This is a genomic window from Psychrobacillus syltrankelensis (assembly GCF_055454035.1).
Map to the genome: position 1 here is coordinate 1,037,580 of NZ_CM144227.1, position 115,343 is coordinate 1,152,922.

Sequence of the window (115,343 nt, forward strand, 5' to 3'; positions counted from 1 at the left end):
CTTTTCAACTCCATTCTAAAGTCGCTTGCATAAGAAGTTTATCTAGTTGGTTTTGGTATTTTACCGTTTCTTGTTCCGAGTAATTCAACAGGTCTTTCATTACTTGTAAAACTTCATTTTTATATGTTTTGTATTGCTCTATGTTAAAGTAAAGCATACCCGTTCTTCGTACTAGAAAGTCTACTGGTGAGTATGCCATTTCATCATGTACTGCATAATATATTTGCGCTAATAGACTTAGCGGTAAACTTGAATCGGAAGTTGTCTTTAACAAGTGTACATATTTAAATATTTTATCCACATTTGATCCATACAGTTTAGCTAATCTTCTTCCTTCTTCAAAAGACAAACCATAAGATTGTGATAATCTTTCTTTATTGGCAATAAAAGCTAGAAAGTTCTCCGATCCACCAATGTCTCCTCCAGAAAGTACTAAGTGCTTCGTCACACATGGCCCATAATTGTAATCTCCCAATTGTTTTGAAATTAAATCAACAATAGATTCCGCCATTTTACGATATCCTGTCAGTTTACCACCTGCTATTGTAATCAAACCAGAATTCGATTGCCATATTTCATCTTTTCGGGAAATTTCGGAAGGGTCTTTTCCTTCTTCATAGATAAGTGGCCTTACACCTGCCCAAGTAGACTCTACGTTTTTTTCGGAGATATGAACTTTAGGGAACATATCATGTATCGCTTTTAATAAGTATTGAACATCTTCTTTTGTTGCTGCAGGATTTTGTATATCCCCTTCAAAAAAAGTGTCTGTAGTACCTACATATGTTTTTCCTTCGCGTGGAATCGCAAATATCATTCGTTTATCCGGTGTATTAAAATAGATTGCTTGTCGAAGAGGGAAAAATAGTTGATCGATTACTATATGAACACCTTTTGTCAGTCTTAATTTTTTATTATTATCCATTGCATCGAGTGCTCGGACAGAATCTACCCATGGGCCAGCTGCATTTACTACTTTTTTAGCATGAATTGTAATTTTCTTATTATTTATCTGATCGATTACCTCTGCTCCAACGACATCATTATTATCGTTATATACAAAAGACCTTACTTTTGCATAGTTTAAACATACTGCACCTTTTTCAATCGCTTTTTTTATAACTTCCAAAGTCAAACGAGCATCATCTGTTCGATATTCTACGTAATATCCTCCGCCAAGAAGTCCCGTATTTTTTAGTAATGGTTCTTTTTGTAGGGTCTCTTCAGGCGATAACATATGTCTCTTTTCTTCTTTTTTTACTCCTGCTAAAAAATCATAAACTTTTAATCCGACAGATGTGGTAATTGGACCAAAAGTACCTTTCTTGTGAAATGGAAGAAGCATCCATTCAGGTTCGGTTACATGGACAGCATTTTCATAAACTATTTCTCTTTCTTTCCCTACTTCTGACACCATTTTCACTTCAAATTGCTTTAAATAACGTAAACCACCATGTACTAATTTCGTCGATCTACTAGAAGTCCCAGCAGCAAAGTCTTGCATTTCTACAAGAGCTACAGACATTCCTCTTGTAACAGCATCTAATGCTATACCGGCTCCTGTAATGCCTCCACCAATAACTAATACATCGAATTCATAAAAATTTAACGTGTTAAATATTTGTTCACGCTCTACGGAAGATTTCATTTACTATACTCCTTCATCCATTGGTTTGAATATTCTAGTTGCCTCAACAGCCTTTTTCCAGCCATTGTATAAATTATTTCGTTTCACTTCATTCATTTTTGGTTCATATTGTTTTTGACTTTCACGCATCTTTAATAGCTCTCGTTCATCTTGCCAAAATTTTGTTGCTAAGCCCGCTAGAAATGCTGCTCCAAGCGCCGTTGTTTCATTCAGCTTGGCGAGTTCTATCGGCAAGTTAAGCAAATCACTTTGGAATTGCATAAGAAATTCGTTAGTCACTGCCCCACCATCTACACGGAGTACTTCTACACTTACTCCAGAGTCTTGTGCCATTGTTTGAAGTACATCCTTTGTTTGATAGGCAAGAGATTCAAGTGTAGCACGGATAAAATGCTCTTTTGTAGTTCCGCGAGATAAACCGAAAATAGCTCCCCGTGCATCGGAGTCCCAATATGGAGTACCAAGCCCAACAAATGCTGGAACAATATATACCCCTTCTGTAGAGTCTACTCTTTTTGCATAATTTTCAGACTCTGCTGCATTTTGCAACATTCGCAGGCCATCCCGCAACCATTGGATAGCAGATCCAGCTACAAATACGCTACCTTCTAAAGCATAAGTTACTTTTCCATTCAGTCCCCAAGCAATCGTAGTTAGTAATCCTGATGGTGACGAAACAGCTGCTTCTCCCGTGTTAAGCAGCATAAAACAACCTGTTCCATATGTGTTTTTTGCCATCCCTTTTTCAAAACAACATTGACCAAAAAGTGCAGCTTGTTGATCACCAGCTGCTCCAGCAATATTAATTTCTTTCCCAAAGAACACGCTTGAATCTGTTTGCGCGTATACTTCAGATGAAGAAGCTACAGTAGGTAGGATTTTCATCGGTATATCTAATTTTTTGCATATCTCTTCATCCCAGCACTGTTCATATATGTTATAAAGCATCGTTCTAGATGCGTTAGAGTAGTCGGTAACATGTGCCTTACCATTTGATAATTTCCAGATAAGCCAAGTATCAATAGTGCCAAAAAGAAGTTCTCCGTTTTCAGCTTGTTCTCTAGCATTTTCTATATGATCTAAAATCCATTTTACTTTCGTAGCAGAGAAATATGGGTCCAGCATTAATCCAGTCTTATCTTTAAAAAAAGAATCCAGTTCCTCTTTTTTTAATTGATCAATAATTTCTTGCGTTTGTCTAGATTGCCAAACAATCGCATGATAAACAGGCTTACCCGTCTTTTTGTTCCAAACAACAGTTGTCTCTCTTTGATTGGTAATGCCTATCGCATGAACATCTTCTGGTTGGCTACCACTTTCCGTTAAAACTCCAGCTATAACAGACAAGACAGATCCCCAAATTTCCTGTGCATCATGTTCTACCCATCCCGGTTTCGGAAAATATTGGGTAAATTCTTTTTGAGCAGAATGTACAATATTTCCTAGTTTATCAAATAGTATTGCTCGTGAACTTGTAGTTCCTTGATCAATTGATAAAATATATTTCCCCATTCATATCCCTCCTACATTACTCGTTTGAACATCTTTTCAATTTCATACGTAGTAAAATGAACGATTACTGGTCGACCATGTGGACATGTTAATGGATGCTGCGCATTTTTTAAACTTTCTAGAAGCTGCTCCATATCTCTAGTAGTTAAATGGTGATTAGCTTTGATAGATAATTTACAGCTCATCATAATCGCAGCATCTTCTCTAAGCTTTTTAATATCGGTTTTTCGATTCGTTAATACTTGCTCAATTAATCCTTCAATAATTTTGGTTTCATTTCCTTTTGGAAACCAAGATGGATGTTCTCTAACGACAAAACTAGATGAACCAAATTCTTCTAAATATATGCCGACATTTTTTAGTTCGTCTAAGGAATCTTTAATACGGTATGATTCATCTAACGAGTAGTGAAAAGTAAGTGGAAGTAATAATGCTTGTCGTTCACTTGCACTTACATCCCCAACCTTTTCTTTGTAGAACTCATATTTGATACGCTCTTGTGCTGCATGCTGATCTATTAAGTAAAAGCCATCATCACTTTGCGCAACAATATATGTTCCATGAATTTGTCCTACTACATGTAAATCTGGAAAAGGCTTTTTCACTTCTTTAAACTCTTCTATAAATTCTTCTACCACAATTTCTTCTAGAAGAGGTTCTATATCCTCTTTTATAATTGATGGTGGCTTAGTTTCTTGTGCTTTTATAGTTGTTTCAACTGGTGGTTGATACGGCTGTTTAAAAAAGTCAAACTGAATACTTGGTTGTTTTTTCACTTCAGTCTTTTCCGAAATTTTGGGTGGTTGTTGTACTCTATGAATAACGGAACGAATTGTTGTTCTTACTAGCTCCATTAATTCCTTTTCTTTACTTAATCTTATTTGATGCTTTGCGGGATGTACATTTACATCCGTGAGCATTGGATCTGTTTCAATATTTAATACTACAATCGGATATCTTCCTATTGGTAACAAAGTATGATAAGCATCTACAATCGCATTATTTAAACCATAATGCTTTACCCAACGACCGTTCACAAGAATTGTAATATAGTTTTTCGATGCCCGAGTAATTTCAGGTAACGTTGCATAACCATTAATATGAAAATCAGCAGACTCATTTTCAAAACTAATCATTTTTTTAACGTTAGATACACCATAAATAGAGGCAAGAACTTGCTTTAAATCCCCTCTACCAGTTGTTTGAACAATAGTTTGACTATTATTTGATAATTTAAATGCAATTGAGGGAAAACTAAGTGCCAATCGGTTAATTAAGTCAATGGAATGACCTAACTCTGTCTGAATTGTTTTTAAATATTTTAATCGAGCAGGGGTATTAAAAAATAATTGATTTACAACAATATCCGTACCTCGTCTAATTGGTGCCGGTGCGCAGGAAAGTACACGTCCTCCTTCAAGTTCCACTTTTGTCCCAATATTTTCTCCATCGGACGTCCATAAACTAATTTTTGAAACTGAGGCAATACTTGCTAGTGCTTCTCCTCGGAATCCCAAAGAACGAATTCTAAATAAATCATGTTCCGTTGTAATTTTTGAAGTCGCATGTCGTGAAAAAGATTGGACAGCATCCTCTTCATCCATTCCTTTCCCATTATCAGTGACTTGTATTTTTGATAAGCCAGCTTCTTCAAGCACTATTTCAATAGATGTACTTTCAGCATCAATGGCGTTTTCCACTAACTCTTTTACTACGGATGCGGGACGTTCCACTACTTCTCCCGCTGCTATTTTATTGGAAAGTAGTTCTTCCATCACGATGATTTGTCCCATATTCTCCCCTACTTTTTTAGTTATTCTAATTCGTTTTGCAATTCATATAATAATTGTAATGCCTCTAAAGGTGTTGTTCCAGAAATGTTAATCTTTTTGAGTTTTTTCACTATCTTTTCCAATGATTTATCATCATCTATTTTAGAATCAGTATGTGTTACTTGTAATTCATCAAAAAGGGATAGCTGTGTATCGTTTATTACTGAAGCTGATTTTTCATTTTTATCTTTCTGTTCAAATGTAGCTAAAATAGCTCTTGCTCTTATAATAATTTCCTTAGGAAGCTGTGCTAGTTCCGCAACATGAATACCATAACTTTTATCTGCAGGACCTTTTTTTAATTTATGAAGAAATACCACTTTTCCATCTTTTTCAGTGGCAGAAACATGAACATTTCGCAATTTAGATAGCGTTTGTTCCAGGTCAGTTAATTCATGATAATGGGTTGAAAATAAAGTATTAGCACCAATATGGTCATGAATATATTCCATCATCGATTGTGCTAGACTCATCCCATCATAAGTAGATGTTCCACGGCCAATTTCATCAAAAAGTAGCAAACTCTTACTTGTAGCGTTCATAATAGCATGTTGAGATTCCATCATCTCAATCATAAATGTACTTTGTCCTCCCGCTAAATCGTCTGCAGCACCAATGCGAGTAAATATTTTATCGACAATTGGTAGATTTGCAGATTCCGCAGGTACATAACAACCAATTTGAGCCATAATTATTGTAATAGCAACTTGTCGCATAAAAGTGCTTTTACCAGACATGTTTGGACCAGTTATTAACAACATATTTTCATCCTCTGTCAAAACACAATCATTTGGTACATATAATTGGTTATTCATCATCTTTTCAACTACAGGATGTCTTCCTTCTTTAATAACCATTGCATTTGTTTCGTGGAAATTTGGTTTTGTTAATCGATGTTTTTCCGATACTTGAGCAAAAGAAATATATACGTCTAACTCACTTATTTGTTTTGCTAGTTTCTGTACGCGAGGAATATACGCTTTTATTTCATCTCTTAATTGTGTAAATAACTCATATTCTAGCAATAAACTTTCGTCTTCCGCGGAAAGGATGATTGACTCTTTCTCTTTCAATTCATCTGTAATATAGCGCTCAGCATTTGCTAGTGTTTGTTTTCGAACATACCTTTCATCATCTGCCAAGTGAATATTCGATTTCGTCAACTCAATATAATAGCCGAATACTCGGTTATACCCTATTTTTAAATTTTTAGCACCTGTTAGTTCTCGTTCTTTTTGCTCTAACTCAGCTATCCACTTTTTACCGTTAACAGACGCATCACGAAGTTGATCTAAACGATTATTGTATCCGTTGTTTATCACTCCGCCGTCTTTCACAGAAATAGGTGGATTTTCACTTATAGCTATTTCTAACTTTTTCCAAATATCTTGACAATCCTCTATTACATGTCCTAGAGCGATTAATGCATTATCGTTTGATTGTAATAAAACCTGCTTTATCATTGGAATTTTAGAAAGTGATTGTCGTAATTGTGCAAGATCTCTTCCACCTGCACTTCCAAACCCTATTTTTCCAACTAATCGCTCTAAATCATATACTTCTTTAAATGCTTCTTTTATTTCTTCTCTTAACATAAAGTCTTCCAAGAAGCTCGTTACAATTTCTAAACGTGCTTCTATATTTCTTTTATCTGCAAGTGGCTGATGGATCCATTGCTTCAGCTTTCGTCCTCCCATAGCAGTTATTGTTTCATCTAATAACCATAATAATGTTCCTTTTTGATCTCCATTTCGAATAGAAGAAATAAGCTCTAAATTTCTTTTCGAATGATAATCCATGGTTAAAAAGGAATCTCTTCTTTGAAATGTGAAAGGCTGAATATGTAAAAGAGATCGCTTTTGCGTTTTTTGAATGTATTGCAATAATCGTTTGACTGTTCGATGTGCTTCTTTTGGATGATTTTCTACATATTTTTCTGATTCCTCATTATTTAGCTCTTCTTGTTCAATGGACAATGTAAATTCATGCAATTCTGATAAGTCGTTAATTAGTACATACAACTGTTCACTTACAATTAATTCTTTTGCTTGTAATGACATTATTTCTTGCACAACTGCTTTTTCATCACCCTGTAATATAGTAGTAAAACCATCACCTGTAGAAACATCTAGATAAGAAAAAGCAACTTCATTAGACGGTAGCAAATCTGCAGAGGCTATAAAATAATTCGTCTTGTTATGCATTGTTTTACCTTCTATAATAGTTCCCGGGGTTATTAAGCGTACTACTTCTCTTTTTACAACACCCTTTGCAACTTTGGGATCCTCCACTTGTTCACAAATCGCCACTTTATGTCCTTTACTAATAAGTAATTCAATATAATTTTGGGCCGCATGATGTGGTACTCCACACATTGGAATATTATCCTTCCGACTCGTTAACGTTATTTCTAATATGGCGGATGCCTTTATTGCATCCTCATTAAATAATTCGTAAAAATCGCCTAATCGAAAAAATAAAAATTCATCTATATAGTCTTCTTTTATTTTCAGATATTGTTGCATCATTGGAGTATGTGTTATCATTTTCTTTCCTTCTCTCTTCTAAACTTCTTTATTTATTATAGCAAAATATAAAGAAAAAAAGCCGGAAATACTAGCCGGCTTTTAAAGTGAGGAGGAAGAGTGATCATTTGAAGAACTAGATGAGCTAGAAGAACTAGAGGAACTTTCTTCATCGAACGCCCATTCTTCTTCGAAATCCTGATCGTGAACCTGGATGCATACTGTTGTTTCCCCTACAACTTCAGCAAGAAGTTCACGTTCTACTGTTACTTGAAATTTAGTTCCTCCTGCAGTAATAATTGCTTCAGTGCAATTAGGTTGTTGAATAACACGTACATGTACTTCTTCGCCTGTAGAATCTTTATCACGATAGCTTAGTTTTATTCTGTCTTTGTAATTAATTGTTTCTGTAAAAACAGATGTTTTGGAATGGTCATGATGAGCATACCAAACATTTATATCGAATTTCCCTGTTACCTCTACGAATTTTCCATGCTTTTTAGACTGAAACGTATGGTTAATAACCCAACATCCTAAAATACTAGATGGCGTATTTGGTGGGCACAAAATTTCAGCTGATTCCGTTCTCTTTTTCCCCTTAGCAATAACAGCTTTCGTCACTATCTGTCGTAAATGTTTCATTTTTTTCCTCCTTGTATTCAAGTCATAACATCATATGCGCTATACGCCCAATGGGTTCATATTTTTTATAAGATACATGATTGACCTTTCGAAAGTTTACAAATACACTTAATAAATAAATAGAATAGCGAGGTATACGAATGCCATTTTTTGAAATGATTCATGTAGATAGTCAACAACAAGCAGCTTCTATTGTTATAGAAAAGCTAACAGAGGATTTAGATGCAAATAAATTGCATACATTAGGACTAGCAACCGGAAGTACAATGATTCCAATTTATAAAAGTATTATTGAATCCCCTTTAGATTTTTCCAAAGTTACCGCTTTTAACTTGGATGAATACATCGGTTTAGCTCACACGAATGAAAATAGCTATGCTTTTTTCATGAAGGAACATTTATTTTCCAAAAAACAATTTAAAGAAACACATATCCAAAACGGACTTGCGGAGGATCTAGAATTAGAATGTATTAGATATGAAAATACATTAAATGAACATCCATTAGATATTCAATTTTTAGGCGTAGGGGAAAATGGCCATATTGCATTTAACGAGCCTGGAACTTCTTTTGACTCTGTAACCCATGTGGCCAATCTAACTGATTCTACACTTGGTGTGAATAGTCAATATTTTGATGGTAACGAAAATATTCCTACTAGAGCTTTTACTATGGGTATTGCTTCTATTATGAATGCGAAGAAAATCATTTTACTGGCTTTTGGAGAAAAAAAACGTGTGGCAATAGAGGCTTTACTTGGAGATGAAATTACGGAACAGTTTCCCATTACAGTATTAAAGAGACATCCGCATGTAACGGTTATTACAGATATAAAATAAGAAAAAGCGGTATTGTCTTTTAAGTACAACTTGGCTTTACCATTTCCCATTGTTACACTATTATCGTGGGAATTTTTGTGGACCGAGAAGAGACGAAGTCACTTCTCGGTCCACTTTTTTTCATTAATCTTGGTACTGGTGTTTGTCCGTCGCCCTCTTGGAATATGTAGAGACATGTTATCTAAATTTTGGGTAATAAGAGATAAGATTCTGTCCTACTCTTTTAAAGCAGACGAAAATGTAATTTCGTCTGCTTTACGCTTTTTTCTCTAGTACCACCAACTCTAAATATTCACCCACTGATTTATATATACTGTGGACATTAAAAGGAAAAAAACAGTAAAGAACAAGCCCTTGCAAGATTAGAGACACAGCTTATAAACACTAACCAAAGTCTCTCTACATATAGAACTTAAGTTGTAGCTAATTTCATATACTCTTGTATCTCTTAAGAAAACTATCGATAATTATGTTCTACACAAAGTGAGTCGCGATTAGAAATATCTACAAAACCCCATGCTTTTAAAAAATTTAATATTTTTTACTTATCGAGAAATTCTGCTCTTAATACATATACAACATTGTAGTCTTTTATCTGATTTAAGTGATTGTCTATTTCGGAATAAAAAGCTTTTGTAAGTGAACTCATACCTTGACCATTAGAGTAACAAATACTAGCAAGAACTATCTTATCGGATATTTGAACACTTTCAGATGGATTGCTCCCCCACGTACTTTGCATCCCTGTTGGTATCATTTGTTTTGTACTGCTACCACTATAGCCACTTTCACTTCCAACGCTTATATTAAAAGTTGACTCTTTTTGATCTACAAGCGTTGGGGAAATGGAAAAAATAATTGTACCTTTATTAGTAATATCAGTTACTGTATTATTTAGTTTCTCTTCTACCAGTTTTCCAAACTCATATTTGTCTACCCACAAAGAGACTTGTTTATATTTTTTATCTACCTTGTAATCAAAAACAAATGATTTATCACTTGTAGAAGACAATAGAAATTTTTCTCTATCGGTTAATTTTACTTCTACAAGCGTGTTCGCTAATAAAGCTTCTTTATTACAAGCACCTAGACTTGCTATGAATAATAATAAAGTAATAAAAAGTGAAACTTTTTTCATTCAATCACTCCTCATATTATTAAAGATAAGCATTGGCCAAGTTGAACCCCAATTCTTTTTTAGTAATCGTTCCTCATATACTTCAAATAATTCTTTAGTTGCCACAAATTGCGGGGTAGGATTCACTTTTAACTGAATGACGTCATTTATTCCATGTGGAGCAGTTAATCGTACATTATATTTTTCGTCTAACTTTACACCTAATGCGGTTGCTGTCTCCGGAAAATGTGCAATCCCATCAACGGATGAATAATAGGAAGGTAAATTATTTATGATATGCATCCTAGCTTGATTCTTCACAGACCATGGAATACTAGGCATCCATACCTTTAACTGTTCTTCTAATTTTTTTTCGATTTTTTCATCCAAATTAGTAGGATCAAAATAAATAACATCAATATCTGATAATTGAGTTCTTTTATCAAAATCATGAATAATATCCCATATTTTCGAACGAACAAATCCCGCACAAATCCACCAATCAGGAAGTTTTAATTTTTTTGCTGCATTTAATATTTCCATCATCCATTCATCTTCCTGGATTAAATTAATAATCTCAATTTCACTGTTGATTTTCACCTAATTACCTCTTTTTTAGATTGTTTTGGAAATACTGCTTTCCAACCGAATATTATTCCAATTATTAAGATAGTCATATATCCATATAATCCAAAAGGTATTTTAGAAACAATCACATGGACTAATACAAACATACCTATCACAACCATACTAGCAAAAATTTTAAATGTACTCGCATCTTGCATGTGCTCATGGGAGTTTGAAAATGGATAAACCTCTCTATTCAACATCTGATAGGAAATCAGCGTTATTGCAATTGCCACAAGCAATACTATCAATAATTCTGACAATATTCGTATAGAGAATAACCATATAAATAGGGCACTTAAAATGACAAATACTGGAAGAAAGAATTTAACTATGCATGCCTTTAACGTAGCTTTATAGATAGATGCTTTATTTTGAACTGGGGCGGCTAAGAATATCCAGTTACCTTTGTAAGTACCAGAAAATTGAAGCATATGAACAACTGTGGGTATCATCAATAAGCTAAAATAAATTACCAAATACATATTTCCTTTTCCTATTTCATCAAATGGTTGTATTCTCATCTCATTAAACAAAAATATTAAAGGAAAAATAAAGGCAAAACCTAATTGAGGATAAATTTTCAATTTTAGTTCACGTTCTTGCTTCATCATAAGTGAAGAAAAAAGAAAGAAAGTTCTTTCCTCATCTGTTTTACATAATATTCGTGCCCAGAACTTATCAACTTTTCGTGATTTCTGTTTTCTTGTAGTAGAATCACTTAGCAATTTTGATAGATTTCGCTCAAATGCCGGCATTAAACGAATATAGAATAGTATAGCTAATATTGGTGCTATGAATGCAAGAATAGATAATATAATAATATGTGCTGTGTAGTCCTTGTTTAAGAAAAGCTCAAAAGGTGCTCCATACCAAATTGGAGGTAATAATAAATGCCACCACTCAAATGTATAAGTTATTTTAAGATTTATAAATTCAAACGATCGTGCTACTAGCTGATAGCTAACCATTATGCCAATCGTTAAAAGAATTTGAACATAATTTATTATATCTTTCAGTTTTTCTCCACTAAAAAAACGTAATATAAATAAATAAACAAACGCAGTTAATACAACAGCAAAGCAACTAGTAAGTAAAATTTCTATTAAAAATAGGAAGAAAAATTTAACTCCACTTGTAAATATACTGATTATTAATGGAATCCCAACAAACGATCCTGTTAATAAAAAAATATAAATTAAAATATGAACTATTTTAGCTGTATTTAATGTTTTTGTATTAATTGGCTTTGTATGAATAATGTTTTTATCACGAATATCTAGTAAAACAGCTGAGAAATCGGATATCATCGATGTCATTAATATAAACATTAATAAACTAAACATTATACTTATGAAAAATATATATTGGTTTCCTAAAAATAGAAAAGGGGTCAATAGTATAAGTCCATATAACGCATACATCCACAAAGATTTCAAAAATTGATTTCCCTCTTTTTTCACTTTTGATCCATTAAAAATAGTTGGCATTCTTCTACTATCCATTGTTAATTTTAACTGTACTATCTTCCTCATTACTTCATAATCTATGCCCATTTTCATAAAAATCCCTTTAAAATGATCTAGGATTCGCAAAGAATTAAAATCATTCATTGGGGGAGTCCTCGATTACAATATTCACAAATCTTTCTGCTATTTCAGCATGTTGTGTAAACCCTGTGAGCTGATTGAATATATTTTCGAGTGTTCCTTCTTTGTTGTTTGTTTTTAATTCATCAAAAGTTCCATCCGCAATTACCGTGCCATCTACAAGCAATACAATTCGGTTACTAATCTTCTCAACAACATCCATAATATGAGAGGAATAAAAAATTGTCTTTCCACGTAACGCAAGTTTTGCTAGTATCTCTTTAACTACCATCACACTATTTGCATCAAGGCCACTTAAAGGCTCATCAAAAAATAGTAAATCAGGGTCGTGTAACAAGCTCGAAATTATTAGTACTTTTTGTTTCATCCCTTTTGAAAAAGAAGATAGACGCTGATGAAATGCTGCTTCTAGATTAAACTCTTTCATCAAATCTAACGCTCTTTTCTCGGCAACATCACTTTGCAAACTATAAAGTTCTCCAGTGAAAGTTAAATATTCACATGCAGTTAAATTTTCATACATTTCAGCGGTTTCGGGTACATATCCTATTCTTTTCTTGTAACTGATATCACCATTTGATATATCACTCCCGAAAATTTCAATTTTTCCGCTGTAATCATTCAATAATCCTAGCATTAGTTTTACAGTAGTACTTTTACCTGCACCATTCGGACCAATATATCCTATAATTTGACCTTTAAAAACTTCTAAGTTAACCCCCTTCAACACTCTTTTATTTCCATAACTTTTAGATACATCTATTAATGACAACACCTGTTCTGCACTCAAAACTAACACCTCCAATTATTTTATGAATTCTACAATACCGTCTACAAGCCCTTTTGCTAATGGAAGATTGGGATCTGTATAAGTGTCCATATTCCCTTCTCTATTGGCTGGAGCGTTCTTTAGGATATGGTTCATATTTTTTATTAATAATAAAGAGGAGCCAACTTTCGAGTCATAAAGTGCTTCGGCATCTGTTTCCGGTACTTGTAAATCATTTGTTCCATTAATAATTAACACGCGACAGTTTAATTTTTTTATTTCTTCCGAAGGATTATATGCTAGCCATGAAATCAAATATGGTTGTACAGATGGACGAAAAATGCTATTCAATTCCGAGCTAACATTTCCTACTTGTTCTTTTCTTGCTAATTTCCCTAAAATACTTTTAGATTCTTCTAAGAGATTTCCGGACAGCTGACCTTCTAATTGTTCAATTAATACCTCGTTAATCGGTCTTCCTGCTCCTGCTATCGAAATAAATACATCTATATTCTTTTTATTTGCAGCTACCATTCCTACTAATGAACCTTCACTATGTCCAATGACCCCTATTTTAGAAAATAACTTATCATTTTTCGCATACTCAATAAAACTCGCTACATCATCAATATATTGATCAAAAGTTAGCATATCTTCCTTCGTTACTAAAAGTGCATTCACTCCAACACCTCTTTTATCGTACCGAATGCTTGCTATCCCTTGTTTTGCTAAGTCTTCTGCTAACATTTTCAAGCTATTGTTTTTCCCTGGAAGCAGAATCGAATTCCCATTATGGTCAGTTGGTCCAGAACCCGCTATAATAATCATAACTGGAAAAGGTCCGTTTCCTTCTGGCTTTTCCAAAACACCAACCATTTCTCCATCAGAAACTTTTACTTTCACAATCTCTCCTTTATCCATCACAGTTTCAGTTGATACTTTCGTCAATTTAAAAGGGAACTGTTGTCCATTTTGCTTAAATGTTCCGGAGATATTATCACCATCTACTACTTTTCCATCAAAGGTTATTCGTTGACCTTGAATATGCATTTCAAAAGAGAGTGCCTTCTCCGATAATTTCACATTTTCTATTGGATATTCATTTAACCCTTGAACAGGGATACTTATAGTACTATTTTTTTCTCCGAAATGAATAGTAATTGGTAGAGGTGTTTCGGGGATTTGAATTGCTCCCTCCCAATTACCTAATATTTTCTCCATTGAAAACACATCCTCTTCTTTTTTTTCCTTCTTTTCGCATGCCGAAAATAAAAAAACCGTCCCAATTAATAACATGATTAATACCAATGACTTATTCAATTAGTTACCTCCATTATCTTTCTATTGAACTTTACTATCAAAAAATGTTAGTCTTTCATAGTACAAATTAATATTTTCAACTTAAGGAGAGAATTTTTTGTCATCAAATACAGCTTTAAATAAAAAAAATACGATCTTATTAATACTCGGAATTATTTTCATATCTTCCTCCTTAAGGTCACCTCTGACTTCGGTAGGACCAATAATTTCATATATTCGAGAAGGTCTAACTATTTCAAATGTGTTAGCAGGCTTTATTACTACTATCCCTCTTCTAGCATTTGCAGTTATTTCTCCTTTTGCACCTAAAGTTGCGCGCCGTTTTGGAATGGAACTGACTTTGTTTTTTTCCATCATTTTGTTAACTGGTGGCATAATTATTCGATCTTTAGGAACTACATCTTTATTGCTTATTGGAACTGCATTAATTGGAATTGCTATTTCATTTGGAAATGTATTAATGCCAAGTTTAATAAAACTAAAATTTCCTTTACAAATTGGCTTATTAACAGCAATTTTTACCGTTTCCATGAATTTAACTGCTGGAATTGGAGCAGGTATCAGCTATCCTATTGCTGAAGGTACTGCATATGGATGGCAGGGAGCCCTTGGTTGTTGGGTAATTTTGGCTATTATTGCCATATTTGTTTGGATACCTCAAATTAGAAAAAGAGAAGAAAAAGTTGAAGTACGGAAAATTTCCGCCACAAAGAAAGCTAAGTCTATATTGTATAATCCTTTAACGTGGACGATAACATTAAGCATGGGACTTCAATCATTAATTTTTTATACTACAGCTGCATGGCTACCAGAAATTTTGCAATCAGAGGGAATGAAAGCAGAACAATCTGGATGGATGTTATCTATTATGCAGTTTTCTCAGTTACCAATGACATTTATTATTCCCATTATTGCTGGCCGGTTAAAAGATCAAAGAATACTTGTAGTAGTTTATACGGCTTTGTATTTAATTGGTTTCATCGGATTGTTATCTGGTCCTGCTTCACTAACAGTTGTTTGGATGATTTTTCTCGGTTTAGCTGGAGGAGCTTCGTTTGGACTAGTCATGATGTTTTTTTCTCTTCGATCTCGAACACCAATCGAAGCTGCCGAGCTTTCTGGGACAGCACAATCTATTGGATATCTGTTGGCAGCACTCGGCCCAGTTTTTTTCGGATTTATACACGATGAAACGTCAAGCTGGTTTGTTCCGAAAATATTATTTATCGTAATCATCGTCTTACTATTCTTTGCTGGTATCCATGCTGGAAGAGATCGATTTGTTTCAAGTGAGAACTAAGCAAAGGCACATCATTTCTTCTCTCTTTTAGAGTGCTTTGGACAAACCATTTGCATTACTATTACCTTTTAAGTCTTGGATCGTATAAGTGACTGCGTCACTTCACGATCCATTTTTTGGGTAATCTTGTAGCGGATGTTTATCCGTCGCCATCTTGAAATATGTGGAGACAATGCAAAAAAGAGGAACCAGCAAATTTATATGCTGATTCCTCTTTTTAATATGGTGAAGGTTGATAAAAATAATTTGGTGATCTCTTTTCATTATTATATGGCTTGTGAAAAATATGTGTTGTTGCAGGTGATAAAGGTGGAATTAACCAGGTCCAATTTCCTGTCACATCTCGTCCTGCATCCATTTCATTTGATTCAAACCTCTTAAATTGTTGGGCTGCAGTATGATGATCTACGATACTTACTCCGTTTTCTTTATAGGAATATAATACAGCCGCATTTAACTCTACTAAAGCACGATCCTTCCAAAGAGAAGCATTGGATTTCGTGTTTAAGCCCATGCTCTCTGCAATTAGAGGAAGCATATTGTAACGGTCATCATCTGCCAAGTTCCGGGCACCAACTTCCGTTCCCATATACCATCCGTTGAATGGTGCTGCTGGATATGTAATACCTCCAATTTCTAATTTCATGCTTGAAATTATCGGTACTGCATACCACTTTACTTTCAGTTCCTCAAACCACTTGTATTCCTGATGACGAATCGGCACTTCTAAAATATATTCTTTTGGTAACTCAAATAATTTAGGCTGATTGTTATTTATTTGTATTACAATTGGCAATATGTCAAACTTTTCGTTGTTACCTTTCCATCCAAGTTCCTGACATATCTTCGTAAACTCTATCGAATCTGAATCCCCAACTATTCTTCCTCTTTCCGTGACATAGCCTGCGTAGCGAATCAATTGATGGTTCCATATACGAATATCCTGAGAATTGAATATGGTAATTGTTGGTCGAATTCTTCCATCATTTGTTGCAAACTGAATATGCCCTAATAAAGCTTGGAAGATTTCTTCCTCTGTATGTAAGTCGCGCTTATCAAAAACGTTCAAGCTTTGCCAAAATAACCGACCAATACATTTATTGCTATTTCGCCATGCCATTTTAGCGCCATACGTAATCTCATCTATTGTTTGTTCATAACTTCCATTTTTCTTTATTTGTCGTTCAATCTCAAGCAAACGAGAATGCATTTCCAGTTCCGATCGACCAATTTCATAATAATAACTACGTATAAAATCTTCTGCTTCTTTTAACATGCCTGTCATCCTTCCTGCTACTACTTCCATCATAGAAGAAATGGTTTAGAACAAACAAGTCCCAAGTTCTATGAAGTTGTGAGGAATTTATGACACAAAAGAAAGAATGCCTACTAGTAGACACCCTTTCTAAAAGACTATACGAATAATTTTTTATATCTGTACGCAATTATACTTACTACTACTAATAATAGTCCTGAAAATATAAATACAGTACGTACCCCTAAGAGATCAGCAAATAGCCCAATTACCAAAGAAGAAATTCCAAAAACTCCAGTTGCAACCATACCCATGGAAGTATATACAGTTACTAGTTTCTCAGGAGGAACGCTTCTTTGAATAATAGTTCTTTGTGGAATATTTTTAAGCTGTCCAAACAAACCAATACCAAATGTCAAAATTAACGCTATTACAGGGTGGCTTGTTGTACCAAATAATATAGTTAGGATACTAGAGATTAAGACTCCTACGAAAATAAAAAGGAACTTATATTGATCAACAATATGAGGGAATTTAATACAATATAAACTACCTACTAATAAGCCAATAATGAATGAACCATTTACAAGGCCCCACCATTGTTCTCCGACATGTAGTGCGTGCTCGACAAATATATAAAGAATTGCAGCAATCCATACCGTTCCAGCAATGGTTTCTAAAATGTCCATTTGAATAATTTTTTTAAGAACTGGAGTAGCTCCAATACTTTTCCATCCTGCGGTAAGCTGTTCCCAAAGTTTTTGTTTTTCTTTTTGGACATAATCCACGTGTTGAATGAAGGTCAGAAATACACAGGACAGCATAAATAGTAAAGCTACAATACCTATTAATTGAATTGGGCTTATTACGATCAATAAGAGACCTCCGAAAAGCCAAGCTCCTATTTGAATCATTTGAGTAATGGATTCAGCTATACTATTAGCTTTTACCAACTGATTATCTTCTACATAGTAAGGAAGAAAAGTATGCAAAATTGGATTCGCACAACCATCGAGAAGTGCTATGCCCGCAATTATGAAAAAGACAAAATAATAATTCTTATCATGCAAAAATAGTAAAAGAAAAAAACCTAAGCCCACAAGTAAAACGGTTTTTCCGATTTGCGAACCTAATAACACTGTTTTTAAACGCCACTTTCCAATTATTATAGGAGTAATAATACTAGAAATGAACATAGCAGAAGTAATCGTAAACGGAACAAATGCAGCCACAGTTGCAGAGCCCGTTAACTTGTATAAAACACTAATGATACCAACTACATAAAATACATCACCCAAATTAGCAAATGACTGTCCGAGCATTAAAAAAAGAAAGTTTTTATTTATTTTCATTGTAATCCCCCATTTAATTAAATAAGTATTAAATTTAATTTAGTGGGTCAAATTGGACAATTCATTAAAAATCTCCTTTTCCTTAAAGCAAGATGAAAAAGCTTTGGGGGATAAGCGTTTCTTCATTGTCATGCACTATTCTTTAATTCTATTATAACTATCCGTTATTTAATCCACCATACGTTACTATTATACTTTTTGGGTTTTATATATGTTCTTGTGCCTAATAAGAAAAGCTCAAGCACCCTATTGGTACAAATCCTATATTCAATTGTTTCTGGAGGGCTTTGGACAGACATGGGATCTATCATTATCGACAGCTCCGGAAGAGGCATGTCTTGACTGCCGTTGTTGGTGTGAAATAAAGTTTGATCAAAAATCCTTAACCCTACTTTCTACTTAAAACAAAAAGAATCCACCTTGAAAAAAGATTGATTAAAATGGATTCCACTTTTGAGATTAATAAATAGTAGCTTTTATAAAAAAGTTTGATCATTTTCTGTCTGTGTTGTTCAACAATAAGCGCCCGATTGTGGAAGATGCAATCTATTAACCACCTATGTTGGAAAAAAGCTGTTTTAATTTGATCACTCTTATAAGTCTTTTTTCTAATCCTTTTTCGACTTAGCCGTTAACGGTGCATTTCGCATGACGGGATATGTGATGAACAATGCAATCAGACTACTAGTAATCACAAAAGAAAATATCACCATGTCATGAAAGTCCTGAGTCACTAACCATTCCAATAATGAAAAATCGACTAAATCACTGTATTTTACTAACGTACCGATGATCACTAACACCATCAACCAGATCACACTTTTCCTGAATCCAAGTCTATAATATATAGTATAAAACAGAAAAGCGAAAGAGAAGGTAAAAACACAAAACATAAAATCTATTAAATAATAGGATAGGAAGGTATACTCTTGATTAAAAAAGGTTGCTGGATGCAATATATTAGCCGCTACGTTCCATCGTTCATAAAGTGTTAAGAGAATCCATTGAAAGACATTTAAAATAAAGGTGATAACCAGTACACTTGCTAAACCTACCACATAAAAGGTTTTCAACAAATTGACTCTTGTACTTCCCATTCCTATTGCGACAGGGAAAATAGTTTTGAATCCATTAATTGCAAACAGAAGAATAAAAAAATATGTTGGTCCTGAGATGGCGGCGATAACATCTTCACCCAAGTTAAAGAAATATCCAATGAATAACCATAACAAAAGTAAAGGGATCGTTATATATAGTAAAAGCAACTTCCCGAAGGCAAATAGTGTCTCTTCATAAACCATCCTAATTGTCCCACTCTTCAAGTTCATATGCTCACCTCATTTCGTTCTTCCGTTCTATTTAATAAATAATCATGTAGGGTGGCTGGTTCAATTGATAAGCCATGGGACTGAGCAAAATGCTTCCATTCGTTCGTATAAGGTTCATCAAGCATGACTTTCATTTTCGTACCCATTTCTTGTTGCTCCAACACAGTGTGCGACTGGATGATATTTAATAAAAAAGTCTTCTCCCCACTTAACCAAATGCCTTTTTCCCGCATCGTTTCCATTGTTTCACGGAGAAATACTCTACCATCATGAATCACTACCAACGCTTCACATAGAGTTTGAATTTCTTCGATATGATGGGAGGATAAAAGAATGAGCCTCGGATTTTCTTCATAACTTTCCAATAATACTTTGTTAAATTTCTTTCGCATACCTATATCTAAACCATTGGTCGGTTCGTCAAGTATTGTTATATCAGCATTACTAGCAATACCGATAATAAATTGCAGTGCTGATTTCATACCTTTAGAGAGCCTGGATACATTTTTGTTTTCATCCAAATTAAAAACTTTTAAAAGCTCTTTAGCAAAACTCATATCAAAATTTGGATTGTAATAATCGCCAAAGCGTAACGCATCTTTTACCTTCCAAATCTTACTGAATGGATGCTCTTCTTGCATATAACATAAATGATTATTTGTTCGATCATGGTTATAAGGATTAAATCCCTGTATGTTTATCTCCCCTTGATCAGGTTTTAAATGACCGGCTAACAACTTCATAAAGGTTGTTTTCCCAGTTCCATTTCGCCCCCAAAGTCCAACGATGATTTTCTCGCTCTCTGACAAATTAAAGTCATGCAATATTCTGTTTGAATCATAACTAAAGTGAACCTGATTGATTTCTATCATGATTGATCCTCCTTTTTAATTAATTGGATAATCTTTTGGACATCCATCCCTAAACGGGCACCTTCTTCTAATAAAGGGGTTATATAATTCTGACTATATTGTTTCTGCCGTTCATCTATTATTTTTTGATAAGCTCCTTCACTCACAAACATTCCGATACCTCTTTGTTTATAAATAAAAGCATCATCAACTAAAGTTTGAAGCCCTTTTCTTACGGTTGCACGATTAATATTGTAAAAGCGAGACAATTCATTCTCAGAGGGCAATTGTTCTTCTTCTTTTAAATGACCTTCCACGATTTCATCTAATATGATTTGTGCAATTTGTAGAAAAAGTGGTTGATTTTCATCTAATGATGGCTTCAACGCTTCACCTCCGAATCCATTAACATGTTTACTTGAACACTCGACTATCCAACCGTACAATATTTTAGCTTTGTTGTAAAGTTTTTTTACAAAATTTCTATCAGTTCCAGTTTTCATCATTTGTCTTCCAAATTTATAGCCGGATCAATTCGCTCCTGCAATAGGGACATAGAAGGAGAAAATCCTAATAAAGTAATTAATTTTAAAGGTGATTATTGATAAGTCCCCTTGTTTCGTGTTCATTGTTGCTTGGAGTGCATGTGCTCGACTCCTGCGGGAATAGCAGATGTTTTCTGCACCGAAAGCGAAGCGGCAGGTGCATGAGCTTGAGACCCCGCAGGTAGCGAAGCGAACTAGGAGGCTCAAGCCATGCCCGCGGAAAGCAACAACTCGTTGGATCACTATCTTTCATTTGCTTTTATAGATATTACTCTGGACTAGAGGTAAGAAAGCGTCCGCCTGCAGCGGGAAACAACCTGTTCAAGGAATAAAAATTTATATTCTTCTCGATTTTTCAAAAAAAAGAACATACACAAATCTTTTCAGATTTCCTGTACATTCTTTTTCGAATTCTTCTTATTTAAGAACAACTACCTGGTGTAGAGTTTTTTACTTGTGAACCAGTTTCGCCTCTAAGTAAATCTCCACCTGTTGCCTCTATAATTTGATTTGTAACATTGTTAGAGATAGAATTTGCCACCATTTGTAAAAGACTATTTACATCTCCTTGTGATTGCTTAAACTGTTGAACAATTGGTAGTTCATCAATTTCTGCTTCAATTGCTTCAATTTTTCCTTCAATTAATTTTAAAGCTTTTTCTTTCCCTAAATGTTGAAAGTTAACTGCTTGTTTTTGTAAGCTTTTTAAACTAGCAATTTTTTCGCGAACTTTTTGATTTTCATTGATTTGAGCTTCTGCTCTTTTAAAGAAATCAACTTCTTCTGTGCTTGCAATCATCGTAGCAATTTCTCTTGCTTTTTCAATGATATCGTCTTTTGTGTACTTAGTAGTCATTATATTCCCACCTTTTGTCCATTTGGTACGTCTACTAGTTCTCCAGTAAGTGACCATGTTTTTGCATCTGTAATTTTCACTTGCACTAGTTGGCCAATAATTTCTTTTGGTCCTTTAAAGTTCACTAGCTTACTTTTTCTTGTGTAACCTGCTAGAACATCCGGATTATTTTTACTCTCTCCTTCTACTAACACTTCCACAATTTGTCCATCAAGCTTTTTCATTGCTTCTGCAGACATGTCATTAACCAGTTTATTTAAACGCTGTAGTCTTTCTTTTTTCACTTCCATTGGTACATTGTCTACCATTTTAGCAGCTGGAGTACCTTCCCGTGGAGAATAAATATACGTATAAGCAAGTTCGAAGCCTACTTCTTTATATAAAGACATTGTCTCTTCGAATTGCTCATCTGTCTCATTAGGGAATCCAACAATTATGTCAGTTGTTAAAGATGCATTTGGGATAGCAGCTTTAATTTTACGAACAAGTTCTAAGTAATGTTCTCTAGAATATTTACGAGCCATTATTTTTAGTATTTCAGAAGAACCTGACTGAACAGGTAAATGAATATGGTCAACTAAGTTTCCGCCTTTTGCAAGCACTTCGATTAAATGATCATCGAAATCTCTTGGGTGACTTGTCATAAATCGAATGCGTGCTACATCAATTTTACGAAGATCGTCCATTAAATCACCAAAACGATAATCTAAATCTTCAAAGTCTTTTCCGTATGCGTTTACGTTCTGACCCAGCAATGTTACTTCTTTGTATCCTTGAGCAGCTAGATGTCTAATTTCTTGAATAATATCTTCTGGTCGACGACTACGTTCTTTACCTCGTGTGTAAGGCACAATGCAATACGTACAGAATTTATCACAGCCATACATAATATTAACCCAAGCTTTGATCGAACCTTTTCTCACACGTGGCAAGTTTTCAATAACATCGCCTTCTTTTGACCAAACTTCAACTACCATTTCTTTAGAAAGGTATGCTTCGTTTAAGATATTAGGTAGTCGATGAATATTATGAGTTCCGAAAATCATATCTACTTGATTGTAAGTTTTCAAAATTTTATTTACTACAGATTCTTCTTGTGACATGCATCCACAAACACCGATTAGTACATCTGGATTATTTTGTCTCAAATGTTTTAAATGACCTAGCTCACCGAACACTTTGTTTTCCGCATTTTCACGGATTGCACAAGTATTTAAAAGAATGACATTTGCATCGTCCACGGTATCTGTTGGTTCATATCCAAGTTGTATGAATATACCAGCCATCACCTCTGTGTCATGCTCATTCATTTGACAGCCATAAGTGCGTATATAAAATTTTCGATTTTGTCCCATACCTCTAAATTCTTCGGCGATGGCAAAGTCGTTATGATATGCAACTTCTTCTTTTCCTCGTTTTTTTGCTTCTTTTAAAGATGGAGGCGTATATACTGCTTGAAAATATTTACTATAATCCTTCTCGGATTTTTTGTCCGGAGAATTAGGTTCTTTCACTTGACTACTAAGTAAACGTGATTCTTCGTTCATGAGAACGCTCCTTTCATACATTCGTATAATAACACGAATATCCATCCTACTATTATACTTAATAGAACTCCATTGCTACAAGGTATTAACCTTAAAAGTTCTTATTTAGACATAATAAGACCGCCAATTCTCATTGGCAGTCTCAAATATTACATAAAGTCTTGCATCAAAAGATTAAATTCATTTTCAGTCATTTTCAAGTTTTGATCAACAAGTGGATCTTCTGCATAACCTGGAACTTGCTCTTGATACGAAGGTGCATGTTCATTTTGATAGATAATACCAGTTACAAGACCTTCCTTTTCCATTACTACTTTCATTGCTTCTTCACGGTTTGTATGATTATAACCTTCTATATCAGAAAGCTTCGTTAAATGTTCTTTAAACCAATCATACGTATTTACTTTATTGTACGTTACACATGGGCTAAATACATTAATAAATGAGAAGCCCTTATGTTTAATACCTGCTTCGATAATAGCAGTCAATTCTTTTATGTCGGATGAAAATCCTTGAGCAACAAATGTCGCACCAGAAGTAAGTGCTAATTCCAGTGGTTTAAGCGACGGTTCAATTGCCCCACCTGGCGTTGACTTTGTTTTAAACCCTTCTGCAGAACGCGGAGAAGTTTGTCCTTTTGTTAATCCGTAAATTTGGTTATCCATAACGACATAGGTTAAATCGATATTACGGCGAATGGAATGAATTGTATGCCCAAGTCCAATGGCAAAACCGTCTCCATCTCCCCCAGAAGCGATAACGTGAAGATCTTTATTTGCCATTTTTAACCCTTGTGCAATCGGAAGTGCTCTACCGTGAATACCATGGAAACCATATGAATGGATATACCCTGAGATACGTCCCGAGCATCCAATACCAGAGATTACTGCTAATTCATGGGGGAGTATTCCCACATTTGCTGCCGCACGTTGAATAGCTGCTTGAACAGAAAAGTCACCGCAACCTGGGCACCAATTTGGTTTGACATTATTACGAAAATCTTTAAATGTTACCATCAGATAAGCAACTCCTTTACTTGTTTTTCAAGCTGTAACGGCAAAAATGGTGTTCCGTCATATTTCGTTACATTTATCACTTTATCATGTCCGCCCACATTCATTTTCAAAATGCTTGCTAGTTGACCTGTTGCATTATTTTCCACTACAACTACTTTTTTTGCATTTGCTACTAATGATTGCACTTCTTCAACTGGAAATGGGTGTATTAATCGGATATGTGCATGATTCACTTTCATACCTTGGGCATTTAGTGTTTGCTGTAACTCTTCTAATACACCTCTTGTAGAATTAAAGCCAACAAATAATATATCTGCGTCTTCATAAGGAGCATTGACGTAAACCGGTTCACTAAAATTGATATGCTTTAGTTTTCCTAATCGTTTGTCCATTTGCGCTTTACGATTGGTAGCTGCTTCGGATGGTTTTCCAGTTTCATCATGTTCTACACCAGTTACATGATGAATTGCATGCTCAGTTCCAGGTAGGACACGCGGTGAAATTCCATCTTTAGTTACTTCATAACGCTTAAAGTAAGATTTATCTTCCGTTGCTGGAATTTCTTCGTTTTGAATTAATTTACCACGACGAATTTCTATTTTAGAATAATCAAATGGCTCCACTGTTTGTTTACCTAATGATAGTTGTAAATCGGACAAAATGATTACTGGAAGCTGTAATTCTTCAGCGATATTAAATGCTTGAATCGTGTCAAAAAAAGCTTCCTCCCCAGTACTTGGAGCAATAACCACTTTAGGAATTTCCCCATGTGTTCCATAAATCATTTGCATAAGATCGGATTGTTCTTGTTTTGTTGGAAGACCTGTTGATGGTCCGCCACGTTGTGTATCTACTATTACGAGTGGCTGCTCCGTCATTCCTGATAAACCAATTGCTTCCATCATAAGAGAAAGTCCAGGTCCTGCAGAAGCTGTAAAAGCACGAACGCCACCGTAATTTGAACCTATAGCCATCGTTGCAGCTGCAATTTCATCTTCTGTTTGAATGACTGCACCACCAAATAACGGTAACTTTTTAATCATATATTCCATAATTTCAGAAGCAGGAGTAATAGGATATGCGGCCATGAATCGAACCCCCGCAGTTAACGCGCCAAGTGCAATTGCGTCGTTTCCAATCATGAACATACGATGCTTGCCGTCAGCCGCAACAAGTTCCCATTCACCTAAACGGTCTCCTAATTGCTCAGCCATTACATCAAATCCTTGTTGAATAGCTTGCATATTTTTTTCTACTACTTCTGTTCCTTTTTTACCAAATATCTCATCAACCACGCCTTGGAACACAGCTTTATCTAAATTTAATAATGCTGAAGTCGCTCCAATTGCTACCATGTTTTTCATTAGTGATGTACCAAGCTCTGCGGCAATTTCCGTAAAAGGAACAATATACATAGGTGCTACACAATTTTCAGGTGAAATTGGTGAAAACTTTGCATCTGCTAGTATAATACTATTTTCCGTCAATTCATTGTAATTGACATCTATTGTTTCCTGATCAAACGCTACAAGTATATCTAAATTATCTGGGATTGTACGTACTTGCGTTGGTCGTACACAGATTTTATTATTCGTATGTCCACCTTTAATACGAGAAGAGAAATGACGATATCCGTATAGGTAATATCCAAGGCGGTTCATCGCCATTGAGAATATCTCACCAGTACTTTCGATCCCCTCACCTTGCTGCCCTCCTACTTTCCATGAAAGTTGTTGCAACATATAAACATCTCCTGTCTTTCTTATTCAAATGTGCCTCATCGTATGTGCGTCCAGAATTTGAATTGATCATAGGTCAGCCTTTTACCAAGCCGTTATGTATTAAATAATACATAAAACTTAGCATTAGCCAAAGCTATCGGCGAATTTAGATAACATTACTCTTATAATTCATATCAATATCTGTGACTTTTCTGAAGGGTATGTAATTAAACCTCTACTCTTTGAAGCAATGAAGCTAAATCTTTTTTTCCTTCATAAGTTTATCACGAAGTAAGGAGATTCACTATGTATTCCCTATATTTTTCATGAAAATCAGACCTTTGACGGAATTACAATGTCACATTATATTCTGAATATCATTATGTTTCATAAGCTCTGTTAAAATATGCTATTGTTTTTGTACGAAAATCCGAGAGACTCTCGCGGAAAAACGTGTTACCAATCCCCTAAGGAGCTTGCGGAAGGCTTTGGAAAAGTCCAATTTAAACTAATTTGCTAGATAGTGCTGTCCAATAAGTAAGAAAAGCGCAAGCGCCCTTTAAGTACATTTTGTCTTTACTATTTCCAAGGTGCTTTGGACGAAACACCGACTACACTATTACCGAAGTAATTTAGCTCGTGAAGTGACTGCGTCACTTCACGAGCCATTTTTTTCGGTAATCTTGTGGCGAATGTTTGTCCGTCTCCTTCTTGAAATATGCAAAGACATAATGCATTTATTTTGGTTAATGAAAAAATAAATTCTTTCCTATTCTTTTAAAAGCGCACGAAGATACAATTTCGTCCGCGACTTCATTTCTTTATCAATAGAGACTGTCTATTTTTATGAGAAGCAAAAGTTAAAAACTGTCATAGAGCAACTAATTGTAAGGAGAAAGCTACAGATTCCACAGTGACAGCAACCAATCTCGAGACGAAAGCAACCAATTTTATCGTAAAAGCAACCATTTCTCCATATAAAGAGTTAACTTTGTGTGAGATGGCGCAAATCTGTGTTAAGAAAAAAACCTGTGGAATAGGTTTAAACCCTTTATGGATAATTAGAGAAAAAATACTTCTCTACATTTTTAAAAACTTCCGAAGATAATATTTCGTAAGCTCTTCCTCTCTCTACCTTTATATACTACCTATTTTTCTATGTTCTGCTTTCCATTTGGATAAACAAAAAAGCACAAGGTTATTAATTTGGATCAAGCATATTGTCTTTCTTGTTTGCACTTTGGATTGTAGTGAAAGGTAGCGACTCCAGCAGGATGAGTGAGACAGATGATCCATCACAAACGAACGTGTTAGCGGCGGTGATGGATCATCGCTCACCCTACGGAACGCGTCCACCTGAAACGGAAATCCGCGGTATTATTTATTTCTTTCAAGTACTATGAAACTGGTTTCGCAGAACGATATTCCATATTCTTTCTTAGCTTTAAAAAAATCGTTGAAACTACTCCCAACATGCTTCTTTAATAGAGCAAAAAAATCCCAAAAAACATAAGTGAAGTCGCTACTAATACAGTAACGACTTCAGGTAAACAATATTTAAATTCAAAGTTGTCGCCTTTGACTATTATTAATACACTTATCAGTCGAGGCAACTTAATTTCGTTGGAAAAATGAAAACACATTTTCAACAGTCTGAGATTATTTTGACCTTTTTTCTACCAATAGCTTCAAAGCAGTTCGATCTTCACCTGATATAACAATATCTGTAAAAGCAGGTGAGCAAGTTAAATCCGTACCACTAGGCGCAACAAATCCTCTTGCAATTGCGATTGCTTTAATTGCTTGATTTAATGCACCTGCTCCTACTGCTTGCATCTCTGCATACCCTTGTTCTCTTATTACTGCAACTAATGCACCTGCAACTGAATTAGGGTTTGAACGAGAAGATACTTTTAAAGAATCCACTATCATTTCTCCTTTTATCGCTAGATTATGAACTTGCTTTCGTCCATAATCTAACTTATGCTAAGAGGAATTTTTTTAGACTCTTTTACCCCTTAAAGGGATAATCATCATTTATATAAACTCGTTCTTGATGTATTGATTTACCAGTCACGTCGTTTACTTCTACAAATATTCCACTTAATACGGAACGGCCATTTTTTGGTACTTCAAAACGAGTCGGCATATTCGTTTGGAAACGATATAAAACATCTTCTTTTTTCATGCCTAAAACTTCATCATATGGACCAGTCATTCCAACATCTGTAATATATGCAGTTCCTCCTGGTAATATCCGAGAATCTGCTGTTTGGACATGGGTATGTGTTCCTACTACAACTGATGCTTTTCCGTCCAAATGCCACCCAAAAGCAATTTTTTCACTTGTTGCTTCCGCGTGAAAGTCTACAAAGATAATAGGTGATATTTTTTTTGCTTCTTCTACTAATTCTGTGGCTTTTTTAAATGGATCATCATGTGGAGGTAAGAAAGTTCTTCCATGTAAGTTGATAACAGAAACAGTTTGTCCGTTTTTAGTAATAGTCGTCATTCCTTTACCAGGAGCTTCTTCTGAAAAATTTGCAGGACGAATTAAATAGTCTGTATCATCAATAAAGTCCATAATCTCTTTTTGATCCCAAGTATGATTTCCCATAGTTACAACATCGACACCCATATGTAATAATGATTGAAAAATACTTTTCGTAATACCTCGTCCTGCCGCAGCGTTTTCTCCATTTGCAATAACTACATCTGGCGAATATTTTCTTTTTAATCTTGGTAAATAGCTTTCTAATGTATCTCTTCCTATTGAACCAACGATGTCACCTATAAATAAAATCTTCATATTCAACTTCTATCCCTTCACGAAAAAAAGGCTTCTTAAACGAAGCCTTTTTCTATTATTTTGCGTATTCTACCGCTCTAGTTTCTCTAATAACAGTCACTTTAATATGACCAGGATAATCTAGTTCTTCTTCAATTCGCTTACGTATATCCCTTGCCAAACGATGTGCAGTTAAATCATCTATTTGATCTGGACGTACCATAATACGAATCTCTCTTCCTGCTTGTATTGCAAAAGATTTTTCTACACCTTCGTACGACTCAGAAATTTCTTCCAATTTCTCTAGACGACGAATATAGTTTTCAAGTGTTTCACTTCTAGCTCCAGGCCGTGCAGCGGACAGTGCATCTGCAGCCGCTACTAAAACTGCAATAACCGAAGTAGCTTCCGTGTCACCATGATGTGAAGCAATACTGTTTATGACTACAGGATGCTCTTTATACTTGGTTGCCAATTCTACACCAATTTCTACATGGCTTCCTTCTACTTCATGGTCAATTGCTTTTCCAATATCGTGTAGTAACCCAGCACGTCTCGCAAGAGTTACATCTTCCCCAAGCTCAGCAGCTAGTAATCCAGCTAAATAGGCCACTTCTGTAGAATGCTTTAACACATTTTGACCGTAGCTTGTGCGATAGCGAAGTCTACCTAAAATTTTCATTAGGTCTGGATGTAGATTGTGAATACCGATATCAAATGTTGTTTGCTCGCCGATTTCACGAATTTGCTCATCCACTTCTCTTCTGGATTTTTCCACCATTTCTTCAATACGAGCAGGATGTATACGCCCATCCTGTACTAGCTTTTCAAGTGCTAAACGAGCTGTTTCCCTACGTATCGGATCAAATCCTGATAGAATAACAGCTTCTGGTGTATCATCAATAATTAAATCAATACCAGTTAGAGTTTCTAAAGTACGGATGTTTCGACCTTCACGTCCAATGATGCGACCTTTCATTTCATCATTAGGTAAATTGACAACGGAAACAGTTGTTTCTGCTACATGATCAGCTGCAAATCGTTGTAATGCTAAAGATAGGATTTCTCGAGACTTTTTATCCGACTCTTCCTTTGCACGAGTTTCCGATTCTTTTGTCATGACAGCAATGTCTGTTGCTAGCTCATTTTCTACTTCTTGAAGAATTATTGACTTCGCTTCTTCACGCGTTAAAGTAGAAATTCTTTCAAGCTCGCTTTTTTGCATTCTAACTAGCTCGTCCACTTTACTTTCCTTCTGTTCGATATGCTGTTGTCTTTCAGTTAGAGCATCTTCTTTACGCTCAAGACCTACTTCTCTCTTGTTTAGAGCATCATCCTTACGATCAAGATTCTCTTCTCTTTGTAATAACCGATTTTCCTGTTTTTGCAGTTCCATACGGCGTTCACGGATGTCAGATTCTGCTTCATTTCGTAATTGGTGAGTTTCATCTTTGGCTTCTAACAGTGCTTCTTTCTTCAAAGCTTCTGCTTCTCGCTTTGCTTCATCTAAGATGAGTGCAGAAGATTGTTTTGCACCGGACACTTTTGAATCGTTCACTTTTTTAAGATAATTATAACCAACAAGCGCACCGACAATCAGACCAAGCAAGGCGGAGATGATAATTTCTAACATTCGAACACCCCCCTATTGCTATACTTTTTAAGTTATAGTCGGCACATATATACATACTGCATATATGTATTGCCTTTTCATCTTTTATTCAAGAAATTATACAATTTTAATTGTATAGATGTAGAAATACTCTGTCAAGGAAACGAAAGGAATATAAAAAAAAAGTCTCCCAATAATTGAGAGACTTTTCAATATTTTATTCTTCCGTTAATAATAATTCAAATTCTTCATCATCTTCTACCTCATGTGCAGCAATTGTTAAAGAACTAGCAGTCATTCCCATAGACTCACGTATTTTAGCAGCTATTTCATTCTTCGCTGTTGGATTCTCTTTTAGGAATTGTTTCGCATTTTCTCTACCTTGACCAATGCGTTCTTCATTGTATGCATACCAAGAACCACTTTTTTGTACAATATCCATATCTGATCCTATATCGATAATTTCTCCTTCTTGAGAAATTCCTTCACCATACATAATATCTACTTCTGCAGTTTTAAATGGAGGTGCTACTTTGTTTTTTACAACTTTGATTTTCGTTTTGTTCCCTACAATATCAGTTCCTTGTTTTATCGCTTCTGCACGTCTAACTTCTAAACGTACTGAACTATAGAACTTAAGTGCACGTCCACCTGGTGTTACTTCTGGATTTCCAAACATTACACCTACTTTTTCACGAATTTGATTTATGAAAATAGCTATAGTGTTTGATTTGTTAATAGCACCAGAAAGCTTACGTAAAGCTTGTGACATTAAACGAGCTTGAAGGCCAATATGTGAATCTCCCATTTCTCCTTCGATTTCTGCTTTCGGTACTAGAGCAGCCACAGAATCAATTACTAAAATTTCCACAGCACCACTACGTACTAATGCTTCTGCAATTTCAAGTGCTTGCTCTCCTGTATCTGGTTGAGACAATAGTAATTCATCAATATTTACACCTAGTTTTTGTGCATAAACTGGATCTAATGCATGCTCTGCATCAATAAAAGCTGCTTGCCCGCCAGTTTTTTGTATTTCTGCAATTGCATGAAGAGCTACAGTTGTTTTACCAGAACTTTCTGGACCATATATTTCAATAATACGACCTCTTGGATATCCACCTATTCCTAATGCTGCATCAAGTGCCAAAGAGCCACTAGAAGAAGTAGAGATTTCTCTATCTGTTTTTTCTCCAAGTTTCATAATTGAACCTTTACCAAATTGTTTCTCTATTTGTTTTAAAGCCATTTCTAAAGCTGCTTTACGATCATTAGCCAACTGTTTTTCCTCCCTTAAAGAAAGTCTGATTTTTATTTCTATCTCTACTATACTAGGTAATTGAGAAATATACAAGAAAAAAGCGAACGTCTATTCGTTATTTTTCCCGTCAATTTCATTTTAGAAGTTAAAAACAGTCCAAAAATCAATTTTGAACTGTTTTTTTCGTTGAAAACTCTATTTTGATATAAACGACATTACTTCTACTCTTCCGGTCACTCGTACCAGTGTTAAATGGTTGTAAATCCATGTTCTCGAAGTAATCGGATTAAATAGTGAATGGCAAACTTTACTGCTCTCAATCTATTCGTGTTTCTCATTCCAGTAAGATTTAGCTTGTACGAGACTGGTGCCATTTGGTTCAAAACAAGTCCTATCCAAACAGTACCTGCAGGTTGTCCACCATGCGCATCTGGCCCAGCTGCCCCAGTAATACCAACACCTATATTCGTTCCAAACCTTTCTTTAATACGAGTTGCCATGGCTTCTGCACATGCGCTAGATACAACTCCTGATTCAGTAATAATTTGTTGCTTTACGCCAAGTTTCTCCACTTTAATCTCTTCGGTATATGTAATCATACCTCCAACTAGTACTGCTCCCATGCCAGGGATTGAAGCAAGTTCTGATTGAAATAACCCTGCCGTCATACTTTCAGCAGCAGAAATAGTCAGTTGGTTTTCAACTAAAATTTCTTGAAGCTTGGAAGCAAGAGAGTCATCATTATAACCATAAACATAGTCTCCTACACGCTTAAAAATCTCAGCTTGAAGGGTATCAATTTTTTCACGTGCATCCAATTCAGTCTCACTTTTAGCAGTAAGACGCAACGTAACTTCTCCATCTGAAGCAAGCGGCGCTAATGTGGGGTTTGTTTGATTATCCAAAAGGTCTTGGACTTTTGTTTCTAATTCCGCTTCTCCAATTCCATAAAAACGAATAACATGTGATAAAATAATTGTTTCTTCATTTGTCAATTTTGAAAGTAATGGTTTTGCTTCAAATTGGAACATTGGCTCCATTTCTTTTGGTGGACCAGGTAAAAGTATATATGAGTGTTTTTCTGTAGTTAACAGCATTCCTGGAGCCATACCATGCTTGTTTGGAAGAACATTGCAACCTTCTAATATTAACGCTTGCTTTTTATTGTTTTCAGTCATCGCGCGATCAATTCTTTTGAAAAACTCTTCTATATCTACTAAGGCATGTTCATCCATTATTAATCTCTTATTCAAATGAGTAGCAATCGTTTCCTTTGTTAAATCATCTTTTGTTGGTCCTAAACCACCTGTGAAAATGAGTAAATCTGCACGTTGTTCTGCGAGTTTAATTGTTTCTAATAATCGATTAGAATTATCACCTACTACTGTATGATAATACACATCGATTCCTAGCTCAGCTAATTGAGATGATATAAACTTTGCATTTGTATTGGAAATTTGCCCCAATAATAATTCTGAACCCACTGCAATAATTTCTGCTTTCATCTACTCATTCTTCCTTCCTACTTAGAATCCAGTAATACTTTACGGTTTAAATAAAAGTAATCAATACCAGACCATAAAGTAAAGAAAAGGCAAACATACAACATAATCGTGTCAAAAGGGATAGAGAACATTTCAAAGAAAACATTTCCTAATAACAAGGAAGATATTGCAATGATTTGTGTCCACATTTTAATTTTCCCTAACATGTTTGCTGCAACTACTTCTCCTTCATTTGCAAGGATCAAGCGTAATCCTGTTACCGCAAATTCACGACTTATTATTAAAATTACTACCCATGCAGGAGCAATTCCAAACTGAACTAAAATGATGAGTGCAGCTGAAACAAGAAGTTTATCTGCTAAAGGATCTAAAAATTTCCCCATATTGGTAACTAAATTATATTTACGTGCATAATAACCATCTATAAAATCGGTAATTGAAGCAATAATAAAAACAATTGCTCCAATTAGATGTCCCATAGGTATAGTGGCTCCAAGAAAACTTACATTTCCCCAGTTAAAATCAATCAGCATAAAAAACATAAAAACGGGAATTAAAAAGATACGAAACATCGAAATTTGATTTGGAACATTCATTTTCATCTACCAGTAAGCTCCTTTCATTTTTCAAACAAAATAGCCATCTTATAGATGACTATTTGTTGAACTGTATTACTAAATTTTGAGTAGTTCTATTTGGTTGAAATTCAACCAATTGATCATTAATATACACCATGTTACCAGGTGTATGACCCATTCGAACACGAATACGTGAAAATTCACTTGCATCTAACTCATAAGTCTCACCAGCATTAACTGCTTTATCAACAAGTATTTTGTTGTTTTCATCTCTTATATTAAGCCACGTTTTATTAGCCGCTACTATCTTTAGATCGTATTTTTCAGCATTTGTTAAATCATAGGTAGACGTTTCACCTTGCGTATCAACAAATGTTAGCTGTTGTTCAGGTTTTGTTTCTTCAACTGGTTGTTCGACTTCTTCTTTAGGCTTTTCTTCATCTTTTGGTTTAACCGAACTATTTTCTTCGGTCTTTGGTTTTGTCACCATTGTTAAAGTATTATCCACTTCAGTTTGATCTATTTCGTTTTTAGGAGATTTCTGAAAAAGAATCCATAATATAACGATAATAACAATAATAAACAGAGCAACAACAACCATTGGAAAAACTTCCATTAATTTATTGGAAGAACGGCCACCCAAAGATCTTCTAGTAGGAGTTGCTGGAATATTTTTTGAAACTTCTTCATTAGATGGGGTAGGAATTTCAGCTTTATACATTTCTAATAGCTCGTCCCCATTTAAACCAACTGCTTCCGCATATTGCTTAATAAATGCACGCACATAGAAAGATCCTGGCATCGTTTCATAGTTACCTTCTTCTATTCCCGCCAAATATCTCTTTTGAATTTTTGTAATTTCTTGTAAATCATCAATACTATAACCTTTTGCTTTTCTCGCTTCTTTTAAGCGAGATCCTAGTTCTGTCAATTAAAACACCTACCCACTAAAAATTAAATCCACCAAATCCTTCAAATCCCTTGTCGGACATTCCGTGGTTTTTCTCCATCATTTCATACGTAAATTCTTCCTCAGGGCTATGACGAAGTTCAATTATATAATCAAAATCATCAATTGAATACTCGGAATGCTGGATAAACATATCCGGATGTTCTACTACCTTAATAGTTGGCATTCTCATCATTTCTCTTACTAACATTTGATGTTTTTCATCGTTTGAATTTCTTGTCACAATACCATCTAATATAAATATATTGCGATCACTAAACTCGTCCCCAGCGAGTTGACTTCTTATTGTTTGCTTAATCATTGTAGAAGAAAGGAAAATCCATTTTTTATTTGCACATACGCTTGCAGCAACAACTGATTCAGTTTTACCTACACGCGGCATCCCTCTAATTCCAATTAACTTATGACCTTCTTGTTTAAATATTTCCGCCATAAAATCTACAAGTAAACCTAGTTCATCACGAACAAAACGAAATGTCTTTTTATCATCGGCATCTCGTTGAATATATCTACCATGTCTAACAGCAAGGCGATCTCTAAGCTTCGGTTCTCTAAACTTAGTTAATTGAATCGTTTCCATCGTAGAAGCAATATGCTCAAATCGCTCGATATTTTCTTTTTTTTCTGCTTTAATAAGCATTCCACGACGTCCTTCGTCCACACCGTTAATTGTTACAATGTTAACTCTAAGCATACCAAGTAATGAAGAAATATCACCGAGAAGTCCGGGACGATTTATCTGAATTTCATATTCAAAAAACCACTCACTAGCCATACTATATCTGTCCTCTCTATTTAGATGACGTTATTCACTCATTATAAGTTCTATCATATCTGATTTCTTAGGTGAATAAAAGAAAAAAAGAAAAGAGCTGCAATAAAGCTCTTTTCAGACTGTAGTCAAACTCAATTTTGTATGCATAGAGTTGTATATTAAATTAGGCAAGGACCACCACTTCGCTTTCCATGGGCTTGGCTTCAGTCTCCTAGGCCCACACACGATGTTGGTAATGAAGGCGTTCCTAAAAGGGTCTTCAGCTCAAGCTATTCCCACAGTAGTCTTTGTGGTGTTCCCTGCCTTGTAAACAATTCCTGATAATAGTTATCCACTATCTTTAATTTTAATTGGATGAAGTAACCTCATTATAAAGATTAACCCCTATTCATAACCGTTTATAAAAATACTTTTGTCGTCAAGTTCGTTAGATTATATCCACATTTGGTATTTCGGGCTTTGGGTCAAACACGTGGTTAAAGTTTAAAACATCCCAATCATATTAAATATACCATCCACCATTTACACGAATAATTTGACCAGTTATATAATTCGCTTTCTCGCTAACTAGAAATAACACAGTATTCGCTACATCTTCCGCCGAACCAAATACACCTGCTGGTATTTCCTCCAATAAGAGTTGTCGAACTTCTTGTTCTACATAATGATTCATTTTAGTATCAATAAATCCTGGAGCAACTGTATTAACGGTAATTTTTTGGGAACCTACCTCTTTCGCATAAGCCTTTACAAATGCATGTTGAGCCCCTTTTGCAGCAGAATAAGCAACTTCATAGGAAGCACCTGTTTCTCCCCAAATTGAACCTACAAAAACAATTGAAGCATTTTCATTTTTGCGAAGTTTAGGAGTCAATTGAGCAACTAAATACATTGGATGCTCCACATGTACTTGGAATAGATGGCGAATCTCTTCTAATGAAGTCTCTTCCAATCCTTTATACAAACTATGCCCTTGAGCAAAAACAACCGACTGTACTGAAAAAATTGAAGATGATAATTTTTCTACTGACTCCGAATCACGCATATCAGCTTGTACGGGTATAAATTCTTGCTCATGATAAGTTGCTTCTAACTTTTCTACTAGATGTTTTACAAGCTCTTCATTACTTGCATAATGTAAGTACAATGACCAGCCAGCTTCTGCAAATTTATAACTAACTGCATGGCCGATTTCACCTGATGCACCTACTACTAATGCAAATTTTTTAATCATTGTTCTTTTTCTCTCTTGGAATAATTGTAAATATTGTATGCATATCTTCGTCTTGCATCGATTCAAAAGCATTTTTAACTTGTTCCATTGTTATATTTTCCAACGTGGGAACAACATCAAATAAGTTCATATTATTGAATGAGTAACGAGTAAATTGATTTGCAATATATTCAATAGAATTTAATGCTCGTAAGAAAAATCCGATTTTCTTGCGAGTAATCCGTTTTAAATCTTCATCCGAAAAATTCCATTCTTTCGAATTGTTAAGAATGGCTTGTTTAATCGATTTTACCAGCGCATTTGTATCAATAGAATCAGAACCAATCATCGTAAACCCATAACCATGTTCCATCGAAAAATCTGCAGAGTATGATTCATCAACTAAGCCCTTTTCGTATACATCTTGATAGAAAGGAGAAGTTCTTCCGAAAACGAGTTCTACCGCTAATTGCATTGAAAGCTCATAATTTAACATTTCTTTACCAGAAATATCCGTGTTATTAGATTTTATTCCGAAGATTATTTTTGGTTTTTGTACATCCATTTGTAATGTTCTTTCTGAAAAAGCTACAGAACTTTGTTCATTTGGAAAAAATCGTTTAATTTCCTGTGGTTGCTCAAATGTTTTCGATGCTTGATCTTCTTTTATAAAAGTCATCATTTCTTCCGGATTCACTGCTCCTACGACAAATACCATCATATTAGAAGGGTGGTAAAAAGTATTATAGCATTCATATAAATGTTCAGCTGTAATTTGTTGTATCGATTCAACTGTTCCAGCAATGTCAATTTTTACTGGATGTTCTTTGTACATGTTCTCTATTGCACCAAAGTATAAACGCCAATCTGGTTGGTCATCATACATCGTTATTTCCTGTGCAATAATACCTTTCTCTTTTTCAACCGTTTGTTCAGTAAAGTAAGGTTGTTGCACAAAATCAAGCAATACTTTTGTATTTTCTAGCACAAGATCTGTTGATGAGAACAAATAGGCTGTTCTAGTAAAAGAAGTAAATGCATTGGCAGATGCACCGTTTTCACTAAACTTTTGAAATACATCCCCTTCTTCTTTTTCAAACATTTTATGCTCTAAAAAATGTGCTATTCCGTCAGGAACAATTACTGGCTCATCCTTACCAAGAGGAATAAACTCCCGGTCAATTGAACCATAATTCGTAGTAAAAGTTACAAAAGTTTTAGAGAACCCTTTTTTCGGTAAAATATAAACATTTAAACCATTTGGTAATTTTTCATGGTATAAAGTTTCTTCTAGTTGATTAAAATAAGTTTCATTCATTGCTTGCACCGTCCTTACCAGATAGGAAGTAGACAAACTCCTTCTCTATTTTAGAAGCCATTTGTTGTATTTGTTCCTTTGTCACATTGGACCATTTCTCTACCCATTCTTCTACAGTAAAATCTTCATTTAATTCTTTATATTGATCATAAATATCAATTTGCGCTCTTGCAGAATCTAAGGCTTCTTTTAATTGATTCTTTAACATTGATTTTGTTTGGTTAATTTCTAAGTCTGAGATTTCACCTTTTTGCATTGCTTTTAGCTGTTCATCAATTAATTGAACTGCTTTTTCTTGCAAGTTTGAATCAATTCCTGCTAACACAAAAATTAGACCATACAAAGACGAATAATTACTAGAAGCATAGTAAGCCATACTTTCTTTTTCCCGGACATTCATGAATATCTTTGAATGAGCAAATCCTCCTAATATGCCATTTGTCATTTGCATAATAGGATATTCTTCTGAATAAAAGGTAATTGGTGTATGATATGCGATATGTAATTTCCCTTGTTTCATGTCTTGAATTTCATGCAAATAATTCTTACCATTTATTAATTGTCGCTGCTCATTATGTTGGCCAGTTGGAAGTGTCTCTTTTCTCCCCGAAAATGTGAAATGATTTTTCATTTTCTCTTTAATTTCTTGAACCTCAACATCCCCAACCACATAAATGGATAGCTCATCTTCATTTAGTAATTTTTTATGCATATCGATCAATTGTTCATTTGTAATTGATTGTACTGTAGCTACTGTCCCATTTGATGAGATAGATGCAGGTTGATTTGGACGAATATTTTCGAGCAAACGTTGTTGAGCATATCTTGTTTTGTCATCATACATCGATTGAATTCTCTCAATCACTTGTTCCTTCTCACGTTTTACAATCGAATCTACAAATTTTCCGTCCACTAATAAAGGTTTGAAGATCACTGTTGCAAGTAATGAAAAAACTTCATCTACAACTTTTTCTTTTAATAAATATGCATCATTCACCATTTCTGCATTTAAGGAAAAAATATGATTATTTCCCTTTTTAGTTGTATCAAAATATAATACCGCTCCATATAAATCATCTAATCGTTTACGAAATTCTGCATTTGATGGATATACTTCATTGCTATATTGAAGTATGTTGGCAAGTACTGCACGAATAGAAGCATCTTTTGCTGTTATTGACTGTTTCCATTTAAATGAAATATTAATTGTTTTAAATTGTTCTGTCGGTCGTACATAAAGCTTAACACCATGCGCTAGATCAAACTGCTGAAACATGTTGGTGTCCCCCTTTTTCTTTCTAGTTTAACTCTTTCTTCTCTTCACTATACATGTTCTAACGATTCTATGACAAACAAAAAGGAACCAAATAAATTTGGTTCCTCAAAGTTTTATCTTTTTCCTTTGATATAAGGTACTCCACTAGCTTTAGGCGCATGTGCTTTACCAATAAATCCTGCAACCGCCAAAATTGTTAAAACATAAGGCAAGATATGCAAGAAGTAGCTTGGTACTTGGTCAATATAAGGAATTTGACCACCAACAATACTTAGCGCTTGGGCAAAACCAAAGAATAGAGCTGCACCAAGGGCTCCAAGTGGATGCCACTTACCAAATATCATTGCAGCAAGTGCCATGAATCCTTGACCATTTATAGTAGTATGACTGAATTCTCCAGAAATGGCTTGTGAATATACTGCACCGCCGATACCAGCTAGAGCTCCAGATAATACAACTGCAATATAACGCATTTTTGTTACGTTTACACCCATTGTATCTGCAGCCATCGGATGTTCTCCTACAGCACGAAGACGTAAGCCAAACGGAGTTTTGTAAATGACGAACCAAGCTCCAATTGCTACACCAATTGCTAATATAGATGTAGAATATACATCTTTGAAAAACATTGGTCCAATTACTGGAATATCACTTAAAAAAGGGATATCAAATCGTATGAACCGTTCCTGAATATAGTCTGTTTGTCCTTTACCGAAAATCATTTTCACAGAAAACAATGCGACTGCTACACCTAGCATATTAATCGCAACCCCAGATATGGTTTGATCAGCACGGAATGATATCGCTGCAACTGCATGCATTAGAGAAAATAATGCAGAAGCAACCATTGCTGCAAGAAGTGCTACCCATGGAGTATAAACTCCGAATACGTCAACAAATTTCAAGTTAAATAGTATGCCGATAAATGCACCCATTACCATTAAACCTTCTAATCCAATGTTAACAACACCTGATCGCTCTGAGAAAACTCCTCCAATTGCCGTGAAGATAAGTGGAGCTGCATAAAAAATAGCTGCGGGAATGATGAAATATAGAACTTCTAAAAAGCTCATATTATTTCGCCTCCTTTTTCTTGTTCATTTTCACAAGGAAATAGCGAATTACGTAACCACAAGCTACGAAGAAAATTATAATTGCAATTACAATCGATACAATCTCAACTGGTATACCTGCTGCATTTGGCATATTCAAAGATCCAAATTTTAGCGCGCCAAATAAAGTTGCACCGAATATAATTCCAAGTGGTGTATTAGCACCTAAAAGCGCTACTGCAATACCATCAAATCCTATACCGGTGAATCCACCATTAACATTCGCATACTGGAATGTCCCTAGTGCTTCCATCGCTCCGGCAAGTCCGGCAAATGCACCTGAGATAACCATAGAAAGAATAATATTTTTCTGAACATTCATACCAGCATATTGAGAAGCATTTTTGTTAAATCCAACCGCTTTCAATTCAAACCCAGTAGTTGTTTTTTCTAATATAAACCACATAACTAACACCATCGCTAGTGCTATGAAAATACCATAATGCAATCTAGAATAATCCGTTATACTTTCAAAAAATGCGGATTTTAATGATGCAGTTGGTTTAATGTTCCCTGTATTTTCACCACCGTGAGAGACAACACGGATGAGAGCATTTGTTGTGTGAAGCGCGATATAGTTCATCATAATTGTTACAATAACTTCGTGAACTTGTAATTTTGCTTTTAAAAGTCCTGGAATGAATGCCCACAATGCACCTGCTAAAGCTGCAGCGATAATGGCAAATGGTAAATGAATATACATTGGAAGATCAAAAGCAATTCCAACGTAGGCAGCTGCAAACCAACCGACAAGTAGCTGCCCTTCTACCCCAATATTAAATAATCCAGTACGGAAAGCAAATGCTACTGCTAATCCTGATAATAAGTATGGAGTTATCTGACGTATAGTTTCCCCCATTGCATATGCATCACCAAAAATTCCATTCCATAATGCAGCATAACCTTCGATTGGATCGTAGCCACTTACTAACATAACGATGGCACCTACAAGTAACCCTAAAATAACGGAAATAATGGGGACAAGTATATTGACTACTCTATTCGACATGCTGTTTTTCCCCCTGATTTAAATCTTTTTCATTTCTTCTCTGACCAGCCATTAACAGCCCAAGTTCTTGTTCCGTTGTTTCCTTCGGTAATAAAGTATCAACAATTTGACCATCATAAATAACAGCAATACGGTCAGAAACATTCATTACCTCATCTAGTTCAAACGAAAGAAGAAGCACAGCTTTCCCTTTATCCCGTTGTTCAATTAAACGCTGATGAATAAACTCAATTGCTCCTACATCCAATCCACGAGTTGGAAGAGCTGCTATTAATAATTCTGGATTTCGAAGTATTTCTCGTCCAATAATCGCTTTTTGTTGATTTCCACCTGATAAAGAACGAGCAAGCGTATCTTCTCCTTGCGTACGTACATCAAAATCAGTTATAACTTTTTGTGCAAGTTCAGATACTTTACCGTAATCAATAATTCCATTTTTTGAAATTGGTGGGACGTAGTATGTTTGTAACGCAATATTATGTCCAATCGAAAAATCGAGTACTAGCCCATGTTTATGCCGATCCTGTGGAATATGACCAACACCAGCTTCTGTAACACTTCTCGGCTTTTTATTTGTAACATCTTTACCATTGATGGAAATTGATCCGCTTTTTACTTTACGTAGTCCTGTAATAGCTTCTATCAATTCCGATTGACCGTTCCCATCAATCCCTGCTATCCCCAAAATTTCACCTTTACGTACTGTTAAATTCAATCCTTTAATTTTTTCAACTCCACGATAGTCTGTTACAACTAAATCTTTCACTATTAACGAATCTTCTGTTGGATGTGCCTCATCTTTCACAGTCGTAAAATCAACTTGTCTACCAACCATCAATGAAGCTAGATCATTTGGATTTGTTTCTGCTGTAACAACAGTTCCAATACCTACACCCTTACGAATAACTGTCACTCGATCTGATACATCCATGATTTCTTTTAATTTATGAGTAATTACAATAATCGATTTTCCTTCTTGGATCAGTCGCTTCATTATTTGAATAAGTTCAGTTATTTCTTGAGGTGTAAGTGAAGCTGTTGGTTCATCGAAAATTAGTATTTCTGCTCCACGATAAAGAGTCTTTAGGATTTCAACACGTTGCTGCATGCCAACAGATATATCTTCGATTTTTGCATATGGGTCTACTTCTAAACCATACATTTCTGACAATGCTTGAATTTTCTTTGCAGCATCTTTAACATTGAGCACTCCGCTTTTTGTTAATTCATTTCCTAGAATGATATTTTCAGTAACAGTAAAATTTTCTACAAGCATAAAATGCTGATGAACCATTCCAATTCCCAAGTCATTTGCTATATTAGGGTCCGTAATTTTAACAGATTTCCCATTAACTTTTATCTCACCAGCTTCAGGTTGATACAGTCCAAAAAGGACGTTCATGAGGGTTGATTTACCAGCACCATTTTCCCCTAAAAGAGCATGAATTTCTCCCTTTTTCAATTGAAGGGTAATGTTATCATTTGCAACGAACGATCCAAACTCTTTTCGAATACCAAGCATCTCTATTACATAATCCAATGAATTCACTCCCTACTATACTAGTACAAAATTAATACAGGAAAGACTTTAAATTTTTTAATCCAGTTATTTATAAAAATACTTCTTGTTTACTATTTTTATCAAGTTATTTTACAACAACTGAACATGTCCACCTTCAACATTAGATTTTGCATTCAACCCAAATAAGACTTTAAAATATTTAAAATCTTTCTTCTATTAATTAAAATATCATAAAGACCGAATTACTCGGCCTTTATGATGTTTGAAAAACACTTTATTTTGCTACTGTTTCAGGTACAACAATTTCTCCAGCAGCGATTTTGTCAGAATATTCTTTCACTTTAGCTAAAACATCATCTGAAATAGCTCCATGTGAGTCAGCAAGACCTACTCCGCCTTCAGCAATACCGTAAGTAGTTGTTTTACCACCAGGGAATTTACCATCCATAGCTAGTTTAGCAATTTCTTGTACTGCAACATCTACACGTTTTTGCATAGAAGTAAGTGTTACGTTTTTATCGCCAACTTGACCTTCTGCATATTGGTCAGAGTCAACTCCGATTACCCATACATTAGCATTTGGATCTTTCTTTTTACGTTCTTTCGCTTCCGAGAATACTCCGTTACCAGTACCGCCAGCAGCGTGGAAAATAATATCTACGCCAGAAGAATACATACGGTTTGCAGTTGTTTTACCAAGAGCAGCATCATCGAATTTACCTGTGTATTGAACATCTACTTTAATGCTTGGATCTACTGCTTTAACTCCTTCTAAGAACCCTGCTTCAAATCGTTCAATTACTGGAATTTCCATTCCACCAACAAAACCGATTTTTTTAGATTTAGACATAAGTGCAGCTGCAACTCCAGCTAGGTATGAACCTTCTTGCTCTTTAAACATTACTGAAGCTACGTTTGGAGCATCAACAACTGAGTCAATTAGAGCAAAGTGATTATCTGGTTTTTGTTCTGCAATTTTAGCAATTGGTTGTTCCATTAAGAAACCAATACCGTATACAACGTCAAAGTTACGACGTGCTAAGCTATTTAAGTTTGTTGTATAATCAGCATTTCCAGCAGATTGAAGGTAATCATACCCTCCGTCACCTTTTTTAAGACCGTTATCTTTACCAAACTTTTCAATACCTTCCCAAGCTAATTGGTTAAATGATTTATCATCAATCCCACCAACGTCAGTTACCATAGCTATAGAGAAGTTTTTTGCTGTAGATGTACCTTCATTATCTTTTGTAGAAGTTGTTCCTTCATCTTTTGAACCACATGCTCCAAGGATAGTACCAGTAGCTAGTACAAGCGACAGTCCTAATCCAAATTTACGTTTCGTCAAATTGAAAACCCCCATTTTTTTTCTTATTAGCAGGAACTAAAAGATTTTACACCCTTTTTCGAACAACATGAAAGCTAAACTTATCTGCTCGAAAATAATTTTTCGAGTACAATACTACACGATCATTTTCATCGTAATGAAGTTGTTTTAATACTAGCAATGACGTTTCCGGATCGCAATTCAATGTTGGTGAAGCAATTTCATGATATCCCACTGGATCAATGAAAGTGACTGCATATGAAACATGAATGTCTCCAGATTCCTCTAATGCCGAAAATATTGAACCTTCTTCTCTAACGAGGAAATCATTTGGCAAATATTTTTCTGGAACTTTATCGATACAATACACAACTGGTTCACCATTTGCTGTGCGTACTCGTTCCATAGAAATAATAGATTGTTCTTCACTACTTTGAAAGCGTTTTAAATCATCTTCAGAAGGAAGCGTTTGCATAGAACTCAAATATATCGTTCCCGGCTCCATACCAACACTTCGAATCATGGATGAAACACTTGAGAGTTGTTCTATTCCTGAGGTAAAAACAGGTTTCGAATTCACAAAGGTTCCTACACCATGTCTTCTGATAATTATATTTTCTTCTTCCAATAAGCGAAGTGCTTCTCTTAATGTTGCACGACTTACTCCAAGTGATTTAGCTAGTTCAAATTCTGAAGGAAGTTTCTCCTTTTCTTTGAAAATGCCTTTTTCAATGTCCTTTTTTAGACGATCTATCACTTGAAGATATAAATGACGATTGTCTATTTTGATTGTCAACGAAAACACCACCATTTTAAAGAGATCAGACCTCAGATGTAAAACATTCCTACTAATCAGTCATACTATACCATTTTTGAAGATTGAAATAAATACTTTTATTCTTATTTCAAAAAAAGATTTAATGGTAATTTCATAATCTTGTAATCATTTTGTCATATAAGGTCATGATCTAATGGGTGTTTTGGAGCAAGTACCTGACGTGGCTTACTACCTTCGTAAGGTCCAACGATTCCACTCATTTCCAGTTGATCAATAATTCTTGCGGCTCTAGAATATCCAATTCTAAAACGTCGTTGAAGTAATGAAACCGATGCTGTCTGCATTTCCGTCACTAATTGTGCTGCATCATCATACAGATCATCTCGATCCATTTGTTCTTCTAAATCTTCCATTTCTTCTGGAATCATTTCTTCTTGATAGTTTGCTTTTTGTTGTTCAATAACAAAATCCACTACACGCTCTACTTCTGCATCGGACAAATAAGCACCTTGAACCCTAACTGGTTTAGAGCTTCCCGCTGGTAAAAACAACATATCTCCTCTACCAAGTAACTTTTCTGCACCACCCATATCTAATATGGTGCGGGAATCAATAGCTGAAGATACCGCAAATGCAATTCGTGAAGGAATATTTGCTTTAATGATACCCGTAATTACATCTACACTCGGTCTCTGAGTAGCAATAATTAAATGAATACCAGCTGCTCGTGCCATTTGTGCAAGTCTTGTGATTGAGTCCTCCACATCACTTGATGCAACCATCATTAAGTCTGCTAACTCATCTACAATAACAACTATATATGGCAGTTTAGGGTGTTTTTCTTCGTTCTCTTCATTCCATTTATCGATATGTTCGTTATATCCCTCCATATTACGTGTACCCGTATGAGAGAATAAATCATATCTTCTTTCCATTTCAGAAACGATCTTTTTCAATGCTTGAGAAGCTTTTCTAGGGTCTGTTACAACTGGCGCTAATAGATGTGGAATTCCATTATATACATTTAGCTCCACCATTTTTGGATCAATCATCATCATTTTTACTTCATGTGGTTTCGCACGCATCATAATACTAACAATTATGCCATTAATACAAACACTTTTCCCACTACCAGTTGAACCCGCAACTAGTAAATGAGGCATCTTGTTAAGTTCTGCTAAAACAGCTTGACCAGTTACGTCCCTTCCAAATCCAATTAATAGCTTTAAGTTCGGTTTATTATTCTCCGTAGATTCTAGTACTTCACTTAGACTTACAATAGCAACTTCTTTATTTGGAACTTCAATACCTATAGCAGATTTCCCTGGAATTGGTGCTTCAATCCGAATATCTCTTGCAGCAAGCGCTAAGGCCAAATCATCATGCAGACTTACTATACGACTAACCTTAACTCCTACATCTGGAAGTACTTCATATTTTGTAACAGCTGGACCTAAATGGACCTGAGTAACTTTTGCTTTTACACCAAAACTCAAAAAGGTTTGTTCCAATTTTTTCGCATTCGCTTGAATCATATTTAACTCACCGCTTTGGTCACTATGGGCTGGTGAGTCTAATAGTGAAATAGCAGGTAATTGATAATCTTCATTTTCAACTAAATCGGAATCCATATTTATTTCAATCGGTTCTGTCGGCTCAACTAGCTCTTCTTTTTTTGAAATACGTTCTGTGAATGCAGAAATTATAGGAGCTGTTTCATGTACGATATCGTCTATATGAATCATTTCTTCATGTGTTGTAACAGCCTCTTCTTGAGGAATCTCTTTTTTATTTCTCCTTGTTTGTCTATCAGAAACAACTGATTTCTGTTTCTTCTTCTTTTTTCTTATTTTTAACGAATCTCTAATTTTTGGGGATACTTCTACTAAATAGGGGACCAGAGCTTTTCCAGTTAGAAGAACAAGCCCAATAAGTAACAACATCCATCCAGCTATCTTTGCTCCTGCTGAATCAAATAATACATGAAATGTTGCAAATAGTATGGCTCCAATCATTCCACCCCCAAGCGAACTACTCCTATCAATAATTCCTCCGCTCTCAACTAAAACTCTGTAGCTTTCTCTTAACACCGAATTAGTTACTAAAGCTTTTCCTTGAAATAATTGTTCAAAAAGAGCTAAATGACTAAATAATAAAAGACTACTCAAAAAAAAGATTGAGCCTAAAATTAGTCGATGATTCCAAGATGGAAAAGTTTGCTTGATCATAATTATTAGGGCATAAACAATCAAGAAAAAAGGTATTGCAATATGCCAATTACCAAAAAGAAAATATCCTATATATGCCAAACCTCTTCCTACTAAACCATATTCAAAAAAAGAAATAATCGCTATTCCTATTACGATTAATCCAATAATTTCATACATAAGAGGGTGCAAAGGTTTTTTCTTGTCCTTTTTTGTTGGTCTTTTTAAAGTTTTTTTCTTCTTTTGAGCCAAGCCAGTCACCTACTTTCCTAAAAGATAAAAAGGATTTCCTATCCGCTTTCGGAAGGAAATCCTCATATTCATATTAATATTCCATAATAATCGGGATGATCATTGGACGTCGTTTTGTTTGTTGGAATAAATATGAATTTAGCGTATCGCGGATTTCTTGTTTAATGTTTGTCCATTCAAACGTTTCTTTATTCACATATTTTTCAACAATCGTTCTAACTAGTTTCGCCGATTCATCCATTAGCTCCTCTGATTCTCTAACATAAACGAATCCTCTTGATAGAATTTCTGGACCAGATGCAATTTTCTTTTGTGCACGGTTTAAAGTAATGACAACTATAAAAATACCATCTTGGGAGAGAAGTTTACGATCACGTAAAACAATATTACCTACGTCACCAACACCAATACCATCAATTAATACATTGCCAGCTGGTACTCTTCCACTCATTCTCATTTTGCCATTTTTATATTCAACAATATCACCTTTATCCGCAATAAAAATTTCAGATTTTGCCATACCTATGTCTTGAGCTAATTTGGAGTGAGCCATTAACATACGATATTCCCCTTGAATTGGGATAAAGTATTTTGGTCTTGTTAAGTTAAGCATCATTTTTAAATCTTCTTGACTACCATGACCAGAAACATGGACATTTTTACTTGAAGTTAATACTTTCGCCCCTGCTTTAGCCAGTTGGTTCATCGTTTGGAACATTCCTACTTCCATTCCTGGCGAAGGCGTGAAAGTGATTAAAACAGTATCCGTATCTTTAATTTTTATATCTTTATGATGTTTTCGCACCATTTTTTCTAATGCTTCAAGTGGTTCTCCTTGATTACCAGATACTATTATAACAATTTCATCATCATTGTATTTTGAAATTTCTTTAATCGAAATAATTGTATCTTCATCAACAGAGAAGTAGCCTAGATCTAGTCCAATTTCAAAAATATTTTCTAAACTTTTTCCTGCAATGGCAACCTTCTTGCCAGTTTCAACAGCTTTATCGAATACTTGTTGAATTCGTATAAAATTTGATGCATATAAAGACACAAGAATACGACCTCGAGCAGCGTGGAATGTTTCTGATAATTGGTTTTCAATAACTGCTTCTGAAGTTGTATACCCAGGTCTTTCCGCTTCTGTTGAATCGGATAATAAAATAAATACTCCTTCTTCACCAAGTCCAGCAATTTTGGCGATATCTGGACGGTATTTCCCTTTAGCCGATTGGTCAAATTTAAATTCGCCTGTATGAACAATTGCGCCTTCTGAAGTATGAAATACAATGCCAAATGAATCTGGAATGCTATGTGTTGTGTGAAAGAATGTCACATAAGTGCTTTGGAAATTCATCCGACTCTTATTTGTCACTTCAAAATATTTAACCGATTGTTTGGAAGGTAACGCTTTTAAATGCGTCTTTGCTAAAGCAATCGTTAATTTAGAACCGTATACAGGTGCTTGAATTTTTTGCAATAAATATGCTATAGAACCAATTGAATCCTCGTGTCCATGGGTCAAAAAGATTCCTTTTACACGATTTTTGTTTTCTTCTAAATAAGTTATATCTGGTATGACAATATCAATACCGAGCATTTCATTTTCAGGGAACATAAGCCCACTGTCCACAACAAATATTTCTTCGTCTATTTCTACTACATACATTGCTTTTCCAATCTCACCTACTCCACCGAGCGGTATGATTCGAATAAGTTCATTTTTTACTTTTACCAATTGTTTTCCTCCTATAATTAACCCGACCAACATCCACTTATTTTCATTATATCGAACGAGGACGATTCGCACAATATTAAAAGCATAAAGCATGCATTTTGCTATTCCAGAATTTGTACTTCATTTTACTACCAAATCGTACGCATACTTTCTTGTCTATAAAAAAAAGACTGAAAAGAGCCTCAGTCTTTTTACACTTATTTATTTTGTAAGAATTCATTCCATATTTGATCAAAACTTATCTTTTCTTCTTCTGTCAATTCAACTAACGGAAGTCGAAGAGAACCTACCTCTACTCCCACTTTAGATAGGGCGTATTTTACCACGACTGGATTAGGATGTTCAAATAGACCCTTTATAACCGGTAAAATTCGTTGATGAATTTTTGCAGCAGCCGCATGATTACTTTCATGGAACGCATGAATCATTTCTTGCATATCTTTTCCGATGATATGGGAAGCAACTGAGATTATTCCAGTTCCTCCAATAGCTAATAACGGTAAGGTTAAAGAATCGTCTCCGCTATATACGAGAAAATCTTCTTCCGTATTTGCTAATATTTTAGTCATTTGATCCAAACTGCCACTTGCCTCTTTCACAATTTGAATAGAAGGAATTTTGCTTAATTCAACGATTGTTTCAGGCTCCAGATTTACAACAGATCTGCTAGGAATATTATATACAACAATTGGTAAAGTGGTTGCATTTGCAATTGCTTCAAAATGGGCAACCATTCCTCGTTGGTTTGGTTTATTGTAATATGGAGTGACGATCATAATTGCATCTACACCAAGTGCTTCCGCTTTTAAGGATAAATCAATAGAAGCAGCCGTATTATTGCTGCCTGTTCCCGCAATGACAGGAACTCTTTTGTTCACTTTTTCTACAACAAACTGGATTAATTCCAGTTTTTCAGAAGTAGTTAATGTAGGAGATTCTCCCGTAGTTCCACATACAACAAGAGAATCCGTTCCACTCGAGAGTAAGTGTTCTATCAAATTTTCCGTTGCATTGAAATCAATGTCTCCATTTGATTGAAATGGAGTAACCATTGCTGTAGAAATATGACCTATATTCATGTTGTTACACCTCTTTTAATATTCCTTCTTCAATTAAAGCCTCTGCAATTTGAATCGAGTTTAATGCTGCACCTTTTAGAAGGTTATCAGAAACAATCCACATATGGAAGCCTTTACTGTTTGAAGGATCTTTTCTAATTCTACCAACAAATACCTCATCTTTATCCTCTGCAAAATAAGGCATTGGATATTGTTGCTGTTCCGGTTTGTCTTGAACTGTAATTCCGGATGAATTAGAAAGTAATTCTTTAATATCTTCTACTGAGACATTCTCTTTTTCTACTTCTAGATAAACTGATTCTGAATGACCAGTAACAACTGGCACTCGAACGCAAGTTGCTGCAACTGCAAGCTCAGGCATTGACATTATTTTCTTCGTTTCATTCATCATTTTATGTTCTTCAAATGTGAATCCATCCTCATCAAACACATCAATTTGTGGGATAACATTTCCTGCAATCGGATAATGTTTTTCATCACTTTTTACAGGTAAAATACTAGGTTTTGGATTCTTCTCAGTGATATTAGTACTTTGAGTTGTGAGTTCATTTATAGCGGCAGCTCCTGCACCTGACACAGCTTGATAAGTAGAAACAATTACTTTCGTTAATCCAAATTGCTGTTTAATAGGCTCCAATGCGCAAACCATTTGAATAGTAGAACAATTCGGATTAGCAATTATTCCTGTTTGCTCATGTAATGCCTGTTTGTTCACTTCCGGTACAACTAGTGGAACATCTTTATCCATACGGAAAGCACTCGTATTATCAATTACAATAGCACCTCTACTACTTGCTTCTTTTGCAAGTGCTTTAGAAATAGACCCACCAGCTGAGAAAAATGCTACGTCCACCCCTTGAAAAGATTCAGGTGTTGCCTCTTCAACTTCATACATTAAATTATTTACTTCTACTTGCTTACCTGCTGAATTCTTTGAAGCTAGTAACTTTAATGTTGTATACGGGAAACTTCTTTCAACTAATTTTTCAATAATTTTTTGACCAACTGCACCTGTTGCTCCAACTATTGCTACCGTAAAACCCTGTGACATTTAAAGCTCTCCTCTCAAATCAAAACATATTGGCGATATTGTATCATATATTACATGAAAATACATCATCTTTAATATTTATAATTGATGACTAATAAGTATAGGCTGCATTTGTCTAGATTGAATTGCATGTTCTACTGTAGGAATTATCTTTGTAAAGTCTGCGATTAATGAGTTCGGTTTTTTTTGAGGATTGTCTTGACCAAAGGGGATAAAATAAATGTTTTTTGTAGATAGGAGTTTCATAATATTCATACCATTTAAACCGAGTGCATCGTTGGTTGAAATACCAAGTACAACTGGCTTTCCATTTCGTAAGGTGGCTTTTGCAGCCATTAATACAGGTGAATCCGTTTGAGCATTTGCTAGCTTGCTTATTGAATTTCCTGTCATCGGTGCAATGACCATGCAGTCTAGTGGATTTGTTGGTCCAAAAGGTTCTGCTTCTACAATTTTTGAAACAACTTTGCTCCCACTTGAAGCTTCAATTTTTTCAATCCATTCTTCACCAGTTCCGAATCGTGTTGCAGCAGTTAAAACAGAGTACGTAATTATTGGAACTACAGTAGCACCTCTTTCAGTAAACTGTCTAATCATTGGAATTACTTCCTCATACGTACAGTGAGAAGCGGTAATCCCAAGACCTATTCGAAGACCATTTAACACTATTTTTCCTCCTCCAATACAGACAATTGAGTTTGAACCGACCTGGCTATTAAATATCCCGCATCTTGTGGAAAAAACATTCCAGGTAAACTTGTTGGATTTACATAATTAACGGGGATATTTTTCTGATCGTTTATTAAACATCCCGGCTTTGAAGCAAGATCGAATACTTTTATGAAACAGGAAGCATCTGTATTTATTAGCCATTTAGAAGGTATCGTATTAATTAGATAAGTTGACTGTTCTTTTGACTTTTGAATAATATTGTCTAATGCTTCAATTTGATAGCCATAGCTTTTTGCTTCAAACAGCTGATGCTCAGATCTTACTGATATAATCACTTTCGCCCCAAGGTGATGAAGAGCGTATGCTAGTCTTTTCCCTACTCTTCCATATCCGGTAATGATAAATTGTTTATTGTACAATGACCTTTTTTCATTCAAATAAAAGTAGTTAATAAACCCTTCCGCAGTAAGATTTGCATTATCCCAAATCCACTGCTCATCCTCTAGATAATAAAACACTTTTCGTTCTTGAGATTCAAATTCTTCAAATTTCTTTCCAATAAAAAGAACTTCACATGATTTTGGTAATGTAAAAGGATGCTCCATATTCATTGCTTGAATTGGAAAAAATAATACATTTGGCTGGAACTCATGAATATCCGACTCTAGTTTTTCATTCCATACCATTGTTGAAAATAATTTAACTTCAAGATTGGTTGATAATTCTTCCTGCAAATACAGTAATCTATCATCCGTTCCGATTATGGCACATTTTTTGTTCATGAGTACTCACTATTTTCATTAAAAGAATCAGTTTCATTAAACAAAATACGATCTTTCCCTATGAGAATAATTTCTTCCCAAGAGATAAATTCCTTTTTCTTGTTTGCTTTATTTACTTGAAAAAAAGAAGCTGACTTCTGATATACTTCAAAACCTTTAATTTTCCCACTTGATGGATCAAATAGTAATTCGGTATTGGCTAGTTTTCCATATCTAGCACCATCTTTCACTTGGATAAGCTCTTTTTCAGCAAGTTCCGAAAGTAACAACCTTTCCCCTCCCCAATATATATTTCTACTTATGTATATGCCTTTTAGCTAAACAAAGTGAATCAGAAAAACTGTTCGACTTGTACTAAGCAAATATGAAAAACACGAGCATCTTGTCATCACTTATTCCTGGGTCTTTGGATGAAACATAGGCTACACTATTAACATTAAGTCTTGGGGTAATCTTGGGGCGGATGTTTGTCCGTCGCCCTCTTGGAATTTGGAAGGACATGATGAGTTTGGTCTAGCTAATTAAAGAAAAAATACTTCCCTACTCTTTTAAAGCTTCCGAAGATACTATTTCGGAAGCTCTTCACTTCTTTATCGATGGATACTACCTATTTTTCTCTATTTCCGCTTCCCATATAGATAAGAAAAAGAAAGTGCCAGTTCATTATTTCGACAAAGCCTTTTATTAGTTGCACTGTTGATTGGAGCGGAAGGCGGTGACTCCTAGGGGATTAGCAAGCAAATCAAGACACTGAACGTAGCACAGTGAAATTACTTTTGCGACGAGCTAGCGCAGGAGCAACGGAAGCGGCTTGATACTTGCCCCCCATGCTATTCCCACAGAAGCCGCTACCTCCGCTTCTTTATCCGTGGATACTACCTATTTTTTCTCTGTTCCGCTTATCTTGTAAAGCAAAAGAAAATACACCAGTTCATTAATTGGACGAAGTTTTTTTTTATTTGAGACTGTTGATTGTAGTGGAAGGCGGCGACTCCTGCGGGAAAAGCGTGTCCAGGTGAGACCCCGCAGGAGCAAACAAAGGAACGAAGACTAAGAACGCCACCTCGTGTGGCAACGCCTTCGTGACCAACATCGTGTTGGCCTGAGGAGACTCACGGACCGCCCGCGGAAAGCCTCCGCCTGCAACGGAAATCAACCTGTTCATGGGACAAAAGTTTATATACTTTCAGCAAAAAAGCCGATCATTATAGATCGACTACTTTTTTAGGCATAATAATAGAAATAGCCGGCTTATAAGAAAAAATTTCTTTAGCAAGCTCCACTACGGATTCTAAAGTCACCTCATCTATCGTTTCACTTACTTCATCTAGAGAACGATGCTTTCCATAAAGCAGCTCATTTTTTCCATTTCTACTCATCCGTGCATTTGTGCTTTCTAAACTTAACAACAAATTTCCTTTTAACTGTTCTTTGGAATTGAGAATTTCTGTTTCTGTGAATCCTTTGTTCATTACATTCTGAATGGAATCAAAAATGGAAGTCTTTAATTCATTTAACTGATTACTAGAAGTCCCACCGTAAACTACAACAACTCCCGTATCTTCATAAGAAGAGTGATACGAGTAAATCGAATATGCGAGTCCCTTATCTTCACGAATTTCTTGGAATAACCTCGAGGACATACTTCCACCTAAAATATTATTCAAAACGACTAAACTATAAATATTGTCCGCATTTATACTTAAACCAGGATATGCTAAACAAATATGCGCTTGTTCTGTTTCACGAAAATTTTCTGTATATATTGGTTTTATAACAGGTGTTTCCAAAGACTTTACTGATTTTTTTACACTTTTATATTGACCAAAAAGCGATTCAATATATTCTAAAAATCCTTCTTGAATATTACCGGCTACTGAAATTACAACATTATCTGGTGTATAATGTCTTTCCATATAAGACAAAATCATTTCCTTCGTAAAACTATTTAATGTCTCCTCTGTCCCTAGTATAGGAGACCCTAAAGGATTATTTTCATACATCTCTCTCCATAGATATTCATGGACTATATCGTCTGGAGTATCTTCCACCATATTTATTTCTTCTAAAACAACTAGTCTTTCCTTTTCGATTTCGTTTGGATCGAATAGAGAATTGAAAAACATATCTGCAAGAATTTCTACAGCGTGTTTCGCATGGTGATCTAATACTTTTGCATAGTAACATGTATTCTCTTTAGATGTAAATGCATTAATATTACCGCCGATTCTATCGAATTCCTCTGCTATCTGCTTTGCTGATCTAGTTGTTGTTCCTTTAAACAGCATATGTTCAATAAAATGTGTTAGGCCATTTTCTTTTGGAAGTTCGTATCTAGATCCAGCTTGTACCCATATCCCAACTGCAACAGATCGTACATGGGGAATATCCTCTGAGATAATACGTAGCCCATTATTACAAGTTATTTTTTTTATCAAAATTGCACCTCTATCTAGTTTATTCAAGTATTAAAAAAAGTTGCCGTAGACAATAATTCCCTACGGTCAACCTAGTGTATTACAAATTGTATAATTTTTCTATATCTATTCAAACTTGATTCAGACGCTCACTGTCAGCGTTTGAACTTTTCTCATATTATTGTTCGTTTTGTTCAGCACGCTCTTTTTCTTCTTTTAAAACTACTTTACGAGATAAGTTTACGCGACCTTGGTTATCAATTTCAATTACTTTTACTAATAACTCGTCTCCGATTTTAAGCACGTCTTCTACATTTTTCGTACGTTCTTCTTGAATCTCCGAAATATGCAGTAAGCCATCTTTCCCGTTAAAGATTTCTACGAAAGCCCCGAACTTTTCAATTCGTTTTACTTTTCCTAGATAATATTCCCCTACTTGAGCAACACGAACAATGTTCTCAATTATTTCTTTTGCTCGTGCAATCATCTCTTCATCTGCTGAAGCAATATAAATTGTACCATCTTGCTCAGTATCAATTTTTACGCCAGTTTCATCGATAATTTTATTAATCTGTTTCCCACCTGGTCCAATTACATCACGAATTTTATCAGGATTAATTTTAATAACTGTTATCTTTGGAGCATATTTAGATAATTTCTCGCGAGGTTCACCTATTGTTGCAAGCATGCTTTCTAAAATTTGCATACGACCTATTTTAGCTTGTTCAAGAGCTTCTTCTAAGATAGTTCTTGAAAGTCCGTCAATTTTAATGTCCATTTGAAGCGCAGTAATACCTTTAGAAGTACCAGCTACTTTAAAGTCCATATCTCCAAGGTGATCTTCCATTCCTTGAATATCTGTTAATATTGTATAATTTTCGCCTTTTTTTACAAGTCCCATGGCAATACCTGCAACAGGTGCTTTTAAAGGTACACCAGCATCCATCATTGCAAGAGTTGATGCACAGATACTAGCTTGAGAAGTTGAACCATTTGATTCTAATACTTCAGCTACTAAACGAAGTGTATAAGGGAAATCATTTTCATCTGGAATAACTGCCTCTAAAGCACGCTCTCCTAATGCTCCGTGACCAATTTCACGACGGCCAGGTGCACGGATTGGTCCTGTTTCCCCTACACTAAATTGTGGGAAATTGTAATGGTGCATAAAGCGTTTTGATTCTTCTAATCCAATACCATCAATAATTTGAACATCACCAAGTGGTCCTAATGTACAAATACTTAATGCTTGAGTTTGTCCACGAGTAAACAATCCAGAACCATGCGTTCTCGGCAAAATTCCAACTTCAGAAGAAAGCGGGCGAATTTCAGCTACCCCACGACCATCTGGGCGTACTTTATCTTCAGTGATTAAACGACGAACTTCATCTTTAACCATAGCATCTAAAATTTCTCGTACTTGTTTTAGTGTTTCGTCTGTTGCTTCTTTTTGTGTGTACTGTTCTAATACTTCATTTTTAACAATACCAATTGCTTCTTCACGCGCATGCTTTTCTTGCACTTGAATAGCTTGTACCAAGTCTGCCTCACAAAGCTCTTTTACTTCTGCAAAAAGATCCTTGTCTAATTCGAAAAGGGAAATCACTTTTTTCTCTTTTCCAATTTCAGCAACTATTTTTTCTTGGAATTCAATTAATTTAATGATTTCACTATGACCAAACATAATAGCTTCCAACACTACTTCTTCAGAAACCTCTTTTGCTCCTGCTTCTACCATGTTAATAGCATCTTTTGTTCCAGCAACAGTAAGATCTAAAATACTTTTCTCCATTTGTTCAACTGTTGGATTAATGATCAATTCTTCCCCAATTAAACCTACTTGCACTCCTGCAATTGGTCCATCAAAAGGAATGTCCGATACACTAAGTGCTAGTGAAGAACCTAACATTGCAGCCATCTCAGATGAACAATTTTGATCCACAGACATTACGATGGAAATTACCTGAACCTCATTACGGAATCCATCTGGGAATAACGGACGAATCGGACGATCAATTAAGCGACTAGTTAAGATTGCTCTTTCAGATGGACGACCCTCACGTTTAATAAAACCACCTGGGATTTTTCCAACAGCGTATAATTTCTCTTCATAATTAACTGTCAATGGGAAAAAATCTAGATTCTTTGGTTGCTTCGAAGCAGTTGCAACTGATAATACGCTAGTATCACCATATCTTACTAAAACTGCACCATTCGCTTGTTTTGCAAGTTGCCCAATTTCTACTTGCAAAGGACGACCTGCCCATTCGTACGTAAATACTTTCTTTTCACTCATTTAATCTGGACTCCTCTCAACTTCAAAAATTCCTAATATAAGGTATATAAAAGTTATATGTATCATAAGTAGTGTATCAAAAATACCTAAACTATGCGAAGTATTTTTATGCAAAAGAAAAAGCGGGACGAATCCCGCTTTATTCCATGAAATATTATCGACGTAAACCAAGTTTAGCGATTAGCTCACGGTAACGTTGTACTTCGTTTTCACGTAAGTATTTTAATAAGTTACGGCGACGTCCAACCATTTTAAATAGACCACGACGAGAATGGTGATCTTTCTTATGTGTACGTAAATGTTCGTTTAAAGAATTAATTTCTTCTGTAAGAACTGCGATTTGAATATCAGCAGATCCAGTATCGCTTTCATGAGTTCTGTACTCAGCGATTAGTTCATTTTTGCGTTCTTTTGTAATTGCCATTTTGTTTTCCTCCTAAAAATTCTTAATATCCCCTGTTCCTGAGCAATCGTTGGAGAATCGAATAAGCCAAGGAAAGGTTTAGTACAAATTTGTACTTTTAAAATATACCATAGGATTAAATCAGAATCAACTCATTCGCTTTTTTTAAAATAATTTATAGCTACTTCTTTATCTTTTCCAATTTGTTCTTTTAATTCATTTATCCCATTAAACTTTTGCTCCGATCGAATACGCGAATACCAGTGAATTACTACTTCTTCACCGTATATCGATTGGTCAAAATTAATTATATGCACTTCGATTGAAAGCTTTTTATCCTCGGGGTTATTAAATGTAGGTTTGTATCCAACATTACATACACCATTATACCATTTTTCTTGTACGCATATTTTCACTGAGTAGACTCCAGTTGAAGGTATAAATTGCCCTTCCATCGGTTGAACGTTTGCTGTAGGGAAATCTATCGTTCTACCTCTTTTGTCTCCATGAATAACTACACCGGTTAACATATAAGGACGCCCTAAAAGTTCTTTTACTTCTTCTATATTTCCAGTTTTCAGTTCTGCTCTTATTCTAGTTGAACTTATTTTATCACCTGACAACACTTGCTTATCGACTACTGAAACAGTATATTCACCATTCGATAACTGTTCCATTTCTTTCATTGTTCCTTTTCCAAATGCACCAAATGTAAAATCGAAACCTGCTGTAACGTGTTTTACATTCGCCTTTTTTATAAAAGAATCAACAAACTGTGAAGGTGTTAACTTAGCAAAATCTGAAGTGAAACGAACGACAAATAATGTATCGACGTTAAGTCCTTTTAATATTTCTATTTTTTGTTCAATTGGTGTAATATAAAATACTTGTTCCTTACTTCTACCAAGAACTAACGATGGGTGAGGATCAAAAGTCATGACCGCAGTTCTTATTTTAAGCTCTTTTCCTTTATCTAGTGCTTCTTGAATGACAGCTTGATGCCCTCTATGTACACCATCAAAAAAACCGATAGCTAATGAGTATGCTTCGTCCTGCTCATTTTCAAATAAATGATGTGGGTAAGATAAGTAATGTACTTCCATATTAATCTCCTTTTTCGGTTGAAAACATTTTCTCCGGTTTCATCATATCATCTTTCGTTGGATGCTTAATATATACTGCCTTAGGAATTGAATTTTTTGTGTAGATTATTTTTTCATTTTTCTCTAGTAATGGATGTGCATGGATCACTTGACCATTCGCAATGCTTTTATCAGTTTCTGCAGTAATTTCAACACTTGGCCAACTTTGTAGAGCATACTTTACAGGAAATATAGAGTCATTTAAACAACCACTTTCGCTAGCCTTATCTACTTGCTCAAGTGTTAAACATTGGTCTTTTGTGAAGCTTCCCGAAGCAGTTCTAACTAAAGTAGACATATGTGCTGGGTAGCCAAGTAATTCCCCTATTTGAACTGCAAGTGTTCGAATATATGTACCTTTACTACAACTTATTTGAATAGAAAATAGTACATTTTCTCCTGAAAATTCGGGGGTATCGTCCAATAAGTGTAATTTATAAATGGTTATCTTTCTACTCGGACGATCTACAATCTTACCTTCTCTTGCATATTCATATAACTTTTTCCCATTTACTTTAACAGCTGAATACATTGGAGGGGTTTGTACGATTTCACCAGTTAATTCGTTCAAAACCTTTAATATCTGATCCCGAGAAAAATACTTTTCCGTTTCATCTTTATTTACGACCTCACCATCTGCATCTTCAGTTGTAGTTGAAGTCCCAATACTAACGGTTGCTATATATGTTTTACCTTCATTCATAATATATTCAGATACCTTCGTTGCTTGCCCTAGACATATTGGTAAAACTCCTTCTACACTTGGATCGAGTGTACCTGTGTGTCCTATACGCTTCATTTTTAATATTTTTCGGAGTTTAAACACACAGTCGTGAGAAGTCATGCCTTTTTCTTTCCATAATGGAAGTATACCTTCGTACATTTTTTCACCTCATTTTAATGATAATATACAACAAAGAAGTCTGCTTGTTGTATTAAGCAGACTTCTCTAATTTTTTATTCTTCTGATGATTTGTTAATTTGTCTTAATAAATCATCAATTCGATTTCCATAAGCTGCTGATTCATCAAACTTAAATAGTAGTTCAGGCGTTATACGAAGTCTAATTCGTTGTCCAATTTCAGTACGAATAAACCCTTTTGCTTTTTCTAAAGCTTTTAATGTTTGACCACTTTTCGCTTCTCCACCAAGAACAGTAATATAAATAGTCGCTTGTTGAAGGTCACCAGTAACCTCTACATCTGTAACGGTAACAAAGCCTATATTAGGATCCTTTAGCTTGCGGACAATAATTTCACCTAACTCTTTTTTCATTTGTTCAGCAACTCGGTTTGCGCGCATCGACATAATCGCTACACCTCATATTCTGATTATAAATATTCTTTTCTAAATTCAATTCGTTCCCACTCAGGGTTAGAATCCAAATATCTTATGGCATGCATAAGTTCTCGGTCAGCTGCTACTTTATCTGAAGCAACAATAACGATTCCAATGCAAGTACGCTGCCAGACATCTTGGTGATCTAACTCCCCAATGGAAACATTGAATTTTTGTTTTGTTCGTGTGAGCATTCGTTGTAGAACTGCTCGCTTTTCTTTTAAGGAATGTGCAGTAGAAATGATGTATTCACACTCTGCATAAACAATCATTAGCGTTTAATCTCTTCCATAACGAAAGCTTCTATAATGTCGCCTTCTTTAATATCATTAAAGCTTTTAATCGTAATACCACATTCATATCCTTTTGCCACTTCTTTTACATCATCTTTAAATCGTTTTAATGTGTCTAATTCGCCTTCGAAAATAACAATTGAATCACGAATAATACGAACACCGCTATCTCTAGAAATTTTCCCTTCAATTACGTAAGATCCAGCGATAGTACCAACTTTAGAAACTTTAAATGTTTCACGTATTTCCGCTTGACCAATAATTTTTTCTTGGAATTCAGGATCAAGTAATCCTTTCATCGCAAATTCAATTTCTTCGATTACTTTATAAATAACTCGGTGTAAGCGGATATCTACGCCTTCTTCGTCTGCTGCACGTTTAGCATTCACATCAGGGCGAACATTAAATCCAATTACAATAGCGTTAGAAGCAGCTGCAAGACTAATATCTGATTCCGTAATTGCTCCGGCACCAGTGTGAATGATTCGTACATTTACACCTTCTACTTCAATCTTCATTAAAGATGCAGCCATTGCTTCTACAGTACCTTGAACGTCTGCTTTAACAATTAAGTTTAGCTCTTTCATTTCCCCTTGTTTCATTTGATCAAATAAGTTGTCTAATGTCACGCGAGTTTTTTCAGAGCGTTGGTTAACTTGTGCTTGTGATGCTCTATTTTCACCGACTTGACGTGCTGTTTTTTCATCTTCAAAAACGACAAAACGATCTCCTGCTTGTGGCACTTCACTTAAACCTGTAATTTCAACAGGAGTAGAAGGGCCTGCTTCTTTCACACGACGACCAAGATCATTTACCATTGCGCGAACTCGCCCGAATGCATGACCTACTACGATTGGATCACCTACTCGTAATGTTCCGTCTTGAACTAATAATGTAGCAACTGACCCTCTACCTTTGTCTAATTGAGCCTCAATAACAGATCCTAATGCAAGACGTTTCGGGTTTGCTTTTAATTCCGCAACTTCGGAAACTAGTAAGACCATTTCAATAAGGTTATCGATACCGTCCCCAGTTAAAGCCGAGATTGGTACAAAAATTGTTTCCCCGCCCCATGCTTCCGATACTAATCCATGTTCTGTTAGTTCTTGCATGACACGATCAGGATTGGCCGCTGGTTTATCCATTTTATTTACAGCAACAATAATTGGTACTTCTGCCGCTTTTGCATGATTAATCGCTTCCACAGTTTGTGGCATAACTCCATCATCAGCTGCAACTACCAGTATTGTAATGTCTGTAACTTTTGCTCCACGAGCACGCATTGTTGTAAAAGCTGCATGTCCAGGAGTATCAAGGAATGTAATTTTTTTCCCGTTATTAACTATTTGGTATGCACCAATGTGTTGTGTAATACCACCTGCTTCACCTGCAGTAACTTTTGTGTTTCGAATAGAGTCAAGTAAGGTCGTTTTACCGTGATCAACGTGACCCATAATTGTAACTACAGGTGGACGTTCTTGTTTATTTGCTTCATCTTCTTCTGTCGTTTCGATTTCGAAGTGAGCTTCTAAATCGGTAATATCGATTTTAATTTCTTCCTCTACTTCTACTCCATAGTCTGCACAAATTAATTCAATTGCATCCTTATCAAGTTCTTGGTTAATTGTTGCCATTACACCAAGTAAAAACAGTTTTTTAATGATTTCAGATGGCTCACGACCAAGTTTTTTCGCAAGTTCTGTTACTGTTAATGACTCAGTGAATGTAATTTTTGATGGCAATTCTCTTTCTTTTCTTGGTACTGGTGGTTGTACAGGTGTAGTAGGACCTTTTCTTCTTTTTTGGAATTTTTGTCCTGGTCTATTTTGTCCGCCTGGTCTATTCTGTCCACCTGGACGGTTATTATTACTATTAAATGGTTTTTTATCTTTAGATTGATTGTTTGTACCTTGTGCTGCTGGGCGGCTTTGCCCTTGGTTTGCAGGTCTTGATTGCCCCTGTGTTGCTGGTCTCGATTGCCCCTGTGTTGCTGGTCTTGATTGCCCCTGTGTTGTTGGTCTTGATTGCCCCTGTGTTGTTGGTCTCGATTGCCCTTGGTTTGCAGGTCTTGATTGCCCTTGGTTTGCATTATTTGTTGTAGGTCGATTTGGACGATTATTTTGTCCAGTTTGTTGTGATTGTGTTGGAGCTTTGGATACACTATTAGAAGATTCGTTAGACTTTTTATAAACTCCATCTAATTTTTTAACAGCGTCTCCTTCAAGCATTGACATATGGTTAGCCACTTGTATATTAAGCTTTCCTAACTGTTCGATAATTTCTTTACTTGATTTTTCTATTTGTTTCGCGTATTCATGAACTCTGATTTTAGTCATTAGCTCACCCCCGGTTAAATTCGTTGAGAAGGCCGGACAGTTTTTTTGCGAAACCGTCATCCATAATGGCTATTGCCACTCTGGCCTCTTTTCCCGTCGCATGTCCGAGATCGTGCCGGTCTCCAAAGACATGCAGCTCAACGTTAAAAGATGCACATTTATCATTCAATTTTTTTGCTGTGTTTTTAGAAGCATCTGATGAAAGTATAACTAACTTTGCTTTTTGGCTTCTAATTTCTTTTACTACTAGTTCTTCTCCAGATATTGTTTTTCTTGCTCGAGTTGCTAGTCCAAGTAGTTGAGTTATTTGTTGTTCAATTGTCATTTTATTTTTTCTCTTTCAATAATAATAACAAGTTCATCATATATTTCAGTTGGAATGGATGCCTCTAAATGATTACCTAAAGAATTTTTCTTTTTGGCTTTATTAACAGCATCGATTGTTTTAGAAACATATGCACCTCTACCTGACTTTTTTCCAGTCAAGTCAACAGAAACTTCTCCCTCTTTAGACCGAACAATACGAATCATTTCTTTCTTGGGAAACATTTCTCCAGTAGCAACGCATTTACGCAATGGAATTTTCTTTTGAATAGCCATCCAAACTCACCATCCTTTGCTTACTCTTCGTCTTTATAAAAGTCAAAGTCATCCATTTCATCTTCTAAGCTTTCCAATACTACTTCAGGAGAATTTTCATTTGGATAAATTCCTAGCTCTCTAGCATCAGTTTCACTTTTTATATCTATTTTCCAACCAGTTAGTTTGGCAGCAAGACGAGCATTTTGTCCTCTTTTACCGATAGCTAGTGAAAGTTGATAATCTGGAACCACTACGGTTGTGGATTTTTCTTCTTCGTTTACTTGTACATCTAATACTTTAGAAGGACTAAGTGCATTTGCAACGAAAACTACTGGATCTTCTGACCATTCTACAATATCAATTTTTTCACCGCTTAATTCATTCACAATCGTTTGAACACGAGCACCTTTTGCCCCCACACATGATCCTACAGGATCAATTTCATCATTATGGGCAAATACAGAAATTTTAGAGCGATCTCCCGCTTCTCTAGCAATGGATTTAATCTCAACAATTCCTTCGAATATTTCAGGAACTTCCATTTCAAACAGACGGCGAAGTAAACCTGGATGTGTTCTTGAAACAAAAACTTGAGGTCCGCGTGTAGTTCGTTCTACTTTCGTAATATATACTTTAATACGATCATGAGGACGATATGTTTCTGATTGGATTTGTTCATTTACAGGTAACACTGCCTCTACTTTACCTAGGCCAACGTAAATATTGCGTGCATCTAAACGCTCCACAATTCCGTTTACAATATCGTCTTCGCGATCAACGTATTCTTCATATATAAGACCGCGTTCTGCTTCACGTACTCTTTGCGTTACAACTTGTTTAGCAGTTTGAGCAGCGATGCGACCAAAGTTACGAGGAGTTACTTCTTCTTCAACAATATCCCCAACTACATAATGAGGGTTTATCAATTTTGCATCATCTAAAGAGATTTGCAAACGATCATCTGCCACTTCATCAACTACATCTTTTCTTGAATAAACTAACATAGTACCTGTAGCTAAATTGATATCTACACGAACATTTTGTGCTTGGTTAAAGTTTCTTTTATACGCTGTCACTAAGGCAGCTTCTATTGCTTCTATTAAAACATCTCTAGAAATTCCTTTTTGTTTTTCGAGCGCGGTAAGCGCATCTAAAAAATCACTACTCATAGCTATCACTCCTTAATATACATTATGCAGAAAAATCAATTGCTAAACGAGCAAGCGCAATTTTCTCTTTATCAATTTCGATTTTAATTCTTCTTGTTTTCACACGTACTTCTATTAAAGCACCTTCTTCAGCAGAATAAGAAAGTAATGTCCCTTCAAATTCCTTTGCACCGTTTACCGGTTCATACGTTTTAATATATACATATTTTCCAATTGCTTGTAGAAAGTCTGCATCTTTTTTCAATGGCCGTTCAGCCCCTGGAGATGAAACTTCTAAAAAATAATTATCTGTGATCGGATCTACGACATCTAATTTTTCACTTAGCTTTTCACTTACTTGAGCACATTGCTCAATATCTATTCCACCAGATGGTGTATCAATATAGATCCTTAAAAACCAGTCGCGACCTTCTTTCACATATTCAATATCTACAAGTTCTAAATTTAACTCTTGTAAAATGGGCGTTACAAGCTCTTCAATTTTACTAGTGATATTACTCATAAGAGCCTCCTACTCAATAATGATTTTCTATGGTTGTAGATTATTTTCTACGAGTGTAATTTTTATAATTCCTAGATAACAACAGAAAAGAGCGGGAAATCCCACTCTTTCGTCACAGAACTATGAAACATTGGTAGTTTTATATTACCATACTAATGATTTTCTTGCAAATTGAGAAGAAATGCGAAAGGCTCTGCTTTAACTACGACAAGCAAATGTGGTTGAAGGCAACTTTTCATACCGCAGGGAATTGGCATTTGCCCTTGTGCGGCTAGCTCCTGGAGTTTGGACAGTTACCATCTCTAATAGTTTATCTTTCTAGCCTAAAACAAGGAAAGCTGATTGGCATCTGGAAGACCTTCCAAGCATCCCATTAGGTCCATATATTCAATAATTGTTTTCGACACTTTCCCTCTTTGCTGTAAATCCTCTTTCGACAGAAACTCACCATCAAGTCTAGATTTCACAATTTGGAAAGCTACGTTTGTTCCTAATCCTGGTATTGCATTGAAAGGTGGGATAAGCGTATTCCCTTCAATAGTAAACTCACTGGCTTTTGATTTATAAAGATCAACTTTTTGCATTTTAATGCCACGCTCTGACATCTCAAGTCCAATTTCTAGTACTGTTGCTAAACTCTTTTCCTTGGGCGAGGCATCCAAACCCTTTGAATTGATTTCATCTAGTTTTGCACGAATAGTATGTGAACCATTAACCATGGCAATTAAATCAAAATCTGATGCTCGTACTGTTAAATATGCTGCATAATATAGAATTGGGAAATGCACCTTGAAATATGCAATTCTAACAGCCATTAATACATAAGCAGCCGCATGGGCTTTTGGGAACATGTATTTAATCTTTTTACAAGATTCTATATACCAATTAGGTACGCCTTCTTTTTTCATCTCAGCCTCAAACTCCGGACTTAATCCTTTTCCTTTTCGAACAGATTCCATTATCTTAAACGCTAACGATGGTTCAAGACCTTGATATATTAAATAAACCATAATATCATCACGACATCCAATAACATCCGACAATTGACATGTTCCATCTTGAATAAGTACTTGCGCATTCCCAAGCCATACATCAGTTCCATGGGAAAGACCCGAAATTTGAACAAGTTCCATGAATGTCGAAGGTTTGGTTTCTTCCAACATTTGACGAACAAAACGAGTACCAAACTCTGGAATACCGAGTGTACCTGTTTTACAATCGATTTGTTCTTCCGTTACTCCAAGAGATTCTGTGCCACTAAATATTTTCATCACTTCAGGGTCATCTGTTGGAATTGTTTTTGGATCAATTCCTGATAAATCTTGAAGCATTCGAATAACTGTTGGATCATCATGTCCAAGGATATCGAGTTTCAATAAATTATCATGAATTGAATGGAAGTCAAAATGAGTAGTTTTCCACTCAGAATCTTGTGCATCTGCTGGGAACTGAATAGGCGTAAAATCAAAGATATCCATATAATCAGGAACTACAATAATTCCCCCTGGATGCTGACCTGTTGTTCTTTTTACTCCAGTACACCCTTGTACTAATCGATCAATTTCCGCCCCGCGTAATGTTAAGTTGTTATCATTCGTATATCCTCTTACATACCCATAAGCTGTTTTTTCTGCAACAGTTCCAATTGTTCCTGCTCGGAATACATAATCTTCTCCAAAAAGCTCTTTCGTATAATTATGTGCCGTCGGCTGATACTCACCACTAAAGTTTAAGTCTATATCTGGAACTTTATCTCCCTTAAAACCCAAAAATGTTTCAAAAGGGATATCTTGTCCATCTTTTACATAAGGAGTATCACATTTCACACAGTCTTTATTTGGCAAGTCAAACCCGGACCCTACTGAACCGTCTTGAAAAAACTCAGAGTGCTTACAACTTGGACAAACATAATGTGGAGGTAAAGGATTAACTTCCGTAATCTCCGTTAAGGTTGCAACTAATGAAGAACCAACTGAACCCCGGGACCCCACTAAATAACCATCATCTAGAGACTTCTTCACTAGTTTATGTGAAATCAAGTAAATGACAGCAAACCCATGTCCAATAATAGAAGCTAATTCTTTTTCAATTCTAGCCTCTACAATTTCTGGAAGATCTTCTCCATAAATCTCTCTTCCTTTAGCATATGTTAATGATCTAACTTCTTCATCTGCACCTTCAATTTTAGGTGTATATAAATCATCTTTAATTGGTTTAATATCGTCAATTGAATCTGCAATTTTTTGTGGATTAGTCACTACAATCTCAGTAGCTAAATCTTCTCCTAAGAAAGAGAAAGCATCTAACATTTCATTAGTTGTTCGGAAATGTACCTTAGGTAGCTCATGGCGATTTAGAGGATTAGCACCACCTTGAGAGTTCACTAATATTTTTCTGAATATCGCATCATTTTCATGTAAATAATGAACATTTCCAGTTGCTACAACGGGCAGATTTAATTTTTTCCCTAATTTAATCATTTTCCGAATAATATCTTCTAAGTTCCATTCATCTCTCACTAACTCTAATTCCAGTAAATGTGAATAAGCTTCTTTTGGTTGGATCTCTAAATAATCATAAAATCTTGCAATTTCCTCTACTTGTTCTAAAGGTTTTTGCATTAGTCCTTCAAATACTTCCCCTTTATCGCAAGCAGAACCTATTATTAATCCAGCACGATGTTTTTGTAAAGTCGATCTTGTAATACGAGGGACTCTGTAAAAAGTAGAAATGTGAGAAAGTGATACTAATTTAAATAAATTTTTTAACCCTTCGTCATTAACTGCCAAAATTGTACAATGGGATGGTCTTGCTCTTTTATAAGAATCCCCTTGGCCGATATGTTTATTAAAATCATCCAAGTAGTGAATATTTTTTTCTTCCGATTCCTTTAATAAATGCATAAGTAAATATGCAGTTGCTTCACAATCAAAGATTGCTCGGTGAGCTTGTGTTAACTCAATATTAAACTTTTTAGCTAAAGAACCTAAACGATGCGTTTTTAACTCGGGATGTAAAAATCTTGCAAGCTCTAATGTATCAATCACCGGATGTGTAAAGTGGTCAATATTACATCTTCGATAACCTTCATATAAAAAGCCCATATCGAATGAGGCATTATGTGCAACAATTATTCCATCACCTATGAATTCATAAAAATCTTTTATGACCGATTCAATCTCAGGAGCATTACGAACCATGTCATCTGTAATACCTGTAAGTTCAATAGTTGTTGCAGATAGTGCATGATGGGGATTTACAAACCGCTCGAACTTATCAATTATATTACCATTTTGCAATTTGACTGCTGCAAGTTCGATTATTTTGTCATACGTAGCAGATAAACCGGTCGTCTCAACATCGAATACAATATACGTCGCATCATCCAGTAAAGTATGTTGTTCATCGTAAGCAATTGGAACTCCATCATGAACTAGATTTGCTTCTAGTCCATATAAAATTTTTATACCGTTCTTTTTGCCAGCTGCATATGCTTCCGGAAATGATTGAACATTAGCATGATCTGTAATGGCTATTGCTTTATGACCCCACTTAGCTGCTTGCGTTACAAGAGCAGAAACTGATGAAACAGCATCCATTTGACTCATGGGTGTATGTAGATGCAATTCTACTCTTTTTTGATCTGCCGTGTCTAAACGTAATACCGGATTTATCTCACACATATCTTGAGCCATAATGATCAAGTCACGAACAAATGTATCATTTTGTACAGATCCTCTTACCTTAATCCACATACCTTTTTTCAATCGTTCCATCATTTGTGCGTCTTCTTTATCACGTGAGAACATTTTAACAAGTATCGAATCCGTGTAATCGGTAATTTTCACCGTTAGAAGGGATCTTCCGCTTCGTAATTCCTTTACTTCTACATCGAATACAAATCCTTCAATGGTCACTCTACGCTCTTCATCTTGAATTTGACGTATTTCCATGATTGGCTCTTCTTTTTTAAGCGGGATTCCGAGTTGGAAAGGTCCTTCCGCTCCATCTGCCCCACTATTTTGCCGATCTTGCTCTCTTTTTTGTAGATCTACTAATGCTTTTTTGCCCAGTTCTTCTTCTTCTAATTTCCTTTGTTCCAAAAAGGCTAGCTGTGCCTCAGCCAGTGCTTGTGTATCTTCGACTAGTTTGAAATCTATTGCCATTTTCGGAAAACCAAACTTCGCATAAGTATCGGCTAACTGCTCTACATATTTCCTTTTAAATGTTCGAAGTTCAAGCTCATGTCCACATGTAAGTTGGATCATCTGACCATTCCACTCAGGTTGTTGTTTAAGCAACAATTCCTTAAGAGGTGGAGCCATATCACTTAATTCCTTCATTACAGGTATCCAGTATTCTTTTATTTGAACATCCGAAATAGCTGTGCTTTCACTTTCAATAGATAAATATACACTTGCTATGCCAGTAAACCTTTCTACTAATCGTTGGTGAAAAACTTTATATATATCAATTGGAAGAATCGTAGAACAATGAATTTGAAAATGCCATTGTCTTATTTTTTTATGTACAGTAAATCTTGTAATAGAGGCATCTTCGAAATGTTTAACGAATAAATCTTCCGTTAAATTCAGTTGTTGTAACAATATATGCATCCTTGTTTTACCGTCTTGCATCATAACGAACCCCTCTCTTTACTACTTATAACAGAAAAAGAAAGGAAAGTTCAACTCGAACTTTCCCTTCTTGTAGTTTTTTCTCTAGAAGAAAAACCTTTGTATATCATTCCAAGTTACTACTACCATTAATACCATTAAGAGCATGATGCCTACAAAATGAACCATACCTTCTTTTTGCTTATCAACTGGTTTCCCTCTGACTGCTTCAAATAAGAAAAATAAAAGTCTACCACCATCAAGCGCAGGCAGTGGTAATAAATTCATAATTCCCAAGTTAATACTTAAAATAGCAGCCCAATGCATTAAATTGAATACACCATATTGTGCAACTTCTTCTGTAGCCTTGTAAATACCTACAGGACCTGATAAATCATCGATTGAGAATTTACCAGTAATTAGAGAACCTAGTAAGGTAAATATACGTTTAGTCCAATCATACGTTTGTTCTGCACCGAAAGCTACTGCTTTGATTGGATTTTTTTCAAGAGGACTGACATATTGAACACCGATTTGCCCTACTTTTTCTTTTCCAGATTCGACTGCTTTTGGAGTCATCGTAAATTCTAAAGATTCCCCGTTACGATCAACTGTAAAATCCATTTTTTTATCTGGACTTACCTTGACTTCCTCCGACAATTCATCCCAAGTTGAAATCGGATTTCCATTAATTTTAGTTACTAAGTCTCCATCTTTCATTCCAGCTTGTGCAGCAGGGCTATCTGCTACAACTGTTGTAATGACGGGTTCATATGTTGGTACCCCTTGGAGCAAACCTAATAATAAAAATATGAAAAATGATAAGATAAAGTTGAAAAGTGGACCTGCAAATATTGCCATTGATCTTTGACCAACCGTTTTAGATCCAAATTGACGATCATATGGTGCGATGTAAGTTTCTTTTCCATTTTCATTTATAACAGCATTTCTAGCTATTTTATATCGTACGGAACGTTCTTCTTCATCATATCCTTCAATATACATTTCTTTAGTTAAATCAGATTTCTCGACTTCTAAGAAAAGCATGTCTGGAAATTGCTTATTTTGATTTAATACAATTTGATCGATTTCATTTTCATTATTAACATGTATACCTAAACGAAATCCTGGTAGAAGTTCGACAGAGTCCATATCTTCTCCAGCCATTCGTACATATCCACCTATAGGTAATAACCGAAGTGTATATATCGTTTCTCCTTTTGTCATGCCAAAAATTTTTGGTCCCATTCCAATCGCAAACTCTCTAACCATAATTCCTGCTTTTTTAGCAAAAATAAAATGTCCAAGTTCATGAAAAAAAACAATACTACCAAATATTATTATAAACGCAATGGCCGTTTCCATTATACCCCACCTTTATTATCAATTACGACTGGACGTAGATGCATTACTCCTCTTAGCTTAAGCACTAAACAATGCGCCAATTTTTATCATGTTTGTTTAGAAAAAGCACGAGAACACCGAATCAATTCTTAGTAGAAAACCATACTCGCCACTTAGAAGAAGTGCTCCTGCGCAGGCTAATCGCAGAAAGACATTTGCTGTAAAGTTAATACAACATGTCCTTTATTCAAACTCATTTTATCATGTTTTGTACGTTTTTTCTTGTTTCAGCATCAACATGCAAGATTGTTTCTAAATTTGGGCTGAATATGTTCACATGTTCAGTCATCGCACGTTCTATGAGCTCATCAATAGTTAAAAAACCTATCTTTCCTTGTAAAAACAATGACACTGCCGCTTCATTTGCTGCATTAAGTACCGTTGTCATTGTTCCTCCTGCTTTCCCTGCATCAATTGCAAGCTTTAATGCATGATATCTTGTATAGTCCATTTCTTCAAAATGCAGTTTTCCAATCTCTACTAAATTCAATCTTTTAGCATTAGAGCGCTCTAATCGATCCGGATATGAAAGTGCATATTGAATTGGAACCCGCATATCCGGTGTGCCTAATTGGGCAATAACGCTTGTATCATTAAACTCCACCATTGAATGAATTATACTTTCTCTATGTAATAAAACCTCAATATCATTATATGATGTATTAAATAATACATGAGCTTCTATCACTTCTAGCCCTTTGTTCATCATAGTTGCACTATCAATGGTTATTTTTGCTCCCATAGACCAATTCGGATGATTCAGAGCATCTTTTACAGTGACATTTTCTAACTCTTCTCTAGTTCGGTCGCGGAAGCTTCCGCCTGAAGCAGTGATGATTAGCTTCGAGATTTGGGATTTTTGTTCCCCATTCATTGCTTGGAAGAGAGCAGAATGCTCGCTATCTACAGGTAATATTGGAACATTATGCACTTTTGCTGCTTGCATCACTAAATGCCCAGCTGTGACAAGTGTTTCTTTATTTGCAATTGCAATCGTAATACCTTTTTTTATTGCTTCTAATGTAGGTTTTAGTCCAACACTTCCAAGAACTGCATTAACAAGTACATTTGCATTTGTATTAGCTGCTACTTGGATCAAACCCTCATCACCAAAAAAAACTTGTATTTTCGGAAATTCCTTTTGTAATTGAATAGCGTCTTCTTCAAGCGCAACAGAAACTACTTCTACTGGAAAATTCTTTAGAATCATTCTGGTTTTTTCTAAATTTTTTCCTGCAGAGAAAGAAACTAATTGAAACTTATTTGGATGTTCTTTAATTATATCCAATGTTTGTATTCCAATAGAACCTGTTGCTCCTAATAAACTTATTCTTTTTGTCATAATTTCATGTCTTCTCCTTATACAAAATGTAAAAAGTGCAATAACGGAATGACAAAAAGCAAACTGTCAAAGCGATCTAATATCCCACCGTGTCCTGGCAGTATTTTACCAGAGTCTTTTACATCGTAATGTCTTTTTATAGCCGATTCTACTAAGTCACCTAACTGACCAAAAATGGAAGCGGCTATGGTTATCCCGATTAATATTATATAGGACGAACTAAATGGGGCTATCCATTGTAGAATGAGCGCAGCAATTATTGCCCAAATGATTCCTCCGATAAATCCTTCTACGGTCTTGTTCGGAGATATTTCAGGCCAAAGTTTTCGTTTTCCTAACTTTTTACCAGTAAAATAAGCACCTGAATCTGTTGTCCATACAACAACTAACGCGAATATTACATAAGTCAATCCAATTTCTCTTGTTTCTATAAAATAATAAAAACCAATTCCAACGTATAAAGTTGCCATTATTGCGAATGCGGCATCGTCAAATGTAAATTGATTTTTAACAAATACTGAATAAATTAATAATAAGAAGATTGCTACAAATAGCCATTCAATTTTTGTATGTCCACTTAATTGCAATATATTATCTGCAACTGATGTAGGAATTAATAAAACAAATAAAAGTAATATAGATATTAGACCAGTAATGGAAAATAGTTTTATACCTTTCATTCTCAAAATTTCAAATAATCCGATAGCTGCCATCAGATATATTAATATATTGAAAACTGATCCACCTAAAATTACGATAGGTAAAAAGAACGCGGCTGCTACTGCACCCGTAATGATACGTTGTTTCAATTAATCTCTTCCCCCTTAAGACCGCCATATCTTCTATGTCTTGTTTGAAAACTTTCAATTGCATCAAGCAAACAAGATTCATCAAAATCTGGCCACAAAGTATCAGTAAACCATAATTCGGTATAAGCAAGTTGCCAAAGCATGAAATTACTTAAACGCACTTCACCACTTGTACGAATAAGTAAATCTGGTTCACTTAAATCTTTCGTCATTAAATAACTATCTAAAAGCTCTTCAGAAATAATATCTGAAGTAATAATTCCTTCTTTTACATCGCTTGCTATTTTCTGAACCGCTTGTACTATTTCGTCCCTACTTCCATAATTTAAAGCAAAATTTAGGATTAGTCCATTATTGCTTGCAGTTCGATCTATGGCATTTTTAACTGCTCTTTTTGTATGCTCAGGTAATGATTCAATATTTCCCATCATGTTCACACGTACGTTTTGCTTAATTAATTCAGGTAAATAAGTTCCTAAAAATTCTTCTGGTAATTTCATCAAAAATTCTACTTCTAACTTGGGTCTTTTCCAATTTTCCGTCGAAAAAGCATATAGAGTTAACGTTTTAATACCCAATTCATTTGCAAAACGAGTAATTTTTTTCACTATTTTCATACCTTCATAGTGACCAGCAATACGTGGAAGGGATCTTTTTTTCGCCCATCTTCCATTTCCATCCATAATAATAGCAACATGGTTTGGTAATTTTTCTTGTTGAGCTTTCTCTTTTCTTTCAAACAAATCATTACTTATCGTTTGTTCATTCTTACGAATAAGTTTTTTTAGCATACTGAATCCTCCACTTTAAACCAACTCGGAACATATATATCCTATCATATCAAATTTCACCTAATTTTACTTCATTGAAATTTGGAAAAGCACAATGCTTTCAAGATCATTAAATATAATCATTATATAATAGTATTTATTTTCTCATGAATGTAAAAAGACGTCCCACTAAAAGGACGCCTCTTACTTGTGAAAAGTTCAAATCATCAAATTACATCTCACGTCCGGATTTGAATCGCGGCTGCATGATTAACTTCCTTAAACTTGTTATAATCACAAATAGCTTTTGTCTTCAGGATTTTCGTTCCTTGCTAGGACATTTACGTAAAAGTTTTATTACATTAAACTTCCTCAAGTAGTGATCTTAGTTAGTTGCCACAACCTAAAAAGGAATTATCCAGAATACCTATCGTTTCGACTTTGATAGGAAAGAGTTAAACTTCCATAATCTCTTTTTCTTTTTCTTTTGTAATTACATCGATTTTTTCAATATTTGAATCCGTAAGTTTTTGAATTTCTTCAGTATAGCTTCTTAAGTCATCTTCCGTAATAGCCCCAGATTTCTCAAGTTTCTTCAAATCGTCATTGCCATCACGGCGAACGTTACGAATATTAATCTTGGCTTCTTCAGCTTCTTTTTTCACTTGCTTAACTAATTCTTTACGACGTTCTTCCGTAAGTGCCGGTATAGCAATACGGATAAGGGAACCATCATTTGTTGGTGTTATGCCCAAATCTGATTTCATGATAGCTTTTTCAATGTCTCCAAGAATTGTTTTATCATAAGGTTGGATAGTAATTAAACGTGCTTCAGGAATTGCTATACCAGCCATTTGATTGATTGGAGTTGGCGTACCATAATAATCTACAGAAATTTTATCAAGCAAAGATGCACTAGCACGACCTGCACGAATCGTTGATAACTCTCTACTATAAACTGAAATCGTTTTAGCCATTTTATCTTTTGTTTGTTCAACTACTTGTTTCGGCATTATGAATTCCTCCTAACGACTGTACCAATTGTTTCACCTAGAACAGCCCTTTTAATATTTCCTTTTTCCATAATTGAGAATACAATAAGTGCAATATCATTGTCCATACATAAAGTAGATGCAGTAGAATCCATCACTTGTAATCCTTGTTGAATCACTTCAATAAACGAAAGTTCATCATATTTTACAGCTGCTTTATCAATTTTAGGATCTGCGGAATAAACTCCATCTACATTATTTTTGGCCATTAGAATTACGTCCGCTTCTATTTCAGCAGCTCTTAGTGCTGCAGTTGTATCTGTTGAGAAGTATGGATTTCCTGTACCAGCTGCAAAAATTACTACTCGTTTCTTTTCTAAATGACGAATTGCTTTTCTACGTATGTATGGTTCTGCAACTTGTCGCATTTCAATGGAAGTTTGCACACGGGTTTCGATGCCTGCTTTTTCTAATGAATCTTGCAAAGCAAGGGAGTTCATCACTGTAGCAAGCATTCCCATATAATCAGCTGTAGCTCGGTCCATTCCCATTTCACTACCGACTTTACCTCGCCAAATATTGCCACCACCTACTACTACTGCAACTTCAACTCCAAGTTCTACTACTTCTTTCACTTGTTCCGCTACAGATTTAATAATTTCCGGTGATAGCCCAAAACCTTGTTCCCCAGCTAATGCTTCGCCACTTAGTTTTAAAACGATTCTTTTGTATTGTGGTGTACTCATAGGTATCCTCCGTCTCTTTTCTTGAAAAATAGGGAACACAAATTTCGTGTTCCCTAGTTGTTCTTGTTTATTTAGCGAAAACTTGTTAGAACAAATTTCCATTCTTTTATTAGTTACCTTTAACTTGGCTCATTACTTCTTCCGCAAAGTTATCTTCACGTTTTTCAATTCCTTCACCAACAGCATAACGAGTAAATGATTTTAAGTTACCACCAGTTGATTCAACAAAAACGCGCACTTTTTGATCTGGGTTTTTAACGAAAGATTGGTCAAGTAGACAAATATCTTCGAAATATTTACCAAGACGGCCTTCTACCATTTTTGCAACAATATTTTCAGGTTTTCCTTCATTTAAAGCTTGTTCTGTTAATATTTTACGCTCATGTTCCACTTGTTCAGCAGATACTTCGTCACGTGAAATAAATGCAGGATTTAAAGCAGCTATATGCATTGCAACATCTTTCGCCGCGTTTGAATCAGTTGAACCTTCAAGAACTGTAAGAACACCAATACGTCCACCCATGTGTAGGTAAGGACCAAATGCATCAGCATCTGTTTTTGTTTCAATAACAAAACGACGAAGTGTAATTTTTTCTCCAATTTTAGCAATTGCATTAGAAATTAAGTTTTCAACAGTAATTCCTTCTTCGATTGTTGAAGCTAAAGCTTCTTCTACTGAAGTTGGTTCAGTTGCTAATAAATGAGAAGCTACTTTTTTTACTAATTGTTGGAACTCTTCGTTTTTTGATACGAAATCTGTTTCAGCATTCATTTCTAATAAGATAGCTTTGTTTCCTTCAACTTGGATATAAGTAGTACCTTCAGCAGCAATACGATCAGCTTTTTTAGCTGCAGAAGAAAGACCTTTTTCACGTAAAAAGTCGATTGCTGCTTCTAAATTACCGTCTGTTTCTACTAAAGCTTTTTTACAATCCATCATACCTGCGCCAGTTTTTTCACGCAATTCTTTTACCATTTGTGCTGTAACTGCCATTTTAAATTCCTCCTAGTACATATAAATTCATTTTCTCAAAAAAAGGTGATAAGTGGTTTGGCCGCTTATCACCTGTTACTTACATGTGTCTTACTCAGCAGCAACTTCAGCTGGAGTTACTTCTTCGTCTTCACCTTGTCTTGCTTCAAGTAATGCATCCGCCATTTTAGCAGTTAATAATTTTACTGCGCGAATTGCATCATCATTTGCAGGAATTACATAGTCGATTTCATCTGGATCACAGTTTGTATCAACAATTCCTACTAATGGAATGTTTAGTTTGCGAGCTTCTGCAACAGCAATACGCTCTTTACGTGGATCAACTACAAACATTACATCTGGAATAGCTTTCATATCACGAATACCGCCTAAGAATTTTACAAGACGTTCATGTTGTTTTTTAAGTTGAACAACTTCTTTTTTAGGAAGTACATCAAACGTACCGTCTTCTTCCATTTTTTCAATAGCTTTTAGACGTGCTACACGTTTTTGAATAGTACCAAAGTTTGTTAAAGTACCACCTAACCAACGTTGGTTGATGTAGTAGTTTCCAGAACGTTCAGCTTCTTCTTTAATAGCTTCTTGAGCTTGTTTTTTAGTTCCAACGAATAGAACTTTTCCACCGTCTTGACCAACTTGACGCATGAAGTCATAAGCTTCTTCTAATTTTTTAACCGTTTTTTGTAGATCGATGATGTAGATTCCGTTACGTTCAACAAAAATGAATTTTTTCATTTTTGGATTCCAACGGCGAGTTTGGTGACCGAAGTGTACACCAGCCTCAAGTAATTGTTTCATAGAGATTACTGACATGATTATTTCCTCCTGATTTGGTTTAGTCTTCCGCATTCATCATTTTTCATTAGCTACTCTATTAGCTAGAGCACCTGCTAAATCCATCCGAACTGCGTGTGTATTCATACCGTATTGTAATATACCATACATATTTATATCTTTCAACTATTTTTATCCTTAAATTTTAAGAAAAGCTCTACTTCCGTCTTTCCAATTTGCAAAAGTTTTGCTATTTCATCTATATCTTTTCCTTCTTCACTATAAAAAAGAACCTTTTCTTTTATTGTTACAGGTATCTTTTTCTCTGTTGTTGCTACTGTTTTTAAGTAACTACTTGCTGCAAGTTGCTTAGATACAAATGATTTTGGAAGTTCAAAAGAACGAGTTTCTTCTTTTATCTCTTCTTGTGTAGAAGCTATAAATGATTTTTCTGATTTATTCAACTCTTTTAAAAGCCTATTATTTTCATCTTTCATTTCTGCAATACAAGCTCCGAACGAATCATCTATTTCTTTTAAAACTTGTTCTTGTTTCTTTTCCATATCTTTAAATTTAGTTAATTTAGCAAACATTAAAGCAATTAAATAAAAACTAACTATTTGAAGTAAAAATAATATTACTAATATAATTGGTGTCATAACCGCTCCTACCCACTAAAATCCACAAAGTTTCCTTTAAAAGGATGCTTTGTTTCTTTCATTTCCTGTTCTTTTTTCTCGCGTTTTTTACGATCATGTTCTGCATTTTCGTGTTCATGATCGTCTAAGCTTGCCGCATTATTTGACTTAGTTACTGTTTCTCTATTTTTTTCTAACTGTCTATCCGAAGTAGCTTGGGCATTTGATTGATTCACTGAGCTTTGTTGTTGAAGTTGTTCTGCTACCTTACCAGCATCGAATGTTTTTGGAATAGCAATTTGGAGTTCTACACCTTTTAAACTCATATAATTAGTTCTCCCTTTTTAGACATTCGTCATCTCGTTTGCTAATAATTTGCGTAGTTTAAATAATGCTTTAGAATGTATTTGTGAAATCCTCGATGTTGATAAGTTGAGCATTTCACCTATCACCGTCAATGTTAACTCTTCTGTATAAAAAAGACTTAATACTAGTTGTTCATTCTCATTGAGCATATTAATTTGTTCTACAAGGTCTTGGAGTAATTCTTGTTTGACCATTTTTTGTTCTGGCGTTTTCTGTGAGTCATCCCTGATTACGAATGATTTGTTTTCCATTTCTTCGTTATCTTGAAGTTGTTCATCGATAGACAATACATTTGAAAAAAAATGTTCCTGAACTGTTTGATATACTTCTTCTACAGGAATTTCAACATAATCTGCAATTTCTTCAGCTGTTACATGTCTCATAAGTCTTTGTTCTAATTCTTCAATTCTTGACTCTAGTTTTTTTGCTTTCTCTCGTGATGATCTAGGAAGCCAATCTTCTTTTCTTAAGCCATCGATAATTGCTCCTCTTACTCGGAACGAAGCATAAGTATCAAATTTCAAGTCCCTTGAATAATCAAATTTATTAAGTGCATCAAATAATCCCATCATTCCTAGACTCTTTAACTCATCTCTTGATATATTTTTAGGGATGCTTGCACCAATACGTTGAACATGATAGGTAACGAGAGGTGTATATTGACGGATTAAAGAATCTCCTGCTTCAGGGTCTTTGTTATCAATCCATTTTTTCCATAGAAGCTGTTCTTCTGTCGAATTATGTTTTACCACAAATATCCCCCTTTCCCAATATATCAAATTAATACTCTAATTATATCAAATTAACAGACAAAAGGAGAGTCGAAATATATTCGAACTCCCCTCATTCGTTTTCATTCAACATAGATTTCACAATTTTTGCATATTCCTCAGAAGAAAGATTTGTTTCAGATTCTTCCTCTTCGTTCAATAAGACTTCAAGAACCTCTGTTTCATAATGATTTTCCATTACAAAGGATATAATTGCTCGTGCAATGAATGTAATCAAAAATATTAAAATTGCAATTATACTTGCATTAAATAATATATTTTTCGCATTAAGAAATGGATAAGTTGAAAAAAAATAAATACTAAAAGCTAATAGAGCCGCCCAAAAGTTTGAAAGAATCGTTCCAACCATTATATTTCTCTCACTCCTTGGTTAACAGTTCGTATATGTAGCATGCTAGTGGACGGATCAAATTCAATAGTTCTACCACTATTCCCTCCCGTATCTTCAGAAACAATCGGGATTGTATATTTTTTCAACTGCTCTTTGACAGCTTCTACATTTCTTGGACCAATGCGCATTGTATCTCTGCTTGTTGAAAATTGAAACATTTGTGCCCCTCCAGCAATTTTTGCTCGTAACTTAAATAGCTGCGCACCTTCCAATTTGAGTTGTTCAATCATTGCCGGAATTCCTGTATCTGCAAACTTGGCTATATTTATATTCTCTAGTCTTCCTAAACTAGAATCAGGTAACATAACATGGATTAATCCAGCTATTTTTAATCTTTCATCATAAAGTACAACTCCAACACATGAACCTAGACCCGAAGTGCGAATTGTATCAGGAGGTCTTGCAACATTCATATCCGCAATGCCCACTTTAACTACTTGTCCTTGTGCAATCATATTAGTTTACTCCTAATGCATTAAAAATAGCTTCGAATGAGTCAGGATCAGGTAATAAGAAAAAATGTCCTCTTACACTTTCTTCATTCGGTACATCTTCTTCGTTTATAGCTGTATCGATTACAATAACATAATCGCTTATGTGAGAAACCTCCACTAATCCAAAACTGATAATCGCTCCTACCATATCTACACTTAGTGCAGGTACGGTAGGATAAATATTAAGTTGAGTGAAATCTGATAGCGCGGATAAGTAAGAACCTGAAAGAATATTTCCTAGTTCTTGCATAGCCGATACACCAATCTCAGAAACTACTCCCGTTTGAAAATCAAAATGATCGTCTTGAACTAATCTCCTAATAAAACGATTAGCTTGTTCTACAGGTAAAACAAAAAACATACTTCCCGTTACATCGCCTTCTATGCGAAGGTATATTCCTGCAACAACACTATCAGGGCCTCCTGCTAGGTCCATCATTTCATCAAAAGAAACCATTTCTACTTTAGGGACTTTCATGTCTATTTTTTTATTTAGTAAAGTAGAAAGTGATGTAGCAGCATGAGCAGCACCGATGTTCCCTATCTCTTTTAAAACATCTAAATGCATCGAGGTTATACTTTTTTCATACATAACTTATACCCCAGACTTAATGGGATTTAACACTAGATTTAAATGAAGTAGTATTAACAAACGACGATTTAATTTTGCAACACCGGCGATAAAGTCTTGTTCTAATCCTCCAACAACTTCTGGTTGTGGCTCAATAGCATCAGTTGGAATATCTAATACATCGTTAGCAGAATCGACAATGACTCCAACATTCATATTTTCTAAAGTAATAATAATAATTCGCGAAGACTCATTTAATTCACTTTCACCAAGTCCAAAGCGATTCTTTAAATCTATAATTGGTGTTACTACACCTCTTAAGTTAATCACTCCTTTAACATAAGAGGGTGTTTTTGGAACACGTGTAATATGAATTAATTTTTCTATACCCTGTACTTGACTCACAGGAATTACATATTCTTTATCTGCTAATTGAAAAACTACTACTTTTACACTTTTAAGTTCTACGGCTTCTGTCATATAGTTTACGCATCCTTCCAAGAGTATTTCCCTTATATTATCAATGCATTACAGTCAACAATTAAAGCTACTTGACCATTTCCTAAAATAGTTGCTCCTGAAATTGCAAACACACTTGATAAATATTCTCCAAGTGATTTTAATACAATTTCTTGTTGTCCGATAAACGAGTCTACTACTAATCCAGCTAGTTTATCACCTTTACGTACTAGAACAACTGAGTGGAACTCTTCCTCATTACTTTCTCTTGGTACATCGAATACATCTTCTAAAAATACTAATGGAACTACTTTTCCGCGGAAATCTATAACTTTTTGATTGTGTGCATTTAAAATATCAGATGATCTAATAATGGCTGTCTCGATAATAGAAGATAGCGGAATTGCGTAGATTTCTTCACTAAGCTCTACTAACATGACAGAAATAATTGATAAAGTTAAAGGTAATTGAATTGAAAACAAGGAACCTTTACCTTCTGTTGAAGATATATCAATTGTTCCTCCTAGTGATTCAATTGTTGTTTTCACAACATCTAAACCAACTCCACGACCAGAAACATCTGAAATTACATCAGCAGTAGAAAAACCAGAAGATAAAATAAATTCCGCTACTTGCTTGTCGGTCAAGGTTGATGCCACTTCTTCAGTAACAAGTCCTTTTGAAATAGCCTTTTTAAGAACTTTTTGACGGTTTACTCCAGCTCCATCGTCTTCAATTTCGATAAAGACATGATTTCCGCTATGGTATGCTCTAAGCACCACAGTTCCTTCTTCGGGTTTCCCTTTTGCTTTTCGAATTTCAGGGCTTTCCACACCATGATCTAATGAGTTTCGAATTAGATGGACAAGTGGATCCCCAATTTCATCTATTACTGTACGATCAAGTTCAGTATCGGCACCAATCACTTCAAGATTAATCTTTTTATTTAAATCTCTAGCTAGTTGACGCACCATTCTTGGAAAACGATTAAATACCGTTTCGACAGGTACCATTCGCATGTTTAAAATTATATTTTGAAGGTCGCCAGTAATTCTTGACATCCGTTCAACTGTCTCATCTAGTTCATTATTATGAAGTTCTTCTGATATAGATTGAAGACGTCCACGATCGATGACTAACTCTTCAAATAAGTTCATCAATATATCTAATCGCTCAATATTGACACGAATCGTCTTGTTTCCTGCAGTTTTAGATGATCCTGACTTTTCTGAAGGAACAGAATTAGATTCTTCACTATTATTTGTTTCTTCTTTTTGTACCGCCAATTCTTGAGATACAACTTTATTTAGAGCATCATTTTGACGGTTTTTTAACTGATCTATTGTCACAGAGTTAACTTTAACTTCTGTAACTTCTGAAACTTTTAGAAGTTTCTTTTGTACATCATCTTTCGGTTCTGATGTTACTAAAGCAATATAGAATGTATTATCGAATTGTTCGTCCTCAAGCTTTTCAACAGAAGGTGAAGACTTAATAACATCTCCCATTTTTTCCAGTAATTCAAATACCATGTATACTCGGGCAGCCTTTAAAAGGCAATCTTCTCGAAGTTGTACGGATATCTCATATGTTTGATAATCTTGTTCAAATGATTGCTGAATTACTGTAAGATCATAATCATCATATGTAAGCCAGTTTTCTTGCGTAAATTCAGTTTCTACTATGGTTTCAATGGTTGTTGCTGCAACAGGAGCAACTTCACCAGTTTCAATCACATGTAATTTTTGTACTGTCTCTGTTACGTCTAACTTTCCTTTTCCACCTGCCGCAATATCTAATACCATTTCTTCTAATTGATCAACGGCAATAAAAACTACATCTAATAATTCGGCAGTCACATGTAATTTATTATTTCGAATTAAGTCTAAAACGTTTTCCATTTTATGTGTTAAATTAGCTATATCTTCATAACCCATAGTAGCCGACATACCTTTTAATGTATGAGCAGACCGAAAAACCTCATTTACAATTGCAATGTCTGATGGGTTTTTCTCTAGTTCCAATAAATGTTCATTGCAAGCTTGCAAATGTTCCTTACTTTCTTCTATAAACATCTCTAAATATTGATTTGTATCCATGAATAAACACCCCTTTAAGGCAAGTATTGTAAAATTGCTTGTGTGATATTTTCTAAATCTACTACTTCGTTCACTAAGTTAGTTTCTATTGCAGCTTTTGGCATACCATATACAATGCAAGTATTTGCAGATTCCGCAATAGCCACAACATTTCCGCTTTCATCTAACTTTCGTAGTCCAGCTGAACCATCTGAGCCCATTCCTGTCATAATTACTGCTATTTTATCAAAATCGTTATACCGACTATTATCTTCAAATAACACATCTACAGATGGTCTATGCCCCGCTCTAGGAGGTTCTATGTTATCTAAAACAATGGTATAGACATTTCCCATTTTACTTAGGCGTAAATGATAACCACCAGGTGCGATATATGCATAACCATTTCTTAAAATATCTCCATTTTCGGCTTCTTTCACTTCTATTTCAGCTAGCTGATTCAGCCGAACAGCTAGCGATTTTGTAAAGCCAGCAGGCATATGTTGCACGATTAGTACTGGAGCTTGAATATTCTTAGGAAGCTTTGTAATAACTTCTTGAAGCGCTCGAGGACCACCAGTTGAAGTACCAATTAGTATCATTTTTCTTTTTTGTTTATCCCAATTCTGCAGTTTGGATGTTAATGGAATACTAGGTTTTTTAACTTTAGAAACTTCAGAAAAAATAATAGATTTCTCGGTTACTAACTGTGGCCTTTTCATTTTTGTAATCGAAACGGTCGCTGCGTTTTCAACTTTTACTACTAATTCTTCTTTTATTTTATGTAAATCTAAAGAGATTGTACCGCTTGGCTTTGCAACAAAGTCTACTGCTCCATATTCCATCGCGAGAAGTGTACTTTCTGTACCTTTTTGAGTTGTACTTGAGAGCATAACAATTGCAACTGGTGTTTTTGTCATGATTTCTTTTAAAGCATCTATACCGTTCATTACAGGCATTTCAACATCCATCGTCACAACGTCTGGTTGAAGAGACTTTATCTTTTGAATAGCATCTTTTCCATTTCGAGCAATCCCTACAACTTCAACAAATTTACTATCGGCAAAAAAATCCGTAATTAGTTTTCGCATAAAAGCAGAATCATCTACTATGAGAAGTTTCTTTTTTTGTATCTGCTCCACTTGGTCACGACCTCCCCGCAAAGAGATTTTTTAATCGAGATATAAATTTACTTTGTCTAGGTATATTCTCTTTCTCAAAGTCTAAATCCGAAAATTTACTGGCAATCTCTTTTAACTTTTTCGTTATTTCTGCATGGGGATATAATAATGAAAATGGAACTTGTTCTCTCACAGCTTTTCGAACAGATGGATCCTCTGGCAATGAACCAAGTACAACAATTTCTTTAGATAAAAATTTGGACATCGCTAATTTTAATCTAGATGTTGTTTCTATCCCTTCCTCCTCGGTAAAAGCTCTATTACACAAAAGAAAGAAGTTTTTATCCGGATCTTTATAAAAAATATACTTCATCATGGAATAGGCATCCGTAATAGAGGTCGGCTCTGCAGTTGTGATGACGATAATATCATCTACTGAAACTAATAGATCCAATGTTTGACTGGTTGCACCAGCTCCCATATCAAATACGATATAATCATAATTTTTTTGCATATACTCAAATGCCTCTACCAATCTTCCAAACATTTCTTCATTCCATTCCATTACACCTGATAAGCCAGATCCGCCAGAGATATATTGAAGATTATTAGGTCCATCAAACAACACTTCTTCTATCGAAGCATCTCCTACTAAATAATCTTTCAAATTAGAGGAAACAGTTTTTCCTATTAAAATATGAATGTTTCCCATACCTATATCCATATCAATTAGAACAACCTTTTTACCTAATGAACTCAACATAGTAGTGAAGTTCATGGAAAAATTACTTTTCCCCACCCCTCCTTTACCACTGACAACCGCAATAGACCGACCTAATTTGTTCTGACTCCTAAGCATCCGCATTCTTAACTCTTCTGCTTGATCACTCATAACGAATCCCCTTTAATAACATATTGAGTAATTCATTTTGATTAGCCTCGACTATATCTTCCGGGACTTCTTGACCATCCGTATAGTAAGCAAGTCCCTTCTTATATTTAACCATTAAATTGATAATTGAGCCAATAGAATTTGTTTCATCTAGTTTTGTAAAAATATATTTCTCAATCGGGAATTCTGTAAACTGTTCGATAATCACTTCCATGTCTTTTTGCTTAGAAGTAGTAGATAGAACAAGAAAAGTTTCTGTATTCTCTTTTAGATCAATTAACTCTTGTAAGTCTTCTACAAACTTGTGCTCTTTATAATTTCTACCTGCAGTATCAATAAACACAATATCCAATGATTCAAAATTTTTCATTGCTTCTTGTAAATCTTTTTCATTGTAAACAATTTCAATGGGTGCTTGAAGCAACCCAGCATATGTCTTTAATTGCTCAATTGCAGCAATTCTATATGTATCAGTTGTAATAAACCCTACCTTTTTCTTCTTTTCTAATACAGCCCTAGCAGCCATTTTTGCAATTGTAGTCGTCTTTCCTACGCCTGTAGGACCTAGTACATTAATATATTTCTTAGTATAAGAGAGTCCTCCAAAAGGAATTTGTTCTAAGGATGACGATAGGCATTCTTTTGTTATTGTAATTTGTTTATCTAAATCAATGGTATAATCATTTTTTTTCATATGCATAAAAAGCTCATCACCAACTGTTGTGATAAGCTCTTCTGCTAGCTCTTGTTCCTTCAAATAGTGAATAAGAGTTCCTAATTCATCTGGATAATTAACATCCATTTGTGGACGTTGAATCGATTTCACCATATGTTTTAGGTCTTCTAATTCTTTTTTTATTTCGTCCGTTGCCTTATTTGAATGAACCATTGGGACCGTCGCTTTTTCGACAGGAGCGGTTGGAGGATCAAACGTATCAATACCTGCTAGCACTTCGATAGTTTTCTTTTTGAACAAACCTAAAAAACCTTTCGAATAAGCAACTTTTGAATTCAAAATAACTGCTTCTTCACCTAATTCTTTTCGTATTAGTTTCATAGCTTCAGGCATCGTACTTGCCGTATATTTTTTCATTTTCACTCTACATTCACCACCCCAACGCTTTGTACCTCAATGGATGATTCTAATTCATTATAAGAAAGAATCGGAACTTGAGGGAAATATCGTTCTGTCATTTGACGCATATACATTCTTACAGCTGGTGAGCATAATATAATTGGTGATTGTTCCATTAAAGATGCTCGTTCTATTTCTCTCGCCATCGATTCTAATATTGCTTGAGAATCATTTGGATCAATAGATAAATAGTTTCCATGTTCTGTTTGCTGAATACTATCAGCAATCAATTTTTCCACTCTACCAGAAACGGTTAAGACTTTTAATACATGGTTATTTCCTGCATATTGTGTCGTAATTTGTTTCGCTAATGATTGTCTCGTATACTCTGTTAATATATCGACATCTGAAGTCATTTTTGAATAATCTGCAAGTGTTTCAAAAATTATTGGCAGATTACGAATAGATACATGTTCCTTTAGTAAATTGCCTAAAACTTTTTGTATTTCCCCAACCGTAAGTGGTGTTGGAGTTAATTCATCTACAAGTATAGGATAAGTTTCTCTAATATGGTCGATAAGTTGTTTCGTTTCCTGTCGACCCAATAAATCATGCGCATTATTTCGGATGATTTCCGTCATATGTGTGGAGACAACACTTGGCGGATCAACAACAGTATAGCCAAGTATCTCAGCTTCTTCTTTCACTGTTTCAGTAATCCATTTTGCTGGTAATCCAAAAGAAGGTTCTATCGTATCTATTCCTTCAATGGAATCATCATCTCCAGGACTCATCGCTAAATAGTGATCAAGTAATAATTCGCCTCTTGCCATTTCATTTCCTTTAATTTTAATACGGTATTCATTTGGTTGTAGCTGAATATTATCGCGAATTCGGACAACCGGTATGACAATTCCTAACTCTAATGCAAGCTGTCTTCGTATCATAACAACCCGGTCCAGTAAATCCCCACCTTGTGCAGTATCTACTAAAGGAATGAGACCATATCCAAATTCAAACTCAATTGGATCTACATTAAGGAGATTAATAACATTTTCCGGACTTTTCATGTTGTCTGTTGTGACCTCTTCTTCGAATTCTTCTATTTCACTTGGATCTTCTTTTCTCGATTTATTCATCACGTAAGCACCCGCTATTAGTGCAATAGCAATTGGAAAGGTAATAAACGGACCAATAGGAGTTACAATTCCAAGTATGGCAATCGTACCAGCTGCAACATAAAGAAGTTTTGGTTGTGAGAATAATTGGCTTGTAATATCACTACCAAGATTACCTTCCGAAGCAGCTCTTGTAACAACAATACCGGTAGCAGTCGAAATCAACAAAGCAGGTATTTGTGAAACTAAACCATCACCAACTGTAAGAGTAGAAAACCGGATTGCCGCTTCAGCAAATGGAAGTCCTAACTGAACTACCCCTATTACGATTCCTACTGTCAAGTTAATAAGTACGATAATAATTCCGGCGATTGCATCACCTTTTACAAATTTGGTTGCTCCATCCATCGCTCCGTAAAAGTCAGCTTCTCTACTAACCTTTTCACGTCTTTCTCTTGCTTCTTTTTCCGAGATCATTCCAGCATTTAAATCCGCATCAATACTCATTTGTTTACCTGGCATCGCATCCAATGTAAATCGTGCTGCAACTTCTGATACACGCTCTGCACCTTTAGTAATTACAATAAATTGTATAATTACTAAAATAGCAAAAACAACGAGACCTACTAGAATGTTTCCTCCAGTAACAAACGTACCAAACGTTTCAACAACCTTGCCTGCATCTCCTTCTGATAATATTGCTCTAGTAGTAGAAACATTGAGTCCTAATCGAAACAATGTGACAAGCAATAACAAAGGAGGGAACACAGAGAACTGAAGCGCCTCTTGCATATTCATAGCAGTCATTAAGATTAGCAATGCAATGGTGATATTTATGATTATTAAAAAACTCAATAACCAATGAGGAAGAGGTATTACTAGCATAGCCACAATAGAAATTACAGCTGCTAATACGGTTATATCGCGGATTTGCATATACTTCCACCTCAATCTTTACCTTTAAATTTTTTGTTTTATACGATATACATAAGCTAGTACTTCAGCAACAGCTTTGAAAAATTCATCTGGAATTCGTTGACCAATTTCTACTTGGTCATACATAGCCCTAGCAAGTGGACGATTTTCAACCATAATTACATCATTTTCTTTTGCAATCAGTTTGATCTTTTGTGCAACAAAATCTGCACCTTTTGCAACTACCGTTGGAGCATCCATAGATTCATCGTCGTATTTTAGAACAATTGCAAAATGCGTTGGATTTGTAATAACTACATCTGCAGTTGGAATTTCTTGCATCATTCGACGCATAGCCATTTCTCTTTGACGCTGTCTTATACGAGATTTGATAATTGGATCCCCATCCGAATTCTTATGTTCATCTTTAATGTCTTGTTTGGACATTTTAAGATTTTTTTCATAGTCAAAACGCTGATAAAAAAAATCCAATACAGAAATAAATAATAAAACACAAGAAGCTGCTATACCCATCATTCCAGCCAACCAACCAACCGTAGAGAGTGTGTCCCAAGCAGTTTTGAATGATAAAGATAATACCTTCTCTAAATTCATCCACAGAATAAGGGTAGTAACAGAACCGATAAAAGATATTTTTAATATAGATTTTAAAAGTTCAATAACTGCTTTTAGAGAAAATATTCTTTTAAGGCCTTTTATAGGATCAATTTTTTTTAAGTCAAACTTCAATGGTTCAGTTGTAAACAACAATCCAAATTGAAAAAAGTTAGCCGCTATGGCAGCAACTACTGCTACTCCCATAACCGGAAGCAATATTTTCGCCATTTCCATAAGTAAACTTTTATATATTTCTATTACTGATTCGACCGTTAAAGTTTTAATTAACATATATTTTGTAAATGTGACACTAAAAAAAGAAAACAATTCCGTTCTTAAAAAACTAGCACTAAAAAACAGAAAAAGAAAAACAGAAAGTAACACTATTGCACTTGTAACGTCTGCACTTTTTAATACTTGTCCTTTTTTACGGGAATCTTGTCGTTTTTTAGGTGTTGCTTTTTCTGTTTTTTCTCCCGCGAAAAACTGTAAATCTAATCGGAGTTTGAACATACTAGCCACCACCCAAAATTATCATTAGATCACGCATACTTACGACCATAATTTGAAACAATTTCTGAACAACTGCCATCAAAACTCCCATCATGACAAAAAGCACTAAAAAACTAACACCTATTTTTATTGGAAAACCAACAACAAATATATTGAGTTGTGGTACAGTTCTAGCAGTAATCCCTAAAGCGATATCAACTAAAAAGAGAGTAGCGACTATAGGAATCGACATTTGAAATGCTACTGCAAAAACTCCGGCAAATGTTTTCATGATAAACTCAATGTAATTTTCTTGCCCCAAATGTGGCCAGGCTAGTTCCATGGGTATAAAATGATAACTATAAAAAATTCCATCTAATAATAAGTGATGCCCATTCAATGCCAATAACAATAAAAGAGCTAATGTATTCAAAAACTGCCCAACTAATGGACTTTGAGCACCAGTTTGAGGGTCAATTACATTAGCAATTGCAAACCCCATCTGAAAATCAATAAATCCGCCAGCGATTTGAATAGCTGACATGATAATATAAGCTAGCAGGCCTATGAATAAACCGACCATGACTTCCTTCATTATTAATAATATGTAATCTCCATTTACCTCAAATGGCTCAACATCCATTGTATAATACATCATCCATGAAATAACGATTGCGAAAGCAATACGGTGAGTTGCAGGAATTGTTCGATGTGAAAAGAGAGGCAACGTCACGAAAAAAGCAGAAACACGTGCAATAACAAGCAATAACACAGTTAGTTTAGGTAAAATTTCATTCATAACATCAACCAATATATCGTATTAAATTTTCAAAGATATCCGATGCATACGATGTTACATGTGATAGCATCCAAGGTCCAAAAAAAACAATAGCAACTAAAACGGCAATAATCTTAGGAACGAATGCAAGCGTTTGTTCTTGAATTTGCGTTGTTGCTTGAAAGATACTTACAGCAAGACCGGTTATTAATGCGATTAAAAGAAGAGGACCTGATGTAAGAAGTATGACCCAAATAGCTTGTTCTGCAATCGAAATTACCATTTCATTACTCATTACAATCAGCTCCTAAAAACTTTGTAAAATCGATTTCATTACTAAATACCAGCCATCAACTAACACAAATAATAATATTTTAAAAGGTAAAGAAATCATTACTGGCGGTAGCATCATCATACCCATAGACATTAAAATACTAGCAACAATCATATCAATTACTAAAAATGGAATAAATATCATAAATCCAATTTGAAATGCTGTTTTAATCTCGCTTAAGGCAAACGCAGGAACCATCACAGTTAATGGTATATCATCGATTGATTCTGGTCGCTCCGCCTCTGTATAACGTAAAAATAATTCCAAATCTTTTTGCCTTGTTTGCTTACTCATAAATTCCTTAAACGGGCCACTAGCATTTTCGTATGCTTGCTCTAAAGTAATCTTCTCATCAAAGAGAGGAGTAAGTGCTTTTTCGTTCACTTCTTGAAATGTAGGTGCCATTACGAAAAATGTTAAAAATAGTGATAAACCTACTATCACTTGATTCGGCGGCATTTGTTGTGTAGCAAGTGCTGTTCGAACAAAAGAAAGAATAATAACAATTCTAGCAAAAGAAGTCATTAATATTAAAATACTAGGTGCTAAAGATAAAACCGTAAGCAATAGCATTAATTTGATAGAAGTGGAGACATTTGACGGATCACTGTCCGAAAAAAACTGGACGAAATCATTCATTTTCTTCGCGCTCCTTTGTCTTCCAATCCTTTAATACATCACTACGGTCTTTTTGGATTTCTTGTAATCTTTTTTGGAACGTTTCGTTGAATGTAGGATCTTTTTTTTCATTACTATTTTTTTTAAAAGTGAGATTACCTTTGAATTGACTAAAAAGTTCAGATATATAAGGTACAGCCTTCCCAATGTCTTGCTTATCTTCGTAGATCTTCGTTAGTTTAGCTATTTCCTCGGGATCTGTAATTTCTTTTATTAAAGTAATATCTTCTCCTATGCCTACCAGTAATAAGGCGTTACCTGCTTGTAGAAGTTGTACAGATTTACCTTGTCCAAGTCCAACTCCACCTAAATTTTGAATAAGTTGATTTTGTTGAAAAGATTTATTTCTACTATTCACAAATCGTAATAGCCCATATAACAGTAAGATGACAAATAATAGCGCAAAAATCATCTTCACATAATCCCAAACAGTAATAGATATCCCACTAGATGGTATATCAACATTATTACTAGTATCTGGATCTACTACTGTTGTAGGTTCTTTGTCTATCCCGTTGTTTTTCTTTTCAAACGTATCGTAAATTGTATCGTTCGAATCTGTTTCCGCTTGAACCACTAATTGGTATGGTATAAGTAACAATATACAAATGATGCAATAAACGAGGGTAAACTTCCTCATCATTTCATTACCCTATTGCTTTTGAAATTGCTTCAATTACCCGATCAGCTTGGAATGGTTTAACGATAAAGTCTTTTGCTCCTGCTTGAATTGCATCAATTACCATTGCTTGTTGACCCATTGCAGAACACATAATAATAGTAGCATTTGGATCTTTTGCTTTAATTGCTTTTAGAGCGGCGATTCCGTCCATCTCTGGCATAGTAATATCCATTGTGACTAAGTCAGGCTTTAATTCAGCATATTTTTCAACTGCTTGAGCGCCATCTCCTGCTTCTCCTACTACCTCAAAACCATTTTTTGATAAAATATCTTTGATCATCATTCGCATGAATGCTGCATCATCTACTATTAAAATTCTTTTCGACATGTTATGACTCCTCCATTGCTTATCTTAAATTGTGAATTCGTTCTGCTTGACTTAAAATATCTGTAATTCGAACTCCAAAATTCTCATCAATTACGACAACTTCACCTTTCGCGATATGTCTGTTGTTCACAAGAATATCAACTGGCTCACCTGCTAATTTATCTAGCTCAATTATGGATCCGCTAGTAAGTTCTAGAATATCTTTTACAGTTCTTTTAGTACGACCTAATTCTACTGTTACTTGAAGTGGTATATCAAGTAGTAAATTTAAATTTCTTGATTCATTTTGTGATAGACTTGGCGCTTCAAAACTAGCAAATTGTGCATGTTGAACCTCCACTTGCGGTGCTTGGGGACGTGGTTGCGTAAATTGCATTTGCGTTTGAGGCGGAGCATCATTTTGCTGCTGTTGCTGAGCAACTGGAATTTGGCTAACTTCCACTCTTTCTTCCATGATTGTCGCAGCTATTTGCTCTTCTTCATCCTCTCCCATTAATGATTTAACCAATTTCAATCCGAACTCTAGTGGTAGTAATTGCATGATATTTGAATCAATTAATTCACCAACTTTTAGACGGAAGGATATTTTTATTAATAAATCATCATTTGGAATGGCATTTGTTCCTTCATCTACTTCTAAATTCATCAAATCTATAGAAGGAGGAGAAATATCTACTTTTTTATTGAATACTGTTGACATGGAAGTAGCTGCTGACCCCATCATTTGATTCATTGCTTCTTGTACAGCGCTTAATTGAATTTCACTAAGTTCTGGTTTAGGGTCTGTTCCGTCTCCACCAAGCATCAAATCCGCAATAATCGCTGCATCTGATTGCTTAATGACAAGTAGATTCATCCCAATTAGTCCAGCAGTGTATTGCACTTGGACTGCTACATAGGGCTGTGGAAACTCTTCTTTTAATCTAGCTCTATTAATCATATCAATATTTGGGGTTGTAATATCTACTTTTTGACCTAAAAGAGATGATAAGGCTGTAGCAGAACTACCAAATGATATATTTCCAATTTCTCCAAGCGTATCTTGTGCAAAGGAATCTAAATAATCCTCAACATTAATCTCTTCTACATCATTCGTTTTTTTATCTTCTTCTATTGTAGTTCCTCTAAGGAGGGCCTCAATTTCTTCTTGGGAGAGCATATCATCACTCATCATCTTCCTCTCCTCCTTTCAAAGTTTCAATGACTTGTACAGCCATCCTTTTTTTAAGTTTACCAGGTTGTGCTTTGAATTTAGGGATTTCCCCAACTTGAATAATTAGAGGATCCTCAATTTTAGCATTCAATTGAATGACATCACCAAGTTGCAAAAACAATAAATCTTCAATGGATATATCCGTTCTCCCTAGTTCAGCGACTATAGGAATTTCAGCAGATTTAACTCGTTTCTCTAACACTCTTAATTGTTCAGGAGAAACTTCTTTCTTATTAGTTTGCATCCAATAACGAACAGATAAGTTAGGTACAATCGGCTCTAATACAACATGTGGTATACAAATATTTATCATTCCACTTGTTTCTCCGATAATCGTATTAAATGAAATAACTACAACAGTTTCGTTAGGAGATATCATTTGTAAAAATTGTGGATTTACTTCGAGCTCGGTCAATATTGGATCAATATCAGCTATGTTTGCCCAAGCTTCCCTTAGATTATCAAATGAGCGCTCAAACAGGTTGGTCATAATTTTTGTTTCAATTTCAGTTAAACTATCTGTCTTCGTATATGACCCCCCTTTTCCGCCCATTAATAAATCATACATCGTATAGGCAATATTAGGGTTAATCTCCATTAAAATATTCCCCTCAAGTGGCGGTACTTCAAAGACATTAATAAGAGTCATGTGAGGTACCGAGCGAATAAATTCTTCAAATGGAATTTGATCAACAGATACTACTGATATTTGTACATATGTCCTTAATTGGGCAGAAAAAAATGTAGTTAATAATCGAGCAAAATTTTCATGAATTCGAGTCAAACTTCGAATCTGATCTTTGGAGAAACGAAGCGCACGTTTAAAGTCATACACTCTAACTTTTCGAGATTCTTGCTCGTTTTTCATCTCATCTGCGGTCATTTCCCCAGTTGAAAGTGCGCTTAACAACGCATCAATTTCTGATTGAGATAATATATCTCCTGCCAATCTGCCCACCTCCATTCAAAAAAATGATCTTACTGAATAATATAAGAAGTTATATAAACTTGTTGAACTTCTCCAGTATCCATTAACTCGTTTATTTTAGTTTTTATTGATGATTGGAATGCAGCTTTTCCTTGTTTTCCATCTAGGTCTTGCGGAGTCATCTCGGAAAGTTCAGTGATAATAATATTTTTAATTTGGAAATCACGTTTTGTTAATTCTTCTGCAGCTTTTGGACTATCAGCTTGAACTTTTAATGATAATCGAATGAATTTATTCCCTGCTAAATTAGTTGTAATTTCAGGTATATCAATAGAAGATTCAACAATTTGATCAATTGTAGGTGCTGCATCTTTATCCGTTTTATTTAACTGGGTAATAATTAGTAATGCAACGACACCAAGTAATGTAATGCAAACTAAAATAATTAGCATAATGGTTAGAAGTTTATTTTTACTCTTCATGTTCTTCACCTCTTATATGGGGGTTCGATAAAATATGTATTTCTTTATAAAACTGATTGATTTGTTCGGCTACCTCTTCTCGAGATTCTAACGCAACATACTTATGACCATTCGTGAGCGTTATCGTAGTATCCGGAAAAGATTCAACCGTTTCTATGTATAATGCATTCAACGAAAATTCTTTGCCATTTAAACGTGTTAATTTAATCATAATTATAAGGGCCGGGCCATCAAAGGAACGGCCCAACCCTCCCTTACAAAAATCATTTTTAATTGATTGGATCTGTTATCGTACACTGTTGATTTCCGTTACAGGCGGACGCTTTCCGCGGGGTGAGCGATGAGCCATCGCCGACGCATTCGCGTCGTTTGCGATGTCTCATCTGTCTCACTCATCCCGCTGGAGTCGCCGCCTTTCACTACAATCAAATCAACCACGAAACATACCATAACCAATTGTTTAAAAAATTATCGTTTTAAGTTGATAAGCTCTTCTAGAATCGAGTCAGATGTTGTAATAATACGAGTATTCGCTTGGAATCCACGTTGAGCTACAATCATGTCTGTGAATTCTTCTGATAAGTCAACGTTGGACATTTCTAGGAAACCAGAGTTTACTGAGCCCATACCTGATTCAGTAGCAGTTTGCAGAATCGGCTCACCTGAATTGGAAGTATCTTTAAAATAGTTTGCTCCAACTTTTTCTAAACCACCCGGATTTGGGAATTTAGCTAGAACCAGTTGTCCAGCCCAACGTAATGTACCTTCTGCGTCAACGAATGATACTGTACCGTCTTGACCAATATTCATACTTTGAGCATCTGTTGGTATTTTTATTGGTCGATATTCACCACCTACAGTAATTGGCGTATCAGGTAAAAAGCTACCACCCGTATTAAGGTTTCCAGAAGCTTCCCAATTTCTCTCTACACTAAAAGCATCAGGATATGATAAATTGATAACCGCAGCATTAGCAGCAGCTAATGCTTCTGCTGCAGCAGAGGCAGCTTTTTCTGTGTCAAAAGCATCTTTAGCAGCACTAGGATCAATTGTATGGTCTTTTGCATCCTTTAAGGCTTGTTCCGCATCTTTTACGGCTTGCTCTTCTGCGCTCACATCAGCATTAGGGTCAGTAGCCTTTGCATCTGCTAAATCTTTCTTAGCAGCATCTAAATCCGCTTTCGCAGTTTTTATAGCCGCTGCTAATGCTTCCGCTGCAGTCTTAGCAGCATCTGCCGCATCCTTAGCAGGCTGCTTCAAATCATTCGCTGCTGTTTGTGCAGCTGTAAGATCAGCAGGATTAACTTTAGTAACCCCACCAACCAAAAATTTACCATCACTATTCACAAGGTATCCATTATTATCCATATAAAAATTTCCAGCGCGAGTGTATAACGGATTTACATACCCATCACGATTGGCATTCGTAGAATCTGCTACTTGGAAGAAACCATCCCCAGAAATAGCAAGGTCTAATGTATTTCCAGTAGATTGCAATGAGCCGCCTGAGTGAATTGTATCAATTGCAGATAATTGCGATCCTAAACCTACTTGTTTTGGGTTTACTCCCCCACGCGTTCCTGTAGCAGCAGAAGCACCAGAAGTAGTTTGTGAGATTAGGTCTTTGAAAATGGTACGACCTTTTTTAAAGCCATACGTGTTAACGTTGGAAATATTATTACCAATTACATCTAATTTTGTTTGAAAGTTTTTTAAACCTGAAATACCTGAGTACATTGAGCGAATCATTTATTTTTCTCCCTTCAATTTGCGTGCTAGCGTCAATCAGTCAGCTGCACATAGCATCCTTTTCCAGGTCCTGCTATTTATTAGTTCAGTACAATCGTACCGTCGATATTTGTAAATAGTTGATCTTTCGCTTCCTTGCGATCCATAGCAGTAATCACCGTTGCATTTTTTGCACTTACGATTAATGCTGCTTGATCCATCAATACTAATGAGTCATTTACACCTTTAGAGCGGGCTTCTGATACTTTTTCACTCACCAATTGCCATTCTGCGTCAGATATATGAATATTTCTTTCAGCTAGGCGCTGATTAGCATGTTTGCTTACCTTTAGTTCTTTTTTTACAGTTGCTTCATGTAAATGCTTTAAAAACGACTGTTTTGACGAAGCTACTTGTTTAGGTGTAAGCTTTTGACGGATACTTGGTTGCAGAGGGACTCGATTAATAGAAATGTTGTCCATTGCATATCTCCGTTCTCGTTTATTTAATTGAAATTATTTGATCTGCTGTAATGGATGCACCACCAACTAGATTAAATACAACTTTTCCATCTTTTTTTGATACTGATTCTACTTGTGCTGAAACTGCTGTATTTGTTCCAGTTTCTGTTTTAGTCTCTTTGTTTGTAGTTATTTCAGTACTTGTAGGAATATAACTTACTGTCTTCCCAATCATCATACTTGCTTCTACTAAGCTGTTAGAATTGGCTACACTAGAAATTACTTCTGAAATATTACCAGGTGTAATTACTTTTCCATCCGCTAAGGTAAATTTAACATTTCCATTTTCAAACTTAATTGAAGAAATTGTTCCAGTACCTTCATTTATTATTGGATTTTTCTTATCATCTAATTTATCCGTTAATTCATGCCACTTCACTTGTTTTCCAACAAAATTACTATATTCTATCATTTGAGTTTGTTCTTGAGCTTGTGCATATTTTTCAAATGCGGTTGTTAAGTTTGTCATTTGCTCTAATGAAGAAAATTGTGCCATTTGTGCAATGAACTGTGAGTCATCCATTGGTTTTGTCGGATCTTGGTTTTGTAATTGAGCCATTAATATTTTCAAAAAAGCATCTTTACCTAAAGTACTATTTCCGGTTGTTGCAGTTTTAGGAGCTTTATTGGACAAGTACATATTGCTTGTAATTGCATTCATTTCAGCCATTTACTAAACCTCCATTTCTTTTAAAAAGTCTCCGAAAGTAGAAGTCTCTTCTGTATCGTCTTTACTATTTTCTTGATTCTCTTGCTGTTGTTGTTGTCTAAATGTATCTTGGAAATTTTGGTTTCGTTCTTGTCTTGCTGAATCCTGTAATGCTTGTGTAATTTCGAGTTTATCAACTTGAATGTTCTGGTTGACTAATCCTTGTCTTAATTGGTTAGAATGCGAATCTAACATATCTTTTCCAAGTGCTGTTGACGCAAGTATTTTAGTTGTAAGCATTCCATTTTTTTGTATTAATTCAATTCGAATCGTTCCAAGCTGTTCAGGATAAAGCTTAATAACTAATCTGTTTGCTCCACCCACTTGACCAAACTGTATACGATTCATTACTTTTTGTAACTCTTTCATAAATTCTTCAGATTGTGCGGGTTTTTCTGTAGGCAAGGTAACTGTGATGGTTTCTACTTTTGTTTGTACTATGTTTGATGCTTGACCTTGTACATTAGTAGTAACTTCTTTTTTCTCCATAACTGTCTCGGTAGGAGAAGTTACTTGCTTAATAACAAAATGTTGTATTACCGGTTTCATTGCTTGATCCAAAGTTAACGTTTTTGTCTCACTAAAAGGTATCTGACTACTTTCACTTGGAACATTTTTAGAAAACGCTTCTTTTAAATCATCTACTAATTGATTTATATCAAATAATGTAGATTCTTGATTTAACGTCAAATCGGATTTCTTCCCAATCATTTGCACAACTTTTAGTAATTGTACTGCTTCTTTTGCTTCAACTGGAGTGGCTGTACCTAGTCCATTTAAAGACTGTACTATTGTGTCTGTGAGTTGGCTAGCTTGTTCACTTATCCCTGCTAATAAATCCCAAATATTCGATTCTGTAAGATCCTCTTTTGTTTCCGTTTCTTCTCCTAAAAGTTTATTTAATAACTCTTTTAGTTCTTTCGGATTCACCGATAGTTCTTTGGCTCCCAATAAAGTCTCTACTTCTTTCATAGAATCTGCATTTAAAAGAGAAGATAATTCTTGAGTAAGATTTTGTTGGGATTCGTTTGGTAATATAGTAACTGGTTGCTGCATCTGCTGATTCAATAGCATCAATCCAAAAACATTTCCAAACTGTTGGTTGTCTTGAGTAGGAATTTGTTGCTGTTCTTTTGGTTGAACTGCTATATTATTCCCCATGTTTATAGTAACTGCGATATTCAATATTTCACCTCCCTTCAAGTTGGAACAGTTATTGCTTTGTCATTAACTCTGTATACTTAGCAGCTGATTCTGGTGTCATTTTTTCGAAAATTTGTGCTACAGTATCTGGTTTTAAACTTGTTAAAATTCGCAAAGCTTCTGCATCGCTCATTTTTGTAAGAACTGGAGCTGCTGTTTTAGCAGACATCTTTTCGAAGGTAGAAACAATAGAAGAATACTCTTTCTTTGTGCTTGTTTGTTCACGCTTAAGATTCTCAATCTCGTCTAGTAATCTTTGTTGTTCAATTAGTAAATTCTCATTTGTTTTCGATGAATTGTCTAACTCTATTTGTAATTTATCAATTTGTGCTTCTCTTTCTTGAATTTCAGCTTGTAGAGAAACAACTTTTTTTTCTAAACGTCCTGTTTTTATATCTTCTGTTACTACTTGAGGTTGTCCTACACCAGTTATTTCTTTTGCTTTTTCAAAAACATTAATATTTGTTAGTTGCGCAACAAGTAAGAGAATAAATAAAGTAAATAAAAAGGGAATGATAAACCAATAAAAAAACATTTTCACTTTGCTTATACCTTTAGAATCATCAATTGCTTTCTCCATGCTTTTACTTGATTTGTTCCGTTTAGCCATGCTTTTACTCACCTAATCTCTTTGTTTTGAAACTTTAAAGATGAAATCTCATCTAATTGAATCGTTTCAACTCTATGTTGTTCTTGTTGAAAAAGTTCATAGTCTTTTTCCTTTATCTTTTCAAACTTACGAACCTCAAGTGACTTTTCTAACAGTCTCTCTTCAAACCAATTCATTTTAGAACGAGCTTGTATTACTTCTTTTTGTACTCTATCAATTCTTTTTTGCAATCCATCTAAATAGTTTGAAAAGTGGTGAATATGATCAATAGATAAACCTTGTGTTAAATGAATATTTTGTTCATCTAAGGTGTCTTCTTTTTTCTTCAGAAGATTGTATAACTCTGTAGCCACTAGTTCAAATGCCAAGACAGATTCTTTGTATGCTAACTCTGTCTCCGTTTTTTCTTGTTCACGCACTTTTAGTACTTTGGCGAATTTATATTGATATGCAACCATCGTTAAACACCACCATTAGATAAACTAACTAGTTCATTTACAGTTGAGTTAAGCGATACTTTGTCTAAATATCCTTGTTTTAGGAAGGACGTTATTAGAGGCTCGTATTGTATGGCCTCATCGATTTCTTTAGAAGTTCCTCGCTTATATGCCCCAATATTTATTAAGTCTTCTGACTTGTTGTAGGTATAATACAAATCACGTAAACGCTCCGCTGCTTTTATATGATTTTCATCTGAAATATGATTCATTAAACGACTTATACTTTTTAATACATTTATGGCTGGATATTGACCTTTATTGGCAAGCGCTCGATCAAGAACGATATGTCCGTCTAAAATACCTCTAACAGTATCCGCAATTGGTTCATTCATATCATCACCATCAACTAAAACTGTATAAAAAGCTGTAATTGATCCATGTTCATTGGTGCCCGTACGTTCTAATAATTTAGGTAATATCGAAAATACCGATGGAGTATATCCTCTCGTAGCAGGAGGTTCTCCAACTGCTAATCCTATTTCTCGCTGAGCCATTGCAACACGTGTAACAGAGTCCATCATAAGCATTACGTTCAATCCTTTATCGCGGAAATATTCGGCAATAGCTGTTGCAGTAAAAGCTCCTTTTATTCGCATTAAAGCTGGTTGGTCGGAGGTAGCGGCAATCACGATAGAACGCTCTAATCCTTCTTTACCTAAATCTCTTTCGATAAATTCGCGAACTTCTCTTCCTCGTTCCCCAATAAGTGCAATAACATTTAAATCTGCATTTGTATTTCTGGCTATCATTCCAAGTAGTGTACTTTTTCCAACACCGGATCCCGCAAATATACCTACTCTTTGTCCTTTTCCAACTGTTAACATTCCATCAATAGCCTTGACCCCAACTTCAATTTGTTCATCAATTGGTGGTCTTGTTAAAGGATTAGGTGGATCTTTTTCAGTACCTACTGTCATTAATCCTTTAGGTAACATGGAACCATCAATAGGGTTGCCCATTGAATCCAGTACTTTTCCGATTAAATCTGAACCAACCTTTACTTCAAGTGGTCTATTTGTACCTTCTACTAAACAACCTGTTGATATTTCTCTAATATTTGTATAAGGCATTAATACAACTATTTCTTCTTTAAAACCGACTACTTCAGCAAGTATTACTGAATGCCCATTTTTCGAAGAGTGAATGTGTATTTTACAAACATCTCCGATAGAACTTTCTGGTCCTTGTGATTCAATCATTAATCCAACAACTCGATTCACACGACCATATTTTTTAAAGGTTGTAAGTACTGGTATTTGTTGAATTAAATCGATTGCCTTCATCACATTCACTCCAGACTATCTAGAATATCAACTAACTTTTGTCGTAATTCATGTAGTTGTTCATCAATACTAGCCACAATTCTTCCATGGTTTGTTTCTATATAACAATCAGTTGTGTTCATATCTTCATTTTCGAAAATCATAAATGGAACATCTACTGGAAAAATGGAAGCGAGTTCTTCTCGATTACTTGATACTAATGTGAAGTAAGTAGGAGAAACATAAAGCTTTATCTCTTTCATCTCTCTTGCCTCTTTTAATCCTCTTTTCACAATCGATAAAAAAAGTTCTTCGTCATCTTCCAATTTTATTCCAATTATCCGTTCCGCTGAACGAATGGCAAGCTCTAAAATAACTTGTTCCTGGTGTTGTAAATAGTCGGATGCATTTTTATGTGCAATTTGCATTGTTTCATTCGCAGTTGTTATTGCATGTAGCATATCTGCTTGTGCTTTGTTTCTTCCTTCTTCTAAACCTTGGTTAAAGCCTTCATCATATGCTGCCTGTTGAAAAGCTAATTTTTGTTCTTCCCACGTTCTTAATTGAGCTTCAATATATTGCTTGTTTTGTTCTATATTATTTACCAGTTCTGCTTTTTTCGAATTAATATGCTGTTCTGCTTCGAGAATCATTTGATCTCTTTCTTTTAGCAACAATTCAAGCGAAAGCGGTCGGTCCTCATCCACTTTTTTAGTAAATTGGAGATCTTTTATTTGAATAGATTTTGTTTTTTCACTATCTTCGTTCATATGAACGTTTCGGAAAATCCTAGACAATAATGTCATCTCCTCCACCACGAGCGATGATTATTTCTCCTGCGTCTTCTAATCTTCTAATGACAGAAACTATACGTGTTTGCGCTTCTTCAACATCACGTAATCTTACAGGACCCATTATTTCCATTTCTTCTTTAAATGTATCCGCCATTCTTGTTGACATATTACGGAAAATTACATCTTTCACTTCTTCACTTGACACTTTCATTGAGAGTAATAGGTCTTCATTTTCACAATCACGAATAACTCTTTGAATAGAGCGATTATCAAGTGTAACAATATCTTCAAATACAAACATTCTTTTCTTAATTTCTTCTGCAAGTTCTGGATCTTGAATTTCTAAAGCATCCAAAATTGTTTTTTCAGTTGTTCGGTCAACACCATTCAACACTTCAACAACTGCATCTACGCCACCTGTCTCCGTGTAATCTTGTGTAACAGTCGAAGATAACTTACGTTCTAGCACAGATTCAATTTCACTAATTACTTCAGGTGAAGTAGAATCCATTGTTGCAATGCGTTTGGCAATATCCGCTTGTACCTCTTGAGGTAACGACGAGAGAATAATACCTGCTTGTTGCGCTTCTAAATAAGATAAAATAAGCGCAATTGTTTGAGGATGTTCATTTTGTATAAAATTAAATAATTGAGACGGTTCAGCTCTTCTTGCAAAGTCAAATGGACGTACTTGGAGCGAAGATGTCAAGCGATTAATAATTGCTTGTGCATGATCTGTTCCAAGTGCTTTCTCTAAAACCGTTTTGGCATATCCTATACCACCTTGGGATATATAATCTTGAGCCAGAGCAATATTATGAAACTCTTCAATTATGTCTTCCTTTATTTCAGGTTCCACTTTTTTTACACCTGAGATTTCTAATGTTAAACGCTCGATTTCTTCTTCATTTAAATGTTTATAAATAGAAGCAGACACTTCAGGTCCGAGAGAAATTAATAAGAGCGCGGCTTTTTGTTTACCACTAAGTTCTTTATCCTTTTTCACCATAGCCGTCCCTCCATCAATCCTCTGCTATCCAAGTACGTAACAATTTAGCGAAATCTTCTGGCTTATCTTTCGCCATTTTTTCAAGTTGTTTACGTCTTAATGTAGCTTCTGTTTCTTTTTCATCATTTATATCATCAATTTTCAGTTCTTCTCTTTGTTCTTCTAATATCTCTAGCTCTTCCTCTTCGTTTCTTCTAGAACGAATAATAAAGACTACTAATAGAATAATTGCAACTAATAGAATGCCACCAATTACGTAAGCCCACCATGGAATAACAGGACTAGTTGCCGTAACCATGTTCGCTTTACCGTTAAATGGTTGCACTGAGACAACAATTTTCTCTTTCAATTGTTGTTCTGATAAATTTCCTGCTTCTCCTTTATCGATCGAAGTACGAATAATAGTTGCAAGAATTTGTTCAATATCGCCTTGTACACCATTAGGCATTGACGTAATATCCTTTGGATTTGGAGGTTCTACCATTACTTGGATTCCAATATCTCTAATTTTATAAGGACTTTCTACAATTTCTTTTCGAATGCGATTAACGTCACTATTTAATGTATCTTCTTTTCTCTCATAGTCACCATTCGCATCGGAACCTGATACATAATTTGTAAAGTTGTCTGTTGCATCTTGCGCTTGGGGTGTTCCACCAGCAACCGGATTCGTACCTGTAAATGTTTCAGAAATATGTTGGGCACTTATTTGAATACCAGACATATTTTCAACATCTACTGGTTCCACTAAGTTTTCTTCTCTATTTTCTTGTTTGAAATCGATATCCGTTGTAACAGAAACCACTACTTTATCTTGTCCCATTAATGTACTTAACATTGTTTGTACTTGTCTTTGCAAATCACGCTCGATCGACTTTTTTATCGACATTTGATCACCAGCGTTTGCTCCAGTTGTATGAGAGTTTGCCGTTTGAAGATCGAAGTATTCAAAATACTGATTTGTAATGACGATATCTTCTGTCGATAAGTTAGGAACTGATTTGGAAACTAAGTTATATAGAGACTGAATTTGTGCATCTGTAAATTGATATCCAGGTTCTGTATTTAAGACAATTGAAGCACTTGCTTTTCCATTACTTTGAGATAGAAACACGCTCTCCTCAGGTAACGAAATCATTACTTTTGCATCTTTAACCCCTTTTATACCTTTTATCAAATTAGCAAGTTCTGTTTGTGTAGAAGCTAACTTCAACACATTAAACTCATTATCAGTCATCCCAAAACCAGCGTTTTGAGAAAAAAAGCTATAATCTATCATCCCTGATTGTGGATATCCCTCAGCAGCAAGTTGCACTAATAACGAATCAACTTGATTAGAAGGTACTAAAATAGATGTTCCACCGGGGGCAATTTTATTTTGCACACCTTGTGCATCTAATGTTTCTTTTATCCTTCCTACTTCAGAAGGTGCTACATCGGAATATAAAGGCACAAAATCAGTTTTTGTCGAAAAGTAAGTAATAATTCCAGCCATTAGAATAACTGCAATTACGCTTCCGATTATGGTTCCTTTTTGTGTTTTTGTCCTACTTGTCCAAAAAGTAGAAACATCAGTCGTCATTTTTTTTATACGTTCATTCATTAGTATCCTCCGGCTATGGTGAATATTTTTACTCGATATCTATATATAACCGAGGATTTAAACAGGCATACGCATTATTTCTTGATACGCTTCAACCACTTTGTTTCTAATTTCTAGTGTAGTATTCAATGTTATGCTTGCTTTTTGTGAAGCAATCATAATGTCATGTAACTCCACATCTTCGCCACGAATTAGCTTTTCTGTTAAAACATCTGAAGTTTTTTGGTCCTGGTTGACCGATTCAATTGCACTTTTCAAGAAATCTCCAAAATTTTGTTGAGCCTCAAACGATTTAGTTTTAGGAGTAGATGTTGTTTGTGTTATTTGAGTGGGATTTAATAACGAAATAGATTCTATTGCCATAATTTACTTGACCCTCTTTCATTTCTATTTACCAATCTCTAAAGCCTTTGTTAGCATCGCCTTATTTGCATTAAATACGGTTACATTTGCTTCATATGACCGAGTTGCAGAGATCAAATCTACCATTTCTCTTAATGGGTCTACATTTGGCATTTCTACATAACCCTCTGCGTTCGCATCAATATGTGTTGGATCATATACTAACTTAAATGGTGTTTCCAAATCTTCTTTAATATTCGAAACTTTAACACCATTGCCAACTGCTTCTTTATTCTGTTTACCCATTGCCACATTTAAAAAACTAGAAAATTGTCCTTCAAGAGGTTGGAATGTAACAGTTTTTCTTCTATACGCTTGCCACTCACCATTCACTAACTTGGATCTAGTAGTATCTACATTCGACATGTTAGAAGAGATTACATCCATCCGCAGACGTTGAGCAGTTAGTGCTGATGCGGTAGTGTTCATTCCGTGAAAAATCGACATAATTAGCGACCTCCTTTAATGACAGTTTGTAATGTATTTAACTTGCTGTTCATTCGGTCAACAAGTGCATTATAATAAATTTGGTTTGTCGCCAAATTCGCTTGTTCCTTATCCATATCTACTCCGTTACCATTTTCGCTATATTTGAAATTTGTATATTTATAAACCCCTTGAGTTCCGGATTGCACTTGAAAATTAAAATGCTTCTCATTCGTACGGTAAGCCGAAATTGTCGATTGTTTTGCATCACTTAAAAAATCCTTAAAATTAACACCTTTTGCTTTATAATTTGGTGTGTCGACATTTGCGATATTTTGCGCAATTGTTTTATGTTTAACTGCTGAAAAATCTAAGCCACGTTCTAGATTTGAAATTGTTCCTCCAAAAATCCCCAATTGTTACACCTCATCTATTTCATAAAGGTAAAATTATAATAATATTCTATGAAAATCATAATAATCTAATTGTAATGAAAATGTAACATAGTGTCTATTCTCTTTTTTATTATTTTATAGGACATTCTTCCTTTTTTTTCGATATATTTATATATTCATTGTCGAAATACCAAATTTCGTAATACATAAACCCTAATTAGAAAGAATTTTCTAAAAAATATATTTTTGACACCCCTAAAAAAGTCTTACTTTAAGCAAACGATAAAAGTCACAGTAGACCCTTAACTGAATCTTGTCTTCACTAATTCCCGATTGCTTTGGACGAAACATTTGCTCCACTATTACCGTTCGAATTACGTAGTTGGAAGTGAATGTGTCACTTCCAGCTACTTTTTTCGGTTGCGTTATGTTTGTCCGTCGCACCTTGGAATTTCTAAGACAGGATGCTTTTGGTTTGGATAATTAGAGAAAAAACACTTTCCTACTCTTTTTTAAAGCTTCCGAAGATACAATTTCGGAAGCTCTTTACTTAAGGACAACTGTTCATTAATTTAATGAAGCATATTCTTTTATTTATTGAACTATTGATTGGAGCGAAAGTGTACTAAAAACTGAATCTCTAATTCATAAAAGGGATTAGCGAGACAGCGAGCCCCCGCACATAGCGCTAGATATAGGAAGGAAGGCTAAAGGCGCCTCCTCCCGAGGCATTACCTAATGGAAAGCGGTAGAGTACAGTGGTAATCAACCTTTTCAAAAAAAAAAAACTGTAGTCAAACTCATTTTTCGAGTCTGCCTACAGTCTGAAACTTCTCTTACGTAAAGTATAAGAAATTCTTATTTATTTCATTTTTAGTTGTGCTAGTTCTGCGAGGAATTTATCATTAAGTACTTTAATGTAAGTTCCTTTCATACCAAGAGATCTAGACTCAATTACTCCAGCAGACTCAAGTTTACGTAAAGCATTTACGATTACAGATCTAGTAATACCAACTCGGTCAGCAATTTTAGAAGCTACTAGCAAGCCTTCATTACCATCTAATTCTTCAAAGATATGCTCAATTGCTTCTAACTCACTATAAGATAATGAATTAATCGCCATTTGAACGACCGCTTTACTTCTTGCTTCCTCTTCAATTTCTTCTGATTTTTCGCGTAAAATTTCCATACCAACAACAGTAGCACCATATTCACCAAGAATTAAATCATCATCATGGAATTCTTGCTTTAAACGACCAAGGATTAAAGTACCTAGACGTTCACCACCACCAATAATCGGAACGATTGTAGTTAAACCATCTTTAAATAATTCTCGATTTTCTACAGGGAAGACTGTATGTTGATTGTACACATCTAAATTAGAAGATGTTTCATTTACGTAGAATAAATTTTTTGTATAGTCTTCTGGGAATTGACGTTCTTCCATCATTTTAATCATACGTTCATTTTCAATTTGTTGATGTACTTCATAGCCAAGGAGTTTACCTTTACGACTTACTATAAAAGCATTACATTCAATTACGTCACTTAATGTTGACGCCATTTCTTTAAAGTTAACAGGTTTACCTGCTGATGCTTGTAGCATCGAGTTAATCTTTCTTGTTTTATCTAATAAATTCATTGTTGTATCCTCCATTTAATTTTCATATTTATTTTAATATTCTAAAGGTTTTTAATTGTTTTTGGAAGAGCAGAAACTTAATATTACAGTATAAATTGCGATAAGTCTTTATTTTTCACAATATTGTCAAGTTTTTGGTCAATATATCCAGGAGTAATTTGAATATGAGCAGGTGAAATTTCAGAAGCTTCAAACGAAAGTTCTTCTAAAATCTTCTCAAGAATCGTATGAAGTCGTCTTGCTCCTATATTATCGGTCTCTTGATTCACTTCATAAGCTATTTCCCCAATTCTTTCAATTGATTCATCGGAAAATGAAATTGTTACGCCTTCTGTTTGAAGTAAAGCTTCATATTGTTTAGTTAAAGAATGTTGAGGTTCTTTTAAAATTCGAACAAAATCATCTTTTGTAAGTTTTTCTAATTCTACACGAATCGGAAATCTACCTTGAAGTTCTGGTATTAAATCAGAAGGCTTTGACATATGGAATGCGCCAGCTGCTATAAACAAGATATAATCTGTTTTTACTGCTCCGTATTTCGTATTTACTGTTGATCCTTCGACAATAGGTAAAATATCTCTTTGAACGCCTTCTCTTGAAACATCTGCAGAAGCACTGCTTCCACTTCGATTTGCAATCTTATCCATTTCGTCAATAAATATTATTCCAGTTTGTTCTGTTTTCTCTATAGCAATTTGAGATAATTCATCATTATCAATTAGTTTGCTCGCTTCTTCATGCATTAATACTTTCCGTGCATCTTTTACCTTCATTTTTCTTTTCTTCTTTTTCTTGGGTACTAAGCTAGAAAGCGCATCTTGCATATTCATACCCATGCTTTCCATTCCACCACCTTGAAGTGCATCCAAAATGGATGGAGCCTGTTCTGTAACTTCTACCGTTACAATTTCACTTTCTAATTTACCATCTCTTAAATCTTCTGCTATTTGGGATCTTTTCAATCGTACTTCTGTATCTTCATTTTCTGAAGTATCTTCTTCTGACTTTCCTCCAAATAATGCTTCAAAAGGATTTTGATTAGCATTTTTTTTCTTTAATGAAGGAACAAGAAGCTTCACAATAGCATCATTCGCTAATCTTAGTGCCTGTTCCTTCACTTCTTCCATTTTCTCTTCTTTAACAATCCGAATAGCAGATTCTACCAAGTCTCTTACCATCGATTCAACGTCTCTACCCACATATCCTACTTCTGTAAATTTAGTTGCTTCCACTTTTACAAAAGGAGCTTTTGTAAGCTTTGCGATTCTTCTAGCTATTTCTGTTTTACCTACACCTGTTGGACCAATCATTAAAATATTTTTAGGGATTACCTCGTTCTTCATATCTTCGTCTAACAATTGTCTTCTATATCTATTACGGAGTGCTACTGCTACCGCTTTTTTTGCAGCATTTTGACCAACAATGTATTTATTTAAATGCTCTGTAATTTGTTTAGGAGTTAAGTTATTCTCTTTCATTCACCCAATACCTCCACAATTATTTGATGATTTGTAAAAACACAAATATCTGCAGCAGTTGTTAATGCTGCTTTCGCAATTTCTTCAGCCGTCATTTTTTCCCCTGCATATTGCTTTAATGCTCGCCCAGCTGCTAAGGCATAGTTTCCTCCAGAGCCAATAGCAAGTATACCATCATCTGGTTCAATTACTTCACCAGTTCCTGAAACAAGTAACAAATTATTTTTGTCCATTACTAAAAGCATTGCTTCTAGTTGACGTAGCATTTTATCCCCTCTCCATTGCTTTGCTAACTCAACAGATGCGCGCTGAAGATTGCCATTATACTCTAATAATTTCCCTTCAAACATTTCAAATAAAGTAAAGGCATCAGCAACAGACCCAGCAAAACCAGCTATTACTTGACCATTAAATAACCTTCTAACTTTTTTTGCTGTATGTTTCATCACTACCTGATTTCCTAAAGTGACCTGCCCGTCCCCTGCCATTGCTTGACTTCCATTATGACTTACCGCAAAAATAGTAGTTGCATGTATTCCAGTTCCAGCCATATATCATTACCCCCAAAATATCGAATTCACCTTAGCGTATTTAAGCCAAGACTTTTTTATCGCTTCAGAAATTGCCTGAGCTTTAAAAAACAAAAAAATTACCGCCAGATCTTAGGCAATGCTCCTCGATTCAGCATATGCTTACTCGCATTTAAGAAAAAGGTTCATGCTCTAGGATGAGCATTCATATACGTTTTTCTTAAATGTTCCTTTGTAACATGTGTATAAATTTGTGTAGAAGTTAAATGGGAATGCCCTAACAACTCTTGCACACTTCTTAAATCTGCACCATTGTTTAATAAATGTGTAGCAAAAGTATGTCTGAGCATATGAGGATAGATTGTCGTGTGCATTGAAGCTTTTTTTATCATTTCGTTTAGAATATGTCTAACACCACTTGCAGATAAATGATCGCCTCTACTATTCACAAAAAGAAACGGATGAGATGTTGACTTCATTAATTTTGGTCTGCTTTTTTCCACATATTCTTCCACTGCTAATAAGGCATAATCTCCAACAGGAACATATCGCTCTTTTCTACCTTTTCCCATAACTCGAATAATCCCATAACTCTTATCTATATGACTCATTTCGATTGAAATAAGTTCACTTACTCGTATTCCTGTAGCATATAATAGTTCCAATAAGGCCATATTTCGTATGGACAGTAGGTCTGTTCCTTTATTTCCTTCGAATAGTTGTTCCATCTCTTCTTCATAAAAAAAATGTGGTAATAGCTCCTCTTTTTTCGGATGATACAAAGAGCGAAAGGCTTCTTCACGAATATTGTATTCTTTATGAAGAAATCTGTAAAAAGAACGTATGGAAGAAATTTTTCTTGAGATAGATGTTCTCGCTAATTTTTTTTCATAAAGAGCTGTTACATATAATCTTGCATGAACATATTCTACGTCATTTAAATGACTTACACCTTCTTTTTCCAGAAAGAGTAAAAAGTTTTCAATATCTTTTTCATATTCATGGACAGTAAGATTCGAGTAATTTTTCTCTAATTGAATATAATCAATAAACGAGTGTAGTTCAACTAATCCAATCATCCAAACAACTCCAATTCTATTTCCATAGTAAAAGCCTCTAAAAGTATACCAATTTTTAGAGGCTTAAAGCAATTAAATCGATGTATTTTTCACAAAATTTTGAATTGTTGTAAGTGCACGATTAGCTAATTGCTCGGTTCTTACTTTTTTATCTCTAACTTTTGGTTGCAACTCGGGAAATAAGCCAAAGTTAATATTCATTGGCTGGAAATTTTTTGGATCAGCTTCAGTAATATATCTCGCCATACTACCAAGAGCGGTTTCTCTAGGGAGTACGATTAATTCTTCCCCTTTTGCAAGCTTAGCTGCGTTAATACCGGCAAGTAGTCCACTTCCTGCAGATTCTACATAACCTTCTACTCCAGTCATTTGCCCTGCAAAGAAGATTTGATGATTTGCTTTTAATTGATATGTGGGCTGTAATACAGTTGGTGAATTAATGAAAGTATTTCGATGCATAACTCCAAATCGAACAATCTCTACGTTTTCTAAGCCTGGAATTAATTGCAATACTTCTTTTTGTGGTCCCCATTTTAAATGCGTTTGAAACCCAACGATATTATAAAGTGTGCCAGCAGCATCATCTTGTCTTAATTGCACAACTGCATATGGACGCTTCCCTGTTTTCGGATCTTCGAGACCCACTGGTTTCATTGGTCCGAATAATAACGTTTTTCTACCTCTCCCAGCCATTACCTCAACTGGCATACATCCTTCGAAGTAGATTTCTTTTTCAAATTCTTTTAATGGAACAACCTCTGCCGCTACAAGAGCATCATAAAAACGATTAAACTCTTCTTCTGACATTGGACAGTTTAAGTAAGCTGCTTCTCCTTTATCGTAACGGGATTTCAAGTAAACTTTGTCCATATTGATACTGTCTTTTTCTACTATTGGAGCTGCAGCATCATAAAAGTACAAATAATCCTGTCCAGTTAATTCCTTCACTTTTTCTGCTAATGCAGGGGAAGTTAAAGGTCCTGTTGCAATAACAGTTATACCTTCCGGAATGTCAGTAACTTCTTCATTTACAATTTCGATTAAAGGATGATTTCGAATCGTATCCGTAACTCTTCCAGCAAAATCATGTCTGTCAACTGCTAGTGCACCACCGGCAGGGACACAACTATTGTCTGCAGATTGAATAATAAGTGAATCCAACATACGCATTTCTTCTTTAATAACTCCCACAGCGTTTGTTAAATTATTTGCACGGAGTGAATTAGAACAAACTAACTCTGCAAATTTATCTGTATGATGTGCTGGTGTTTGTTTAACAGGTCGCATTTCAAAAAGACGTACTTTTATACCCCGCTTTGCAATTTGCCAAGCAGCCTCGCTTCCTGCAAGTCCTGCACCAATCACATTTACTATTTCAGTCATTTAAAATCCTTCTTTCTTTTAACTCTGTGGATCTTCTTTGTAATCACAAGAAACACATTGAATTTGTATACCTTTTTTCAATTTCTTTTCAACAAGCATCTCACTACATTTTGGACATGGTCTATTTATAGGTTTATCCCATGATACAAAATCACATGTAGGATATCGATCGCAACCATAAAAGATTCGTTTTGTTTTACTTTTACGTTCAACAATCTGTCCTTCTCCACAAGATGGACAAGGAACACCGATTTCTTTAACTATTGCCTTCGTATTCCTACATTCAGGAAAATTACTGCAAGCCATAAACTTGCCAAATCGTCCTAGTTTATAAACCATTGGAGAGCCGCAATTTTCACAATCTTCTCCGGTTGGTTCATCTTTTATTACGATTTTCTCCATTTCAGCATCTGCATGCTCCACATGTTTCGCAAAGTCCTGATAAAACCCATCGATTACTTGAACCCATTTAACTTGTCCTTCTTCTACACTATCTAAATCTTTTTCCATTTGTGCTGTAAACTCGATATCCAAAACATTAGGGAAAAACTCTAACACAAGCTGATGTACAATCGTCCCAAGCTCGGTTGGCACAAAGCGTTTTGTTTCTAACGCAACATAGCCTCTTTTTTGAATAGTATCGAGCGTTGGAGCGTACGTAGATGGTCTACCTATACCAAGTTCTTCAAGCGTTTTTACTAATCTCGCCTCTGAATATCTTGGTGGTGGCTGAGTAAAATGTTGTTTTGGCTCAATGGAAAGTGCATTCACTTTATCCCCAACTTCTAGAACAGGTAACAACTTATCTTTGTCCTCTGTTTGGTCGTCGGAACCTTCCACATATAATTTCATAAATCCAGGGAACTTTACTTGCGATCCGTTAGCACGGAAAATAGCTTCTCCATTTTTCAAATCCACCGCAACTGTATCTAGTATTGCAGGAGCCATTTGACTAGCGATAAAACGCTCCCATATTAGTTTGTATAATCGAAATAAATCTTTCGAAAGTATACTTTTTAACTGTTCTGGCGTTCTCAAGATACTTGTCGGTCTGACAGCTTCATGCGCATCTTGCGCTTTCTTAGATTGTTTTTCTTCTTTCTTACTCGTTATATATTCCACACCATATTCATTTTTAATGAATTCATGTGCATCTGTTTTTGCAGATTCAGAGATTCTAGTAGAATCTGTACGCATATAAGTAATTAAACCAACAGTTCCTTCCTTTTTCCCTAAATCAATACCTTCATATAGTTGTTGTGCTAGCATCATTGTTTTTCTTGCACGAAAGTTAAGTTTACGTGCAGCTTCTTGTTGAAGAGAGGAGGTAGTGAAAGATGAAGCTGGATTTCTCTTTCTTTCTTTTTTCACTACATTTGTAACTTCAAACTTTTTACCTTTTATAACATTCATAACTTCTTTTACGTCATTTTCATTTGAAAGTTTTGCTTTATCTTTTTCTGTGCCATAGTACAGCGCATCAAATGCTTTTTTGTTTTTGTCAAACTGGCCTTCAATTGTCCAATATTCTTCTGGAACGAAATTGTTTATTTCATTTTCTCGGTCAATAATTAATCTTAATGCGACAGATTGAACTCTACCAGCTGAGAGACCTTTTTTCACTTTCTTCCATAGAATAGGGCTAATATTATAACCTACCAGACGATCTAATATTCTTCTTGCCTGTTGGGCATCTACTAAGTCCATATCAATCGGTCGTGGATGTTTAAAGGATTCTAATATAGCATCTTTTGTAATTTCATTAAAAACTACTCGGCATTCAGAATCGAGATCAACATTTAAAGCCTTTGCCAGATGCCAAGCAATTGCTTCTCCTTCTCTGTCGGGGTCAGCTGCGAGATAGATTTTTTTCGCTTTTTTTGCAGCATTTTTCAAATCTTGTAAAACGGGACCTTTTCCTCTAATTGTAATATATTTTGGTTCGTAATCATTTTCGACATCTACACCCATCTTACTTCTCGGTAAATCTATAACATGTCCGATGGATGCCTTCACTTTATATTTTTTTCCAAGATAACGTTCAATTGTTTTTGCCTTTGCAGGCGATTCCACAATAACTAAGTAATCCGACATAAATATGCCTCCTTATAGAGGGTAACTCCGCATTTTGCTTCAAAAGAAATACCTGTTGCAAAATGTATAACACATTTCCTACAATTGCAAGGCTTTTCATTTATTTATTTGTTTATTTGTTCATTTTCACATAATTCTTCAAGAATTTGATATCCGTTCCAAATGGGTTTAGCCCCTTCCAATATGAGAAGATGAGGTCCTTTTGACAGAGGAGAATGAATGGATCCTGGGATCGCAAATACTTCTTTCCCATTTTCTAGAGCATGTTCCATCGTAGAAACTGTCCCACTTTTTTCTTTCGCTTCTGTAATTAGTACCCCTTGGGATAAACCACTAATAATTCGATTTCTCATCGGAAAATTCCACTTTTTAGGTGTCATATAAGGAGGATATTCGGTTAATAATAATTGGTTTTTTGACATAATCTTTGCTAATTCTTCATTTTGTTTTGGATAAACATGGAATAACCCTGTACCCAATACTGCAATTGTCTTTCCTCCATGATTTATCGTTATTTCATGTGCCAAAGTATCCGTACCTTTTGCAAGACCACTAATAATAACAAAAT

The 115,343-nt window shown here is 35.2% G+C and carries 107 protein-coding genes (1 of these 107 only partly in view); 2 read left to right on the forward strand and 105 right to left on the reverse strand.

What is annotated here, in order from left to right; translation table 11 throughout:
- Positions 1-4: 4 nt before the first annotated feature.
- From ACTSKG_RS05360 to cotE, 5 genes are all read right to left on the reverse strand, one after another.
- A complete protein-coding gene (locus tag ACTSKG_RS05360) occupies positions 5-1,648 on the reverse strand; it encodes a glycerol-3-phosphate dehydrogenase/oxidase (RefSeq protein WP_464757110.1) in 1,644 nt (547 codons plus the stop codon).
- 3 nt (positions 1,649-1,651) lie between these two features.
- On the reverse strand, positions 1,652-3,160 hold the full coding sequence (glpK, locus tag ACTSKG_RS05365; RefSeq protein ID WP_464757111.1) for a glycerol kinase GlpK: 1,509 nt from the start codon (positions 3,158-3,160) through the stop codon (positions 1,652-1,654).
- An 11-nt stretch (positions 3,161-3,171) separates the two neighbouring features.
- Complete coding sequence (gene mutL / locus ACTSKG_RS05370) at positions 3,172-4,953, reverse strand: DNA mismatch repair endonuclease MutL (protein ID WP_464757112.1); 1,782 nt, start codon at positions 4,951-4,953, stop codon at positions 3,172-3,174.
- Positions 4,954-4,973: 20 nt separating this feature from the next.
- Positions 4,974-7,538, reverse strand: a complete 2,565-nt coding sequence (gene mutS, locus ACTSKG_RS05375) for a DNA mismatch repair protein MutS (protein WP_464757113.1) — start codon at positions 7,536-7,538, stop codon at positions 4,974-4,976.
- A gap of 81 nt (positions 7,539-7,619) precedes the next feature.
- Positions 7,620-8,159, reverse strand: coding sequence for an outer spore coat protein CotE (gene cotE, locus ACTSKG_RS05380; protein WP_464757114.1), 540 nt, complete (start codon positions 8,157-8,159; stop codon positions 7,620-7,622).
- A gap of 140 nt (positions 8,160-8,299) precedes the next feature.
- On the opposite strand from cotE, the gene ACTSKG_RS05385 reads away from it, so the two are divergent.
- A complete protein-coding gene (locus tag ACTSKG_RS05385; RefSeq protein WP_464757115.1) occupies positions 8,300-8,998 on the forward strand; it encodes a glucosamine-6-phosphate deaminase in 699 nt (232 codons plus the stop codon).
- A 541-nt stretch (positions 8,999-9,539) separates the two neighbouring features.
- Here ACTSKG_RS05385 and ACTSKG_RS05390 read toward each other — a convergent pair.
- From ACTSKG_RS05390 to ACTSKG_RS05410, 5 genes are read right to left on the reverse strand one after another with little or no spacing between them, the layout of a single operon-like run.
- On the reverse strand, positions 9,540-10,136 hold the full coding sequence (locus ACTSKG_RS05390) for a hypothetical protein (protein WP_464757116.1): 597 nt from the start codon (positions 10,134-10,136) through the stop codon (positions 9,540-9,542).
- On the reverse strand, positions 10,137-10,715 hold the full coding sequence (locus ACTSKG_RS05395) for a nucleotidyltransferase family protein (protein ID WP_464757117.1): 579 nt from the start codon (positions 10,713-10,715) through the stop codon (positions 10,137-10,139). It lies immediately after the preceding gene.
- On the reverse strand, positions 10,712-12,355 hold the full coding sequence (locus tag ACTSKG_RS05400; protein ID WP_464757118.1) for a hypothetical protein: 1,644 nt from the start codon (positions 12,353-12,355) through the stop codon (positions 10,712-10,714). Before ACTSKG_RS05400 ends, ACTSKG_RS05395 begins: the two co-directional genes overlap by 4 nt.
- On the reverse strand, positions 12,348-13,142 hold the full coding sequence (locus tag ACTSKG_RS05405) for an ABC transporter ATP-binding protein (protein ID WP_464757119.1): 795 nt from the start codon (positions 13,140-13,142) through the stop codon (positions 12,348-12,350). The genes ACTSKG_RS05400 and ACTSKG_RS05405 overlap by 8 nt, the downstream gene beginning before the upstream one ends.
- Before the next feature lie 15 nt (positions 13,143-13,157).
- Positions 13,158-14,441 (reverse strand): alpha/beta hydrolase family protein, encoded by a 1,284-nt coding sequence (locus ACTSKG_RS05410; RefSeq protein WP_464757120.1) that lies wholly within the window; start codon positions 14,439-14,441, stop codon positions 13,158-13,160.
- 97 nt (positions 14,442-14,538) lie between these two features.
- On the opposite strand from ACTSKG_RS05410, the gene ACTSKG_RS05415 reads away from it, so the two are divergent.
- Positions 14,539-15,741: a CynX/NimT family MFS transporter gene (locus ACTSKG_RS05415; protein WP_464757121.1), complete on the forward strand. Its 1,203-nt coding sequence runs from the start codon at positions 14,539-14,541 to the stop codon at positions 15,739-15,741.
- A gap of 217 nt (positions 15,742-15,958) precedes the next feature.
- Here ACTSKG_RS05415 and ACTSKG_RS05420 read toward each other — a convergent pair whose 3' ends face one another.
- The 95 genes from ACTSKG_RS05420 to dprA form a co-directional block, all read right to left on the reverse strand.
- The gene (locus ACTSKG_RS05420; RefSeq protein ID WP_464757122.1) at positions 15,959-17,026 is read right to left on the reverse strand and encodes a nitric oxide synthase oxygenase; all 1,068 of its coding nucleotides are present in this window, start codon (positions 17,024-17,026) and stop codon (positions 15,959-15,961) included.
- Between the two features lie 128 nt (positions 17,027-17,154).
- On the reverse strand, positions 17,155-18,348 hold the full coding sequence (locus ACTSKG_RS05425) for an MFS transporter (RefSeq protein ID WP_464757123.1): 1,194 nt from the start codon (positions 18,346-18,348) through the stop codon (positions 17,155-17,157).
- Positions 18,349-18,956: 608 nt separating this feature from the next.
- Positions 18,957-19,676 (reverse strand): hypothetical protein, encoded by a 720-nt coding sequence (locus ACTSKG_RS05430; RefSeq protein WP_464757124.1) that lies wholly within the window; start codon positions 19,674-19,676, stop codon positions 18,957-18,959.
- On the reverse strand, positions 19,673-20,548 hold the full coding sequence (locus tag ACTSKG_RS05435) for an ATP-binding cassette domain-containing protein (protein ID WP_464757125.1): 876 nt from the start codon (positions 20,546-20,548) through the stop codon (positions 19,673-19,675). Before ACTSKG_RS05435 ends, ACTSKG_RS05430 begins: the two co-directional genes overlap by 4 nt.
- Positions 20,545-20,913, reverse strand: coding sequence for a GntR family transcriptional regulator (locus tag ACTSKG_RS05440; RefSeq protein ID WP_464757126.1), 369 nt, complete (start codon positions 20,911-20,913; stop codon positions 20,545-20,547). Before ACTSKG_RS05440 ends, ACTSKG_RS05435 begins: the two co-directional genes overlap by 4 nt.
- A 580-nt stretch (positions 20,914-21,493) precedes the next feature.
- Positions 21,494-21,928, reverse strand: a complete 435-nt coding sequence (locus ACTSKG_RS05445) for a YlbF/YmcA family competence regulator (protein WP_464757127.1) — start codon at positions 21,926-21,928, stop codon at positions 21,494-21,496.
- Positions 21,928-23,475 carry a tRNA (N6-isopentenyl adenosine(37)-C2)-methylthiotransferase MiaB gene (gene miaB, locus ACTSKG_RS05450; RefSeq protein WP_464757128.1) on the reverse strand — a complete coding sequence of 516 codons (1,548 nt, stop codon included), beginning with the start codon at positions 23,473-23,475 and terminating at the stop codon, positions 21,928-21,930. Before miaB ends, ACTSKG_RS05445 begins: the two co-directional genes overlap by 1 nt.
- Before the next feature lie 149 nt (positions 23,476-23,624).
- Positions 23,625-24,491 carry a 2-oxoacid:ferredoxin oxidoreductase subunit beta gene (locus ACTSKG_RS05455; protein WP_464757129.1) on the reverse strand — a complete coding sequence of 289 codons (867 nt, stop codon included), beginning with the start codon at positions 24,489-24,491 and terminating at the stop codon, positions 23,625-23,627.
- Positions 24,491-26,233, reverse strand: coding sequence for a 2-oxoacid:acceptor oxidoreductase subunit alpha (locus tag ACTSKG_RS05460; RefSeq protein WP_464757130.1), 1,743 nt, complete (start codon positions 26,231-26,233; stop codon positions 24,491-24,493). The genes ACTSKG_RS05455 and ACTSKG_RS05460 overlap by 1 nt, the downstream gene beginning before the upstream one ends.
- Positions 26,234-27,871: 1,638 nt before the next feature.
- Positions 27,872-28,138 (reverse strand): stage V sporulation protein S, encoded by a 267-nt coding sequence (locus ACTSKG_RS05465; protein WP_093535025.1) that lies wholly within the window; start codon positions 28,136-28,138, stop codon positions 27,872-27,874.
- Between the two features lie 85 nt (positions 28,139-28,223).
- Positions 28,224-29,021, reverse strand: coding sequence for a TIGR00282 family metallophosphoesterase (locus ACTSKG_RS05470; RefSeq protein ID WP_464757131.1), 798 nt, complete (start codon positions 29,019-29,021; stop codon positions 28,224-28,226).
- A 55-nt stretch (positions 29,022-29,076) separates the two neighbouring features.
- Positions 29,077-30,633, reverse strand: coding sequence for a ribonuclease Y (rny, locus tag ACTSKG_RS05475; protein ID WP_464757132.1), 1,557 nt, complete (start codon positions 30,631-30,633; stop codon positions 29,077-29,079).
- 196 nt (positions 30,634-30,829) lie between these two features.
- Positions 30,830-31,891: a recombinase RecA gene (gene recA, locus ACTSKG_RS05480; protein ID WP_464757133.1), complete on the reverse strand. Its 1,062-nt coding sequence runs from the start codon at positions 31,889-31,891 to the stop codon at positions 30,830-30,832.
- 230 nt (positions 31,892-32,121) lie between these two features.
- Complete coding sequence (locus tag ACTSKG_RS05485) at positions 32,122-33,378, reverse strand: competence/damage-inducible protein A (protein WP_464757134.1); 1,257 nt, start codon at positions 33,376-33,378, stop codon at positions 32,122-32,124.
- A 17-nt stretch (positions 33,379-33,395) separates the two neighbouring features.
- Entirely contained in the window at positions 33,396-33,974 is a 579-nt protein-coding gene (gene pgsA / locus ACTSKG_RS05490; RefSeq protein ID WP_464757978.1) for a CDP-diacylglycerol--glycerol-3-phosphate 3-phosphatidyltransferase, read from the reverse strand.
- A 58-nt stretch (positions 33,975-34,032) separates the two neighbouring features.
- On the reverse strand, positions 34,033-34,887 hold the full coding sequence (locus tag ACTSKG_RS05495; RefSeq protein WP_464757135.1) for a helix-turn-helix domain-containing protein: 855 nt from the start codon (positions 34,885-34,887) through the stop codon (positions 34,033-34,035).
- A gap of 16 nt (positions 34,888-34,903) precedes the next feature.
- Positions 34,904-35,701, reverse strand: a complete 798-nt coding sequence (locus tag ACTSKG_RS05500; protein WP_464757136.1) for a DUF3388 domain-containing protein — start codon at positions 35,699-35,701, stop codon at positions 34,904-34,906.
- Between the two features lie 502 nt (positions 35,702-36,203).
- Complete coding sequence (ymfI, locus tag ACTSKG_RS05505) at positions 36,204-36,935, reverse strand: elongation factor P 5-aminopentanone reductase (RefSeq protein WP_464757137.1); 732 nt, start codon at positions 36,933-36,935, stop codon at positions 36,204-36,206.
- On the reverse strand, positions 36,928-38,232 hold the full coding sequence (yfmH, locus tag ACTSKG_RS05510; protein ID WP_464757138.1) for an EF-P 5-aminopentanol modification-associated protein YfmH: 1,305 nt from the start codon (positions 38,230-38,232) through the stop codon (positions 36,928-36,930). The genes ymfI and yfmH overlap by 8 nt, the downstream gene beginning before the upstream one ends.
- Positions 38,225-39,508, reverse strand: a complete 1,284-nt coding sequence (gene yfmF / locus ACTSKG_RS05515) for an EF-P 5-aminopentanol modification-associated protein YfmF (protein ID WP_464757139.1) — start codon at positions 39,506-39,508, stop codon at positions 38,225-38,227. Before yfmF ends, yfmH begins: the two co-directional genes overlap by 8 nt.
- A gap of 113 nt (positions 39,509-39,621) precedes the next feature.
- Positions 39,622-40,581, reverse strand: a complete 960-nt coding sequence (locus ACTSKG_RS05520) for an ABC transporter permease (RefSeq protein ID WP_464757140.1) — start codon at positions 40,579-40,581, stop codon at positions 39,622-39,624.
- A 1-nt stretch (position 40,582) separates the two neighbouring features.
- The gene (locus ACTSKG_RS05525; RefSeq protein ID WP_464757141.1) at positions 40,583-41,629 is read right to left on the reverse strand and encodes an ABC transporter permease; all 1,047 of its coding nucleotides are present in this window, start codon (positions 41,627-41,629) and stop codon (positions 40,583-40,585) included.
- Positions 41,619-43,169, reverse strand: a complete 1,551-nt coding sequence (locus ACTSKG_RS05530) for an ABC transporter ATP-binding protein (RefSeq protein ID WP_464757142.1) — start codon at positions 43,167-43,169, stop codon at positions 41,619-41,621. Before ACTSKG_RS05530 ends, ACTSKG_RS05525 begins: the two co-directional genes overlap by 11 nt.
- A gap of 256 nt (positions 43,170-43,425) precedes the next feature.
- Positions 43,426-44,499, reverse strand: a complete 1,074-nt coding sequence (locus ACTSKG_RS05535; protein WP_464757143.1) for a BMP family lipoprotein — start codon at positions 44,497-44,499, stop codon at positions 43,426-43,428.
- Positions 44,500-44,545: 46 nt separating this feature from the next.
- The gene (locus ACTSKG_RS05540) at positions 44,546-45,274 is read right to left on the reverse strand and encodes a GntR family transcriptional regulator (protein WP_464757144.1); all 729 of its coding nucleotides are present in this window, start codon (positions 45,272-45,274) and stop codon (positions 44,546-44,548) included.
- 155 nt (positions 45,275-45,429) lie between these two features.
- Positions 45,430-47,715 carry a DNA translocase FtsK gene (locus tag ACTSKG_RS05545; protein ID WP_464757145.1) on the reverse strand — a complete coding sequence of 762 codons (2,286 nt, stop codon included), beginning with the start codon at positions 47,713-47,715 and terminating at the stop codon, positions 45,430-45,432.
- Positions 47,716-47,788: 73 nt separating this feature from the next.
- Positions 47,789-49,456, reverse strand: a complete 1,668-nt coding sequence (locus ACTSKG_RS05550) for a ribonuclease J (RefSeq protein ID WP_464757146.1) — start codon at positions 49,454-49,456, stop codon at positions 47,789-47,791.
- Between the two features lie 197 nt (positions 49,457-49,653).
- Positions 49,654-50,535 carry a 4-hydroxy-tetrahydrodipicolinate synthase gene (gene dapA, locus ACTSKG_RS05555; protein ID WP_464757147.1) on the reverse strand — a complete coding sequence of 294 codons (882 nt, stop codon included), beginning with the start codon at positions 50,533-50,535 and terminating at the stop codon, positions 49,654-49,656.
- A gap of 4 nt (positions 50,536-50,539) precedes the next feature.
- Positions 50,540-51,586 (reverse strand): aspartate-semialdehyde dehydrogenase, encoded by a 1,047-nt coding sequence (locus ACTSKG_RS05560; RefSeq protein ID WP_464757148.1) that lies wholly within the window; start codon positions 51,584-51,586, stop codon positions 50,540-50,542.
- 78 nt (positions 51,587-51,664) lie between these two features.
- Complete coding sequence (locus tag ACTSKG_RS05565) at positions 51,665-52,252, reverse strand: dipicolinate synthase subunit B (protein WP_464757149.1); 588 nt, start codon at positions 52,250-52,252, stop codon at positions 51,665-51,667.
- Positions 52,252-53,040 carry an NAD(P)-dependent oxidoreductase gene (locus tag ACTSKG_RS05570; protein WP_464757150.1) on the reverse strand — a complete coding sequence of 263 codons (789 nt, stop codon included), beginning with the start codon at positions 53,038-53,040 and terminating at the stop codon, positions 52,252-52,254. Before ACTSKG_RS05570 ends, ACTSKG_RS05565 begins: the two co-directional genes overlap by 1 nt.
- On the reverse strand, positions 53,037-53,309 hold the full coding sequence (locus ACTSKG_RS05575; protein WP_464757151.1) for a YlmC/YmxH family sporulation protein: 273 nt from the start codon (positions 53,307-53,309) through the stop codon (positions 53,037-53,039). Before ACTSKG_RS05575 ends, ACTSKG_RS05570 begins: the two co-directional genes overlap by 4 nt.
- A gap of 936 nt (positions 53,310-54,245) precedes the next feature.
- On the reverse strand, positions 54,246-55,478 hold the full coding sequence (locus tag ACTSKG_RS05580; protein WP_464757152.1) for a M16 family metallopeptidase: 1,233 nt from the start codon (positions 55,476-55,478) through the stop codon (positions 54,246-54,248).
- 157 nt (positions 55,479-55,635) lie between these two features.
- Positions 55,636-57,753 (reverse strand): polyribonucleotide nucleotidyltransferase, encoded by a 2,118-nt coding sequence (gene pnp, locus ACTSKG_RS05585; protein ID WP_464757153.1) that lies wholly within the window; start codon positions 57,751-57,753, stop codon positions 55,636-55,638.
- A 154-nt stretch (positions 57,754-57,907) separates the two neighbouring features.
- Positions 57,908-58,177 (reverse strand): 30S ribosomal protein S15, encoded by a 270-nt coding sequence (gene rpsO, locus ACTSKG_RS05590; RefSeq protein ID WP_464757154.1) that lies wholly within the window; start codon positions 58,175-58,177, stop codon positions 57,908-57,910.
- A gap of 131 nt (positions 58,178-58,308) precedes the next feature.
- Positions 58,309-59,259 (reverse strand): riboflavin biosynthesis protein RibF, encoded by a 951-nt coding sequence (gene ribF / locus ACTSKG_RS05595; RefSeq protein WP_464757155.1) that lies wholly within the window; start codon positions 59,257-59,259, stop codon positions 58,309-58,311.
- A gap of 1 nt (position 59,260) precedes the next feature.
- Positions 59,261-60,181 (reverse strand): tRNA pseudouridine(55) synthase TruB, encoded by a 921-nt coding sequence (truB, locus tag ACTSKG_RS05600; RefSeq protein ID WP_464757156.1) that lies wholly within the window; start codon positions 60,179-60,181, stop codon positions 59,261-59,263.
- 74 nt (positions 60,182-60,255) lie between these two features.
- Complete coding sequence (rbfA, locus tag ACTSKG_RS05605) at positions 60,256-60,606, reverse strand: 30S ribosome-binding factor RbfA (protein ID WP_464757157.1); 351 nt, start codon at positions 60,604-60,606, stop codon at positions 60,256-60,258.
- Positions 60,607-60,629: 23 nt separating this feature from the next.
- Positions 60,630-60,908 (reverse strand): DUF503 domain-containing protein, encoded by a 279-nt coding sequence (locus tag ACTSKG_RS05610; protein WP_464757158.1) that lies wholly within the window; start codon positions 60,906-60,908, stop codon positions 60,630-60,632.
- Entirely contained in the window at positions 60,908-63,265 is a 2,358-nt protein-coding gene (infB, locus tag ACTSKG_RS05615; RefSeq protein ID WP_464757159.1) for a translation initiation factor IF-2, read from the reverse strand. The genes ACTSKG_RS05610 and infB overlap by 1 nt, the downstream gene beginning before the upstream one ends.
- Before the next feature lie 4 nt (positions 63,266-63,269).
- Complete coding sequence (locus ACTSKG_RS05620) at positions 63,270-63,590, reverse strand: YlxQ family RNA-binding protein (RefSeq protein ID WP_464757160.1); 321 nt, start codon at positions 63,588-63,590, stop codon at positions 63,270-63,272.
- Positions 63,587-63,865, reverse strand: a complete 279-nt coding sequence (gene rnpM, locus ACTSKG_RS05625; protein ID WP_464757161.1) for an RNase P modulator RnpM — start codon at positions 63,863-63,865, stop codon at positions 63,587-63,589. Before rnpM ends, ACTSKG_RS05620 begins: the two co-directional genes overlap by 4 nt.
- 20 nt (positions 63,866-63,885) lie before the next feature.
- Positions 63,886-65,016, reverse strand: a complete 1,131-nt coding sequence (nusA, locus tag ACTSKG_RS05630) for a transcription termination factor NusA (RefSeq protein WP_464757162.1) — start codon at positions 65,014-65,016, stop codon at positions 63,886-63,888.
- Between the two features lie 22 nt (positions 65,017-65,038).
- On the reverse strand, positions 65,039-65,518 hold the full coding sequence (gene rimP / locus ACTSKG_RS05635; RefSeq protein ID WP_464757163.1) for a ribosome maturation factor RimP: 480 nt from the start codon (positions 65,516-65,518) through the stop codon (positions 65,039-65,041).
- Positions 65,519-65,841: 323 nt separating this feature from the next.
- On the reverse strand, positions 65,842-70,158 hold the full coding sequence (locus ACTSKG_RS05640) for a PolC-type DNA polymerase III (protein ID WP_464757164.1): 4,317 nt from the start codon (positions 70,156-70,158) through the stop codon (positions 65,842-65,844).
- Positions 70,159-70,239: 81 nt separating this feature from the next.
- Positions 70,240-71,499, reverse strand: coding sequence for an RIP metalloprotease RseP (gene rseP, locus ACTSKG_RS05645; protein WP_464757165.1), 1,260 nt, complete (start codon positions 71,497-71,499; stop codon positions 70,240-70,242).
- Positions 71,500-71,731: 232 nt separating this feature from the next.
- The gene (gene dxr / locus ACTSKG_RS05650) at positions 71,732-72,880 is read right to left on the reverse strand and encodes a 1-deoxy-D-xylulose-5-phosphate reductoisomerase (protein ID WP_464757166.1); all 1,149 of its coding nucleotides are present in this window, start codon (positions 72,878-72,880) and stop codon (positions 71,732-71,734) included.
- 17 nt (positions 72,881-72,897) lie between these two features.
- On the reverse strand, positions 72,898-73,689 hold the full coding sequence (locus ACTSKG_RS05655; RefSeq protein WP_464757168.1) for a phosphatidate cytidylyltransferase: 792 nt from the start codon (positions 73,687-73,689) through the stop codon (positions 72,898-72,900).
- Positions 73,686-74,480: an isoprenyl transferase gene (locus ACTSKG_RS05660; RefSeq protein WP_464757169.1), complete on the reverse strand. Its 795-nt coding sequence runs from the start codon at positions 74,478-74,480 to the stop codon at positions 73,686-73,688. The genes ACTSKG_RS05655 and ACTSKG_RS05660 overlap by 4 nt, the downstream gene beginning before the upstream one ends.
- A 434-nt stretch (positions 74,481-74,914) precedes the next feature.
- Entirely contained in the window at positions 74,915-75,472 is a 558-nt protein-coding gene (frr, locus tag ACTSKG_RS05665) for a ribosome recycling factor (RefSeq protein ID WP_464757170.1), read from the reverse strand.
- A complete protein-coding gene (pyrH, locus tag ACTSKG_RS05670) occupies positions 75,472-76,197 on the reverse strand; it encodes a UMP kinase (protein WP_464757171.1) in 726 nt (241 codons plus the stop codon). Before pyrH ends, frr begins: the two co-directional genes overlap by 1 nt.
- Positions 76,198-76,306: 109 nt before the next feature.
- On the reverse strand, positions 76,307-77,191 hold the full coding sequence (gene tsf, locus ACTSKG_RS05675; RefSeq protein ID WP_464757172.1) for a translation elongation factor Ts: 885 nt from the start codon (positions 77,189-77,191) through the stop codon (positions 76,307-76,309).
- 90 nt (positions 77,192-77,281) lie between these two features.
- Positions 77,282-78,004 carry a 30S ribosomal protein S2 gene (gene rpsB / locus ACTSKG_RS05680; protein WP_387579872.1) on the reverse strand — a complete coding sequence of 241 codons (723 nt, stop codon included), beginning with the start codon at positions 78,002-78,004 and terminating at the stop codon, positions 77,282-77,284.
- 143 nt (positions 78,005-78,147) lie between these two features.
- Entirely contained in the window at positions 78,148-78,624 is a 477-nt protein-coding gene (locus ACTSKG_RS05685) for a DUF6115 domain-containing protein (protein ID WP_464757174.1), read from the reverse strand.
- 8 nt (positions 78,625-78,632) lie between these two features.
- Complete coding sequence (locus tag ACTSKG_RS05690; RefSeq protein ID WP_464757175.1) at positions 78,633-78,929, reverse strand: RNA polymerase subunit sigma; 297 nt, start codon at positions 78,927-78,929, stop codon at positions 78,633-78,635.
- Positions 78,930-78,947: 18 nt separating this feature from the next.
- Positions 78,948-79,721: a FliA/WhiG family RNA polymerase sigma factor gene (locus tag ACTSKG_RS05695; RefSeq protein WP_464757176.1), complete on the reverse strand. Its 774-nt coding sequence runs from the start codon at positions 79,719-79,721 to the stop codon at positions 78,948-78,950.
- A gap of 91 nt (positions 79,722-79,812) precedes the next feature.
- Complete coding sequence (locus tag ACTSKG_RS05700; RefSeq protein ID WP_464757177.1) at positions 79,813-80,109, reverse strand: hypothetical protein; 297 nt, start codon at positions 80,107-80,109, stop codon at positions 79,813-79,815.
- Positions 80,109-80,606 (reverse strand): chemotaxis protein CheD, encoded by a 498-nt coding sequence (locus ACTSKG_RS05705; RefSeq protein ID WP_464757178.1) that lies wholly within the window; start codon positions 80,604-80,606, stop codon positions 80,109-80,111. Before ACTSKG_RS05705 ends, ACTSKG_RS05700 begins: the two co-directional genes overlap by 1 nt.
- A gap of 1 nt (position 80,607) precedes the next feature.
- On the reverse strand, positions 80,608-81,237 hold the full coding sequence (locus ACTSKG_RS05710; RefSeq protein ID WP_464757179.1) for a chemotaxis protein CheC: 630 nt from the start codon (positions 81,235-81,237) through the stop codon (positions 80,608-80,610).
- 3 nt (positions 81,238-81,240) lie between these two features.
- Positions 81,241-81,696 carry a chemotaxis protein CheW gene (locus tag ACTSKG_RS05715; protein WP_464757180.1) on the reverse strand — a complete coding sequence of 152 codons (456 nt, stop codon included), beginning with the start codon at positions 81,694-81,696 and terminating at the stop codon, positions 81,241-81,243.
- A 32-nt stretch (positions 81,697-81,728) separates the two neighbouring features.
- Positions 81,729-83,774, reverse strand: coding sequence for a chemotaxis protein CheW (locus ACTSKG_RS05720; protein ID WP_464757181.1), 2,046 nt, complete (start codon positions 83,772-83,774; stop codon positions 81,729-81,731).
- Positions 83,775-83,788: 14 nt separating this feature from the next.
- Positions 83,789-84,895: a protein-glutamate methylesterase/protein-glutamine glutaminase gene (locus ACTSKG_RS05725; protein ID WP_464757182.1), complete on the reverse strand. Its 1,107-nt coding sequence runs from the start codon at positions 84,893-84,895 to the stop codon at positions 83,789-83,791.
- Positions 84,896-84,899: 4 nt separating this feature from the next.
- A complete protein-coding gene (locus ACTSKG_RS05730; RefSeq protein WP_464757183.1) occupies positions 84,900-85,766 on the reverse strand; it encodes a MinD/ParA family protein in 867 nt (288 codons plus the stop codon).
- Positions 85,759-86,865: a flagellar biosynthesis protein FlhF gene (gene flhF, locus ACTSKG_RS05735; protein WP_464757184.1), complete on the reverse strand. Its 1,107-nt coding sequence runs from the start codon at positions 86,863-86,865 to the stop codon at positions 85,759-85,761. The genes ACTSKG_RS05730 and flhF overlap by 8 nt, the downstream gene beginning before the upstream one ends.
- Positions 86,862-88,895 (reverse strand): flagellar biosynthesis protein FlhA, encoded by a 2,034-nt coding sequence (gene flhA, locus ACTSKG_RS05740; RefSeq protein ID WP_464757185.1) that lies wholly within the window; start codon positions 88,893-88,895, stop codon positions 86,862-86,864. The genes flhF and flhA overlap by 4 nt, the downstream gene beginning before the upstream one ends.
- 24 nt (positions 88,896-88,919) lie before the next feature.
- The gene (flhB, locus tag ACTSKG_RS05745) at positions 88,920-90,005 is read right to left on the reverse strand and encodes a flagellar biosynthesis protein FlhB (RefSeq protein WP_464757187.1); all 1,086 of its coding nucleotides are present in this window, start codon (positions 90,003-90,005) and stop codon (positions 88,920-88,922) included.
- A gap of 1 nt (position 90,006) precedes the next feature.
- A complete protein-coding gene (fliR, locus tag ACTSKG_RS05750; protein WP_464757188.1) occupies positions 90,007-90,783 on the reverse strand; it encodes a flagellar biosynthetic protein FliR in 777 nt (258 codons plus the stop codon).
- 4 nt (positions 90,784-90,787) lie between these two features.
- Complete coding sequence (fliQ, locus tag ACTSKG_RS05755; RefSeq protein ID WP_151699484.1) at positions 90,788-91,057, reverse strand: flagellar biosynthesis protein FliQ; 270 nt, start codon at positions 91,055-91,057, stop codon at positions 90,788-90,790.
- A gap of 12 nt (positions 91,058-91,069) precedes the next feature.
- Entirely contained in the window at positions 91,070-91,735 is a 666-nt protein-coding gene (gene fliP / locus ACTSKG_RS05760; protein ID WP_464757189.1) for a flagellar type III secretion system pore protein FliP, read from the reverse strand.
- Positions 91,728-92,417: a flagellar biosynthetic protein FliO gene (locus tag ACTSKG_RS05765; protein WP_464757190.1), complete on the reverse strand. Its 690-nt coding sequence runs from the start codon at positions 92,415-92,417 to the stop codon at positions 91,728-91,730. The genes fliP and ACTSKG_RS05765 overlap by 8 nt, the downstream gene beginning before the upstream one ends.
- Before the next feature lie 4 nt (positions 92,418-92,421).
- A complete protein-coding gene (locus tag ACTSKG_RS05770) occupies positions 92,422-92,784 on the reverse strand; it encodes a response regulator (protein ID WP_464757191.1) in 363 nt (120 codons plus the stop codon).
- A gap of 19 nt (positions 92,785-92,803) precedes the next feature.
- A complete protein-coding gene (gene fliY, locus ACTSKG_RS05775; RefSeq protein ID WP_464757979.1) occupies positions 92,804-93,955 on the reverse strand; it encodes a flagellar motor switch phosphatase FliY in 1,152 nt (383 codons plus the stop codon).
- Positions 93,948-94,946: a flagellar motor switch protein FliM gene (gene fliM / locus ACTSKG_RS05780; RefSeq protein ID WP_464757192.1), complete on the reverse strand. Its 999-nt coding sequence runs from the start codon at positions 94,944-94,946 to the stop codon at positions 93,948-93,950. The genes fliY and fliM overlap by 8 nt, the downstream gene beginning before the upstream one ends.
- 29 nt (positions 94,947-94,975) lie before the next feature.
- Positions 94,976-95,407 carry a flagellar basal body-associated protein FliL gene (fliL, locus tag ACTSKG_RS05785; RefSeq protein ID WP_464757193.1) on the reverse strand — a complete coding sequence of 144 codons (432 nt, stop codon included), beginning with the start codon at positions 95,405-95,407 and terminating at the stop codon, positions 94,976-94,978.
- Positions 95,397-95,618 carry a flagellar FlbD family protein gene (locus ACTSKG_RS05790; protein WP_464757980.1) on the reverse strand — a complete coding sequence of 74 codons (222 nt, stop codon included), beginning with the start codon at positions 95,616-95,618 and terminating at the stop codon, positions 95,397-95,399. Before ACTSKG_RS05790 ends, fliL begins: the two co-directional genes overlap by 11 nt.
- A gap of 257 nt (positions 95,619-95,875) precedes the next feature.
- Positions 95,876-97,156, reverse strand: coding sequence for a flagellar hook-basal body complex protein (locus tag ACTSKG_RS05795; protein ID WP_464757194.1), 1,281 nt, complete (start codon positions 97,154-97,156; stop codon positions 95,876-95,878).
- Between the two features lie 80 nt (positions 97,157-97,236).
- Positions 97,237-97,617: a TIGR02530 family flagellar biosynthesis protein gene (locus ACTSKG_RS05800; RefSeq protein ID WP_464757195.1), complete on the reverse strand. Its 381-nt coding sequence runs from the start codon at positions 97,615-97,617 to the stop codon at positions 97,237-97,239.
- Between the two features lie 19 nt (positions 97,618-97,636).
- Complete coding sequence (flgD, locus tag ACTSKG_RS05805) at positions 97,637-98,326, reverse strand: flagellar hook assembly protein FlgD (protein ID WP_464757197.1); 690 nt, start codon at positions 98,324-98,326, stop codon at positions 97,637-97,639.
- 3 nt (positions 98,327-98,329) lie between these two features.
- Positions 98,330-99,550: a flagellar hook-length control protein FliK gene (locus ACTSKG_RS05810; protein WP_464757198.1), complete on the reverse strand. Its 1,221-nt coding sequence runs from the start codon at positions 99,548-99,550 to the stop codon at positions 98,330-98,332.
- A gap of 28 nt (positions 99,551-99,578) precedes the next feature.
- Positions 99,579-100,178, reverse strand: coding sequence for a MotE family protein (locus ACTSKG_RS05815; RefSeq protein WP_464757199.1), 600 nt, complete (start codon positions 100,176-100,178; stop codon positions 99,579-99,581).
- An 8-nt stretch (positions 100,179-100,186) separates the two neighbouring features.
- Positions 100,187-100,636, reverse strand: coding sequence for a flagellar export protein FliJ (gene fliJ / locus ACTSKG_RS05820; protein ID WP_464757200.1), 450 nt, complete (start codon positions 100,634-100,636; stop codon positions 100,187-100,189).
- Between the two features lie 2 nt (positions 100,637-100,638).
- Positions 100,639-101,961: a flagellar protein export ATPase FliI gene (gene fliI, locus ACTSKG_RS05825; RefSeq protein ID WP_464757201.1), complete on the reverse strand. Its 1,323-nt coding sequence runs from the start codon at positions 101,959-101,961 to the stop codon at positions 100,639-100,641.
- Positions 101,962-101,966: 5 nt separating this feature from the next.
- A complete protein-coding gene (gene fliH / locus ACTSKG_RS05830; protein ID WP_464757202.1) occupies positions 101,967-102,746 on the reverse strand; it encodes a flagellar assembly protein FliH in 780 nt (259 codons plus the stop codon).
- Positions 102,730-103,743, reverse strand: a complete 1,014-nt coding sequence (gene fliG / locus ACTSKG_RS05835) for a flagellar motor switch protein FliG (protein WP_387579794.1) — start codon at positions 103,741-103,743, stop codon at positions 102,730-102,732. The genes fliH and fliG overlap by 17 nt, the downstream gene beginning before the upstream one ends.
- A gap of 13 nt (positions 103,744-103,756) precedes the next feature.
- The gene (gene fliF / locus ACTSKG_RS05840; protein ID WP_464757203.1) at positions 103,757-105,346 is read right to left on the reverse strand and encodes a flagellar basal-body MS-ring/collar protein FliF; all 1,590 of its coding nucleotides are present in this window, start codon (positions 105,344-105,346) and stop codon (positions 103,757-103,759) included.
- Between the two features lie 57 nt (positions 105,347-105,403).
- Positions 105,404-105,709, reverse strand: a complete 306-nt coding sequence (gene fliE, locus ACTSKG_RS05845; RefSeq protein ID WP_464757204.1) for a flagellar hook-basal body complex protein FliE — start codon at positions 105,707-105,709, stop codon at positions 105,404-105,406.
- 24 nt (positions 105,710-105,733) lie between these two features.
- Entirely contained in the window at positions 105,734-106,195 is a 462-nt protein-coding gene (gene flgC, locus ACTSKG_RS05850) for a flagellar basal body rod protein FlgC (protein ID WP_464757205.1), read from the reverse strand.
- A gap of 2 nt (positions 106,196-106,197) precedes the next feature.
- A complete protein-coding gene (gene flgB, locus ACTSKG_RS05855; RefSeq protein ID WP_464757206.1) occupies positions 106,198-106,590 on the reverse strand; it encodes a flagellar basal body rod protein FlgB in 393 nt (130 codons plus the stop codon).
- A gap of 841 nt (positions 106,591-107,431) precedes the next feature.
- A complete protein-coding gene (gene codY, locus ACTSKG_RS05860; RefSeq protein ID WP_464757207.1) occupies positions 107,432-108,211 on the reverse strand; it encodes a GTP-sensing pleiotropic transcriptional regulator CodY in 780 nt (259 codons plus the stop codon).
- An 83-nt stretch (positions 108,212-108,294) separates the two neighbouring features.
- Complete coding sequence (gene hslU, locus ACTSKG_RS05865) at positions 108,295-109,689, reverse strand: ATP-dependent protease ATPase subunit HslU (RefSeq protein WP_464757208.1); 1,395 nt, start codon at positions 109,687-109,689, stop codon at positions 108,295-108,297.
- Positions 109,686-110,240, reverse strand: coding sequence for an ATP-dependent protease subunit HslV (gene hslV / locus ACTSKG_RS05870; protein WP_387579779.1), 555 nt, complete (start codon positions 110,238-110,240; stop codon positions 109,686-109,688). The genes hslU and hslV overlap by 4 nt, the downstream gene beginning before the upstream one ends.
- A gap of 164 nt (positions 110,241-110,404) precedes the next feature.
- Positions 110,405-111,298, reverse strand: a complete 894-nt coding sequence (gene xerC / locus ACTSKG_RS05875) for a tyrosine recombinase XerC (RefSeq protein WP_464757209.1) — start codon at positions 111,296-111,298, stop codon at positions 110,405-110,407.
- Between the two features lie 72 nt (positions 111,299-111,370).
- Positions 111,371-112,681: an FADH(2)-oxidizing methylenetetrahydrofolate--tRNA-(uracil(54)-C(5))-methyltransferase TrmFO gene (gene trmFO, locus ACTSKG_RS05880; protein ID WP_464757210.1), complete on the reverse strand. Its 1,311-nt coding sequence runs from the start codon at positions 112,679-112,681 to the stop codon at positions 111,371-111,373.
- 18 nt (positions 112,682-112,699) lie between these two features.
- Positions 112,700-114,775 carry a type I DNA topoisomerase gene (gene topA, locus ACTSKG_RS05885; RefSeq protein ID WP_464757211.1) on the reverse strand — a complete coding sequence of 692 codons (2,076 nt, stop codon included), beginning with the start codon at positions 114,773-114,775 and terminating at the stop codon, positions 112,700-112,702.
- A gap of 104 nt (positions 114,776-114,879) precedes the next feature.
- Positions 114,880-115,343, reverse strand: partial view of a DNA-processing protein DprA gene (dprA, locus tag ACTSKG_RS05890; protein WP_464757212.1) — the 3' portion only. It continues 442 nt past the right edge of the window; 464 of the gene's 906 nt are visible here — the last part of the coding sequence; its start codon lies beyond the right edge, outside the window; it ends in the stop codon at positions 114,880-114,882.

Bases quoted from the DNA above. Each gene is read 5' to 3' on its own strand.
- pgsA (WP_464757978.1), bottom strand. From the start codon at position 33,974: ATGAATGTTCCAAATCAAATTTCGATGTTTCGTATCTTTTTAATTCCC.
- topA (WP_464757211.1), bottom strand. From the start codon at position 114,775: ATGTCGGATTACTTAGTTATTGTGGAATCGCCTGCAAAGGCAAAAACA.
- ACTSKG_RS05390 (WP_464757116.1), bottom strand. From the start codon at position 10,136: ATGAAAAAAGTTTCACTTTTTATTACTTTATTATTATTCATAGCAAGT.
- fliI (WP_464757201.1), bottom strand. From the start codon at position 101,961: ATGAAGGCAATCGATTTAATTCAACAAATACCAGTACTTACAACCTTT.
- ACTSKG_RS05620 (WP_464757160.1), bottom strand. From the start codon at position 63,590: ATGACAATTGAACAACAAATAACTCAACTACTTGGACTAGCAACTCGA.
- cotE (WP_464757114.1), bottom strand. From the start codon at position 8,159: ATGAAACATTTACGACAGATAGTGACGAAAGCTGTTATTGCTAAGGGG.
- fliL (WP_464757193.1), bottom strand. From the start codon at position 95,407: ATGAAGAGTAAAAATAAACTTCTAACCATTATGCTAATTATTTTAGTT.
- fliR (WP_464757188.1), bottom strand. From the start codon at position 90,783: ATGAATGAAATTTTACCTAAACTAACTGTGTTATTGCTTGTTATTGCA.
- ACTSKG_RS05705 (WP_464757178.1), bottom strand. From the start codon at position 80,606: ATGATTGCACAAGGACAAGTAGTTAAAGTGGGCATTGCGGATATGAAT.
- flgD (WP_464757197.1), bottom strand. From the start codon at position 98,326: ATGGCTGAAATGAATGCAATTACAAGCAATATGTACTTGTCCAATAAA.
- yfmF (WP_464757139.1), bottom strand. From the start codon at position 39,508: ATGTTTCAGCAGTTTGATCTAGCGCATGGTGTTAAGCTTTATGTACGA.
- ACTSKG_RS05815 (WP_464757199.1), bottom strand. From the start codon at position 100,178: ATGGCTAAACGGAACAAATCAAGTAAAAGCATGGAGAAAGCAATTGAT.
- ACTSKG_RS05795 (WP_464757194.1), bottom strand. From the start codon at position 97,156: ATGATTCGCTCAATGTACTCAGGTATTTCAGGTTTAAAAAACTTTCAA.
- mutS (WP_464757113.1), bottom strand. From the start codon at position 7,538: ATGATAACACATACTCCAATGATGCAACAATATCTGAAAATAAAAGAA.
- ACTSKG_RS05455 (WP_464757129.1), bottom strand. From the start codon at position 24,491: ATGGTAACATTTAAAGATTTTCGTAATAATGTCAAACCAAATTGGTGC.
- ACTSKG_RS05660 (WP_464757169.1), bottom strand. From the start codon at position 74,480: ATGCTAAAAAAACTTATTCGTAAGAATGAACAAACGATAAGTAATGAT.
- rbfA (WP_464757157.1), bottom strand. From the start codon at position 60,606: ATGTCGATGCGCGCAAACCGAGTTGCTGAACAAATGAAAAAAGAGTTA.
- ACTSKG_RS05560 (WP_464757148.1), bottom strand. From the start codon at position 51,586: ATGTCACAGGGTTTTACGGTAGCAATAGTTGGAGCAACAGGTGCAGTT.
- ACTSKG_RS05525 (WP_464757141.1), bottom strand. From the start codon at position 41,629: ATGTCGAATAGAGTAGTCAATATACTTGTCCCCATTATTTCCGTTATT.
- ACTSKG_RS05640 (WP_464757164.1), bottom strand. From the start codon at position 70,158: ATGATGCAAGACGGTAAAACAAGGATGCATATATTGTTACAACAACTG.
- rimP (WP_464757163.1), bottom strand. From the start codon at position 65,518: ATGAGTAATATCACTAGTAAAATTGAAGAGCTTGTAACGCCCATTTTA.
- ribF (WP_464757155.1), bottom strand. From the start codon at position 59,259: ATGGAAGTACATTACTTATCTTACCCACATCATTTATTTGAAAATGAG.
- glpK (WP_464757111.1), bottom strand. From the start codon at position 3,160: ATGGGGAAATATATTTTATCAATTGATCAAGGAACTACAAGTTCACGA.
- rpsB (WP_387579872.1), bottom strand. From the start codon at position 78,004: ATGTCAGTAATCTCTATGAAACAATTACTTGAGGCTGGTGTACACTTC.
- ACTSKG_RS05485 (WP_464757134.1), bottom strand. From the start codon at position 33,378: ATGAAAGCAGAAATTATTGCAGTGGGTTCAGAATTATTATTGGGGCAA.
- ACTSKG_RS05715 (WP_464757180.1), bottom strand. From the start codon at position 81,696: ATGACAGAAGCCGTAGAACTTAAAAGTGTAAAAGTAGTAGTTTTTCAA.
- fliG (WP_387579794.1), bottom strand. From the start codon at position 103,743: ATGGTGAAAAAGGATAAAGAACTTAGTGGTAAACAAAAAGCCGCGCTC.
- ACTSKG_RS05420 (WP_464757122.1), bottom strand. From the start codon at position 17,026: ATGACAGGCATGTTAAAAGAAGCAGAAGATTTTATACGTAGTTATTAT.
- ymfI (WP_464757137.1), bottom strand. From the start codon at position 36,935: ATGATTAAAAAATTTGCATTAGTAGTAGGTGCATCAGGTGAAATCGGC.
- dapA (WP_464757147.1), bottom strand. From the start codon at position 50,535: ATGAATATAGGTCATATTTCTACAGCAATGGTTACTCCATTTCAATCA.
- codY (WP_464757207.1), bottom strand. From the start codon at position 108,211: ATGAATTTATTAGATAAAACAAGAAAGATTAACTCGATGCTACAAGCA.
- nusA (WP_464757162.1), bottom strand. From the start codon at position 65,016: ATGAGTAGTGATTTTTTAGATGCGCTTACCGCGCTCGAAAAACAAAAA.
- hslV (WP_387579779.1), bottom strand. From the start codon at position 110,240: ATGGCTGGAACTGGAATACATGCAACTACTATTTTTGCGGTAAGTCAT.
- tsf (WP_464757172.1), bottom strand. From the start codon at position 77,191: ATGGCAGTTACAGCACAAATGGTAAAAGAATTGCGTGAAAAAACTGGC.
- pyrH (WP_464757171.1), bottom strand. From the start codon at position 76,197: ATGAGTACACCACAATACAAAAGAATCGTTTTAAAACTAAGTGGCGAA.
- yfmH (WP_464757138.1), bottom strand. From the start codon at position 38,232: ATGAATGAAACTTATTTTAATCAACTAGAAGAAACTTTATACCATGAA.
- ACTSKG_RS05430 (WP_464757124.1), bottom strand. From the start codon at position 19,676: ATGAACTTGAAGAGTGGGACAATTAGGATGGTTTATGAAGAGACACTA.
- infB (WP_464757159.1), bottom strand. From the start codon at position 63,265: ATGACTAAAATCAGAGTTCATGAATACGCGAAACAAATAGAAAAATCA.
- ACTSKG_RS05765 (WP_464757190.1), bottom strand. From the start codon at position 92,417: ATGATGAGGAAGTTTACCCTCGTTTATTGCATCATTTGTATATTGTTA.
- frr (WP_464757170.1), bottom strand. From the start codon at position 75,472: ATGCCGAAACAAGTAGTTGAACAAACAAAAGATAAAATGGCTAAAACG.
- ACTSKG_RS05435 (WP_464757125.1), bottom strand. From the start codon at position 20,548: ATGATAGAAATCAATCAGGTTCACTTTAGTTATGATTCAAACAGAATA.
- ACTSKG_RS05800 (WP_464757195.1), bottom strand. From the start codon at position 97,617: ATGGACAACATTTCTATTAATCGAGTCCCTCTGCAACCAAGTATCCGT.
- ACTSKG_RS05690 (WP_464757175.1), bottom strand. From the start codon at position 78,929: ATGAGTTTAAAAGGTGTAGAACTCCAAATTGCTATTCCAAAAACATTC.
- rnpM (WP_464757161.1), bottom strand. From the start codon at position 63,865: ATGGCTATTCAAAAGAAAATTCCATTGCGTAAATGCGTTGCTACTGGA.
- fliH (WP_464757202.1), bottom strand. From the start codon at position 102,746: ATGACATTATTGTCTAGGATTTTCCGAAACGTTCATATGAACGAAGAT.
- ACTSKG_RS05770 (WP_464757191.1), bottom strand. From the start codon at position 92,784: ATGTCGAAAAGAATTTTAATAGTAGATGATGCAGCATTCATGCGAATG.
- ACTSKG_RS05360 (WP_464757110.1), bottom strand. From the start codon at position 1,648: ATGAAATCTTCCGTAGAGCGTGAACAAATATTTAACACGTTAAATTTT.
- ACTSKG_RS05570 (WP_464757150.1), bottom strand. From the start codon at position 53,040: ATGAACAAAAAATGTGCCATAATCGGAACGGATGATAGATTACTGTAT.
- fliQ (WP_151699484.1), bottom strand. From the start codon at position 91,057: ATGAGTAATGAAATGGTAATTTCGATTGCAGAACAAGCTATTTGGGTC.
- fliY (WP_464757979.1), bottom strand. From the start codon at position 93,955: ATGAGTGATGATATGCTCTCCCAAGAAGAAATTGAGGCCCTCCTTAGA.
- ACTSKG_RS05610 (WP_464757158.1), bottom strand. From the start codon at position 60,908: ATGATTGTTTATGCAGAGTGTGAATACATCATTTCTACTGCACATTCC.
- ACTSKG_RS05730 (WP_464757183.1), bottom strand. From the start codon at position 85,766: ATGAGTGATCAAGCAGAAGAGTTAAGAATGCGGATGCTTAGGAGTCAG.
- rseP (WP_464757165.1), bottom strand. From the start codon at position 71,499: ATGGAAACGGCCATTGCGTTTATAATAATATTTGGTAGTATTGTTTTT.
- xerC (WP_464757209.1), bottom strand. From the start codon at position 111,298: ATGATTGGATTAGTTGAACTACACTCGTTTATTGATTATATTCAATTA.
- ACTSKG_RS05385 (WP_464757115.1), top strand. From the start codon at position 8,300: ATGCCATTTTTTGAAATGATTCATGTAGATAGTCAACAACAAGCAGCT.
- ACTSKG_RS05400 (WP_464757118.1), bottom strand. From the start codon at position 12,355: ATGAATGATTTTAATTCTTTGCGAATCCTAGATCATTTTAAAGGGATT.
- flgC (WP_464757205.1), bottom strand. From the start codon at position 106,195: ATGTCGATTTTTCACGGAATGAACACTACCGCATCAGCACTAACTGCT.
- fliJ (WP_464757200.1), bottom strand. From the start codon at position 100,636: ATGGTTGCATATCAATATAAATTCGCCAAAGTACTAAAAGTGCGTGAA.
- trmFO (WP_464757210.1), bottom strand. From the start codon at position 112,681: ATGACTGAAATAGTAAATGTGATTGGTGCAGGACTTGCAGGAAGCGAG.
- ACTSKG_RS05790 (WP_464757980.1), bottom strand. From the start codon at position 95,618: ATGATTAAATTAACACGTTTAAATGGCAAAGAATTTTCGTTGAATGCA.
- rny (WP_464757132.1), bottom strand. From the start codon at position 30,633: ATGTTAGAAATTATCATCTCCGCCTTGCTTGGTCTGATTGTCGGTGCG.
- fliE (WP_464757204.1), bottom strand. From the start codon at position 105,709: ATGGCAATAGAATCTATTTCGTTATTAAATCCCACTCAAATAACACAA.
- ACTSKG_RS05500 (WP_464757136.1), bottom strand. From the start codon at position 35,701: ATGGCTAGTGAGTGGTTTTTTGAATATGAAATTCAGATAAATCGTCCC.
- pnp (WP_464757153.1), bottom strand. From the start codon at position 57,753: ATGAGTGAAAAGAAAGTATTTACGTACGAATGGGCAGGTCGTCCTTTG.
- ACTSKG_RS05685 (WP_464757174.1), bottom strand. From the start codon at position 78,624: ATGACACCAATTATATTAGTAATATTATTTTTACTTCAAATAGTTAGT.
- ACTSKG_RS05720 (WP_464757181.1), bottom strand. From the start codon at position 83,774: ATGGATACAAATCAATATTTAGAGATGTTTATAGAAGAAAGTAAGGAA.
- ACTSKG_RS05470 (WP_464757131.1), bottom strand. From the start codon at position 29,021: ATGAAGATTTTATTTATAGGTGACATCGTTGGTTCAATAGGAAGAGAT.
- fliF (WP_464757203.1), bottom strand. From the start codon at position 105,346: ATGAATGAACGTATAAAAAAAATGACGACTGATGTTTCTACTTTTTGG.
- flhA (WP_464757185.1), bottom strand. From the start codon at position 88,895: ATGCAAATCCGCGATATAACCGTATTAGCAGCTGTAATTTCTATTGTG.
- ACTSKG_RS05460 (WP_464757130.1), bottom strand. From the start codon at position 26,233: ATGTTGCAACAACTTTCATGGAAAGTAGGAGGGCAGCAAGGTGAGGGG.
- dxr (WP_464757166.1), bottom strand. From the start codon at position 72,880: ATGACAAAAAGAATAAGTTTATTAGGAGCAACAGGTTCTATTGGAATA.
- ACTSKG_RS05445 (WP_464757127.1), bottom strand. From the start codon at position 21,928: ATGACTACTAAGTACACAAAAGACGATATCATTGAAAAAGCAAGAGAA.
- hslU (WP_464757208.1), bottom strand. From the start codon at position 109,689: ATGAAAGAGAATAACTTAACTCCTAAACAAATTACAGAGCATTTAAAT.
- flhB (WP_464757187.1), bottom strand. From the start codon at position 90,005: ATGTTCAAACTCCGATTAGATTTACAGTTTTTCGCGGGAGAAAAAACA.
- truB (WP_464757156.1), bottom strand. From the start codon at position 60,181: ATGTACGAAGGTATACTTCCATTATGGAAAGAAAAAGGCATGACTTCT.
- fliP (WP_464757189.1), bottom strand. From the start codon at position 91,735: ATGAATGATTTCGTCCAGTTTTTTTCGGACAGTGATCCGTCAAATGTC.
- miaB (WP_464757128.1), bottom strand. From the start codon at position 23,475: ATGAACGAAGAATCACGTTTACTTAGTAGTCAAGTGAAAGAACCTAAT.
- ACTSKG_RS05710 (WP_464757179.1), bottom strand. From the start codon at position 81,237: ATGTATGAAAAAAGTATAACCTCGATGCATTTAGATGTTTTAAAAGAG.
- mutL (WP_464757112.1), bottom strand. From the start codon at position 4,953: ATGGGACAAATCATCGTGATGGAAGAACTACTTTCCAATAAAATAGCA.
- ACTSKG_RS05700 (WP_464757177.1), bottom strand. From the start codon at position 80,109: ATGGTTGGAACGATTCTTTCAAACTTTTGGGCGGCTCTATTAGCTTTT.
- ACTSKG_RS05520 (WP_464757140.1), bottom strand. From the start codon at position 40,581: ATGAGCTTTTTAGAAGTTCTATATTTCATCATTCCCGCAGCTATTTTT.
- rpsO (WP_464757154.1), bottom strand. From the start codon at position 58,177: ATGGCAATTACAAAAGAACGCAAAAATGAACTAATCGCTGAGTACAGA.
- ACTSKG_RS05425 (WP_464757123.1), bottom strand. From the start codon at position 18,348: ATGAAAATAAATAAAAACTTTCTTTTTTTAATGCTCGGACAGTCATTT.